The organism is Kitasatospora sp. NPDC056184 (assembly GCF_042268405.1).
GTDB lineage: Bacteria > Actinomycetota > Actinomycetes > Streptomycetales > Streptomycetaceae > Kitasatospora.
In genome coordinates, this window is the sequence record NZ_JBHJUI010000013.1 from 201,121 (window position 1) to 282,109 (window position 80,989).

64 protein-coding genes, 1 tRNA gene, 1 rRNA gene and 1 pseudogene (1 of these 67 cut by a window edge) are annotated in these 80,989 nt (G+C 72.9%); 24 read left to right on the top strand and 43 right to left on the bottom strand.

The features are described from left to right. Both ACFC0B_RS25620 and ACFC0B_RS25625 read right to left on the bottom strand, forming a co-directional pair. On the bottom strand, positions 1 to 662 hold the 5' portion of the coding sequence (locus tag ACFC0B_RS25620) for a cupin domain-containing protein (protein WP_376090128.1). 529 nt of this gene lie to the left of the window's left edge; only the first 662 of its 1,191 coding nucleotides appear in the window; the start codon lies at positions 660 to 662; its stop codon lies beyond the left edge, outside the window. Positions 663 to 675: 13 nt separating this feature from the next. Further along, positions 676 to 816, bottom strand: a complete 141-nt coding sequence (locus ACFC0B_RS25625) for a hypothetical protein (RefSeq protein WP_376090131.1) — start codon at positions 814 to 816, stop codon at positions 676 to 678. 253 nt (positions 817 to 1,069) lie between these two features. On the opposite strand from ACFC0B_RS25625, the gene ACFC0B_RS25630 reads away from it, so the two are divergent. Further along, the gene (locus tag ACFC0B_RS25630) at positions 1,070 to 2,107 is read left to right on the top strand and encodes an NAD-dependent epimerase/dehydratase family protein (protein WP_376090134.1); all 1,038 of its coding nucleotides are present in this window, start codon (positions 1,070 to 1,072) and stop codon (positions 2,105 to 2,107) included. Positions 2,108 to 2,164: 57 nt separating this feature from the next. On the opposite strand, the gene ACFC0B_RS25635 is transcribed toward ACFC0B_RS25630, so the two are convergent. Then, positions 2,165 to 3,493, bottom strand: a complete 1,329-nt coding sequence (locus ACFC0B_RS25635; RefSeq protein WP_376090136.1) for a DNA-binding protein — start codon at positions 3,491 to 3,493, stop codon at positions 2,165 to 2,167. Between the two features lie 512 nt (positions 3,494 to 4,005). Between ACFC0B_RS25635 and ACFC0B_RS25640 the strand changes: the two genes are divergently transcribed. From ACFC0B_RS25640 to ACFC0B_RS25695, 12 genes are all read left to right on the top strand, one after another. Next, complete coding sequence (locus ACFC0B_RS25640; RefSeq protein WP_376090139.1) at positions 4,006 to 4,836, top strand: hypothetical protein; 831 nt, start codon at positions 4,006 to 4,008, stop codon at positions 4,834 to 4,836. Between the two features lie 70 nt (positions 4,837 to 4,906). Next, complete coding sequence (locus tag ACFC0B_RS25645) at positions 4,907 to 6,400, top strand: amino acid permease (RefSeq protein ID WP_376090142.1); 1,494 nt, start codon at positions 4,907 to 4,909, stop codon at positions 6,398 to 6,400. Beyond that, the gene (locus ACFC0B_RS25650) at positions 6,397 to 7,809 is read left to right on the top strand and encodes a glutamine synthetase family protein (protein ID WP_376090145.1); all 1,413 of its coding nucleotides are present in this window, start codon (positions 6,397 to 6,399) and stop codon (positions 7,807 to 7,809) included. The genes ACFC0B_RS25645 and ACFC0B_RS25650 overlap by 4 nt, the downstream gene beginning before the upstream one ends. 84 nt (positions 7,810 to 7,893) lie before the next feature. Continuing rightward, positions 7,894 to 9,423: a Mur ligase domain-containing protein gene (locus ACFC0B_RS25655; protein WP_376090148.1), complete on the top strand. Its 1,530-nt coding sequence runs from the start codon at positions 7,894 to 7,896 to the stop codon at positions 9,421 to 9,423. A gap of 32 nt (positions 9,424 to 9,455) precedes the next feature. After that, positions 9,456 to 9,968, top strand: a complete 513-nt coding sequence (locus ACFC0B_RS25660) for a LuxR C-terminal-related transcriptional regulator (RefSeq protein WP_376090151.1) — start codon at positions 9,456 to 9,458, stop codon at positions 9,966 to 9,968. A gap of 35 nt (positions 9,969 to 10,003) precedes the next feature. Continuing rightward, positions 10,004 to 10,204 carry a hypothetical protein gene (locus tag ACFC0B_RS25665; RefSeq protein WP_376090154.1) on the top strand — a complete coding sequence of 67 codons (201 nt, stop codon included), beginning with the start codon at positions 10,004 to 10,006 and terminating at the stop codon, positions 10,202 to 10,204. Positions 10,205 to 10,263: 59 nt separating this feature from the next. After that, positions 10,264 to 10,800 (top strand): hypothetical protein, encoded by a 537-nt coding sequence (locus ACFC0B_RS25670; RefSeq protein WP_376090157.1) that lies wholly within the window; start codon positions 10,264 to 10,266, stop codon positions 10,798 to 10,800. A 32-nt stretch (positions 10,801 to 10,832) separates the two neighbouring features. Continuing rightward, positions 10,833 to 12,728 carry a glycoside hydrolase family 15 protein gene (locus ACFC0B_RS25675; RefSeq protein WP_376090160.1) on the top strand — a complete coding sequence of 632 codons (1,896 nt, stop codon included), beginning with the start codon at positions 10,833 to 10,835 and terminating at the stop codon, positions 12,726 to 12,728. Between the two features lie 14 nt (positions 12,729 to 12,742). Then, the gene (locus ACFC0B_RS25680; protein ID WP_376090163.1) at positions 12,743 to 14,854 is read left to right on the top strand and encodes a hypothetical protein; all 2,112 of its coding nucleotides are present in this window, start codon (positions 12,743 to 12,745) and stop codon (positions 14,852 to 14,854) included. A gap of 112 nt (positions 14,855 to 14,966) precedes the next feature. Then, a complete protein-coding gene (locus ACFC0B_RS25685) occupies positions 14,967 to 16,958 on the top strand; it encodes an ABC transporter ATP-binding protein (protein ID WP_376090166.1) in 1,992 nt (663 codons plus the stop codon). Between the two features lie 109 nt (positions 16,959 to 17,067). Further along, the gene (locus tag ACFC0B_RS25690) at positions 17,068 to 17,811 is read left to right on the top strand and encodes a hypothetical protein (protein WP_376090169.1); all 744 of its coding nucleotides are present in this window, start codon (positions 17,068 to 17,070) and stop codon (positions 17,809 to 17,811) included. A 57-nt stretch (positions 17,812 to 17,868) separates the two neighbouring features. Next, positions 17,869 to 18,735, top strand: coding sequence for a hypothetical protein (locus ACFC0B_RS25695; protein ID WP_376090172.1), 867 nt, complete (start codon positions 17,869 to 17,871; stop codon positions 18,733 to 18,735). Between the two features lie 305 nt (positions 18,736 to 19,040). Here ACFC0B_RS25695 and ACFC0B_RS25700 read toward each other — a convergent pair whose 3' ends face one another. Further along, a complete protein-coding gene (locus tag ACFC0B_RS25700; RefSeq protein ID WP_376090175.1) occupies positions 19,041 to 19,487 on the bottom strand; it encodes a hypothetical protein in 447 nt (148 codons plus the stop codon). 90 nt (positions 19,488 to 19,577) lie between these two features. Here ACFC0B_RS25700 and ACFC0B_RS25705 point away from each other — a divergent pair, with 90 nt between their 5' ends. After that, positions 19,578 to 20,207, top strand: a complete 630-nt coding sequence (locus ACFC0B_RS25705) for a hypothetical protein (RefSeq protein ID WP_376090178.1) — start codon at positions 19,578 to 19,580, stop codon at positions 20,205 to 20,207. A 760-nt stretch (positions 20,208 to 20,967) separates the two neighbouring features. After that, positions 20,968 to 21,981 (top strand): tyrosine recombinase XerC, encoded by a 1,014-nt coding sequence (xerC, locus tag ACFC0B_RS25710; protein WP_376090181.1) that lies wholly within the window; start codon positions 20,968 to 20,970, stop codon positions 21,979 to 21,981. An 80-nt stretch (positions 21,982 to 22,061) separates the two neighbouring features. Here xerC and ACFC0B_RS25715 read toward each other — a convergent pair whose 3' ends face one another. The 14 genes from ACFC0B_RS25715 to ACFC0B_RS25780 form a co-directional block, all read right to left on the bottom strand. Next, positions 22,062 to 23,120 carry a hypothetical protein gene (locus ACFC0B_RS25715; RefSeq protein WP_376090184.1) on the bottom strand — a complete coding sequence of 353 codons (1,059 nt, stop codon included), beginning with the start codon at positions 23,118 to 23,120 and terminating at the stop codon, positions 22,062 to 22,064. 14 nt (positions 23,121 to 23,134) lie between these two features. Continuing rightward, positions 23,135 to 27,724: a hypothetical protein gene (locus tag ACFC0B_RS25720; RefSeq protein ID WP_376090187.1), complete on the bottom strand. Its 4,590-nt coding sequence runs from the start codon at positions 27,722 to 27,724 to the stop codon at positions 23,135 to 23,137. 12 nt (positions 27,725 to 27,736) lie between these two features. Next, a complete protein-coding gene (locus ACFC0B_RS25725) occupies positions 27,737 to 28,480 on the bottom strand; it encodes a hypothetical protein (protein ID WP_376090190.1) in 744 nt (247 codons plus the stop codon). Further along, entirely contained in the window at positions 28,477 to 30,054 is a 1,578-nt protein-coding gene (locus tag ACFC0B_RS25730) for a hypothetical protein (protein ID WP_376090193.1), read from the bottom strand. The genes ACFC0B_RS25725 and ACFC0B_RS25730 overlap by 4 nt, the downstream gene beginning before the upstream one ends. A gap of 386 nt (positions 30,055 to 30,440) precedes the next feature. After that, a complete protein-coding gene (locus ACFC0B_RS25735; protein ID WP_376090196.1) occupies positions 30,441 to 31,229 on the bottom strand; it encodes an endonuclease domain-containing protein in 789 nt (262 codons plus the stop codon). Positions 31,230 to 31,399: 170 nt separating this feature from the next. Then, complete coding sequence (locus tag ACFC0B_RS25740; RefSeq protein WP_376090199.1) at positions 31,400 to 32,575, bottom strand: hypothetical protein; 1,176 nt, start codon at positions 32,573 to 32,575, stop codon at positions 31,400 to 31,402. A 495-nt stretch (positions 32,576 to 33,070) separates the two neighbouring features. Next, positions 33,071 to 33,144 (bottom strand) — tRNA-Pro (locus ACFC0B_RS25745). A gap of 133 nt (positions 33,145 to 33,277) precedes the next feature. Beyond that, entirely contained in the window at positions 33,278 to 34,633 is a 1,356-nt protein-coding gene (locus ACFC0B_RS25750; RefSeq protein WP_376090202.1) for an MFS transporter, read from the bottom strand. A 75-nt stretch (positions 34,634 to 34,708) separates the two neighbouring features. After that, positions 34,709 to 35,188: a MarR family winged helix-turn-helix transcriptional regulator gene (locus ACFC0B_RS25755; protein ID WP_376090205.1), complete on the bottom strand. Its 480-nt coding sequence runs from the start codon at positions 35,186 to 35,188 to the stop codon at positions 34,709 to 34,711. 122 nt (positions 35,189 to 35,310) lie between these two features. Beyond that, positions 35,311 to 35,760 (bottom strand): nitroreductase family deazaflavin-dependent oxidoreductase, encoded by a 450-nt coding sequence (locus ACFC0B_RS25760; protein ID WP_376090208.1) that lies wholly within the window; start codon positions 35,758 to 35,760, stop codon positions 35,311 to 35,313. A 157-nt stretch (positions 35,761 to 35,917) separates the two neighbouring features. Continuing rightward, positions 35,918 to 36,709 carry a DUF1684 domain-containing protein gene (locus tag ACFC0B_RS25765; RefSeq protein ID WP_376090211.1) on the bottom strand — a complete coding sequence of 264 codons (792 nt, stop codon included), beginning with the start codon at positions 36,707 to 36,709 and terminating at the stop codon, positions 35,918 to 35,920. A gap of 241 nt (positions 36,710 to 36,950) precedes the next feature. Further along, a complete protein-coding gene (locus ACFC0B_RS25770; RefSeq protein ID WP_376090214.1) occupies positions 36,951 to 37,811 on the bottom strand; it encodes an acyl-CoA thioesterase in 861 nt (286 codons plus the stop codon). A 220-nt stretch (positions 37,812 to 38,031) separates the two neighbouring features. Further along, positions 38,032 to 38,718 carry an alpha-ketoglutarate-dependent dioxygenase AlkB gene (locus tag ACFC0B_RS25775; RefSeq protein ID WP_376090217.1) on the bottom strand — a complete coding sequence of 229 codons (687 nt, stop codon included), beginning with the start codon at positions 38,716 to 38,718 and terminating at the stop codon, positions 38,032 to 38,034. 200 nt (positions 38,719 to 38,918) lie between these two features. Beyond that, positions 38,919 to 39,689 carry a transglycosylase family protein gene (locus ACFC0B_RS25780; RefSeq protein ID WP_376090220.1) on the bottom strand — a complete coding sequence of 257 codons (771 nt, stop codon included), beginning with the start codon at positions 39,687 to 39,689 and terminating at the stop codon, positions 38,919 to 38,921. A gap of 636 nt (positions 39,690 to 40,325) precedes the next feature. Between ACFC0B_RS25780 and ACFC0B_RS25785 the strand changes: the two genes are divergently transcribed. Together ACFC0B_RS25785 and ACFC0B_RS25790 are read left to right on the top strand one after the other, a co-directional pair. Next, entirely contained in the window at positions 40,326 to 41,204 is an 879-nt protein-coding gene (locus tag ACFC0B_RS25785) for a hypothetical protein (protein ID WP_376090223.1), read from the top strand. Positions 41,205 to 41,412: 208 nt separating this feature from the next. Further along, on the top strand, positions 41,413 to 42,213 hold the full coding sequence (locus ACFC0B_RS25790; protein ID WP_376090226.1) for a hypothetical protein: 801 nt from the start codon (positions 41,413 to 41,415) through the stop codon (positions 42,211 to 42,213). Between the two features lie 133 nt (positions 42,214 to 42,346). On the opposite strand, the gene der is transcribed toward ACFC0B_RS25790, so the two are convergent. The 3 genes from der to ACFC0B_RS25805 all read right to left on the bottom strand — a co-directional run bounded on the left by der (position 42,347) and on the right by ACFC0B_RS25805 (position 46,091). Then, complete coding sequence (der, locus tag ACFC0B_RS25795) at positions 42,347 to 43,798, bottom strand: ribosome biogenesis GTPase Der (protein WP_376090229.1); 1,452 nt, start codon at positions 43,796 to 43,798, stop codon at positions 42,347 to 42,349. A 189-nt stretch (positions 43,799 to 43,987) separates the two neighbouring features. Continuing rightward, positions 43,988 to 44,707: a (d)CMP kinase gene (gene cmk / locus ACFC0B_RS25800; protein WP_376090232.1), complete on the bottom strand. Its 720-nt coding sequence runs from the start codon at positions 44,705 to 44,707 to the stop codon at positions 43,988 to 43,990. A 298-nt stretch (positions 44,708 to 45,005) separates the two neighbouring features. Continuing rightward, positions 45,006 to 46,091 carry a prephenate dehydrogenase gene (locus ACFC0B_RS25805; RefSeq protein ID WP_376090235.1) on the bottom strand — a complete coding sequence of 362 codons (1,086 nt, stop codon included), beginning with the start codon at positions 46,089 to 46,091 and terminating at the stop codon, positions 45,006 to 45,008. A gap of 263 nt (positions 46,092 to 46,354) precedes the next feature. On the opposite strand from ACFC0B_RS25805, the gene ACFC0B_RS25810 reads away from it, so the two are divergent. The 3 genes from ACFC0B_RS25810 (at position 46,355) to ACFC0B_RS25820 (ending at position 50,547) form a co-directional block, all read left to right on the top strand. After that, positions 46,355 to 48,532, top strand: a complete 2,178-nt coding sequence (locus ACFC0B_RS25810; protein WP_376090238.1) for a DUF4139 domain-containing protein — start codon at positions 46,355 to 46,357, stop codon at positions 48,530 to 48,532. 3 nt (positions 48,533 to 48,535) lie between these two features. Beyond that, positions 48,536 to 50,107 (top strand): DUF4139 domain-containing protein, encoded by a 1,572-nt coding sequence (locus ACFC0B_RS25815; RefSeq protein ID WP_376090241.1) that lies wholly within the window; start codon positions 48,536 to 48,538, stop codon positions 50,105 to 50,107. A gap of 77 nt (positions 50,108 to 50,184) precedes the next feature. Continuing rightward, positions 50,185 to 50,547 (top strand): DUF952 domain-containing protein, encoded by a 363-nt coding sequence (locus ACFC0B_RS25820; RefSeq protein ID WP_376090244.1) that lies wholly within the window; start codon positions 50,185 to 50,187, stop codon positions 50,545 to 50,547. A gap of 45 nt (positions 50,548 to 50,592) precedes the next feature. Here ACFC0B_RS25820 and ACFC0B_RS25825 read toward each other — a convergent pair whose 3' ends face one another. The 10 genes from ACFC0B_RS25825 to ACFC0B_RS25870 all read right to left on the bottom strand — a co-directional run bounded on the left by ACFC0B_RS25825 (position 50,593) and on the right by ACFC0B_RS25870 (position 63,412). Continuing rightward, on the bottom strand, positions 50,593 to 51,576 hold the full coding sequence (locus ACFC0B_RS25825) for a transcriptional regulator (RefSeq protein ID WP_376090247.1): 984 nt from the start codon (positions 51,574 to 51,576) through the stop codon (positions 50,593 to 50,595). A 205-nt stretch (positions 51,577 to 51,781) separates the two neighbouring features. Beyond that, entirely contained in the window at positions 51,782 to 53,038 is a 1,257-nt protein-coding gene (locus tag ACFC0B_RS25830; RefSeq protein ID WP_376090250.1) for a pseudouridine synthase, read from the bottom strand. A 63-nt stretch (positions 53,039 to 53,101) separates the two neighbouring features. Continuing rightward, positions 53,102 to 53,974 carry an SMC-Scp complex subunit ScpB gene (gene scpB, locus ACFC0B_RS25835; protein WP_376090253.1) on the bottom strand — a complete coding sequence of 291 codons (873 nt, stop codon included), beginning with the start codon at positions 53,972 to 53,974 and terminating at the stop codon, positions 53,102 to 53,104. Then, a complete protein-coding gene (locus ACFC0B_RS25840) occupies positions 53,971 to 54,879 on the bottom strand; it encodes a segregation and condensation protein A (protein WP_376090256.1) in 909 nt (302 codons plus the stop codon). Before ACFC0B_RS25840 ends, scpB begins: the two co-directional genes overlap by 4 nt. Before the next feature lie 153 nt (positions 54,880 to 55,032). Further along, complete coding sequence (locus ACFC0B_RS25845; RefSeq protein WP_376090259.1) at positions 55,033 to 55,650, bottom strand: hypothetical protein; 618 nt, start codon at positions 55,648 to 55,650, stop codon at positions 55,033 to 55,035. A gap of 41 nt (positions 55,651 to 55,691) precedes the next feature. Then, the gene (locus ACFC0B_RS25850) at positions 55,692 to 56,759 is read right to left on the bottom strand and encodes a ParA family protein (RefSeq protein WP_376090262.1); all 1,068 of its coding nucleotides are present in this window, start codon (positions 56,757 to 56,759) and stop codon (positions 55,692 to 55,694) included. A 474-nt stretch (positions 56,760 to 57,233) separates the two neighbouring features. Further along, complete coding sequence (gene ald / locus ACFC0B_RS25855; RefSeq protein ID WP_376090265.1) at positions 57,234 to 58,349, bottom strand: alanine dehydrogenase; 1,116 nt, start codon at positions 58,347 to 58,349, stop codon at positions 57,234 to 57,236. A gap of 259 nt (positions 58,350 to 58,608) precedes the next feature. Next, positions 58,609 to 60,762 (bottom strand): AAA family ATPase, encoded by a 2,154-nt coding sequence (locus ACFC0B_RS25860; RefSeq protein WP_376090268.1) that lies wholly within the window; start codon positions 60,760 to 60,762, stop codon positions 58,609 to 58,611. Between the two features lie 212 nt (positions 60,763 to 60,974). Continuing rightward, on the bottom strand, positions 60,975 to 61,619 hold the full coding sequence (locus ACFC0B_RS25865) for an NUDIX domain-containing protein (protein WP_376090271.1): 645 nt from the start codon (positions 61,617 to 61,619) through the stop codon (positions 60,975 to 60,977). Positions 61,620 to 61,726: 107 nt separating this feature from the next. After that, entirely contained in the window at positions 61,727 to 63,412 is a 1,686-nt protein-coding gene (locus ACFC0B_RS25870) for a CTP synthase (RefSeq protein WP_376090274.1), read from the bottom strand. 778 nt (positions 63,413 to 64,190) lie between these two features. Between ACFC0B_RS25870 and ACFC0B_RS25875 the strand changes: the two genes are divergently transcribed. Beyond that, positions 64,191 to 66,188, top strand: a complete 1,998-nt coding sequence (locus tag ACFC0B_RS25875) for a glycoside hydrolase family 15 protein (RefSeq protein ID WP_376090277.1) — start codon at positions 64,191 to 64,193, stop codon at positions 66,186 to 66,188. A gap of 73 nt (positions 66,189 to 66,261) precedes the next feature. Here the strand turns inward: ACFC0B_RS25875 and ACFC0B_RS25880 are convergent, their stop codons facing one another. The 3 genes from ACFC0B_RS25880 to ACFC0B_RS25890 form a co-directional block, all read right to left on the bottom strand. After that, positions 66,262 to 67,443 (bottom strand): glycosyltransferase family 4 protein, encoded by a 1,182-nt coding sequence (locus ACFC0B_RS25880; RefSeq protein ID WP_376090280.1) that lies wholly within the window; start codon positions 67,441 to 67,443, stop codon positions 66,262 to 66,264. Positions 67,444 to 67,624: 181 nt separating this feature from the next. Then, positions 67,625 to 69,358 (bottom strand): DNA repair protein RecN, encoded by a 1,734-nt coding sequence (gene recN, locus ACFC0B_RS25885; RefSeq protein WP_376090339.1) that lies wholly within the window; start codon positions 69,356 to 69,358, stop codon positions 67,625 to 67,627. A gap of 88 nt (positions 69,359 to 69,446) precedes the next feature. Next, a complete protein-coding gene (locus tag ACFC0B_RS25890; protein WP_376090342.1) occupies positions 69,447 to 70,079 on the bottom strand; it encodes a YitT family protein in 633 nt (210 codons plus the stop codon). A gap of 321 nt (positions 70,080 to 70,400) precedes the next feature. Here ACFC0B_RS25890 and ACFC0B_RS25895 point away from each other — a divergent pair, with 321 nt between their 5' ends. Continuing rightward, positions 70,401 to 71,897 carry a PLP-dependent aminotransferase family protein gene (locus tag ACFC0B_RS25895; protein WP_376090283.1) on the top strand — a complete coding sequence of 499 codons (1,497 nt, stop codon included), beginning with the start codon at positions 70,401 to 70,403 and terminating at the stop codon, positions 71,895 to 71,897. A 37-nt stretch (positions 71,898 to 71,934) separates the two neighbouring features. Here ACFC0B_RS25895 and ACFC0B_RS25900 read toward each other — a convergent pair whose 3' ends face one another. The 4 genes from ACFC0B_RS25900 to ACFC0B_RS25915 form a co-directional block, all read right to left on the bottom strand. Next, a complete protein-coding gene (locus ACFC0B_RS25900; protein WP_376090286.1) occupies positions 71,935 to 72,837 on the bottom strand; it encodes an NAD kinase in 903 nt (300 codons plus the stop codon). Positions 72,838 to 72,930: 93 nt separating this feature from the next. Further along, positions 72,931 to 73,737, bottom strand: a complete 807-nt coding sequence (locus ACFC0B_RS25905) for a TlyA family RNA methyltransferase (protein WP_376090345.1) — start codon at positions 73,735 to 73,737, stop codon at positions 72,931 to 72,933. A gap of 45 nt (positions 73,738 to 73,782) precedes the next feature. Further along, on the bottom strand, positions 73,783 to 74,022 hold the full coding sequence (locus ACFC0B_RS25910) for a hypothetical protein (protein WP_376090289.1): 240 nt from the start codon (positions 74,020 to 74,022) through the stop codon (positions 73,783 to 73,785). Continuing rightward, on the bottom strand, positions 74,015 to 74,836 hold the full coding sequence (locus ACFC0B_RS25915) for a hypothetical protein (protein WP_376090292.1): 822 nt from the start codon (positions 74,834 to 74,836) through the stop codon (positions 74,015 to 74,017). The genes ACFC0B_RS25910 and ACFC0B_RS25915 overlap by 8 nt, the downstream gene beginning before the upstream one ends. A gap of 199 nt (positions 74,837 to 75,035) precedes the next feature. On the opposite strand from ACFC0B_RS25915, the gene ACFC0B_RS25920 reads away from it, so the two are divergent. Further along, positions 75,036 to 75,383 (top strand): SCP2 sterol-binding domain-containing protein, encoded by a 348-nt coding sequence (locus ACFC0B_RS25920; RefSeq protein ID WP_376090295.1) that lies wholly within the window; start codon positions 75,036 to 75,038, stop codon positions 75,381 to 75,383. Positions 75,384 to 75,422: 39 nt separating this feature from the next. On the opposite strand, the gene ACFC0B_RS25925 is transcribed toward ACFC0B_RS25920, so the two are convergent. Together ACFC0B_RS25925 and ACFC0B_RS25930 are read right to left on the bottom strand one after the other, a co-directional pair. Then, entirely contained in the window at positions 75,423 to 76,466 is a 1,044-nt protein-coding gene (locus tag ACFC0B_RS25925) for an HAD-IIA family hydrolase (protein ID WP_376090298.1), read from the bottom strand. A gap of 85 nt (positions 76,467 to 76,551) precedes the next feature. Continuing rightward, positions 76,552 to 77,163: a tetratricopeptide repeat protein gene (locus ACFC0B_RS25930; protein ID WP_376090301.1), complete on the bottom strand. Its 612-nt coding sequence runs from the start codon at positions 77,161 to 77,163 to the stop codon at positions 76,552 to 76,554. A 93-nt stretch (positions 77,164 to 77,256) separates the two neighbouring features. On the opposite strand from ACFC0B_RS25930, the gene ACFC0B_RS25935 reads away from it, so the two are divergent. Beyond that, positions 77,257 to 78,627 (top strand): DUF1015 family protein, encoded by a 1,371-nt coding sequence (locus ACFC0B_RS25935; protein WP_376090303.1) that lies wholly within the window; start codon positions 77,257 to 77,259, stop codon positions 78,625 to 78,627. 84 nt (positions 78,628 to 78,711) lie between these two features. Here the strand turns inward: ACFC0B_RS25935 and ACFC0B_RS25940 are convergent, their stop codons facing one another. The 3 genes and pseudogenes from ACFC0B_RS25940 to rrf all read right to left on the bottom strand — a co-directional run. Continuing rightward, on the bottom strand, positions 78,712 to 79,620 hold the full coding sequence (locus tag ACFC0B_RS25940; RefSeq protein WP_376090348.1) for a hypothetical protein: 909 nt from the start codon (positions 79,618 to 79,620) through the stop codon (positions 78,712 to 78,714). Positions 79,621 to 79,782: 162 nt separating this feature from the next. Further along, positions 79,783 to 80,688: pseudogene (locus ACFC0B_RS25945) on the bottom strand (hypothetical protein); the annotation flags it as partial. A 209-nt stretch (positions 80,689 to 80,897) separates the two neighbouring features. Next, positions 80,898 to 80,989, bottom strand: a 5S ribosomal RNA gene (gene rrf / locus ACFC0B_RS25950); the annotation flags it as partial.

Here is an 80,989-nt window from a genome sequence, read left to right on the forward strand (position 1 = left end):
AGGTGCAGCGACTCGCTGCCCTGGTCAGCAGTGACGCTGTGCCACCAGCCGCGCGGCAGGTACAGGACGTCACCTGGGTGGAGGACGACATCCGCGACGGGCTCGCCCTCGGGTTCCTCCGGTGAGTCGACGTCGCGGAAGGTCGGGGCTTGCCGGGTCGGCTCCCACAGCCGCCAGCGCTTCGCCCCGTACTGCTGGACCACGATCACGTCGTGATCGTCCCAGTGCCGGCCGAAGCCCTCCTTCTCCGTCCAGGAAGCGTAGAGGTTGGTCTGCACGGGCGTGCCGATGAGGCGCTCCAACGCCTCGGCGGCGGCGCGGATCGGCGGGTGGATCTCGTCGATCGCGTCCACCACGAGCGAGGCACCCTCGGCGAGCTGAGTGTGCAGCTGCGCGGGGTGCAGCCGGTTCCAGGTCACCCCGCGCCGATTGGTCGCCGGCGTCGAGTACCGGCCGACGGGAACGGTCTGCCCGTCCATCGACAGCCGCAGCCGCGGCGGGTCGATGCGGTGGGTGGCGAGGATGGTGTTCAGATCGTCCCAAGACAAGAGGGGAGCGGTGTCAGCACCCTCAGCGGGAATCACGGTGTAGGAGCGGTGGAGCGCCTGGGTGAGGAACTGGTCCCCACCCAGGCGCGCCGCCCACGAGGCGGTCTCATGCATCGTGGGCGGTCTCTCAGGTGTCGTTCTGGTCGGACTTGCCGCCCGTGTTGTCGGACGGCACGTCGGCCCGCGAACGCGCGGCCCGGATGTTGCGGACGCCGATCAGCAGGCCGCCCTCCTCCTCCGGCTGGACCGAGAGTGCGGTGCTCTCCATCGGATCTCCTCTCCCCTTGGCGCTGTTCGGTCCTCCGGGGTTTCGGAGGAAGTCGCAGCGGGTGAGCGGCCAAGTCTTCCGAGTAGTGACTGACAGGGCCATGGCGTCCGGCTGTCATCTGGCGACCGGATTCGCACACGGGTGTCATCGAGGTGTCATCTTCGCCACGATCACGGCCGTGAGCTGTGGTTCCTTGGCCTGAACACTCCGGCGGGGTGGCCAGCGGGCACCGGTTCTGGGCAGGATGCCGGGCATGGAAATCTTGGTGGTCGGCGGAGGCTGGTTTCTGGGCAAGGCCGTGGTGGAGGAGGCGCTCGGACGCGGCTGGGGTGTGACGACGTTCAACAGGGGGCGGTCGGGAGTCGTCCTGCCCGGCATTCGGCAGGTGCTGGGAGACCGGACGTCGGTCGAGGACTTGGCCCGGCTGGCTGCACAGGGTCCGTGGGACGCGGTGATCGACACCTCGGCCGGCGAGCAGCCTCCGAAGGTAGTGCTCGCGGGAGCGAGGGCGCTGGAGAGCGCCACCGACCGCTACGTCTACGTCTCGACGGTGTCGGTATACGCAGGGTGGCCGGACCACCCGCTGAAGGTCGGCGAACCCCTCATGGACGGGCCCGCCGACGCCGGGAGCGACTACGGCCGGAACCCGGAGGGTTGGCTGGGCCCCGATCTCCACTACGGCCGTCAGAAGGCCGGCGGCGAGCGGGCGGTGGTCGAGACCTTCAGCTCCGACCGGTCGTGGCTGCTTCGGCCTGGGGTGATCCTTGGCCCGGGCGAGTACGTCGGTCGGCTCCCGTGGTGGCTTCGGCGGGCCGAGCAGGGCGGCGAGATTCTCGCCCCCGGCAGTGCCGGCAAGACCATCCAGCCGGTCGACGTGCGCGATGTCGCACGCTTCGCAGTCGATGTCGCCGAGCGGCCCAGCGGCGGGGTCCACAACGTGACCGCGCCGATCGGTCGGGACACGATGGGTAGCTTCCTCAAGGCGTGCCTGGACGTGACGGGAAACCGCGGTGAACTGCGCTGGGTGCCGGACGGGGTGCTGCTGGAACACGAGGTGCGGCAGTGGACGGAGCTGCCGTTGTGGCGGACCAACGAGGGCGTCTGGCTGGTTGACTCCGAACCCGCCTACGCGGCCGGATTCACCTGCCGCCCTCTGGAGGAGACGGTGCGGGACACCTGGGAGTGGCTCCAGGCCGGCAACGCGCCGGTCCCGCATCCCCGCGCGTCTGCCCACGGAATCGAGCCCGGGCGGGAACGGCAGATCCTGGCCGCCGTCAACGCTCGGCACTGAGGGTTGGTATGGGTAGGCGGATCGAGAGGCCCGCCCACCCATACCAACGGAGGTGACCTACTCGATCGCCAGCCGCGGGACGCTGCCGCCGACCTGCCTCGGGGCAGCGACCCGTGTGTAGTCCTCGAGCGCCTCCTTGAGGGCGATGGCGCCGGGCGAGGTCCTGACGGGCTCGGTGGTGAGCAGCCGGCCGACGTGGGCGATTCGTTCGACCAAGCCCGCAGCGCGGCGCTCGGGGGCGAGGGCCCTGATGGGCTCCAGCACCTCGGCGGCTTCGTCCAGTTCGCTGCCGAGAATCAGCGCTGCTGCGAGATCCGCGCGAGCCTCCGCCTCGATCCGGGGAAGCCGCTGGGCCTCGGGCAGGGCGGCCTGCAGCTCCAGCACGCGCCGAGCGTGCTCCTGAGCACCAGCTCCATCGCGCAGGAGCAGGAACGTCGTGCCGTGCGAGCGCGAGATCCGCTCCGGGCCGTGGAGGAACTCCCCGGCTACCTCGTCGTGGAGGTCGTCCACCTCTGCGGTGTCGAGGTCGAGTGCACGCTCGACTGCGGCCGTCGCCCGCTGCCGGTCGCCGAGGTGGCCGTAGGCCCTGGCCTCGATGGCGGCGATGCGGGTCCGGCCGGCCGCGCCGACGCCGGTGAAAGATTTGGCTTGGTGCACGAAACGGATCGCCTCGCTGGAGCGGCCCTCCCAGTAGGCGAGCATGCCGAGCGTGCCAGCCGCGAAGGCGGCCAGGGGGTTGAAGCGGGTGGCTTCGGCGTACATACCGGCGGACCGGGCAAGCCGGGTCGCTTCACCCAGGGAGCCGAGGTCGAATGCCGTCATGGCGAGCAGGGCCGTCGTCTGGCCGATCGCGATCAGCAGTTGCTGCCTCTGCTCGGGGATGTGGGTGCGGTCCAGGAGCTCCTCGGCATCTGCCCGAAGCTGCCGGGCTTCCCGGAGCACGTCGAACGGCGGCCGGTTGTTGTAGGTACGGGCGAGTCGGCGCACGTCTTCCTGAACCTGTTCTATGGACAGGTCGGAGAGGAAGGCGGACGCAACGGAAGCGGCGTGGTCGGATGCTTCGCGTGCGGTCATCGCGAGTTCTCTTTCAAGGTCTTGCCGGGATAGTGCGGTCGGGTCTCCCTCTCGGGGCGGGGCGAGGAGCTCGGCGATCGTCCTGTTGTCGAACAGGTGCTGGATCGTCTGGACGAACACCCCTGTCGGCCGGCTGACCGTCCCCGCTACCCAGCGCCGGAACGTCGCCTCCGACATGTCCAGGTTGCGGAACCGCGGGTCCTTGAGGTTGCGCGCCATCTCGTTCCCGGCGCTCCTGAATTCCCTTTGGAAGTCCGGAAATTCCCATCCCGCCTTCTCGATCAGAGCACCCAGTAGCGTCTTGTTCGCCATTTCGCGGCCTCCGCCCCCGTGGTCTCAACCTGGCCCAGCCGCAACCTGCGCGGGGAGAGCCTGGCTCAAGCAATACCCGACAAGGAGCCTCCCCATAGCGAGATCTGACGAGATGACTCCTGGATGACGTGTTGCTGACTTCGCCATGCGACAGATGACACCTGGCTGTCGTGGCGCTGTTCCGGCCGGGGCGAGACAGTGAGTCGCCGATCACTGAACCGCAGTTTGCGAGGTGATCTGGTCAGCCCCCTCTGCCTGCTCGACCGAGGGTGCATCCGACTACCCGCTGGCCGTCTTGCCCACGGCTTCGGTCCTCCGGTCAGGCGGGGACGGCAATCAACAGACCGCGAAGGGGGAAACAGGTCATGCCATCAGCGCCTACGGCTGCCGATCAGCTCGTGCAACACCCCGCTGGTCACGACGGTGAACTGCGCTCTGCAGTGGAGGAGTTGCGACAGGGGCAGTGGTGGTCGACGCGAACGCTTCTGGCCCGCTCTTGGGGTGACCCCGGCTTGTGGGCGTCGCGCACCCAGGTCCTCGGCGCGGTGGCCGGCCACAACGACGTCCTGCGCCACTGGGGCGCCGAGGAACCCGCCGCGTTCGGCCTGACGACGCTGCATACCCGCGTTGCCGTCGACCAGGCGCTGCTGGTCGGCCAACGGCGGCCGGACTCCCGGGACGCCGTAGCGCTCGAAGGCGGTGCTCGGCAGTGGTGCTGGCTGGCGGCTTCGGTCCTCGGGGGCGATCCCGTGCCGTGGCTCGGGCTGCTCACCCTCGCGCAGCTGGACCTCGGGCAGGCGCTTCTCGAACACAAGGTCCCGGCTCCGGACAGGATGCTCCCGCCCGGTCCGTGGGGGCTGTTCGACCAGGCCCGCCGGACCGACCCGTGGGGTCGGGAGGCGTTCCATCGGATGCTCCGCTTCTGGCTGGCCCGTAACGAGGTTGGCCCGGCTACCGAGTTCCTGGCCACGTATCTGCCCAGCGCGCCGGGCGGTTCCGCCCTCCACGCGCTGCCGCTGTACCTGTATGTCGACCGCTATCGCCACGCCGAACGTAAGGAGGCCGTCCAGCTGCAGTGGACGGACGACGAGGCGGTCCGCGACACAGTGCTACGCGCCTTCGGGCACTGGCAGGCCGCGCTCGGGCAGGGCAGCCGGTGGCCGGTGGCGGACGAGAGCCACCTCGCCCACGCCCTCTGGGCCAGTCGCCAACGCCCGGAGGCCGCGGAGGTCTTCTCTGCGATGGCCCCGTTCATCTCCTCGCAGCCCTGGCAGAGCCTGGCGGACCGACCCGGTGACCTGCTGCGGCAGGCAATGGCCCAGTCCTACGCCGTCGCCGGCTGACCGCCACCGACCCGTCTTCCGCCCGGCCCCGCGCCGGGCCCGATATCCGACTTCCCCTGGGGGTTTCGCCATGTCCTGGCCTCAGCGCACCGCGTCCGAACCCGAGGACCAGCATCTTCGGTCACTTGGCTACGAGCCCGAACTCGTCCGCAGGATGGGCGGGTTCGGCAACTTTGCGGTCAGCTTTTCCGTGATCAGCGTGCTCAGCGGCGGTATGACCCTGTTCGGGTTCGGGCTGGTGACCGGTGGCCCGGTCGTGATGACGTGGGGCTGGGTTGCCGTCGGCCTGGCCGTCTTGCTGGTCGGCGCGGCGCTCGCCGAGGTCACCAGCGCCTACCCAACCTCGGGCGGCCTCTACTACATGGCCCAGCGGCTCGGCGGTCCGCGGTGGGGCTGGACGACCGGGTGGTTGAACCTCCTCGGGCTGCTCGGCGGGATCGCTGGCATCGACTACGGCGCGGCCTCGTTCATCGCCGCGTTCGCCGGGCTGCAGTGGGGTGTCGCCCCGACGCCGGGCCTGATCCTGACGATCTTCGCGGGCGTCCTGCTGCTGCACGCTCTGCTGAACGTCTTTGGGGTCCGCGTCGTGAGCCTTTTCAACGCCGTCTCGGTGTGGTGGCACTTGCTGGGCGTCGCCCTGATCGTCGGCGTGCTCACCGTCATCCCCTCCAATCACCAGTCCCTGTCCTGGGTGTTCACGCACTTCGAGAACGGAACCGGCTGGACGAGCCCCCTCTACGCCAGCGCCGTCGGCCTGCTGCTGGGCGGCTACACGTTCTGCGGCTACGACGCCTCCGCGCACCTGTCGGAGGAGACGAAGGACGCCAGGGTCGCCGCGCCGCGCGGCATCATCCGCTCGATCTGGGTCTCCCTGCTCGCGGGGTTCGTGCTGCTGGCCGGCCTGCTGTTCGCCGTCCAGGACTACGCCGGCGTGTCCGCCGCCGCCGTGCCGCCCGCCCAGATCTTCCTGGACGCGGTCGGGGCGACCGGCGCGAAGCTGCTGCTGCTCGTCGTCATCGGGGCTCAGCTGTTCTGCGGCAGCGCGGAGACCACCGCCGCGTCGCGGATGATCTACGCCTTCTCGCGGGACGGTGCGCTGCCCGGCTCGGCGACGTGGCGCCGGGTCTCGGCCGGCGGCGTTCCGGTGCCCGCGGTGTGGCTGGCGGTCTCGGTGGCCTTCGTCCTGGCCGTCCCGTCGCTCTGGTCTCCGGTCGCCTACGGCGCGGTGACGGCCGTAAACGTCATCGGGATGAACCCCTCGTACATCATCCCCGTCTATCTGCGGCTACGACAGGGTGACCGGTTCGTCCCCGGACCGTGGAACCTGGGCCGGTGGAGCAGGCCGGTCGGAATCGCCGCCGTCGTGTGGGTGGTGATCCTGACGGTGCTGGTGTGCCTGCCGCAGCGCGCTCCCGTGACCATCGAGACGTTCAACTACGCGCCCGTCACCCTGGCGGTGGTCCTCGTGCTGGCGTGGGTGTGGTGGAAGCTGGCTGGCAACAAGTTCTCCGTGCCGGTGGTGGAGGACCCGCACCTGGCCCGGGTCGAGGCGCAGATCGTATGAGGGCGACGATGCGGGCCGCCCGCTCCCGCGCGGCCAAGTCCCCGACGGGGGTGGTTTCGCCGACCGGGCCGCTGGACCAGCTGATCTCGGCGTTCGGCATCGACACGGTGCTGCTGGCGACGGTCGATGCTCAGGGCCGGCTCAAGGGCAAGGAGCACGACGCGGCCCAGTTGGTGGAGCGGCTGCGGTCGGGGGCGCTGACCTCGGAGATGTGCGGATACCTGCTCGGGACCGACCTTGGCATGACCCCTGCCGTCAGCGGTCCGTTCTCCTGGATGAGCGGTTTCGGCGACGTCGCTCTGCTGCCCGACACCCAGCGGGCCCGGCTGCTGCCGTGGCTGCCGGGCACGGCGCTGGTGCTCGCCGAGCCGATCAGCGGTGGATACCCGCACCCACTGGCTCCCGGCACGGTGCTGGCCGAGCAGCTGCACCGGCTCGCCGGGCTCGGTTTGGTGCCGGCAGTGGGGATCGAGACGGAGTTCGTGCTCTACGAGGGCTCCGCGCGGGACGCGGCGGCCTCCGGCTGGCGGGAGCTCTGCCCCGCAGCCCGGGACAACCGTGACTACGCCCTCGACCAGCCGCCTACGGTGCGGGAGTTCGGACGCCAGCTCCGCCAGGTTCTGGCCACCGCCGGCATGCCGGTCGAGGCCGTCAAGGGCGAAGGCGCCCCCGGTCAGATCGAGGTGACCTTCCCATACGGGGCGGCGGCGGCGGCGTGCGAACAGCACGTGCTGTTCAAGCACGCCGCCCGGACGGTCGCGGAGGATGCCGGTCTGACGGCGTCATTCATGGCGGCGCCGTCCACTGGAGTCGGTTCGGGGATGCACCTGCACGTGTCGCTGGCCGACTTCGGCGACCGGTCGGTGTTGGCCGCCGACCCGCAGGACGGGATCGAGCTGTCGGAGCTGGGCGAGCAGGCGGTGGCCGGGCTGCTGACGGTGCTGCCGGAGGTCGCGCCGCTGTGGGCGCCGTACGTGAACAGCTACAAGCGCCTGCAACCGCACTCCTTCGCGCCGGCCCGGCTCGCCTGGGGCCGGGACAACCGGACATGCGCGGTGCGAGTGGTCGGCCACGGCCGCAGTCTGCGGCTGGAGGTACGGCTGCCGGGCGCGGACGCCAACCCGATGCTCGCCCTGGCCGCCGTGTTCGCCGGCATACGGCACGGCATCGATGCCGGCCTCAAGCCTCCGCCGCCCACCGGCGGCAACGCCTACGAGCAGGGTGACGTGCCGCTGGTGTCGCAGTCGCTGGAGGAGGCCGTCGCCGCCTTCGAGGCCAGCACGCTGGCCGGTGAGCTGCTGGAGGAACGGGTGGTTGCGCACCTGGCCCATGTCGCCCGCATGGACCTGGATCACCACGCCCGTGTGGTCACCGACGCCGAGGTCGAGCGCGGTCTCGTCCAGTCCTGAGCCCCGGGCCGGTCGCGGGTCGAATCCCCTCCCCGAGCTCGGCCCGGACCCAACCCCCACACCGCTTCCCTGTTGGAGAACACCATGGACACCACCACCCAACTCGAGACAACTGTCGACACCACTCCGCCTCCGGCCGTACCGGACCTGCTGGCGGCCGTGCACCTGGTCGACGTCGCCGTCCCCGGCATGGAGGGCCTGGCCCGTTGGCTGGCCGAAGCCGGAGCCGACGTCACTGGCAGCATCCGCGAAGCCGACCAGCACAGCCCCGTCGTCGCCGCGCTCGAAGCGGCGGGCGTCCGGGTCCTCGTCGGGTTCGACGCTGGGCATGTGCGCACCGACCGTACGGCGGTGGTGTGGTCGGGCGTCGTCGCCGGGCCGCACCCCGAGCTGGACCGCGCCCAGGTCCTGCGTCTGCCGATCCTCGGACGTGCCCTCGCACTCAAGGCCATCTGTGTCCAGGCCGGTACCGGGGCGGTGGCCGTGGCGGGCAGTCACAGCACCGCGACCGCGGCAGCCGCCCTCGCGCACGTCCTCGACAACGGGCAGACGGGCTGGGTGCTGAACGCTCCGGCCCGAGACGGTGCCGCTGGGCACGCGGGCGGCGGCAGCCGGATCGTCGTGGACCTGTGCCCGGACGCCGGCAGCCACGAGGCCGCTCCGCACGCTGCCTGGCAGCACCGCCCCGCCCCGCACTTCCTGACGGCCGAGCCCCGCTTCGCCGCCGCGCTGATCCTCGCCACCAGTGCCAACGCCCCGCACTTCGAGGACAACATCGCCGGGCTCGGCGCCGCCGAACGGCTCGCCCGCAACGCGAGCGTGGTCGTCCTGCCGACCTGGGACACCAGCGTAGCGAACCTGCGCGAACGCCTCGGCGACCGTGCGGTGCCCGGTCAGCGAGTGGTCACTGTGGGCACCGACCCCGCCTCCACCGTGTGGATCATGGCGCCGCGCTGGACGGGCGAGGACTTCCGCGTCGTCCTGCGCTACCAGGAGACGGACCACACCTTCGTCCTCCCGGTGGCCGGCCGCCACCACGCGCTGGCGGTGTGCGCGGCCATAGCCACCGCACTGGTCCTCGGCGAGGACCCACAGGCCGTCGCCGAGCGCGCCGCCTCCTTCCGCGGGGTGGAGCGCTCGCTCGCCCCCGTCGGCTCGCATCGCGGCATCACGGTGCTCGAGTCCCGGGCCCGGCATTCGCGCGAGGTCGCCCAGGACGTGGAGGCTGCCCGGATGCTCACCGAGTTCGCCCTGATCGTCGTCCTGGAGCCGGACGGCATCGCCCGCACCAGCGCGCACGCGGCCGAACTCGGTGCAGCGCTCAAGGGCGTGGACCATGCGCTGCTGCTGCCGGTCAGCACCACGCTGGTCCACCACTCCGTGCCCGACCCGCTGGACGCCGTCGAGCAGGCCGCCCGCCGCATGCTCGGCGACGGCAAGGTCAACCGCGCCCGCTCGGGACCGTGCGAGCCCGGCCCCGAGCAGCAGATCGGCGAGCTGGCCGCCGAGGGCGACCTGGTGCTGGTCGTCGGCACCGGGCAGGCCGAACGGTTCGGGGCCCGTCTGCTGTTCCACCTGGCGGCACCGGCTACGCCGATCCCGCAGCACCTGTGAGCCGCCCGAACTGCCCTGTTGGAGAAGCCGCTGTGCCCACCGCGCCCTTGCCCGCCCTTGCCGCCGCCGAGCGTCGGCTGGTCGTCCTGGCCTCCGCCGGAGCCAGCTTCGAGCAGATCGCTGCCGACCCCGAGACGCGGCTTCGGCTGGACGACGTCCGAAGCGCGATCGAGGCGGTCCTAGTCACGACCGGAACCCGCACCGTGCTCCAGCTCGCGGGCTGGGCCACCGCCCACCGGATCGTCACCCAGCCCGTGCACCCCAGCGGAGCACTGACCATCAAGCCCTCCCTTGCCCCTCGGCTGTCGCAGATCCTTCGCGGCTGGGCAGGCGGTCGCAGTACCCCGGAGCTGACCGCCGATTTCGGCATCTCCCCGACGACGATGCGCACCTACACCAAAACTCTCCTCACCACGTTGAACGTCGACTCCCAACCCCAGGCCATCGTCGTCGGGGTCCTCGCCGGCTTGGTGCTGCTGAGCGACATCGACCCCGCGTGGCCGGCGGAACCGCTCGCCCGCACCGCCGAGAGCGCGGCACCGTGAGCGCCCGGCCGAAACCCGGGCGGATTGTTCTCGGCGTGCTGTGCTTCCTGCTCGGCGTACTCGTCGGCGGCTGCGCGATCTACCTGCTGGAGCACATCGCCGAGATCGGCCAGCCCATCTACCTCGGCATCTTCGCCGCAGCCGCCCTGACCACCCTCGGCGTCGCCGACCGTCTGGTCAACCACCGCACGCCCTCGCAAGACTCCCGCCGCTCCGGCACCCGCCGGTCCGGCTGAGCTTCACCCCATGGCGGCCGTTCGGGCCAGGGCCGCACCCCTTCGACCACAGAGAGCCGATGTCCTCACCACCCATCCACCGCCGGGGCACCGGACCCGGCGGTGCCCTCACCACCGCGTCCCTGCGCTACATCGAGGCGCCGGAGCCGTTCGAGCCGGACACCCTGCCGTCGGTCTTCCTCGCCGGGGCGACCATCGGCTGCCCGGACTGGCAATGGGAGGCGGTCGGCCTGCTGGCGAGCGCCGGCTTCGAGGGCACCGTCCTCAACCCGCGCCCCTCCCGTAACCCCGCCACCGACCCCTACGCCGTCTGGGCGCCGTTCGGCTGGCAGGACCGCAACATCCGCCGCACCAGCGCCGTCCTGTTCTGGAACCCGATCGGCCACGTGCGTGTGCACGACTGCTACGAGGCCGGCCTGTTCTCCCCGTACGGCGGGGCGGTGGTCGTCGGCTGCGACCCGGCCGACCCCGTCCAGCAGGCCAACCGCGTCTTGCTCGCGCACCTCATGCCGTGGCTACCCGTTGCTGACTCCCTCGCCGGCACCGTCACCGCAGCCCTCGCCGCGGTCACCACCCCCGCCGCCGTCCGCGGCTGACCACCACTTCTCCCGCCCATGTCAGGACGTTCATGCTCCACGCCCCTGCTCCGTTCCGGATCGAGGACCTCGCCCTCCTCGGCAACACGCGCTCCGCTGCCCTGGTCCGCCCGGACGGCGCCATCAACTGGGCCTGTATGCCCGACTTCGACTCCCCGGCCGTCGTCGCCTCGATGCTCGGCGGAGAGGAGCACGGCTTCTGGCGCGTAGGCCCGGCCGTCTACGACGGTTCCCCGCCACCGGCCGCCGACCGGCGCCAGTACCTGGGCGACACCATGGTCCTGCGCCAGGAGTGGGACACCGACACCGGCACCCTCGCGATCACCGACTTCATGCCCGCCCCCGACGTCACCGACAACGCCGAACCGCAGATCATCCGGATAGTCGAGTGCGTCAGCGGCGTGGTGCGCGTCGCCTCTGTCTTCCGCCCTCGCACCGACTACGGCGCCACGCTGCCGACCATCCAGCGCTTCAACCACGGCATCCCGCGCCTGTCGGCGACCACCTACCCGCACTCGTACTGGCTAGACGGCCCCTCTCACACCGTCAACCACGACGGGATGTGCCGAGCCGACCTCTCCCTCCATGCCCGCCAGAGCATCGCGCTCTCACTCACCTGGAAGCCCTCCAACAGGCCCGCGCCCATCCCATCGGATGCCTTCGCCGAGCTGGACGCGACCGTGGAGTACTGGGAGCAGTGGGCCCGGGGGTGCACCTACCGCGGCCCGTACCGCGATGCCGTGGTGCGCTCCGCCCTCACCCTCAAGGCCATGTGCCACCCAGGCGGTGGCGTGATCGCCGCGCCCACCACTTCCCTGCCCGAGCAACTCGGCGGCGAGCGGCAGTGGGACTACCGGTTCGTGTGGCTGCGCGACAGCGCGCTGGCCATCGCCGCCCTGATCCGGTTGGGACAACTGGAGGAGGCCCGGCGCTGGCGGCGCTGGCTCATCGACACGGTCGCCCCCCAGCACCTCCAGCCGATCTACCGCATCAACGGCGACACCGACCTGGACGAGGAAGTCCTGCACCACCTCGGCGGATACGAGGGCTCCCAGCCGGTGCGGATCGGCAACGGCGCCGCCGGCCAGCTGCAACTCGACGTCTTCGGCGAACTCGCCGACACCCTGCTGCTCGCAGAGGACGCGGGACTGCCGGCGGACCCGCAGATCGACGCCCTGCTCCTCGCCCTGATCACGCAGGTCGAGCTGCGCTGGAAGGAGCCGGACGAGGGTATCTGGGAAATCCGCGGCAAGGCACGGCACTTCACCCACTCCAAGGTCATGTGCTGGGTCGCCGTGGACCGCACCGTGCGGCTGCTGGAGCGCCGCACCACCACCGATCCCGCCGTCCTGGTCCGCCTCGCCGAACTGCGCGACGAGATCCACCACGACGTCTGCACCCAAGGCGTCGACCCCGAGCGCGGGGTCTTCACTCAGTACTACGGCGGCCAGGACCTCGACGCCTCCCTGCTGCTCATCTCCCAGGTCGGCCTCCTGCCCCCCGACGACAAGCGTGTCATCGCCACGATCGAGGCCATCCGACACGAACTCACCGAACACGGCCTGGTGCTGCGGTATGCCACCCACGAGGCGTCCGACACTAACGTCGACGGCCTTGCCGGCCACGAAGGCGCCTTCCTGGCCTGCTCGTTCTGGCTCGCCGAGGGCCTCGTGGCCATCGGCCGCACCACCGAAGCCCGTCAGCTGTTCGACCGGATACTCGCTCTGCGCAGCGACCTAGGCCTGCTCGCCGAGGAGTACGACCCCCTCGCCGGGCGCCAGCTCGGGAACTTCCCGCAGGCGTTCTCGCACTGGAGCATGGTCGATGCCGCCGTCCGCCTCGCCATCAGGCCCCGATCTCGGCGGGCCGCACCGCCCCGCCCCCGTGGGGCCGTCGAGCAGGCGGCACCGGCCGCCGTGGTCGCGTAGTGGGCGGGGACGAGGTGCGCAACACCGTCGACAGCTCCTCGGTCGCCACCGCTGTCCAGGCCGGGCACATCACCGGCGGCGTACACCTCCACCAGGTCCCGCCCGCTCTGTCGACCCCGATGCCGCGCCAACTCGCCTCCGTCCCGGCCGTGTTCACTGACCGGGAGGAGGTCCTGCTGTCCCTGGGCGCCGTCCTCGGCCGAGCTTCCGCAGGCGAAACAGCGCCCGTCGTGGTGATCACCGGCCCGGACGGCGTCGGCAAGCGGGCACTCGCCACGAAGCTGGGCCACCAGATCGCAGACCGGTACCCGGATGGCCAGCTGGTGGCCCGGCTTCGCGCTGGTTCCCCGGGCGGCCCCGCCACGGCCGCCGAGGTCGCGAGATCACTGTTACGCTCTCTCGGCCTCGGTGACCACGCCCCGCTTCCCTGGGCCGAACAGGACCTACTCGGTCTTTGGCGCAGCGAGACCGCCCGACGGCGCGTGCTGGTGGTGCTGGAGGACGCATCCGACGCCGGGCAGGTGCTGCCGCTGATTCCGGCGGCACCGGGCTGCCTGCTAGTGGTCACCTGCCGCGACCCGCTGCCGGCCTTGCTGGCCCACGGCGCCCTGCACCACCGCCTCGAACCGCTCACGGCCGAGCACGGCCTGCGACTGCTGTCGCGGATCGTCGGCGAGGAACGCACCGGGCGCGACCCGGACGGGGCGGCGGCCCTCGTCGAGTTCCACGGGAGGATGCCACTGGCCATCGCGCTCGCCGCCGCCGACCTCGTCCTCCAGCCGGCCCTACCGCTGCGCGCCGGCCTACCCGCGCCCTCCTCGTCAGGGGCAACCCGATCGGACAACCCCGTGCGCGACGCCGTCGACACCGCCCTTGCCCACCTGTCGCCGCACGAGGCCGGCTTCTTGCGCCGACTCGCTCTGGTCCCAGCGACGGACCTCGACCTAGCCTCCAGCGCCGCCGCGACCGGCACCACCCGAGCCCAGGCCCGCGTGCTCCTCACCGAGCTGGCCGCCCGGGGCTTGCTCGACACCGCCCACCGTGCCGCCGTCCGCGGCGACCTCTACACGCTCCGGCCCGCTGTCCGCAGCGCCGCCATCGGCGTCGGAGCACCGGCGAGGCTGGCCGCCGAAGAAGCCTGCATCGGCTACCTCACCCACCTGCTCCAGGCTGCCCGCGCCTGCGCCCAGCTCCTCACCCCGCACCACCACGTCCTGCCCCGGCCGCTTCTGAGGCGTCCGGTTGAGCCGGTCCGCTTCACCAGCCGGCACGAGGCCCTCGCCTGGCTGGAGGCCATCGCCCCTGCTGTCGGTCCGGCCATGATCACCGCCGTCGACTCGGGCGACCCGGCGGTTGCCTGCGCGCTCGCTTCCGATCTCTGGCCTCTCTTCCACTACTACCGCGATGTCTCGATGTGGATCATCGTGTACGAGGCCGGTCTGCGCGCCGCGCTCCGATGGGGCGACCCCATGGCGATCCGCGAGATGTCCTCCACCCTCGCCCTGGGCCTCGTCGCTGCCGAACGCTACTCGGAGGCCACCACCCACTACTCCCGGGCCGCCGCCCTGGCCCGTGTTGCAGGCGACCGTGCCGGCGTCGCCCAGTACACCTCCGGCATCGGGGCGGCCTTCCACGACGCCGGGCTCAACGACGAAGCCCAGACCTTCCTCGGGGATGCCCTCGGGCTCTATGCCGACCTAGACAACCGCCGGGGCGCTGGGCTCGCCGGGATGCTCCTGGGCTCCGCTGCCGCCCGTCAGGGAAACACTGACTTCGCCCTCCCCATCCTGCGCACGGCCCGCGCAGACTTCACCAGGCTCCAGCCTCCCGATCCGCTCAACGCTGCAAGGGCCTTGGCCTACCTCGGCGAGGGCTACTCCCTCGCCGGCCAGCACGATCTCGCTGTCGCCGCGCTCGTCCAGGCTCGGCATGAGTTCGCCGACGTCGGCCACCGCCACTGGATCGCCCGCACCACCGAGTTCCTCGGGCAGGCCACCGAGCGTGCCGGCCAGCCGAACGTCGCACTCGGCTGGTACACCGCCAGCCTCAACCAGTACGCGGGCCTCGCCAGCACGAGAGACGAGAGGCGCCTCAACAGCCGCATCGCCGCGGTGCTTGCCTCGTGACCAGATCCGCCGCGTGCTTCGGGCGCTGCCGCCGACAACGTTTCCTCGACCCTGAGCCCGCCGATACCGCAGTCGTGTTGAACCTCAACATGCCCTCGACCGAAGGAGCTTGATGAGCAGGAAGCCGAAACACGCCGAGGAGGTCTCCGACAGCGAGCAGCTACTGTTCGGCGGGCCGATGCGGTACGACTACGGGTGGGCCAAGCACGAGATGGCCAGCGGGGAGGTCACGTTCTGGGCGGTCGCGCGCCAGATGCCCCGGTTCCTGCGCCTGGCCGGGCGGATGGCTTGGCAGGCCGACCGCCGGGCCTTGATCGTGCTGGTCGGCGCCGAGGTGCTGCGGGGCCTGGCGGCGGCTGCCGCGCTGATCGCGACCAACCGAGCGCTGTCGGCGATCCTGGCGCCCGGCGAAGTCGGGCAGGTTCTGCGCGCCGCGCTCCCGGCGGTCGTCAGCGTCGGGGCTCTGGCCGCGGTCTCCTCGGTCCTATCGGCGCTCTCCGCCTGGGCGGGCGGGCGTCTGGAACCAGCGGTCTTCCGCCGGGCCACCGTCGAGTTCCTCGGCATCGTCAGCCGCTCCGAGCTTGAGGCGATCGAGGACCCCGAGTTTCTCGCGGAGGTCGACAGCGCCCGTTGGGGCGCGATGTCCCTGCAGAACATCATCGGCCAGGCGACCTCCGTCCTGACCGCCGGCCTCTCCCTCGTCTCCGCCGCCGGCGTGCTGTCCGTTCTCCACCCGGCGCTGCTGCCGATGCTGGTGCTGATCACCGTACCGCGTGGCTGGGGAGCCGTGCTCACCGCCCGCCGCCAGTACACCTCCCGCAGGGCTTGGCTCCAGCACTCACGCGCCAGCACCGCGCTGGCGGACATGATGATCCGCCCCTACTCGGCGGCGGAGCAGCGCGTCCATGCCAGCGGCCCGTTTCTGCTCCACCACTACGAGCAGATGGCTGCTTCCGCCGAACAGGAACAAGGCCGCCTCGCCAGCGCCCGCGCCCGCACCGACCTGCTCACCGCGGCCCTCGCCGGCCTCGCCACCAGCGGCGCCTTCGCCCTGCTCGGCTGGCTCGTCGTAGACGGCTCCATCCCACTCGCCGCCGCCGGCACCGCCGTGGTCGCCCTCCGCACCGGGTCAGCGAGCATCGGCGGCCTCGTCTCCCAGGTCAACCGCCTCTACGAGGAGAGCCTCTTCGTCCGTGACCTCGACCAGCTGCGCCGCGACGGCCACCGCAGGGCGATCCCCACCGGCGGGACGCCTCTCCCGGAGCGCCCCGAGACGATCACGGTCGAAGAGGTGACATTCAGTTACCCCGGTCGCGAGGTCCCGGCGCTGGACAAGGTCAGCCTGACCATCCCGCGAGGGAAGGTCGTCGCCCTGGTCGGCCGGAACGGCTCGGGCAAGACCACGCTGGCCAACATCCTGTGCGGCGTCTACCAGCCCCACCATGGCAGGGTGCTGTGGGATGGCGTCGACACCGCCACCGCCGACCGTCACCAGCAGTTCCGCAGCGTTGCCCTGCTCGCGCAGAATTTCCAGCGGTGGATCTTCACCCTACGGGCCAACCTGCTGCTTGGCCGCCCGGAGGTCCCCCTCGGCCAGGAGCACCTGGACGCCGCCGCTGACTCCGCCGACCTCCAGCCGGTGCTCGACGAACTGCCCCGCGGATGGAACACCCTTCTGGCCAAGGGCTTCGAGGGCGGTGTGCAGCTGTCCGGAGGCCAGTGGCAGAAGGTCGCCCTAGCCCGCACCCACCTGCGCCTGACCATCCCCGACCAGGATGGCCGGCTGCCCGCGGTGGTCGTCGTCGACGAGCCCACCTCCGCCCTCGACCCGCAGGCCGAAGTCGCCGCGTTCGAGCAGATCCGCCAACTCACCGACCTCGGCGTCACCGTCGTCCTGATCACCCACAGGCTCGGTGCCACGGCGAAGGCTGACCGCATCTTCGTCCTGGACCACGGCCAGCTCATCGAGGAGGGCACGCACGCCGACCTCATGGCCCGCCAGCCCGCGACCCACTACCGCGAGGCGTACCTGCTTCAGGCCCTCCAGTACGACACCACCGTCCCCGGCCAGACGCGCGGCAGGGACGGCGCCGAGACCCACTGATTGCGATCAGGGTGTTGGCCGAATCAGCTGACACCCGCTTGACTTGGAGGTGCTGATGAAACCGCTGCTGGGCCACGGACCATCCGCAGGCGCCGGGGGACTGCCCCCCGTGGGCTGGCAGGTCGAGACCCTGCCGGCGCTGCGGGCGCTGGCGGCCGACGAGCCCGCCGTACAGAAGCTGGAGGTGTCCGGGTCCGCGTCCGGGGACGGCCGGCTGCTCGACGTCTGGTCCGACTTGGACGTGCTGGTCACAATCGACGGTGATCCGGAGCCGGTCGCCAACCGCCTCGCGCTGGCGGTGCCCGCCGCTCTCGGGCCCCTGTACGCGAGCAGCCGCTCGGGGGACGGCCAGGAGACCGGAGTGCGGCTGGTCTTGGCGGACCTTCGCCGCATCGACCTCACGGTCCGAACTGCTGGCGGCGCCCTGCACCCGCCGACCCGGTGCGGTGCTGCCGACCTGGCTGGAATCGCCGCGGCGTTCCGGTTCGACGCAGTCCTCGCCGCGTTCAAGACCGCGCGCCAAGACCTGCTGATCGGCACTCACCTCGCTCTCCAACTCCCCAGGCACCTCCTGGTCGCCGCCATGATCCTCCGCGACCAGGAGACCGGCACCCACCACCACAGGTACGGCAGCACCGAGTGGAACGTCTGGCCCGAGCGCCTCGGGGCAGTCGCTCCTCCGAGCAACACGCTCACCATCACCGCCTCGATCCGCCACCACGCACACGTCCTGCAGGACCTACTCGCTGTCCACGCACCCGACCTGGCCATCGACGACGACCCGCTGCACCGGTTGCTCGCCGCAGTCGACCGTAGCGCCGAGCGTCATTCAGCGCCCTCGGCCAGGTCCTGACCCACCTGCTCTGGTTCCGGCTCCTCCGGCTCCATCTGTTCCTCGAGAAAGAATCGCATGACGACCATCGACGTCCTCAACAAGGCCGGGCAGTCCGGCGCACCGTACGTGACACCGCTTCGCGCCACCTTGGAGAGGGTCGGCCCACAGGTAACCGCGCTGACGGGGCTGCCGCTTCCGCCTGTGGTCCGGGTGCGGCTGATGACCGTGCCGGACAGCGTGCTCGCGACCAGCGTCTCCCTGCAGCGTGCCCTTCGTGAGGCGGCGCCCACGGTGGAGGGGGCAACCGACGAGCTTGTCTCGCGGCTGCACCGCCAGGCCACGGATGCCACCAGGGACGTGGAGACGGCGCTGTGGCCGCGCACCCTCGGCAAGGTCATCTACGGCCCCGCCGGCACACCGCCGGAGATCGTCGTCACGCCAGCGTCGTACGACGAGGCCCGTGTCACCGAGCCCCTGATGTCCGTCGCCATGGCCAACAAGCTCGTCTCGCTGGCCGCCGTCGCCCTCCGGCCGACCCTGCTCGCCGATGCGGCCCGCATCAACCTGCTAGCGGCCCTGCGGCGTCGGGCCCCGGCCGACCAGCCCCGGCCGACACATGTGGTCGAAGGCTACGCCCAGCTGATCAGCCAGAGGATCGCCGAGGGCCTGACGGACGGCATCGCCCTGGAGCGCGGGCCGGGCGATCCGGAGCCCTCGGGGGCATTCCGAGTCGCCGAGCAGCTCCGTGAACTGGCCCCGTACAAACAGGCCACCGCCGTCGCGGAGCAGGCGAAGCCGTTCGTCGAGGCGGTCGTCCAGGCGGGCGGACCTGATCTGGTCAAGCGAGTGCTGCTGGATGACCTCCTGTGGCCGGCGTCCACGGACCTGGCTTCCCCAGCGCAGTGGATCGCCCGCCACGTCGCCCGCGGTGGCGCCCGCTGACCGTCCGGTCGGCGTAGCCGCGCAACCCGATGCCCTGAACAGTGACGCCGGGGTGCTCATTGAGCACCCCGGCGTCGTCCGTGTGACGGCGGACGAGGCCAAGCGTCGTCCGCGGCCCCGCACTCGGCCGCTCCCCGTTCGGGTCGTTCAGCGCCTGGGGACGAGTACGTCTGAGGTGCCGATCTTGTCGAGCCATCCCGCCACCGCCTCCGCGGCGAAGGTCCATAGCGCGAAGGCGCAGAAGATCCCCATCCAGACGAGGAACAGGCCCGCCCTCGCGGCCCCCGTCCGTCGCCTCGTCGGCCTCACGCGACGGCCTTACCGCTGGGCAGGTCCGCGACCCAGAGCAGCCGCTGCAACTCGCTCTTGCGGACTCGGTACTCCTTCCCGAGCCGGAGCACGGCGCACGGGTACTGGCCGGCCCTGGCGAGCCGGTACCCCGTCGTACGGCTGAGCGATAGCAGCGTGTTCGCCACCGGCAGCGGGATGGCCGGCGGCAACGCGACGAACGCGCGACGGATACCCGTGTCGTCCAGGCCGAGGAGTCGCAGCAGCTCGGCTGTCACCACCCGGTGACCGTCACCGACCTGGATGGTGGCACAGGGGTAGGTGCCTTCCCGCGCCATCCGGTAGCCCTTGGTCCGGCTCAGGACGAGTAGGCGATTGGCGTCCGCCAGCAGCAGGGCCGGGGGAAGGCCCGAGAGCGCTGCCCGTGAGTACCGCGCGTCACCCAATGCCTTCACTTCCCGCATATCGACCTTCCCACCATCGCGCGTTCTCTGTGAGAGAAACATCTATCACAGCTTCCACCAAGGAAGCATTTCGCGCGTTACACTTCTTTCGTGACGACACAGCCAGCCATCCAGGACCTCACCGCCCGCATCGGCGCCGCGGTGAAGGCCGCCCGCACCGCCGCCGGTCTCAGCGCACCGGCCCTCGCCGCCGCCTGCACCGAGCTGGGAGTACCGACCGCCGCGAACGCGGTTAACAAGATCGAGACTGCCCGCCGCGAGTCCCTCAAGCTGGAGGAGGCCATCGCCTTCGCCGTCGCCGCCGGCGTACCACTCGTGAGCCTGATCGTCCCGCTCGACGGCGAGGCCGAGGTCGACCTCCTCCCCAACCTCAGACTGCCGGTCTGGGAAGCCGCGATGCTGATCACCGGCGAGGACCCGCTCGAAGGCGCCGTCGAAGACCGCTCCCACACCGTTCTCGCCATCTACCGCGAGCACATGGTCGACGTCCGGACCGCCCTCATCTCGACTCGCGAGGCACGCGAACGACGCTCCCAGGCCGTGCACCACGAGGTCGGATCGACTCGATACCAACAACTGTCGCGCCAGGCATCGGAGTTCGAACGCATCGCGGCCGAGGACTGCCAGCGGCTGCGGGAGACCCGCACTCGCATGCGGGAGCAGGGCCTGCATCCCTCGCCCTTGCCTGCGGTTCTCGCCTTCATCGACTCGGATGAATAGGGCAAAGCACTTTATGAAGCACTCCAGCGTCCTGCCCCGTCACCCCTGCCCCGAAGGGCTTCAGGGCCAAGGGCGCGCTGCCGGCTTGCTGCGACGAGCGCTGCCACCCGCGCCCGCCTGCACGGGCCCGGCAAGATCCGAACCGGCCACCGACTCCTCCCCGTAGCTCTCGGCCAGTCCAAGGATCACCAACGTGCACCGACTCCTCCCTCAACCCGCGTTTCCTTCGACGCACACCGTCCGTTTCGGCGAGCGTGCGGTGTGAACGATCCGCAGCAACCCGGAGGCGGCCCCGTCCGGCCCGAAGTCGTCGACCTGCTCCACAGCGGCTGGTACACCGCGGACGAGCTGGCGCCCCTCCTGAAGGTCGATCCGTCGACCCTCCGCCGCTGGCGCACCGCCAAGCCTCCTCAAGGGCCGCCCTTCGTCCGTCTCGCCAACCGGACCGTCGTCTACTCCATACCTGACACCCAGGCGTGGCTCGTATCCCAACGAACAATTCCCACGAAACCGGAGGCCGCATAGCTTGGCTAACACCCCCGTGATCGTCCCGATCGCGATCGACCTGACCGACGACATCGAGTTCCGGCCGGACCGGCGCCCCGAGTTCCGGTACCGCGCGCGTGTGCGGTGGTGGGATCCCGAAGGCGGCGGGCGAAAGTCACTCTCCAACTCCGTTGCGTCCGAAGACGAGGCGAAGGATTGGATCGACCGTCTGCGCAAGGCAGCCAAGCGCGGAATCGTTCCGTCGCTCTCGAATGTGACGTTGGCGGACTACGGGGACGAGAACTGGGACCTGGCCATGCGCGGCCTGGAGCCGAAAACCCTCGACCCCTACCGGGCCGGGTGGAAGCTCCGGGTCGTCCCGACCATGGGACATGTCCCGGTCGTGTCGATGACCAACGGAATCACCGACCGGGCCCTGCACGCCTGGATATCCGACGAGGTCGGCAAGTCCTCCGTCAAGAACACCCTTGCCCCCCTCGTCCGTGTCATGGAGCAGGCCCGCCGCGACGGCATCATCGACCTCAATCCGTGCCGGATGACCGGCTGGCAGTCCCTGTACAAGCAGTTCGAGGACGAGCTGGATAACCCCCGCGCCCTCGCCCTGCCCGACTGGGACGCCCTCGACACCCTCGCCGAGGCGCTCGTCGCCCGTTCCCACGGCGCCTACCGGATTTGGGGCGACGTCGTCCGCTTCGCAGCGTGCACCGGCGCTCGCATCGGCGAGGTCTCCGGCGTCCGGGTGAAGGACATCAATCGCTTCGACTGGACGTGGGACCTCTGCCGGCAGACCACGCCAGGTCCCGGCGGACTCGTCGACAAGGGCACTAAGGGAAAGCGCCGCCGGACCGTCCCGATCATCGAAGAGATCCGCGACATGGTGACCTGGCGACTCACCGTCGTCGGGAACGACCCGATGGCCCGTCTGTTCACCGGCCCCCGGGGCGGGCGGATCAGCACGGCCGTCCTGCGCGATGCCACCCACTGGGACGAAGTCGTCATGAAGCTGGGCTACGGCTGGCTGCGCCGCCACGGTCTGCGGCACACCGGCCTCACCTGGCTCGCCGACGCCGGAGTGCGCCTGCACATCCTCCAGCGCATCGCCGGACACGGGCAGATCACCACGACCCAGCGCTACCTCCACCCCTCGCACGCCGACTACGTCGAGGCCGGCAACAAGCTCAGCGTCCACCTCAACGCGAACCGAGGGATCGCACCGGCAGATCCTGAGCCCGCCGCCCCGGGCCGCCACCTCTACGTCGTCCGTTGAACATGCGTGCTGGCGGGTACCCATGTGGTGGGTGCCCGCCAGCACCGCCGCCCCGACATTGTCATGCCATCAGCAGGACTTCATGGGGCACTGGCAACTGTGCCGCGTAACTGACCGAACAGTGGTCTGGTCGGGTTCAGGCATTTCCGTAGTTCCGGCAACGGGAGCGCCTCCTGGCGGAGAACGAAGCCGGCTTCGAGGAGATCACCTGCTCTGGAGGTGATGGGCGTGGGCAGCCACGACAGCGCTGCCCTGAGCTTGTTGCGGTCGACCGGCGAGAGCAACCTGGGGGGTATTTCGAGAAGTGCTCGATACAGGGCGCAAGCGGGCACCACTGGAGGCAGGCCCGCCGTCCCTGCCTTGACGTTGGCCTGCTGACCGCATTGCAGGCCGTCGAGGTCGAGGTCGCCGTACAGCATGATGTCGGTCACCGGGTGCTCGCGTTCTTCGAATGTCTCGGTGGCGGTAGGGAGCGACGCGATTAGCTGGTCGCCGGATCCGTGTGCTAGCCAGCCGACTTGGGATCGGTCGGGCCAGGTACGGAGGATCTGCCGGAGACTGGTGAAGGTGGCGCTGTTCTCCACGATGAGCATCCATGGGGCGGGTCCGAGTTCGAACATGCTCAACGGGGCGGGTGCAGGTCGGGCTCGAAGGTGTTTGGTGATGCTGAGCAGTCCTGCTTGCACCAGGTGATGCCTTTCGATCTTCGCCAGCCGCTTCTCGTCTCGGTAGAGCTGATAGGCGCGTTCACAGAGCGGGATGATCTCGGCGTCCGGGTGGTCACGGATCTGATTGTTGATCGGGATGAGCAGGTCCGTGTCGGCCCCGCTGAGCCGCGTGTGGTTCGCGAAGGCGAGGGCGGGCACCCATGCTCTCGGTCCCGGGCGGTTTCGCTTCGCTCGGAGCGTGTTAACGCGCTGAACCCATCGGGGAAGGTGCGGCTCGGCGCTGTAGTCCCAGCCCGAGGGCATAACAGGAAGCGATACGAGTCGCCGCTGGACGAGTTCGTCGGCTGCCGCTGCGAGGATCTGGCGTCGGTGCGGCGATGTGGGGAGGCTGGAGTCTCCTTGGTCGGCGGCGCCCGCCAGCGCGTCGAAGTCGACGCGCTGGCGGGTCTGCTGTTCGAGGAGTGCGGCCATGCGATCCGCTGGTGTCACGCCGGTTCTCCCGCAGCGCGCTGCTGATCATCCTCGTCGGGCTGGATGCGGCGCAGCAGGCGTGCCGATGTCATGGTGTCGGTGTCGGTTCGGGTGAGTCCTTGGGACACGGTGTCGCCGTAGCGGTCTGCGATCTGGACGTAGCGGTTTCGGGTGCGGGCGTCGACTCCGTTGCGCAGTCGGATGATCAGGGGGAAGCGGCCAAGGGCCGGCAGGTCGTTGGTACCGGTTGTGTAGACGAGCTGAATGCCGTGGGCTTCGGCGACGCGGCGTTGGAGGCCGATGAACGGCAAGTAGTTGGCTTTGCCGAAGGGGTTGTCCAGGATGAGCGTGCCGACCCCGCCGGGAGCCTTCCGGTCGCGCTGGGCTGCTCTCATTCTGGCGAGGGTGCAGTAGAGCAAGACGGAGACGGTCAGGAGTTCGCCGCCGCTGAATTTCCTGATCTCTGTGACGGAGTCGCGTTCGACCGTGTCGAGGTTTTGGGTCGGCTTGATGACCTTCGCGAGGACGTTTCCGTGTCCGCCGAGGGCTGCCAGGACGAGTCGCTTCGTGAGGCTGATGGCCTCCGGGAGGGCGCTGGCTTTGCCGGTGGAGCCGGAGGGCAGCGCTGAGATGAGCCGGTCGATCTCTGCGGAGATTCGGCGGGCGAGTTCGTCGTCGGCGGGCTCGTGGCGGATCTCGAAGCCGAGGAATCGTTGGCCGGACCAGCGTCCGAGTCCGTGCGGAAGCTGGGAGTGCCGGGACACCTCCTTGAGGTCGTCGAGGACGGCCTTGACGAGGGTCATGCAGGTCTGGACGACCATGATTTGGTCCTCGGCGAGTTCGGCGAGCTGGTCGTTGACCATGCGTTCGCGGTCTTGGATGTCGTTGAGGAGTTGAGCCAGTCGTGCCGGGGCGGCGAGGTCGTGCTGGAGGCGGGTGAGGAGCCGGCCGTCGACGACCTGGGTGTACTCGGGCTGCTGGGAGAGGAGTTCGACGCTGCGGATTGCGCGGTCGAGTGCGCGGGTTGCGCGGTCTCGGGTGCGCGCGGCGTCGTCCAGGCTCGTGATCAGTGCGGTCTGGAGGTCTCGGGCCTGTTCGGGGGTCAGGGACAGGGCGGTGTGTGCTGTGAGCTGGTGCTGGTCGTGCAGGAGGGCATCGGCGGTGAGATAGGTGCGGTCAGCTCCGTTGGGGACTGCCTCCTCTCGGTAGCGGTCCGCGGTTGAGGTCACCGTCTGCACTGTCTGGACCAGTTGTGCTGCTCTGTTGTGTGCGGCATCGGCTTCGCGCTGGAGTCGCTCGGCTGCCAGCGCTCGTTCGTGGATGCGGTCCTCGTTCTGCTTTGCCTTCTGGCGGGCGTCGCGGAGCGCCTGCTGTGCCTCCAGCGTGCTGCCGCAGGTGACGGTGGGGAGCGGAGGGGCAAGTCGCTGCACTGCACGCTGGGCTGAGCTGAGCTGGGCGGACGCTTGGCGGTGAAGGAGGTTGGCCTGGGACTGGGCATCGCGGGCGTCGACCAGTGCTTGCTCCGCGACCTCGAGGCAGTGAAATCGTCGCTGAGGTTCGGCGGCATCCGCTCCGGTGGCAATGACCGCGGCGCGCTCGCGGGCTGCGGTGCTGGTGTGCTCAAGCAGAGTCGTCTGCTTCGTGATGGCGGCTTCGCATGTTTCGAGGCGCCGCTGCAGCCCGTCGTCACTGATGCCGGCTTTCCAGTCGTGCCAGGCCTGGTTCCAGCGGTCGCGCAGCTTCTCGACGGCCGCCATGCTGCCCTTCCCGGCGGGCGGCGGGGCGGCGTCCTCGCGGAGTGCGTCCTGGGGCAGGTGGGTTCGGACGGCTGCGAGTTCCTTCCGCCAGGCAACGAGGCTCTGGTTGCAGCGTTGGATGGTGACCGCGAAGGCACTCGCGCGTTCCTGGGCTTCTTCGCTGCGGCGCCGGCAGTCCTGTCCGGCGCTCTGCTGCCTTGCGATCTCCTCGTTGGCGTCCTCGATCTCCGTCTCCAGGGCGGGGATCGCCTCGGTGTCCGCGGCAAGTGCGCGTACCCGCGGGAGCAGGGTTGCCAGTCGCAGACGTTCGCTGTTGCAGTGCTTGATCTGCTGGGCTGTGTAGTGCAGGGCTGACTCGATCTCCTTGTCCTCGCGGGCCAGTTCGTGCTCGCGGTTCTGGACAGCGGTCAGCCGCGCGTCGAGGCGGTCGAAGGTGGTATCGAGGGCGGCTCGCGGGAGCGGACCGAACTCGGCGAGGTGGTCGGCGAGGCGTTGTGCGAGGTGCCGGTCCGCTTCCCGGCGCTCCGTGATGGAGCGCAGTCGGTCGGCCAGGCTGTCGAGTCGGCGGGTGACGCGCTGAAGTTCGTCTTCGGCTGCTTGTGGGCTGAGGGTTCCGGAGTGGATCGGGAGGACGATGCTCGGTCCGGTGGAAGCGTCCGCGAGGAGTTGTCGTGCCTGGGTGTCGATGCTGACGGCGACGACGGAGGTGGGGGCTACGTTGGCGCGCCGTACAAGGGCTGCCAGGTCATCTCCGGGTACGGGTCCGCAGAGGACGATGCCGCCGACGAGGTGCGGGATGGTCGCGATGATCTCGTCGTGCCGGTGGGCGGGGAAGGTCTCGCGCAGGAACTGGAGACCGGTGATGGCGGGCGCTCCGAGGTCTTGCAGGCTCTTGACGGCTTGTTCGATGTCCCAGGAGGCGGGTAGGTGCCCGGTCTCGGTGACGGCGTCGCGTACCCGTTCGTCCTGCACGGCTGCGGCCCGCTCGTGGGCGAGGGTCGTGTCCGCGGCGTGGAACTTCTCCATCACCAGTGCGACGAGGTCGGTTCCGACGGCGTCCAGATCGAGCCGGGTCTCGTCGTCTGTGCCGGTTAGTTCTTTCAGGCGGGGGGCGTTCTCGAGGTCGTGGCGCTGGCTCTTCAGGGAGGTGATCTGGTCCCAGACGGCCGTGTGGCGCTCGCGGATCTCTCCGAGGGTGGTGGCGTTGGCGGCGCGCTCGGAGGCAATCTGCTCCTTGCGGGTGCGGCCCTGCTCTTCCTGGGCCTGGTGGCGATGAAGCTGCCCTGTGGTGTCGCGGTCGAGGTCGTGCAGCCTCTGCAGGGCGTCGGCGGGTTCCTCGTCGCTCTGAAGGGTTTCGTCCGCGCGTGCTTCACGCACGCACTCGTGAATCTGCCCGAGCCTCTTGGTGGCTTGCGTGAGTCGGCTTCCGGCCAGCGTCTCCGCTGCCCGGGCCGCCAGGAGGTCCTGCTGGGCCTCCTTGGCGGCGACTTTGGCGGCGGCCTGGGCCGACTTGGCATCACCGAGTTCGGCGGTGACCTGCGAGACAGCTGCCGTGAGCCCAGAATGGAGGGCCAGGCCGGCCCGTTCGAGCGCCTGACGCAGAGGGGCCTGGTCCTGATCGCGGCGGGCCAGTAGCTCGCGAGTCTCCTCCAGCTCATGCCTCCTGGCGTTCAGTTCGAGCAGCGGTTCCACGGCCTTCCACGCTGCGCTCTCCAGCTCGGCACCGGCAACGGCCGCACCGCTCGCGGCCTGGGCTCGGGCTGCGTCCATGACGCGCCAGCGTGCTTCCTCCACAGCCAGCACGGCCACCCGGCGTTCCGCCTCTACCGCCTGGTCCTTGGCTTCCCTCTGATCGTGCCGGGCCTGGTCGGCCTCCGTGCTGGTTGTATGCCCTTGCTGCCGGAGTTGTTCGGACCGGGCGCTGATGTGTTCGCACGCTCTGTCGGCGACCTCGATGCGCTGTTCGAGCTGGTGCCGGGCAGCGGCGAGTTCGGCGGTGCAACTTTGCACCGGCCGCAGGCGCAGCGTTGCCTCACCGAGGAAGCGCGCTTCCAGCTCCCGCGCCGGCCGGGTGGCGAGCTTGTCGGCGTGCTCGGTGAGTACGCCGCGTGCCGCAGTCGGTCCAGCCGGGTTCACGACCATGTCGATGAGGAAGTCGATGAACTCCTCGCAGGTCGCGAACTGGAAGAGGTCGGTAATGCCGCCCTCGTCTTTGTTCATCTCCCTCTGCATCTTGAACACTTGGGGATCAAGGCCGTACTGCTGCAGTTGCTCGGTCCATTGGTACTGCTCCTTCGCGACTACCAGCCGTACGTGACGGTTCGCCTTGTGGATCTCCTCGATCGCGCGCAGGAAGCTGTTCTGGCTGAGCTGTCCGTTGTCGTTCCGGATCGGGATCGAGTCGAGGTCCAGGATTCCGACAGCCGGCCGGAAGAGGTACCAGCGCCGGATCAGGCGCTCCCACCCGGCGCTCGGATCGGCCGGGCACTGGCCGTCCTGCCACTGGTAGACACCGCCGGTGACCAGCGTCGCGCCCGCTTCCGGGTGCTGCGTGTCCTCCCACTCCACGAGCACGTGCGAGACTCTGCCGTCAGGGACATGGTCGGCGAGGGACTTTTTCTTTTCGTTGCCGATGAAGTCGGCCTTGGCGGGCAGCAGGAGGCTGAAGAGCAGGGCAAGCAGGCTCGACTTCCCTCCCCCGTTGCGCAGCCAGAGGATGGTGTCCACCACCGATTGCGAGGTGAGCGGTCTTCCGTCGACGGTGCTCGGGCCGCCGGTGAGGTCGAGGATGAGCGAGCCGAAGCGGGCAGAGCGGTGGCCGATGCTGTCCAGCCGGACTCGTCGCACACATAGCATTTTTCAGTCCTGCTCTACGAGTTGGGCGCGACGGATGTCGCTCAGAAGGGCGAAGGCGGCGCCGGACGCTGCTTCACGGACCTGCAGGCGGAAGCGGTGGGCGAGCCGGAAGTGGCCGGCGCCCAGGTCCTTCTCGGCGTTGTAGGCCATGCCCTGGTCGACCAACCAGTCAAGGGCGTCTCTGATCCACCTCTGGCTGCTCGAGTGGGTGAGGCGGCCGGTGGGGGTGGGCCGGCCCGGCGTGAGCTTGGCGTAGCAACGCCAGGCCGCGTCTAGGCCCGCGTGCGGCAGGGCCAGGCCGTCGCTGTCCCGGGTGGCGTCCTGGAGCCGCTTGATCAGGTGACGCAGAAACCCGTCGACCTCGTCAATCGAGACGCGCTTGACGGTGTCCTCCTCCAGATCGGCCGGAAAGGGGTAGACGCGCGCGGCGATGCCCACGTGGGCCAGGCCGAGGACGAGGCGCTGGTCGCTCTTGAGGGTCGGGTGATCCATGAGCCGGAAGGTGAAGAGCGAGCCATGTCTGGGGTGGAGCACCAGACCTTCCACTGGGTGGACTTCGATCAGATCCATCTCCAAACCGTCGGCGAAGGCTTCGACTGCCGCTCTGAAGGTGCGGTCCAGCCGGCAGCGCTGAACGAGGTCTCGGTAGCGCGGGTACTGGAGGGGTCGAAGGCGCGGCTGGAGCCCGAATCCCACTAGTGCCGACGCGTCGGTGAGGTCGGGGGCAGCGGTGGTCGGTGCGGTCATGCGTTGGTCTCCTCGGCAGTGATCGTGCTGTCCGGGTTTACCGGGTCGGGAATCAGCGGCGCGGCCGGCACCAACAACAAGTCGGTGCCGGTCATGAACCCGAGATCGAAGGTCGCGCCGTCGGCCAGGACCACCAGGCGCTCCTCCAGAAGGTCCGCCAGGTCCGCGGAGCGAACCTCGTCCTCCTCGGCGTCGGGGGCGAAGGCACGCAGAACGCACAACGCCAGGACGTCGGCGACGGCCGGACCGGACTTCTCCGCCTGTGCGAGGAGCACCGACAGACGCACCGGGCCCTGCAGTGCCTGCTCCAGCAGGCGACGCGCCGAGACGAAGTCCTGGTCCGAGTACTCCAGGCTGTCCTCGTCCTCGTCGATGATCAGGTCCACTGGGTCATCCGGGAACGACTCGCGAGGTTCACGCACCGGTGCCAGCAGCAGCTCCCAGAAGTCGCGCAGCCGCGGCTTGCGCGTGACGATCGGGCCACCGCAGGCGTCGGCGAACAGGGTTGCCACCTGCTCTGCCTGCTCCGCCGCGAGCTCAAGCAGCGGATCGAGAAGGTCCTCCTGCAGGCCGATCACCGAGAGTCGGGGCACCGGCTTGAAGCACTGGTCCGACTGGGCTCTCAGGAACGCCGGCCGCGCCCCGATCACCCGTTCCAGCAGCTGGGTGTGCCGCAGGTGGGCCCGCTCCAGGAGATTCAGGATCCTCACGCAGGTCCGGCGGACCTCGGCGTTGTCGACGTCGTTGCGCGCCTGGCGCATCCACTCCATCAAGTCGCATTCGACAGCCTGCCGCTCCATCAGGTGTGCCCGCGAGGAGCCGAGGAGTGCGGGGACACGAACATCCCAGTCCACCGAGCGCACATCCCGCTCGGTCTCGGCCAGCAGTGATCGCACCTGTTCGGCGTACAGCAGGGAGAGCTTCAGACTCTGCGCCGCGCTCTCTTCGGCTCGGCCCCAGCGCCCCGTTGACACCTGTCGCCGGAGCATCGCGTCGTTGGCGGCCTGCTGATCCTCCAGATCGTGGTCCAGGCCCACCAGCAGCAGGTTCACCGCCGACGCGCTCGCCTTCAGCACCGCCTGCCCGTGTCGGCCGAACGCCTCCTCAAGGAACCTGAAGGACAGCTCCCCACGGCTGTGTCCCTGGCGGTAATCGCTGTAGGGGATCGAGAACTCCGCCCCGCCGCCGTGATCGTTGAGCAGCTCACGCACAACAAACCGTGCAACGGCAATGTGCTCCTCGGCGCTGCTCTCCGGCGCGGCGGCCCGTGCGAGCGAGGCCAGGTACTCGACCACTTCCTCGGTCGTAGCCTCCAGTTCCATGCCCTGCCGACTGACAACGGCCTCCAACGCCGCCAGTGCCAGTGCGCGCGGGTCATACAGGTCGGCAGGGAACTGCTGCCATGCCTGCCGCTGGTCGATCCGGTGCAACGGGGCCGCACGTGCCAACACCGTGCATCGCCGGACGAAGCCTGCGTCCGCGACCAGGCCGAGCCAGCTGTCGCTGTCCTCCTGCTTCACCGCTGCAGAGAGCAGCCGACGCTCCTCATGGTCAAGCAATCGCTCAACCAGCACATCCGCTTCGTCTGAACCCGAAGATGGTGGATCACCCGGGCGGACATCTTGTGTTCTTGTCATGTTCCGAGTGCAGCACCACAGTCCGACAAATCAGACTAAAGCGGGGCGAACTACTCACCCACTCGGACTCATTCATGCGATGGAACTACTTTCGCGCCAGCCAGTGCCTCGCCTCCCGGAGGGGCGAGCGATTCGAACAGTTCTGCATCAACTGCCGAGGGCACCAGGCGAACTGCCCGCACCGGCAGCCGGTTCAACCACGTACCACAGCCTGCCGCCGACCGCGCGCGGACCAGACGGCACTTCGAACTCCAGGCACCCCTCGCCGACGGCGGTTCCTACCAGGGCCGCCCCACTCAGCCCAGGGGGCGGACACCTCCTCGTCATGGCTTCGAACGGAGAAGCTCGAACGGATCGAACCCAAGTGCGGCGATCCTTCGCTCGGCGTGCCGCAACTCCTTAACCGTCTTGCGTGCGCTCGGGTAGTTCAGCCGAAGAGCGACGGCCGGGGGATCGTTGAGGTACACGGCCCGCGGGCATCGGTCCACGTGCAGGCAGGACTCCAGGCCGGTGTTGCACACCGCGCAGAGCAGACCTCGCACGAGGCCGTCGAAATGGTCATGGTCGACCACAGAGCCGGGCAGAACGCCGCACAGGGAACAGCGGGGGCCGAACCTCTGAGCCAGCCGGCTCCGAAGCATCCCGATCGGGCTGGTGGATCTTGTCGGCGGCCACAGGTAAGCCGGTGCGACAGGGCAGCGTTGCGGCAGGAGAACCGATCCCGGATCCACGCCGGCGTCGTCCGGCACCGTGACATGCCACACCGCCATCAGCTCCCGAACGTTCGGATCGGTGATCGTCTGGCTGGCAGACCGGAGCGCCCGCCCCTCCTCGTCGACCCACCACCTCAATTGCGCTTCATGCCTCCAGGCGGCCAAGGGTTCCGACCGGGGCCGCTCCCGACCCTGACGAAGTGCCACCCATTCGGGCATCCCGCGTTCAGGAATCGAGCAAAGCATCCGCGAACCGCGGAGGTGAAATCGTCCATCATCGCCGAGCACTGCTTCCGATGGGGCTTCAGGTGCCGTCTGCCGGTTCGTGCAGACGCCGCCTGGGCGGATCCGCGCCAACGCATGCTCCAGCCCGGACGGATTGAGAGCCCACACCCACATGAGGGCCAGTCTGCGACGCTCGGGGAAGTCACCAACGAGGGATTGAAGGCGCCTAACTGCAGGCTCTGCACCTCCCCAAGGGGAGGCTGTCTCTCCCGGCTGGGCATCGCTGGGCGACGAGTCCGGCATCGTATTGGTCTCCTCCGCTGCGTGCAGCCCTCATTGGCTGCCTAGGCTCCGACGGCTTCCTCGGCGATCTGCCCCCAGCTGGGCCGTGGTTCGCCGACCGGGTGCACGACCGTCAGCATGCGGCCTTCGAGGAACAGGTCGAGCCGGTGGCGGCCGGGTTCGGCTTGGAGGCGGCGGCGCTGGGCCCGGGGGTCCAGGGGAACGCGCTCGCCGAGTACGCCGACGAGTACCTCGTGACGTGCGGGGCCGACGGCGTCTGCCCTGAGCCAGGTCCCGCGCACCGGCACATCGCCGAGCTCGCCCAGCGGGCCCTCCTCACGCCCGAAGGCCCGGTCCATCGCCGCGTCGACCACCTCCTGGGCACTGCTGGCCGACGCCTCGTCACCGACCATCCCGTCGGGGACATCGATCTTCCTCATGAGGAGGGGCGGGTCCAGATCGTCCTCCGGATCCGCCTCCACCCCTCGGCGGGGGTCGGGCCGCGGGACGGGGAAGCGCCAGGGCTGCTGGCTTCCGGGCTGCTCGATCCATCCGGTCTTCAGGCCGGCCGTGGCCGGGGAGCCCTCGGGCAGGAAGATGTCGACGTAGACGCCTCCGGTGCCGAGCCAGACCCAGCTCATGAAGTAGTCGTGGTCGCTGTGGTCCGCGGACCACGCTGCGAGCTTCTCCAGGCGCTTGCGCTGGTCCGCGGTGCCCTTGACGGCCGGGAGCATCTGCTTGGCGTCCCGGCGTCGGCCGCGCGCTTCGCCGGCGAGCGGGCCGGCGGCGAGGTCGTAGAGCAGGTCCGGGCGGACGCCGGTCCTGGCGTAGGCGCCCACGAGCTTGTCGGGCAGGACGTCGAAGCTGGCGAGCCCGTCGGTGCCGGACTTCCAGTCGAACAGGGTCTCGCTGGCGGCGGTCATGACGCCGAGCCCGGTGCACTCGCTGACGAAGCGTCGGATGTGCCCGGAGCTGGAGTCGAGCGCGCCGCAGTCGACCCCGAGCGGCCCGGCTCCGGTGTCTCCGTCCAGGTAGCTGAGCAGCAGGTTGATCTCGTGGTTGCGCACGCGCTGGTCGACCGTGCTGCGCAGGTCGCAGGCCAGGGCGTTGATGTTGACCAGCGCGGCCAGCGAGACCGGGATCGGCCCTTGGCCGACCTCCACCGCCTGGACCGCCTCCGCCCCGGCGGGCCCCTTCTCGACCGTGAAGCGCCAGACCCTGGCGTGCACCGTACTCATGGTCGAAGCCTACGGCTGCCCCACGACAGCCCGGTCCGGCCGCCTGCCTGTTTGTAGAGGGTGCACAACGGTGCAGCGGTGTGCCGGTGAGGCCTGACTCGGCCGACGGGCGCGTGTCCCGGGACGCGGGAAAGGCGGGCGCGCGGTTCCTGACGCCGGATCGGACTTTCTCCACGGGCCGGGAGGGAAGCCGCTTCCCGTGCCCGACGAGTGCTTGGCGGCACCTGCGCACGGAATCACTCCGGGGATTTGCCGGGGAGGGTGTCCGTGCGGCATTCCCCGCGGCTATTCTGGCCGGGAGGGGACAGGTGGGCCTTCGGCCGGCTGGTCCCCGGGGGCAGCCTCTCGGGGCTCGCCCGGAGGGCGCTGGTCCCCAGCTGGTCCCCAGCAAGATCGTTTAGGGGTGTTCGCAGGTGGCTCGTTTCACTGACGGGGCGTCATGCGAAAGGCCGCTGACCTGGGATTTCTCCCGGCCAACGGCCTTTCCGACTCACGTCGGGACGACAGGATTTGAACCTGCGACCCCTTGACCCCCAGTCAAGTGCGCTACCAAGCTGCGCCACGTCCCGTGGTCTCGTGGCCCTGGCGGAGCCTGGGGGGCTCTGCTTCGGGCTTCTCGACCTTGTCGGCCGGTTGTCCCGGCGACGAGGAAAACAATACAGCACGTCGGGGGGTGCTCGCTGCAGGGTTGTGGGGTGGGGGTCAGGGGGTGGGGTGGCGGGCGTCGTAGCGGAGGAAGGCGGGGCGGCGGGCGGCGAGGAGGAGGGTGGCGGCGACGCAGGCGAGGCCGCCGGTGACGACGGAGACGGTCGGGCTGGTGAGGGAGGCGACGGCGCCGGACTCGAAGTCGCCGAGGCGGGGGCCGCCGGCGACGATCACGATGAAGACGCCCTGGAGGCGGCCGCGCATCTCGTCCGGGGCGGCGACCTGCATCATCGTGTTGCGGAAGATCATGCTGATCGTGTCGGCGCAGCCGGCGGCGGCGAGCAGGAGGAGGCCGAGCCAGAGGTTGCGGACCAGGCCGAAGGCCGCGATGGCGAGGCCCCAGGCGATCACGGCGGCCAGGACGGCGGCGCCCTGGCGGTGGATGCGGCCGACCCAGCCGGAGAAGAGGGCGCCGGTCAGGGCACCGACGGCGGGGGCGGCGGCGAGCAGGCCGACGGTGCGGGCGTCGCCGCCGTAGAAGGTGACGGCGAGGGCCGGGAAGAGGGCGCGCGGCATGCCGAAGATCATGGCGGCGAGGTCGGCGAGGAAGCTGGTGCGGAGGTTGGGCTGCTCGCGCAGGAAGCGGAGGCCGTCGAGGACGGAGGCCCGGCCCTTGCGGTCGCCGAGCGGGCGCATGGCGGGCAGGCGCCACATCGCGTAGAGGGTGGCGCCGAAGGCGACGGTGTCGACGAGGTAGGCGGCCTGGACGCCGTAGGCGCCGATCAGGACGCCGCCGAGCATGGGGCCGACGGTGAGGCCGAGGTTCATGCTGACGGTGTTGAGGGCGTTGGCGGCGGGGAGCTGGTGGGCGGGGACGAGGCGCGGGATCATCGCCGAGCGGGCCGGCGAGGCGAGTGCGAAGAAGGCGGCCTGGAGGGCGACGGCCGCGTAGAGGATCGCGACGAGGCCGAGGCCGGCGAGCGCCTGGGCGGCCAGGACGGTGGAGACGACGGCGAGGCCGGCCGCGCCGATCAGGCCGAGGCGGCGGCGGTCGGCGGTGTCGGCGATGGCGCCGCCGTAGAGGCCGAAGGCGACCAGCGGGACGAGGGAGAAGAGGCCGACCAGGCCGGTGGCGAAGGTGGAGCCGGTCAGGTCGTAGACCTGGACGGAGACGGCGACCGCCGTCATCTGCTGGCCGATCGAGGAGACGGACTGGCCGAACCAGACCCGGCGGTAGTCGGCGTGGTCGCGCAGCGGGCTCAGGTCGGCGAAGGCGCCGCGGGCGAGCCGTCGGTACCAGGTCGAGGAGGAGGGGGAAGAGGAGGAGGGGGAAGGCGAGGCGGGGGAAGAGGAGGAGGGGGCGGGCGGTGAGTCCCCGTTGGCCTCGGAATTGGCAGGATGATTGGTCGACACAGTGCCCCATCGTCGCCCCGCCCGCCCGCGACGCCGACACCGGGGTGGGGTGGCCCGCGGCGGCGTACCCCGGTGTCAGCGCGGGCCGACGTTCTCCAGGATCCGGTCCAGGAGCGTCGAGAGCTGGGCGACCTCCTGGTCACTGAGGCCCTTGAGCATGTCCTGCTGGCTGCGGACCGCGACGGAGGAGATCCGGCTGTACAGCTCCTCGCCGTCCGGCGCGATCTCCACGGTCGCCGCCCGGCGGTCAGCGCCGGTGCGCTTGCGGACCACCAGGCCGCGCCGCTCCATCGACTCCAGGTGACGGGAGAGCGTCGGGCCCTCGATGCTCAGGTACTGGGCAAGCACCCGCTGGATCATCGGGCCCTCCAGCTTCAGGGCGGCGAGCACCGTCCATGCCGCGAAGGTCGCGCCGGACTCGGCGAGGCGCTCCTCGAAGAACGCCCGGCAGGACTTCGCGGTGAGGTGCAGCTTCGGCGCGACGCTGCTCCGCAGCCACGTCGGGCCGGCGTCCGCCTCGGCGGCGACCCGTTCTGCGCTCGGCCGGCCGGGCATCCGAATCTCCCATCGTCACGAAATCCCCCGCGCAGCGTATCGCCGCCCGGTGTCGTGACCAGCCCCGGGAAGGGCCACACGGCACACCGCGCACGGCACACGGCGCACGGCGGGGTCTCGGATCAGAGCGGGACGACGCGGAACACCGGGATGTCGCGCGCGGCCCGCTCGAAGCTCTCCGGGCGCTTGTCCGGCACCACCCCGTTCTTCACGAAGATGCCCGCGCCCATCGGGACCTGGGTCGGGAACCGCCGGACGATCGGCCCGCGCTCGTGCGGCGGCACCTCCACCAGCTGGACGCGCTGCGCCTTGCGCCCGCGGACCAGCACCCCCTCCCCCGCCGCCCGGACGTTCCTCACCCAGTCCGACCCGGGGAACGCCTGGAGGATGTACACCGCGCCGTCGACCTCCACCGGAGCGACCGGGTTGGTGTACTCCCGGCCGGACTTGCGGCCCCTGACCTTCAACAGCCGCATCGGGCCGACCGGCAGGCCGATCCCGTGGAACACCTCCAGCATCGTGTTGCCGAACCTCTGGAACCCGGTGACCCGGGCGCGGACGGTGGTGGACATGAGCGTGCTCCCCCCAAAGGACATAGATAGATAGCTTGCTACTTAATGAGAGTGGCACGCCTCCCTTGGGCTGTCAACGAAAACCCCCGCCGGTACCGAGAGGTACCGACGGGGGCGGCGTCGCAGGTGCGGCGCGGATCGCGGGGTGGCGCCCGTACTACCGGGTGAGGACCTGCTTCTCGCCCGCCTCCACCGCGAAGTCCAGCCGGTTGCCGGGCGGCGGGAACGGGCAGATGAAGTGGTCCGCGAAGGCGCACGGCGGCAGGTAGGCGCGGTTCAGGTCCAGCACCGTCCGACCGTCCTCGTCCGGCGCGGGCAGCGTGATGAAGCGGAACCGGTAGGTGTCCCGGCCGCTGGTGGCGTCGGCGATCACGCCGCTCAGGCCGGTGGCCGAGCCGCTGACGGTCAGCGTGCGGTGCTCGCCGGCGACGGTGAACTCGATCTGCCCGGCGACGGCCAGCGGGCGCTCCTTGCCGTCGGCGTTCGGAACGACGACGGACTGCGCCTGCTGCTCCTCGAACGGGGTGAACACCGCGGGGACGGCCCACTCCGGCGCGTAGGGATAGGCGGAGATCCCGGCGAACGCGGCCCGCCGGGGCGCCTCGGGGTCGAAGACCCGCAGGGCCAGCTCGCCCTCGCGCTCGATCGGCACCAGCAGCAGCCCGCCCAGCGAGGCGGTGTCCCCCGCCGGGTCGGTGTCCGGACGCAGCAGTGCCTCACCGTCGGTGGGAGCGGCCGCCCCCGTGACGACCAGGCCGTCGGACGCCGCCACGCGGACCCGGACGCCCTCCGTGTCGGTCCACCAGACCCCGGGCAGGCCGGGGATCTCCGTGGGCTCGGGCTCCAGCCAGTACGTGCCGGTGAGCGCCAGCTGACCGTGCGGGGTGCTGACCGTCACAGCCCGCCGATCGCTCCAGTGCTTCCATTCCTCCGCGGCCGTCGCCGTCATCGGCTCGCCCTCCCACAGTGCTCCAGGGCCCGCCGGGCGGGCCGTCCGTTCTCCGTCAGTCCATCGAACATCCGGCACCCGGGCCGGGCATTCCCCGCGCCGGATTCCTTCGTACGACCGTCATACCGCTCAACGTGCCGGTCACATCGCTCGATGTATCAGTCATACCGCGCAACACACCGGTCGTACCCGTTCCCACTCTCCACTCCTCCACTCCTCGACCCCTCCACCCCTCGGCCGCTCAGTCCTTGATCCGGCGGAACAGGCCCTCCTGCACCACCGACACCACCAGCTGACCACTGCGGTCGAAGATCTCCCCGCGCGCCAGGCCCCGGGCGCCGTGGGAGATCGGGGACTCCTGCTGGTAGAGCAGCCAGTCGTCGGCCCGGAAGGGGCGGTGGAACCACATCGCGTGGTCGAGGGAGGCCATGTCGAAGTGGCGGGTGCCCCAGAGCGGCTCCACGGGGGCGCGGACGGCGTCCAGCAGGGTCATGTCGCTCGCGTAGGTGAGCGCGCAGACGTGGATCAGCGGGTCGTCGGGCAGCGCGCCGTTGGTCCGAAGCCAGACGCCGCTGCGCGCCTCGACGCCGGCGAGCTCCTCGGTGCTCCAGCGCAGCCGGTCGACGTAGCGGATGTCGAAGGGCTGGCGCCGGCTGATGAACGGGGGCAGCTCGCCGAGCCGGGAGCCGACCTCGTCCAGCGCGCTGGGCAGCTTCTCGGGGGCCGGCACCGCGGGCATCGGGAACTGGTGCTCGATGCTGTCCGGCTCCGGGGCGTGGAAGTCGGCGGTCAGCGCGAAGATCGACCGACCGCCCTGGATCGCCAGCACCCGGCGGGTGGTGAACGAGCGGCCGTCGCGCAGCCGGTCCACCTGGTAGACGATCGGCACACCCGGCACACCGGGGCGCAGGAAGTAGGCGTGCAGCGAGTGGACCGGCCGGTCGCCGTCCACGGTGCGCCCCGCCGCGACCAGCGCCTGACCGGCGACCTGTCCGCCGAACGTGCGCTGCAGCGCCTCCTCGGGGCTGCGCCCGCGGAAGATGTTCAGCTCGATCTGCTCAAGGTCGAGCAGCGCGACGAGATCGTCGACGGGGGTACCCATGGAACACGTCCTCTCCGGGCCGCCGCCCGGCCGGAGGTCTTCCGCCCGGCTGCCGCAACCCGTTCTCTCGAATTCTCCAGCTCAATCGAATTCTTCAGCGAGCCGGGGCATTCCCCACCGAGGGGCCACGAACGCCGTTTCACTCGAACGAGGTCGAACGCGGCACTCCGGAGCGCACCGGAGGACGCCACCGCGCACCGGACCGCACGGCCGGGCGGCCTCAGAGCCCCGACTGCCGCAGGGTGATGTTGAGCCGCCCGGTCAGCCCCAGCGCCGGGTCCGCCGTCCCGGGCAGGGTCCGCGTCACGCCGTGGTACGCGAACCGGGCCGGACCGCCGAACACCAGCAGGTCGCCGCTGCGCAGTTCCAGATCGGTCCACGGCCTGGTCCTGGTCTCGGTGTTGCCGAGCCGGAAGACGCACGTGTCGCCGAGGGAGAGCGAGACCACCGGGGCGTCCGCCCGCTCGTCGCGGTCCTGGTGCAGGCCCATCCGCGCGCCGTGCGGGTAGTGGTTGACGATCGCGATGTCCGGCGCGTAGCCGGCCGCGCCCGCGACCTCGCCGACGGCCGGGCCGTACGCCTCGGCCACCGCCCGCCGCGCGAGCGCCCCGAGTTCGGGCGGGAACGGCTTGACCGGTGTGCCGTCCTCGGCGGCGCGGGAGTAGCCGTACGGGTACCAGTGCCACCCCAGGCTGACCATCCGCACGGACATCAGCCCGCCGGTGGGCATCCGGACGGTGTGCATCCCGGCGGGCGGGCGGGCCCACGCGCGGCAGGCGTCGACCAGCCGCAGCTGCGCCTCCGGTTCCAGCCAGCCCGGGAGCAGCACGGCGCCGGGCGCCGGCTCCGAACGCCCGCGCCCGGGGGCGGCGTCGTGGGGGCCGCCGAACAGCTCGCCCTGGGTCACTCCCCCATCCTCGCGCACGCCTCCGACAGCCGGGTCCGACCACCGGCTCCGACAGCGGCTCCGGACGCGGGAGCGGCCCGCACGCCGACGGCCGCCCCCCGCCGTGCGGCGGGAAGGCGGCCGGGGAACCGGTCGGACGGGCCGAGTCAGACGGACCGGCCCGACCGAACGGACCGAACGGACCGAACGGACCGAACGGATCAGACGGTGAGGGTCTGGCCCGGGAAGATCAGGTTCGGGTTGGCACCGATGACCTTGGCGTTCTTGGTGTACAGGTCGTGCCAGTCGACGCCCTGCGCGGCGGCGATGGTGCTCAGGGTGTCGCCGGCCTTGACGGTGTAGGAGCCGTTGGCCTGCTTGGCGGCGTTCGCGGTCCAGCCCTTGTCCGCCTTCGCGGCCTTGGGGGCCTCGGCGGCCTTCGGCGCGGCGGCGGCCTTGGGGGCCTCGGCAGCCTTCGGGGCGGCCTTCGGAGCCTCGGCGGGCTTCGGCGCGGCCGGCTTCGGGGTGGCGGCCGGGGCGGCCGGCTTCGCGGCGGGGGCCGCCGGGGCGGAGGTGTCGACCGCGGCCGCGGCGCCGCCCTTGGTCAGACCGGCCTTGACGGAGCAGACGGGCCAGGCGCCCGGGCCCTGCGAGGCGAGGACCTTCTCGGCGACGGCGATCTGCTGCGCCTTGGTGGCCAGGTTGGCCTGCGGGGCGTAGGCGGTGCCGCCGAAGGCGGCCCAGGTGCTGGAGGTGAACTGCAGACCGCCGTAGAAACCGTTGCCGGTGTTGATGGCCCAGTTGCCGCCGCTCTCGCACTGGGCGACGGCGTCCCAGGTCGACACGGAGGCGGCGGAGGCCGAGGTGGCCGTGACGAGGCCGGCCACCGGCAGGGCCGCGACAGCGGCGCCCGCCACGACAGCCATCCGGACGCGGTTGCGCTTGGTGGCGGAGGTGGTGGTGGCAGCGGCGATCTCGTGACGGAAAGTCATGGGGTTCCTCTCGACAGCCCCGGGCGGGCATGCGGAACCAAGCCCTGGAAGAGGACTGGAATCGCTCACCGCGTCCGTCGGGCGGCCGGAGACGTGTCGGACGTCCCGCGCCGCCCCTGGCCACCCGCCACGCACCGGCGACCTGTTCGAGCGGTCGCATCGGCGGGCACGGCCGGCACCGGCGAAACCGGCGGGCTGTGCGTCGGGGGTGAACCCGGGTGGTGCTCGTTGCACCGCCAAAGAAGCTACGAGTCGGCCGCCGGGGATCCAAACAATGGCGGGTCTCCCCAGCTCAGCAGGGCATTACCGGCGGTAACCTCCCGGCATTCGCGCCCTGAATGTCCGTTTTAGGCGTCATTTCCTAGATCAAACATCTACAGGCCGTGGCTCACCTCACACTTTCATTCCGGCACTTCCGCTACCGAGATCGACACATTGCGATGCCCCCGGCACCCTCCGCGATCGAATCCGAGGCAATTCCCGTCACCCCGACCCCCCACCCGTGACCCCTGCCACAAGGGCCCGTTGGAGAGGGCGGCCGGGCCGCACCCGCCGCCGGCTCGAACAGACCCGGCCTCCGCACACCCATATGGCCCACCCCCTCCGACCCCCGACACCGCACCGAGGAGACACCCAGTGCCGCGCATGCTCGACGTCAGCGACGAGGTCCGTTCCGAGATCGGCGACGACGAGGCCGACCGCCTGCTCGGCGGCGCCCACGCGCCCGACAGCTACGAGTGCACCTCCTGCCGCACCCCCGGCGACGCGTTCCAGGAGCCCACCAGCACCGTGCTGTTCGTCGGCGAGGAGACCGCGGTGCTGGCCTTCGCGCACGCCCGCTGCATCCCCTCCCAGGTGGTCCCGGTCTCCGAGGAGCAGTTGGCCGGCGCCGTCCGCAGCATCAGCCAGTCCCAGGGCGACCCGGCGCTCGGACCGGACGCCGCCGTCCCCCCGCAGCCCTCGGTGCCCGCCCCAGCCCCCACTTCCGTGCCGGCGCCGACCCCGGCCCCCGCCCCGAACGCCGGCCGGCCCGGCGCACCCGGCCAGGCGGCGATCCTCGGCATCACCTGCGGGCTGGTCCTGCACGGCGACGCCGGCCACGCCTCCCTGGTCGTCGAGCCGACCGGCCCGGTCGGCCGGCCCGGCAACACCACCGGCGAGGACGAGTTCCTCGACCTGCTCCAGGACGCGGGCTTCCAGCCGGTCCTCGACCTCGACAAGACGCCGGACCAGCTGCCCGGCTGGTCGGTGCTGGTCGCGATGGGCAAGCTGCACGCGGTCCTCCAGCCCTCGGCGGCCGGGGGCAGCACCGGCTGGTGGCAGGCCCACCAGCCGCTCCAGGTGACCGACGCCTGGCGGTTCGCCGCCAACCAGCTCGGCGAGGTCACCATGTACGCCGTCCCGGCCGGGACGGTGGGCCGCCAGCCGCGCGAGGACCTGCTGCGGCAGGCGCTGGAGCGGGCGGTGGCGCTGGGCCAGGTGGTCGCCGCCTCCCTCCCGCTCGCCGGCACCTGAGCCGCGAGCCGGCCGACCGCCGGCCCACCGACCATGAGCCGACCGCACCCCCACCGCGCCCCCACCGCGCACCGGCCCGCCAACCGCCCCCACCCCCGCCCCGCCCCACCTCCACCCCGCCGCGGGGCCGCCGACCGGCCGGCCCCGCGGCCACGGCCGCGCCCCGCCCACCCGCATCCCCCGGCCGCCCTCGCTCGTTGGGCCCTGCGTGTACAGCTACGACGGCCCCGCCTCCCCCCGGCGGTCCACCACCGCCTCCCGCGCGATCCCGGGCATGCGCCCCTCGTACGACGCGGAGCACCCGCACTCGGCGACGCCGATCTACGACGAGCTGTACTCCGAGTACCGCCGGCTCTTCCGCGCGCTGCCGGGCGACCGCTCAGGCGAGGAGGAGCTGGTGTTCACCGGCTTCGCCGTCCGGGACGCCGCTCCGACGCGCACCGACCCCCGCCCGTACCCGCCGCAGCACCAGTCCTTCCACACCTACGCGGGCCAGGCGATCGGCATCCCGCAGTTCATGCCCGGCCGACCGGGCGGAGCCGACCACTCCGGGCCGTCGGAGCAGGCCTTCGCGCAGCACGCCGGCGGCACCGCCCGGTCGTCGAGCCACCCCGGCCACCCGGGCCACCCGGGCCACCCGCACGACCACGGCCCCGCCCACGCGAGCCACACCGCCGGCCACCCGGCGAGCCCGTACACGACCGGCTTCCAGGCCACCCCCTCCCCCGGCCGGCCGTCGGATGCCCAGACGGCTCCCCAGCCCGCCTCCCCGGCGGGCACCGGCCAGGCGGGCACCGGCCAGGGCTGGGTGGCCGCCGGCTACCTCGGCCCCGTCCCGCCGCCGGTGTCCGCCCACGTCCCCGCGCCGGCCCCGGTGACGGTTCCGGTCCCGGCGCCCGCCCCGGCCGTGGGCACCGCCTTCGGCCCGGGCGACCGGGGCACCACCGGCGGCGGCCGCCACCGCAGCCTGCTCTCCCTCCCCCCGGGCCGCAGCGGCGACCACCACTGACCCGACCCGCCACTGAGCCGACCCACCACTGAGCAGAACCCGTCACTGACCCGGCCCCGCGCACAAGGCCGAAGGGCCCCGCCGCCCGGTCCCGAGACCGGCCGACGGGGCCCTTCCGCACCGTCTCCTGCTGCTACTTCTTCTTGCGCTTCTCCCGCACGCGCACCGAGATCGAGATCGGCGTGCCGACGAAGCCGAACTCCTCGCGCAGCCGGCGCTCGATGAACCGGCGGTAGCCCGCCTCCAGGAAGCCCGAGGCGAACAGCACGAAGCGCGGCGGACGGATGCCCGCCTGGGTGCCGAACAGGATGCGCGGCTGCTTGCCGCCGCGGATCGGGTGCGGGTGGGCGGCCACCAGCTCGCCGAGGAAGGCGTTCAGCCGGGCGGTCGTGATCCGGGTCTCCCAGCCCTCCAGCGCGGTCTCGATCGCCGGGACGAGCTTCTCCATGTGCCGGCCGGTCTTCGCCGAGACGTTGACCCGGGGGGCCCACTGCACCTGGACGAGGTCGCGCTCGATCTCGCGCTCCAGGTAGTAGCGGCGCTCCTCGTCGAGCTGGTCCCACTTGTTGTAGGCGATGACGACGGCGCGCCCGGCCTCGACGGCCATCGAGATGATCCGGGTGTCCTGCTCGGCGAGGGCCTCGCTGGCGTCCACCAGGACGACCGCGACCTCGGCCTTGTCCAGCGCGGCGGTGGTGCGCAGCGAGGCGTAGAAGTCGGCGCCGGCGGTCAGGTGGACCCGGCGGCGGATACCGGCGGTGTCGACGAACTTCCAGGTCTTGCCGCCGAGCTCGATCATCTCGTCGACCGGGTCACGGGTGGTGCCGGCCAGCTCGTTGACGACCACCCGCTCCTCGCCGGCGACCTTGTTGAGCAGGCTGGACTTGCCGACGTTCGGCCGGCCGATCAGCGCGATGCGGCGCGGGCCGCCGGGGGCGGCGTCGCCGAAGGTCTGCGGCGGAGCCTCGGGCAGCGCGGCCATCACGGCGTCGAGCAGGTCGCCGGAGCCGCGGCCGTGCAGGGCGGAGACGGGGAACGGCTCGCCGAGGCCGAGCGACCAGAGGTAGGCGGCCTCGGCCTCGGTGGACGGGCCGTCGACCTTGTTGGCGCAGAGCACGGTCGGCTTGCCGGCCCGGCGGATGATCTTGATCAGGGCCTCGTCGGTGTCGGTGGCACCGACGGTGGCGTCGACGACGAACAGGACCGCGTCGGCCTGCTCGATGCCGAGCTCGGCCTGGGCGGCGACCATGGCGTCGATGCCGAGGACGTCGATCTCCCAGCCGCCGGTGTCGACGACCTTGAAGCGGCGGCCGTTCCAGGCGGCCTCGTAAGTGACGCGGTCGCGGGTGACGCCGGGCTTGTCCTCGACGACGGCCTCGCGGCGGCCGATGATGCGGTTCACCAGGGTCGACTTGCCGACGTTCGGGCGGCCGACGACGGCCAGCACCGGCAGCGGGGCGTGGCTGCCGTCGCCGAGGCCGACGTCGTCGAGGTCGAAGCCCTCCTCGGCGGCGAGCGCCATGAACTCGGCGTACTCGGAGGCGTCCAGCTCGCCGTGGCCGGCGGTGGAGTGCTCTGCGGTCATGTTCGTACTGTCCGTTTCCCGGCCCGGCCCTTCCCAGGGACGTGCCGTGCGTACCTGCCCCTCCGGGGCAGCGCGAATGGTTCCGGGTGCCACCATGGCACCCCGTTCATCGGATGATCGGCCTGGCGGACGGTTCTCGACCGTCCTCAGGCGTCCTCAGCTGTCCTCAAGCGTCCCCGGTAGCCGTCCTCAGGCGGCCGAGAGCGCGGCCCCGGCCCGCTCCGCCACCAGCGCGGTGATCCGGTCGATCACCTGCTCCAGGCTGAGCGCGCTGGTGTCCACCAGGACCGCGTCCGCGGCCTGGGTGAGCGGGGCGGTCGCCCGCGAGGAGTCCGCCGCGTCCCGGCGCGCGAGGTCGGCGGCCATCGCGGTGATGGTCGCCTCGTCCACGCCCTTGGCCCGCAGCTCGGCGGCCCGGCGTTCGGCGCGGGCCGTCTCGGAGGCGGTCAGGAAGATCTTGACGGTGGCGTCCGGGAACACCACGCTCCCCATGTCCCGGCCCTCGGCGACGATGCCGCGGGCGGCGACCGCGGCGCAGCCGCGCTGCAGCTCCACCAGCCGGGCCCGCACCGCCGGCACCGCGGCGACGGCGCTGACCTGCGCGGTCACCTCGGGGCCGCGGATCGGGGCGGCGACGTCCCGGCCGTCGACGGTGATGGTCGGGCCGTCCGCGTCCGTGCCGGACACGATGACCGGCTTGCCGCACGCGACGGCCACCGCCTCCGGGTCGTTCACGTCGACGCCGTTGGCCAGCATCCACCAGGTCATCGCCCGGTACATGGCACCGGTGTCCAGGAAGCTCAGGCCCAGCCGGGCGGCGACCGCCCGGGAGACGGTCGACTTGCCGGAGCCGGAGGGTCCGTCGATGGCGACGACGACCGGGGCGTGCGCTCGGTCGGCAGTGTCCACGGCGCGAACCTCTCTCTGAATCTCTGAGCATGGCAACCCGAACTGCGGGGAAGCCGGGGATGGTCTCCCCCAAGGTTAATGGACCGCCGACCGACCCGGACCCGCCGGTGACCGGCCCGCTCCGCCCCGTCCCGAACCGGACCCCGGCCCGCCTTCCCACCGGCCCGCCGACCCACCGGCCGACCCACCAGCCCACCGACCCGCCTTCCCACCGGCCGGCCCACCAGCCCACCGGCCCACCAGCCCACCAGCCCACCGGCCCGCCTTCCCACCGGCCGGCCACAGGACCCGGGAGCCGTCAGTCCCGGACGCTCCACCCGCTCGCCCGCAGCGCCGCCGTCAGCGGCCGCACCGCCGCCGGGGCCACCGACAGCTGGACGAAGCCCACCTGCTGCCCGGTCGAGTGCTCGATGTCGACGTCCTCGATGTTCACGCCCGCCGCCCCGACCTCGCCGAACAGCCGGCCCAGCTCGCCGGGCTGGTCCCCGAGGACCACGGCGACCGTCTCGTACCGGGTGGGCGGGGCGCCGTGCTTGCCGGGGATCCGGGCCTGCCCGGTGTTGCCGCGCCGCATGACCGCCTCGATGCCCGCCGCGCCGCCGCGCCGCTCGGCCTCCTCGGCGGCCTGCAGGGCGCGCAGCGCGGTGACGGTCTCGCCGAGGTCGGTGGCCACCTCCTCCAGCACGTCGGCGACCGCGCCGGCGTTGGCGGAGAGGATGTCGACCCACATCGCGGGGTTGGAGGCGGCGATCCGGGTCACGTCCCGCACGCCCTGGCCGGAGAGCCTTATGGCGGTCTCGTCGGCGTTCTCCAGCCGGGCGGCGACCAGCGAGGAGACCAACTGCGGGGCGTGCGAGACCAGGGCGACCGCGCGGTCGTGCGCCGCGGCGTCCATGACGATCGGCACGGCGCCGCAGAGCGCGACCAGTTCGAGGACGGCGTTCAGCGTCTCGGTGTCGGTGTCGGGGGTCGGCGTGAGCACCCAGGGGCGGCCCTCGAAGAGGTCCGCGCGGGCGGCCAGCGGACCGGACCGCTCCCGCCCGGCCATCGGGTGGCCGCCGATGTAGTGGGCGGTGTCGCAGCCGAGCGCGGCGACCTCGGCGCGCGGCCCGGCCTTCACACTGGCGACGTCGGTGTAGCAGCGCGCCAGGCCGCGGCGCTGGCAGTCGGCGAGCACCTTGCCGACCAGCGCGGGCGGGACGGCGATGATCGCGAGGTCGACCGGCCCCTCCGCGGGCTCGGTGGTCCCGGCCCCCAGCGAGGCGGCGGTGCGGGCGGCGTCCGGGTCCGCGTCCTCCAGATGGACGCTCAGACCCCGTCCGGTGAGGGCGAGCGCGGCGGAGGTGCCAATGAGTCCGGTACCGACGACGACGGCTGTACGCATGGCGGAGTGGCTCTCCTCACGGAACCGCGCGGGACGCGGCGACTGCGGGGACGGGGGAACGGATCGCCCCCATCCTCCCCCATCACCACCACCGCCCGTGCCGCAACCGCACCACCGCCCCCGGCCGTCCCCCCTCACGCGGCCCGCGCCACCGGGCGCCCGCCGCGCCGCCCGCACGCCGCGCACGGTGGAAAACCGGCGACGCGGGCGCCGCCGCACGGCAGGATGGGCCGCCGACGGTACGCGACGAAGGGGTTGGCCGGGTGAACGATCAACACAGCAGCGACCAGCATCGACCGCACGACGACAGCACCACCGAGCGGACCACCGTCCCCACCGTGCCCTCGGTGCTGGACGCCGTGGTCGTCCACGCCGTCGGCGCGGTGTGCCGCCGCCGGGCCCGGACGGCCCTGCCTCCGGGCGGACGGCTCCGGCTGACCGGCCTGCCGGAGGGGCTCGACGAGCGCTCGCTGCGCGCCCGCGTCCTCCTCGGCCCGGCCGGCACCGCCGTCACCGAGGTCCGCCTGGAAGCCGTCGCCGAACTCCGCGAACCCTCCGAACTGCCGGAGCTGCAACGCCGGTTGGCCGACGCCGAGGAGCACGCCGAGGCGCTGCGCGAGCAGCGGCGGCTGGTCCACGCAGCCGTCGTCGAGACCCGCGGGCTGCGCGCCGTCCCGCCGCCCCGCCGCCGCGACGAACCGCTGCGCCGCACCCCCGCCGACGCCTGGCTGGAGCTGGCCGAGTTCGTCGACGAGCGCCTCACCGCCCTCCACGAGCGCACCGAACGGCTCACCCGGGAGCTCGAACTCGCCGACCACGAGGTCCGGGTACTCAACGAGCGGGTCGCCCGGCTGTCCCCCGACGGGCGGCACGAACCCGTCGAGACCACGACCACCGCCCTGCTCACCCTCACCACCACCGCCGCCGTTCCCGGGGACGCCCCCGCCGAGCTGGAGATCGAACTGGAGTACACCGTCGGGACCGCCCGCTGGGTGCCCTCCTACCGGCTCTCCTACCGCCAGGGCGCCGACACCGGCCACCTCCTGCTGCGCGCCTCGGTCGCCCAGCAGACCGGCGAGGACTGGACCGGCGTGCGCCTCGCCCTCTCCACCGCCGACCTCGACCGCCGCACCGACCTGCCCAAGCTGCGCTCGCTGCGGATCGGCCGCAGCCAGCCGCCCCCGCCGCCCTCCGGCTGGCGCGAGCCCCCGGCCGGCCTGGCCGACCTGTTCACCGGCTACGACGCGGCCGGCCCGGCGCCGATCGACCCCCGCCGGGTACGCGCCGGAGCCGGCGGCGGCGCGTTCGCCGACGAGCCCCTGCTCTCCGTCCCGGTCGCCCCCGTCGCCGCCGCGGCCCCGCTCCCGCCGCCGGCCGCCGCCCCGGCCCCGCGACCCCCGGGCGGTCCCGCCCGCGCCCGCACCCGCGGCCTGCGCTCCGCCGACGAGCCGGTCGAGCCGTTCGAACGGTTCGAACCGTTCGGCCAGGCCGAGCAGGCCGCCTTCGCCGGCTACGGCGCGCCCCCGCCCGCTCCCGGCGGCGGCGCCCCGGGCCACGCCGCGGAGGCCCTCGCCAGGCGCGTCGCCCCCGACGCGCCCTCCACCCCGCCCGGCCCGCCGGTCCCGGACGAACAACTGCTCGACTACCCCGTGCTGGAGCTCTTCGGCCCGGACGCCGCCCCCGGCCGCCGCGGCACCCTGCACCACCCGCCCGGCCCGCGCCGCCGGCCCACCGCCGGCCGCCCGGCCCCCGGGCTGCCGAGCCTCCCGCTGCCGCACCACGCCGTGCCGCCGCGCGTCTCGGCCGGCTCCTTCGACCACCGCTTCGACGCCGCCGCGCCCGCCGACCTCCCGTCCGACGGCACCTGGCACACCGTCACCATCGGCGGGATCCCGGTGCGCGTGAGCCCCGAGTACGTCACCGTGCCCGCGGTCGAGGAGCGCGTCTACGCCACCCTGGTGATCGCCAACGACACCGCGCAGGCCGTGCTCGCCGGACCGGTCGAGGTGACCGTCGACGACCAGTTCCTGCTCACCGCCGCCCTGCCCACCCTCGCCCCCGGCGGTGTGCGCCGACTGGGCATCGGTGTCGCCGAGTCGGTCGAGGTGACGCGCCGTACCGAGCTGCGCGAGTCCACCGCGGGCATGCTGAACAGCAGCACCGTGCTCGACCACCGGGTGCACGTCGAACTGGCCAACCGGCTCGGCCGCCCGGTCACCGTCGAGGTCCGCGAACGGGTGCCGGTCAGCTCCGACGCCGACATCCGGATCGAGGAACGCCCCGGCTGGCACGCACCGGACGAACCGTCCACCGAGTGTCCGCCCAGCACCCGGCTCCGACGGGTCGAGCTGCCCCCCGGCGGCCGGGCCGAACTGGACGCCGGCTACCAGATCAGGATCCCGGCCGGAAAGGCCATCGTCGGCGGAAACCGGAGGAACTGAACGATGACCGTCACCCCCCTCCCCGTCACCCCACGGCCCGCGACGCCGCTGCCCGTCACCGCCGTCACCTGCCTGGAGGACCGCGCCCAGGTCGAACGCACCGCCACCGCCGAACTGACCGCCGGCGTCCAGCGGCTGCGCCTGGGCCCGCTCACCGCGCTCGCCGTCGACCGCACCCTGCGCGCCGAGTCCGACACCCCGGGCGTACGCGTCCTGGACGCCCGGATCACCCGCGCCTGGACGCCGCGCGCCCCGCTGCCGCCCGGCCCGGAGGACTCCGCACTGCGCCACCGCCTGCACGAGCTGGACCGGCGCGACATCGCCGAGAAGGCGCTGGCCCAGCGGCTGGAGGCCCGGCTGGCGCTGCTCGCCCAGCTCGCCGCGGACCTGCTGCGCGAGGTCGGCGAGGGCGCCGGCATCGGCGAGGTCGAACGGACCCGCTGGCACCGCGAGCTGGAGCGCGTGGACGCCGAACGCGAGCGGTACGGCGAGGAGCTGCGCGCCACCCGCTCGCGGACGGAACGGCTGGAGGAGGAGCGCAACGCGGCGTTCCGAGCCGCGGCCGAGGCCGAGGAGCAGCCCGCCGAGCTGGTCGCCCACCTCGACCTGACCGTCGAGGCCGGGGAGGCCGGGCCCGCCCGGCTGACCGTGAGCCACCTGGTGCCCTGCGCGCTCTGGCGGCCGTCCTACCGGGCCACGCTGGCCGGGGGCGTGCTGCGGCTGGAGTCCGAGGCGGTGGTCTGGCAGCGCACCGGCGAGGCCTGGACCGGCGCCCGGCTCACCTTCTCCACCGCCCGCTCCGCCCTCGCCACCGAGCCGCCCGCGCTCGCCGAGGACGTGCTGACGCTGCGCGAGCGCACCTCCGAGGAACGGCGCACCGTCGAGGTCGAGCTGCGCGAGGAGACGATCTCCGAGCTCCGCCCGGACGGCGTGCTGCCCGGCGTGGACGACGGCGGCGAGGTACGGGTGCTGACCGCCCCGGCACCGGCCACCGTGCCCTCCGACGGGCGGGCGCACCGGGTCCCGCTGGACTCCTCCGAAGGTCCCGCGCTCAGCGAGTACGCCTGCGCGCCGGAGCTGTCGCCGCTGGTCACCCAGGTGGTCCGGTTCCGCAACACGGCCGGGCACCCGCTGCTCGCCGGACCGGTCGAGCTGGTCCGCGGCAGCGGCTTCACCGGGCGCGGACGGCTGCCGTTCACGGCTCCGGGAGCCGACGTGGAGCTGTCCTTCGGCAGCTCGGACGGCTACCGGGTGGTCCGCGAGACCGACGAGCGCCGCTCCACGGCCGGGCTGAGCCAGCGCTCGGTGACCACCCGCACGGTGCGGCTGCACCTGTCGCGGTTCTCCGGCCCGGAGGAACGGGACGAGCAGCTGGTCGCGGTGCGCGAGCGGGTGCCGGTCTCCGAGGTGTCGGCGGTGGAGGTGCGGCTGCGCAAGGAGGAGTGCTCACCCGCGCCGGACGCCCTCGACGCCGAGGGCATCGTCCGCTGGGACGTCCCGCTCGGACCGGGCGCCCGCCGCACGCTCACCCTGGTGTACGAGGTCTCCGCCTCCGGGAAGGTGGCGGGCCTCTGAGCACCGGCCGGGCCCGGGCGTGCGAACCGCCGCCCGGGCGACCGCCCGGGCCCGGCCGGAGCGGGTACAACAGGAGCATGATCCTGCACCTCGCCCCCTTGGACGACTGGCTGGCCGACCCGGGCCGGCCGTACGCGACCGCCTCGCTGCTCACCGACGGCTTCATCCACTGCTCGGCGGACGAGCCGACCGCGCTCGCCGTGGCCAACGCCTTCTTCGCCGACGCCCGCGAACCGCTGATGGTGCTGCTGATCGAGGAGTCGCTGGTGGAACCGATGGTCAAGTGGGAGGCCCCGCACGGCGCACCGCCGCCCGGGGCCACCCCCGGTGTGCTGTTCCCGCACATCTACGGGCGGCTGAACCGCACGGCGGTGGTCGGCCTGGAGAAGGTCGAGCGCGGCCCGGACGGCCACTGGGCGTCCCTCTCCCCCTGGAGCTGACGCCCCCGGCGCCGGCCCGGCGCGTCCACGACCGGTTTCGGGCGGCTACAGCCAGCCCCGCTCCCGGGCCGCCATGCCGGCCTGGAAGCGGGTGGTGGCGCCCAGCTCGCGCATCAGCGACTGGAGCCGGCGCTGGGTGGTCCGGGCGCTCCAGCCGAGCGAGCGGGCGATCGACTCGTCGGTGAGGCCGGCCGCCAGCAGCCCGAGCAGCTTGCGGTGGTCGGCCTCCGGCTCCAGCGCCCCGTCGACCGCGCCGATCGCGGCCTGCAACTGGACGGCGCGCTCCCACTCGGCCTCGAAGAGCGTGTCCAGCGCCTGGAGCAGCGCCGAGGGGTGGATGACGTAGGCGGCGTCGAGGACGCTGTCGCCGACGCTGATCGGGATGATCGCCATCCGGTCGTCCGACATGACCATCTTCATGGGGAGCACCGGCCGGACCCGGGCCTCCTCGCCGTCGGCGACCCCGACCAGGATGTTCTTCTCCAGTCGGCCCGGCCAGGCCACCGCCTCCCGGTCGTAGACGGTCCGGAACCGCACGCCCTCCTTCAGCCGCTGCCGCTGCAGCGGGATGTTGGCCACCGGGTCCTGGATGTAGGGCGGGCGGTCGAAGCCGCGGATCTGGTACTGGCTGGTCCCGGTGATGTGCTCCAGCCGCTGGGCGATCGCCTCGCCGCCGGTCAGCACCTCGACCGAGTGCGCCGGGTCGGTGTAGCGCGAGGCCTCCCGGAAGGCGTCCATCAGCCGGTGCATCTCGGCCCGGGCGTGCCGCAGCTCGGACTCCCGGTGGCCGATCAGCGTGCCGATGGCGACGTCCGGGGCGACCGGCAGGAACCGCTGCCGGTCCACCGGGGCCCGGGTGGCCATGCCCTGCTGGGCGAGCCGGTCCAGGGCCCGCAGGCTCTGCTGGACGGTCAGGTCGCAGAGCGCGGCGAGGTCCTCGGCCGTCGACTGCGGGTTGGCCACCAGCGCCGCGTAGATCCGCCCGTCCGGTCCGGCCAGTCCCAGAGCGCTGAGTGGTGCATCGGACACGGCGTCGCTCCCCGTTCGCCTCTCGCCCCGCGCCGGGTGGCGCAGTCCCGCCACCGGGCGGGTCGTGGGCAGGTGGCAATCCTCGGCCACGGATCAGCGGGCTGACAAGGTGATCACCGCCGATGCGGCCCGCTTCACAGCAGGACCCGCCGAACGACGGAGGGCCTCCCCGCCGAACGACGGGGAGGCCCTCCGGGGGCGGCTGTTACAGCCCGACCTCGCGCATCAGCTGGCCGACCTCGGGGTTGGTCAGCCGGCGCAGCCAGCCGGACTTCTGGTCGCCGAGCGCGATCGGACCGAAGTGGGTGCGCACCAGCTTCTCGACCGGGAAGCCCGCCTCCGCCAGCATCCGGCGGACGATGTGCTTGCGGCCCTCGTGCAGGGTCACCTCGACCAGGTAGTTCTTGCCGACGTTCGAGACGACCTTGAAGCTGTCGGCGCGGGCGTAGCCGTCCTCCAGCTCGATGCCCTTGGCGAGCTGCTTGCCCAGGTCGCGCGGGATCGGCCCCTGGATGGCGGCCAGGTAGGTCTTGGTCACGCCGTACCGGGGGTGGGTGAGGCGGTGGGCCAGCTCGCCGTGGTTGGTGAGCAGGATGATGCCCTCGGTCTCGGTGTCCAGGCGGCCGACGTGGAAGAGCCGGGTCTCGCGGTTGGTCACGTAGTCGCCGAGGCACTGGCGGCCGTCCGGGTCCTCCATGGTGGAGACCACGCCGGCCGGCTTGTTCAGCGCGAAGAACAGGTAGGACTGGGTGGCGACGGTCAGGCCGTCCACCTTGATCTCGTCCTTCAGCGGGTCGACCCGCTTGCCCTGCTCGGTGACCCGCTTGCCGTTGACGTCGACCCGGCCCTGCTCGATCAGCTCCTCGCAGGCGCGGCGGCTGCCGACGCCGGCCCGGGCCAGCACCTTCTGCAGGCGCTCGCCCTCGGGCTCGCCGAAGGTCTTCGGCAGCTTCACGGCCGGCTTGTCGTGCCGGGCCAGCACCGCGTCCTCGATCCGGGCCTGCAGCTCGCGCGAGCGCTGCGGCTGGCGGCGCGGGTCGCCCGGGGCGCCCTGGCCCTCGCGGCGCGGCCGCGGGGCCGGGCCGGGGCGGCGGCCGGCGAAGCCGCCGCGGGCCGGGGTGGCGTTGGGGCCGCCGCCGTACTCGGGGCGGTCGTACCTGCGCTCCTCGGGCCGCAGCGGGCGGTCCGGGTAGCGGCGGTCGTCGCGCCGGTCGTCCCGACGGCTGTCGCGCCGGTCGTCCCGACGGCTGTCACGCCGGTCGTCGCGGCCGTACGAGCCCGAGCCGCCGCGCGGAGCCGAGCCGCCCCGGCCGCCGCCGGACCCGCCGTACGAACCCCCGCGCGAGCCGGAGCCGCCGCGGCCCGAGCCGCCCCCGGAGGAGCCGCCCCGGCCGCCCCCGCCCTGTCCGCCGCGACCGCTGCCGCCGCCGCTGCTGTTCCTGCCGTTGCCACTGCTACGCATCAAAGTGTCCGTACGTCGTTACCGTCTGGGCTGTGCGGTCGTTTCGGCCGACCTCACCGCCCCCTACCGATCGGGCGCAGCCCGACCGGCCCCGCCACTGCCGTCCGCGGCCTGCACGGCAGCGGCGGCGACCGCCTCCGCGATCATCGTGCCCTCCAGGGACTCCGCTTCCACGTCGTCGACCTCGGGCAGGAAGGGAGCGAGCTCCGGCAGCTCGTCCAGGCCGCGGAGCCCCATCCGTTCCAGGAAGTAGTTCGTCGTCCGATACAGGATCGCACCTGTTTCGGGCTCGGATCCGGCCTCTTCCACCAGTCCTCGCTGTACCAGGGTACGCATCACGCCGTCACAGTTCACACCGCGGACGGCCGAGACCCGCGATCTGGACACCGGCTGACGGTAGGCGACGACCGCCAGGGTCTCCAGCGCCGCCTGGGTCAGCCGGGCCTGCTGGCCGTCCAGGACGAAGCGGTCGACGGCCGGCGCGCAGGCGGCGCGGCTGTAGAACCGCCAGCCGCCGGCGACCAACCGCAGGTCGAAGCCCCGCCCCTGGGCGGTGTACTCGGCGGACAGTTCGCGCAGCGCCGCGGCCACCTCCGCGCACGGCCGCTCCAGCACCGACGCCAGGTGGGCCTCGCCGGCCGGCTCGTCGACGACCATCAGGATCGCCTCCAGCTCGGCCCGCAGCCCGGGACCGCCGTCCGCCTCCGGCACCGGCACCGGCCGCACGACCGGCGCCTCCTCCGGCGGCACAGCCTCCTCCGCCGGCACAGCCGCGTCCGGAAGCGCAACCGCCTCCGGCACCGGCTCCGCCACGCCCAGCACGCCCGGCACGCCCGGCGCCGGCTCCAGCCACTCCCCGGCGCGCGGCTGCCCCGGCAGCCCGAGCGCCCGCCGGGCCGGCCGTCCGCCGCCCGCACCGCCGTTCCCGGCCGTCATCGCCCGTCCTCCTCGCCCTTCGCCGCCCGCGCCGCGGCCTCGCCCGCCGGCCGGTCGAACTCGTCCGTCACCTCGACCGCGCCCCGGTCCGCCTCCGCCACCCACCGCACCACCAGCTCGCCGAGCGCGTCCGGCTGCTCGAAGGCGAGCACCCGCTCCCGGTACAGCTCCAGCAGCGCCAGGAACCGGGCGACCACCACCATGGTGTCCGGGGCGTCCGCGACCAGCCGCTGGAAGCTGGCCTCGCCCAGCTCGGTCAGCAGCCCGGCCACCAGCCCCGCCTGCTCCCGCACGCTGACCGGCGGGGTGTGGATGTGGTCGACGTAGACGACCGGCTTCGGCTTGGGCGCCATCGCCCGGGCGGCGAGCTCCGCCAGGCGCTCGGTGCCGACGCTGATCACGACCTCGGGCAGCAGCTCGGCGTGCCGCGGCTCCAGACCGACGGTGCGCGGCCGCCGCAGCAGCTCCGCGGCCCAGCGCTCGCCGAACAGCGCCGCCGCCCGCTTGTAGGCCCGGTACTGGAGCAGCCGGGCGAAGAGCAGGTCGCGCGCCTCCAGCAGGGCGAGGTCCTCCTCGTCCTCGACCTCCGCGGCGGGCAGCAGCCGGGCCGCCTTGAGGTCGAGGAGGGTGGCGGCGACGACCAGGAACTCGGTCGCCGCGTCGAGGTCCCAGTCCGGCCCCATCGCGCGGATGTGCGCCATGAACTCGTCGGTGACGGTCGCCAGCGCGATCTCGGTGACGTCCATCCGGTGCTTGGCGATCAGGCTCAGCAGCAGGTCGAACGGGCCCTCGAAGTTGTCCAGCCGGACCCGGAAGCCGCCCTGCGGCCCGTTCTCCGGCGCACCCGGCCCGGCCGCTCCTACGGCGGTCCGGTCGACGACGGGGTTCTGGGGCGTACTCGGCATGACGGTCCATCTTCACCCGGCCGCGGCGCCCGCCCCGCACCGGGGCCCACCGACACGCCGGGCCACCCCGGCCCGACCGTCGCGGCGCACCGCGCACGCGGCACCGCGCCGCACCGAACGACCCCGGACCCCCCGCGGCCCCGGAGTGCGCGCTCAGCGCCCGCGCAGCCGCCGCACCAGGATGCTCGCCTCGCCGCGCTGCTCCAGGTCCGCCAGCACCACCGCGATGGCCTCCCGGACGATCCGGCCGCGGTCCACCGCCAGGCCGTGCTCGCCGCGGAGCACCAGCCGGGTGTGCTCCAGGTCCATCAGCTCCTCGGCGGACACGTACACGGTGATCTTCTCGTCGTGCCGCTCGCGCCCGCTCGGGCGGCGCGGGGCGCGGCCGCGCGGACGGGGCCGGCCGGCGGAGCCCGTCTGGTCCTCGGCCGTACCGCTGTGCTGGCGCGGCGCCGGGGCCGCGGCGCGGCCGCCCTGGGCGGCCGTCGCGGCGCCGCCCGGCCCGGTGGCACCCTGGCCGCCCGGCTGCGCGGGGGCGGGCACGGTGGCCCCTCCCGGCGCGCCGAGCCGGCGCGGCGCGCGCCCGGCCCCGGCCTGGTCGCCGCCCGCCCCGGTGCCGCCCTCGGCGTGCTCCTGGCCCTCGCCGCCGGCGCCGGAGCCGTCGACGCCCTCGGCGCCGTCCGCGTCACCGGCGCCGTTGACCGCCCGCGCGGTCTCCGGTCTGGGCGCCTCGGCGGCCGAACGCGACGCGAGGGACGGCGACAGCGCCATCCCACCGGTGGTTCGGAACAGCTCGTCGGCACCCGGGAGACTCACTCGGCGGGGCGGCACCGGTCGAGCACCTCCCTGGCGAGCTGGCGGTAGGCGGCGGCACCGACCGAATTGGTCGCGTACGTCGTGATCGGTTCGCCGGCGACGGTGGTCTCCGGGAAGCGCACGGTCCGCCCGATGACGGTGTGGAAGACGTGGTCGCCGAACGCCTCGACGACGCGCGCCAGCACCTCGCGGCTGTGCACGGTGCGCGAGTCGTACATGGTGGCGAGGATGCCGTCCAGCCGCAGCTCGGGGTTGAGCCGCTCGCAGACCTTCTCGATGGTCTCGGTGAGCAGCGCGACGCCGCGCAGCGCGAAGAACTCGCACTCCAGCGGGACGATGACGCTGTGAGCGGCCGTCAGCGCGTTGACCGTCAGCAGGCCCAGCGAGGGCTGGCAGTCGATGATGACGTAGTCGTAGTCGGGCAGCAGCGGCTTCAGGGCGCGCGCCAGCGCGGACTCCCGGGCCACCTCGCTGACCAGCTGCACCTCGGCGGCGGAGAGGTCGATGTTGGACGGCAGCAGGTCCATGCCCGGCACGGCCGTCTTCAGCAGCACCTCGTCGGCCGTCAGCCCGCGCTCCATCAGCAGGTTGTAGACGGTGACGTCGAGTTCCATCGGGTTGACGCCGAGGCCGACGGAGAGGGCGCCCTGCGGGTCGAAGTCGACGAGCAGCACGCGGCGGCCGTACTCGGCGAGCGCCGCGCCCAGGTTGATGGTCGACGTGGTCTTGCCGACGCCGCCCTTCTGGTTGCACATCGCGATGATCTGCGCGGGGCCGTGCTCGGCCACCGGCGCGGGGATCGGGAAGTAGGGCTGGGGGCGGCCGGTCGGGCCGATCCGCTCGCGGCGCTGGCGGGCGGCGTCGGGGGCGAGCGTGGCCGCGTACTCCGGGTCCGGCTCGTACTCGGCGTCGGGGTCGTCGTAGGCGCCGTAGGCGAACTCGCCGTAGGCCAGGCCGTGGGCCGGCAGTTCGGCGTCGTAGTCGGTCACCGTGGTCACCTGTGCTGTGTTCTGGCGTGCTTCGAACGTACGGAGAGCGACCGAGCCGACCTCGGCCGAGCCCACGGAGGGCTGCCTGGCCCCGGGCTCCTCACTCGGCTGGCCGGCGGTGTGCGCCGCCAGTCCTGGCTGACCACCCCCGGGAGCAAATGTCGACTCATTCACAAGTCGTCTTACCTCCTTGGGCATCCAGGACTCTATGTCGATTCGTCAGCGTGGCAGCATGCCGACGGTTTGCGACTCTAGGCCGTTCAAGGCGTTCGCAGCAACACAATCCACGGTAGTGGGCAGGATGTGTCGACTATCGGGCAACCCCCTGTCAAGGGGAGCGAGGGCCCGTGACTCCGGGGTTTCCGGGGTCGGGTGACACGACCGACGGAAATTGACGACAGAGCGACCCGCCCCCGCCATTCCCGAGGTCACCACCGGATTCACCCCTCGTTCACACGGCGGCCGGAGAGGTCCGGTGACCCCCTGTGCACGGGCACGGCGAAGCCCCCGGCCCGGAGAGCACCGGGCCGGGGGCAACACACGTCACACTCAGGCGAGGACGGACTCCAGGGAGACCGACTCCAGGCCGAAGGCCTCGGCCACGGCGGCGAAGGTGATCTGGCCCTCGTGCACGTTCAGGCCCTTGGCCAGCGCGGCGTCGCGGCGCAGCGCCTCCTTCCAACCGCGGTTGGCCAGCTCGACGACGTACGGCAGCGTCGCGTTGGTCAGCGCGTAGGTGGAGGTGTTCGGGACGGCGCCCGGCATGTTGGCCACGCAGTAGAAGACCGAGTTGTGGACCTGGAAGGTCGGGTCGGCGTGCGTGGTCGCGTGCGAGTCCTCGAAGCAGCCGCCCTGGTCGATGGCGATGTCGACGAGCACGGAGCCCGGCTTCATGCGGGAGACCAGCTCGTTGGTGACGAGCTTCGGGGCCTTGGCGCCCGGGATCAGCACGGCGCCGATGACCAGGTCGGCCTCGACGACGGCCTTCTCCAGCTCGAAGGCGTTGGACATGATGGCCTTGATCTTCGTGCCGAAGATCTTGTCGGCCTCGCGCAGCTTGTTGATGTCGCGGTCCAGCAGGGTCACGTCGTAGCCCATGCCGATGGCGATGGTGGCCGCGTGCCAGCCGGAGACGCCACCGCCGATGACGACGGCCTTGGCCGGGTGGGTGCCGGGCACGCCGCCCGGCAGGGTGCCGCGGCCGCCGGCCGGACGCATCAGGTGGTACGAGCCGACCTGCGGGGCCAGGCGGCCCGCGACCTCGGACATCGGGGCGAGCAGCGGAAGGGCGCCGTTGGCGAGCTGCACGGTCTCGTACGCGATCGCGGTGGTGCCCGAGGCGAGCAGCGCGTCGGTGCCGGGACGGTCGGCCGCCAGGTGGAGGTAGGTGAAGAGCGTCTGGCCCTTGCGCAGGCGGTGGTACTCCTCCGCGATGGGCTCCTTGACCTTCAGCACCAGGTCGGCGGTCGCCCACACCTCGTCGGCGGTGGGGAGGATGGTGGCACCCGCGGCCACGTACTCCTCGTTCGGGATCGAGGAGCCGACACCGGCGTTGTCCTCGATGTAGACCTCGTGTCCGTTGCGGACCAGCTCATGCACACCGGCAGGCGTGATGGCCACGCGGTACTCGTGGTTCTTGACCTCGCGGGGGATGCCGACCTTCACGGCTAAACACGTCCTCTTGCCATGGGGGTCCCTACCGGAGAAGACCGGCGGGCGACGCGCACGGGGGGAAGCCTCCGGAAGACACCGGGGCACGGATCGCTGCGCGCTGAGTCGAGTGTAATGAAGCCCAGGCGGCCTGTCAGCCTTCCAAAGTGAATAAATCTGCCGGATGCATTGGCAAGTTCGTAGGCTTCCCTCGCGATCTTCCTGCCAAAGCAGCACTGACCTGGCATCTTCGACAATACTCCTGAACCGCCCGCTACCACCCGGCGGAGACGCGTTCCCGCAGCTCCGCGAGGGCGGTGCCGACGGCCTCGCGGCCGTGCTCGTCGCCGAGCCGGCGGAGCACCGCGAGGGACGCCCGGTACTCCCGCTCGGCCTCCTCGAAGCGGCGCTGCGCGGTGTGCGCCTCGGCGACCCTGGCCAGCAGCCGGGCCTCGGCGGCGTGGTCCCCCATGGCCTGCCGCAGGCCCAGCGCCCGCCCGTACCAGTCGGCGGCGCGCACCGCGTCGCCGAGCGCCCGGTGACAGCCCGCCGCGCCCTCCAGCGCGCGGGCACAGAGCGCCTCGTCGTCGGCGGCCCTGGCGTGCTCCAGGGCGGCCCGGTAGTGGCCCGAGGCCTGCTCCCAGCGGCCCGCGGCCGCCTGCAGGTCCCCCAGGTTGAGCAGGGCGGCGGAGGCCCGGCGCGGGCGGCCGTGCCGCTCGGCCACCGTCAGCACCAGCTCGTGCAGCTGGTAGAGGTCGGCCGGGGCGGCGGCGCCGGTCAGCGGCAGCGCCCGGAGCAGGGCGGTGACCAGCCGGCCGGCCGAGCCGTCGAGGTCGCCCTGGCCGATCGCGTCGGCGACCGCGGCGAGCAGCGGGTCGCGCTCGCCGAGCAGCCACTGCCGGGCGTGCGCGGCGGACGTCAGCCGCAGCGGGCCGGGCAGCGGGTCGGGGCCCGGGCCGCCGGCGGGGTCCAGCAGCGCCCGGGCGGACTCGGTGAGCCGCACCAGCCGCTCCAGCAGCCGGGCCCGGGCCAGCTCGACCTCGGCGGGCCGGTCGTCCCGCTCGCGCAGCCGGACCAGCCGGGGGTGCAGCCGGCCCGGGACGCGGTAGCGGGCGGTGCCGTCGGCGGCCGGCGGCTCCTCGGTGAGCAGTTCCCGCTCGGCGAGCGCGGCCAGCGTCCCGGCGGCCTCCGGGGCCGGGCAGCCGACCAGCGCGGAGGCCGTGCGTAGGTCCGCGCACTGGGCGGGGGCCAGGGTGAGCGCGCGCAGCATCCGCGCCTGCGCGGCGGGCAGGCCCGCGTAGGCGAGGGTGAAGGCGCCGACCAGCGGGTCGTTGTCCGGCACCGGGACGGGTTCGGCGGGCTCCGGCGCGGGCCGCACCCAGGCGGCCGGGTCGCGGGCCGGCTCCGCCGGGGGCGGCGTCACGACGGGCCCCGGCGCGGCGGCCGTCGGCTCCGCCCCGCCGCTCCCCTTCTTCCTCCTGCCCTGCACCGGCTTCTCCGGCTTCGCGGGCGCGGCGGGCTTCGCGGCCTTCCCGGACGGCGCGGGCTTCCCCGGTGGCCCGGCCTTCCCTGACGGCGCGGCCTTCGCCTCCTCGGCGGGCTTCCCGGCCTTCGCCTCCCCCGCACCCCCGGCTCCCGGCGCCGAGGCCTCGGCGACGGCCCGCACCAGCTCCTTCGCCGCCTCCGTCACCGCCAGCTCCGGATGGCCGCGCAGCCGCCCGGCCATCAGCCGCAGCGCCGCCGGCTGGGAGCCGCAGGCCTCCGCCAGATCGGCCGCGCCCACCGGGTCGCAGCCGATCCGGGTGCCGCCGACCAGATCGCCGAGCAGGTCGGCGGCCGCCGGGCGGTCCAGCCCGCCGAGGATCACCGGGTCGATGTCCTCGATCCCGGTGAGCGGCCCGGCCGTGGTGGCGAGCACCAGGCAGCCAGGCTCGTCCGCGAGCAGCGGCCACAGCTGGCCGGCGTCCCGGACGTCGTCCAGCAGCAGCAGGACGCGCCGCCCGGCCAGCGCCTCGCGCAGTGCGACGCACGCCGGGTCCTCCCGGCCGTCCTCGACGGCACCGGGCAGCGGGACGCCGGCGGTGTCCGCGTCGAGCTGCTCCAGCAGCCGGCGGGCGACCCGCGCGGGCGGCACCCGGCCGCCGTCGGGGGCGGACAGCCGGGCGAAGAGCACGCCGTCGGGGTACTGGGCGGCGACCGTGACGGCGAACCGCACGGCCAGCGCGGTCCGGCCCGAGCCGGGCCGGCCGGCCAGCACCAGGACGGGGCTGCGGCCCTCCGCCGGGCGCGCGGCGGCGGCCCGCAGCGCGGCCAGCTCGGTGCGCCGGCCGACGAACAGGGTGGGGCCGGCGGGCAGCCGGTCCAGCCCGGGAACGCGCTCGGCGGGCGCGCCGGGCCCGGCCTCCATCGTCACGGTCTTCCTCGCCACCCGTGCCACTCCCGACGTCGCCAGCGCTCACCGGAGCGGCCCGCAGCGGACGCCCCGTCTGCGAAGCGTAGTTCGACCGTCCACTCCGGCCGAGGTGACATCCGGTCGTACGAACCGGCAAATCACCCCGCCGGCCGAAGTACCGGCCCCACGGCCGCCGGAACCCACCCTGCGGCCACCCGGCACCGGGTCGGAGCGCCCGGAGGCGAGCCCTAGGAGAAGGGCCGGGCGGGCCAGGGGGAGTCCGCCGGGCGCAGGGCGTCCAGGCCGCCGGGGCCGTGCAGGGCCGCGTGGAGCGCCAGGGTGCCGGTGATCAGGGTGGGGTTGTGCAGCTGCCCGGCGTGGATCCGCCGGACCAGCTCCTCCACCGGCATCCGGGCGGACTCCAGCTCCAGCTCCTCCCCGTGCGCCTCGTACCGCTGCCCCTCCGCCTCGGCGAGGTCGGTGGCGAGGAAGAGCCGCAGCGCCTCGTCCGTCCCCCCGGGCGAGGTGTAGAAGTCGACCAGCACCCGCCAGGTGCCCGCCTTGCAGTGCGCCTCCTCGTACAGCTCGCGCTGGGCGGCGTGCAGCGGGTTCTCGCCGGGCACGTCGAGCAGGCCGGCCGGCAGCTCCCAGAGGCGCTGGCGCACGGGGTGGCGGTACTGCCGCAGGATCAGCACCCGCCGCTGGTCGTCCAGGGCGAGGACGGCGACCGAGCCGGGGTGGGTCTGGTAGTCGCGGCGGGCCCAGCTGCCGTCGGGCATCAGGACCTCCTCGGTGCGCACACCGGTGACCCGCCCCTGGAACGGCGTGCTGCTCCCCCGGACCTCCCACTCCTCGGCCCGGTCGGCGACATCGGCGGTGCTGCGGTCGTCCATCACGTCTCCCCTTTTCGTCAGTACGACACAATCTAACGCCGAACGGCGGCCCCGCAGGAATCGCGGGGCCGCCGTCCGATGGAACGCGGGTGTGGAACGCGCGTGGCCTACTCGGCGCCGGCCGGGGCCGTCTTGATCTCGATCGCGGCCTTCACCAGGCCCGCGAAGAGCGGGTGCGGGCGGGTCGGCCGGGACTTCAGCTCCGGGTGGGCCTGGGTGGCCACCAGGTAGGGGTGCACCTCGCGCGGGTACTCGACGTACTCGACCAGGTCGCCCTTCGGGGAGAGGCCCGAGAAGATCAGACCGGTCTTCTCCAGGTCGGCCCGGTAGGCGTTGTTGACCTCGTAGCGGTGGCGGTGGCGCTCCTCGACGTACTGCTCGCCGTTGTAGACCTCGCGGACGATCGAGCCCTCGGCGAGCTTGGCCGGGTACAGGCCCAGGCGCATGGTGCCGCCCAGGTCGCCCTTGCCGTCGACGATGGCCAGCTGCTCGGCCATGGTGGAGATCACCGGGTGCTTGGCGGCGGCGTCGAACTCGGTGGAGTTGGCCTCGGGCAGGCCGGCCAGGTTGCGGGCCGCCTCGATGACGACGCACTGCAGGCCCAGGCACAGGCCCAGCAGCGGCACCTTGTTCTCGCGGGCGAAGGTGATCGCGCCGACCTTGCCGTTGACGCCGCGGTCGCCGAAGCCGCCGGGGATGCAGATCGCGTCCACGTCGCCGAGCTGCTCGCGGGCGCCCTCGGGGGTCTCGCAGTCGTCCGAGGTGACCCACTTGATCTCGACCCGGGCGTTGTTGGCGAAGCCGCCGGCGCGCAGCGCCTCGGTCACCGACAGGTAGGCGTCCGGGAGGTCGATGTACTTGCCGACCAGGGCGACCTTGACGATGTGCTGCGGCTCGTGGACGCGGCGCAGCAGGTCGTCCCAGGTGGTCCAGTCCACGTCGCGGAACGGCAGGTCGAGGCGGCGGACGACGTAGGCGTCCAGGCCCTCGCCGTGCAGCACCTTGGGGATGTCGTAGATCGACTTGGCGTCGATGGCCGCGACCACGGCCTCCTCGTCGACGTCGCACATCAGCGAGATCTTGCGCTTGATGGCCTGCGGGACCTCGCGGTCGGCGCGCAGCACGATGGCGTCGGGCTGGATGCCGATGTTGCGCAGCGCGGCGACGGAGTGCTGGGTCGGCTTGGTCTTCAGCTCGCCCGAGGGACCGATGTAGGGGAGCAGGGAGACGTGCACGAAGAAGACGTTGTCCCGGCCGACCTCGTGGCGGACCTGGCGGACGGCCTCCAGGAACGGCAGCGACTCGATGTCGCCGACGGTCCCGCCGACCTCGGTGATCACCACGTCGACGTCCTCGGTCGCCATCCGGCGGATCCGGGACTTGATCTCGTTGGTGATGTGCGGGATGACCTGGACGGTGTCGCCCAGGTACTCGCCGCGGCGCTCCTTGGCGATGACGGTCGAGTACACCTGGCCGGTGGTGACGTTCGCCGAGCCGTGCAGGTTGGTGTCCAGGAACCGCTCGTAGTGGCCGATGTCGAGGTCGGTCTCGGCGCCGTCGTCGGTGACGAAGACCTCACCGTGCTGGAACGGGTTCATGGTGCCCGGGTCCACGTTGAGGTACGGGTCGAGCTTCTGCATCGTGACGCGCAGGCCGCGGGCCTTGAGCAGGGCGCCGAGGCTGGAGGCGGTGAGGCCCTTGCCGAGCGACGAGGCGACACCCCCGGTGACGAAGAGGTGCTTGGTCGTCACGGCGCGGCCGTTCGATGCCTTGCCGGAATGGGGCTGTGCCAAGAGGGGGCTCCCGTGGGTCGCGAGTCGAAGGTGACGTGGTGGGAGGCTCGCGGCTGCCGTTCCGACGAAGGAGGGGCGGTGCGGGGCACGGCGCCCTGGGGGTCGTCGGTTCGGCCGGTCCGGGGCGTTTGATCCCACCGGTCCACGGGATACCAGGGTAACAGTGACCCGGCTCGGACGCGTTCCGGGCCGCCCCCGCGCGGCGTCGCCGGGCCGGATTCCCGGGCGGGATCCGCCGGGACGCTCCCGGGGCGTACGCCGGGCGCGGCACCGGCGCACCACCCGGCGCACTTGTCACACGCGTCGCACCACCGGCCCGAGCGGGCCACCCCCCGGAGGCCCGGACCGGCTCGGCCGGGCCATCACGGATCCCCACTTCGTGCCATCCGGAGCTGATCCTTCCGAGCCATCCTGACGGCGCCCCTCGCGATGCGCGGTATTTCCGCCGAAATGCGCGGCGGCATCGCGCTGCGCCCGCGTGCTTCGCCCCTTTCGTCCGTCGTAAGCTGCTCGGACGCATCGCCGACAACACGAGCACGCGGAGGGCGTGGGAGGGTCAGGAACCTCTCGGTCCCCGATGCGCGACCGGACCTCCCCGTAATTTCCCGCTCTCCCCACCCACCCAGAGGCTCGACCGAGCCCTCGCGGACACTCCAGCAAGGCCCCCCACCACCCCACGGAGGGCCGGACGTCCCGGGGTGGCACCGGTCCCGCCGTACCCGCTGGCTCCCCCTCGGATCGCCGATGCGTCGTGACCACATTGCGAACTGGAGATCACGTGGCCGGCCGTATCGAGGACTACGCACTCATCGGGGACATGCAGACCGCCGCCCTCGTCAGCAGGGACGGCGCGGTGGACTGGCTCTGCCTGCCCCGATTCGACTCGCCGGCGGTCTTCGCCGGACTGCTCGGCACCGACGAACACGGCTTCTGGCGCATCGGTCCGGCCGAGGCCATGGCGGTCGACCTGCCCGCGCCCGTCCCCGCCGAACCGGCCGCCGGCCGGATCCGGCTCACCGACACCGGCGACCTGCGGATCCCGCCGGCCACCGCCGCCGCCCCCGCCGTACCCGCCGACCGCCGCCGCTACCGGGGCGACTCGCTGATCCTGGAGCAGGAGTGGGACGCCCAGGGCGGCACCGTCCGGGTGATCGACTTCATGCCGCCCCGCCCGCTCGCCGGCAAGGACGCCGTCCCGCAGGTGATCCGGATCGTCGAGGGCGTGACCGGCACCGTGCGGATGCGCTCCGCGGTGCGGATGCGGTTCAGCTACGGCCGGGTGGTCCCCTGGGTGCACCGGGTCGAGCAGGCCGACGGCGGGCACCGCACCGTCGCCGTGGCCGGGCCCGACTCGGTCTGGCTGGACGGCAAGGCCGACACCTACGGCCGCAACCTCACCACCTACGCCGACTTCACCGTCGCGGCCGGCGAGCGGATCGCCTTCGCGCTCACCTGGCAGGCCTCCCACCTGGAGCCGCCGAAGGCCCCGGACGCCGAGGAACTGCTCGACGCCACCGCCGACTTCTGGCACGAGTGGGTCGGCCAGTGCACCTACCAGGGCCCCTACCGGGAGGCCGTGGTCCGCTCCCTGATCACCCTCAAGGGCCTCACCTACGCCCCCACCGGCGGCATCGTCGCCGCCCCCACCACCTCGCTGCCCGAGGACATCGGCGGCGAGCGCAACTGGGACTACCGCTACACCTGGCTGCGCGACGCCGCGATCACCCTCTCCTCGCTGCTGCGCACCGGCTACCGCGAGGAGGCCCGGGCCTGGCGCGAGTGGCTGCTGCGCGCGGTGGCCGGCGACCCGGAGAACCTGCAGATCATGTACGGCATCGCCGGCGAGCGCGAGCTGACCGAGTCCTCGCTGGACTGGCTGCCCGGCTACGAGGGCTCCCAGCCGGTGCGGGTCGGCAACGGCGCGGCCGGCCAGCTCCAGCTCGACGTCTACGGCGAGGTCGTCGAGGCGCTGCACCTGGCCCACATGACCGGCCTGGTCCGCAACGACCACGCCCACCACCTCCAGCTGCGGCTCATCGAGTACCTGGAGGAGCACTGGCAGGAGCCGGACGAGGGCATCTGGGAGGTGCGCGGCCCGCGCCGGCACTTCGTCCACTCCAAGGTGATGGCCTGGGTGGCCGTCGACCGCACCATCAAGCTGCTGGAGCAGACCCCCGAGGACGCCCCGGCCGGCGGCCACCTGGAGCGCTGGCGCGACCTGCGCGACACCATCCACCGGGACGTCTGCGAGCGGGGCTACGACCCCGGCCGCAACACCTTCACCCAGTACTACGGCGGCAAGGAGCTGGACGCCTCGCTGCTGCTCATCCCGCAGGTCGGGTTCCTGCCGCCGGACGACAAGCGCGTCATCGGCACCATCGAGGCGATCCAGCGCGAACTCGCCACCGAGGACGGCTTCGTGCTGCGCTACCCCACCCACGACGAGAGCGGCAACAACGTCGACGGCCTCTCCGGCCACGAGGGCGCCTTCCTGGCCTGCTCGTTCTGGCTGGCCGACGACCTCGCGATGATCGGCCGGGTGCAGGAGGCCCGCGAGCTGTTCGACCGGCTGCTGTCGCTGCGCAACGACCTCGGGCTGCTCGCCGAGGAGTGGGACCCGCGGCTCAAGCGGCAGGTCGGCAACTTCCCGCAGGCCTTCAGCCACGTCCCGCTGATCGACACCGCGCTGCGGCTGACCGCCTGCGGCGGCGCCTACCTCTCCGCCCAGCCGGACGGCCTGGCCGCCGACCGGGCCGGCGAGCAGGCCACCGTCTGACCGGTTCCGGACGGCGAACGGGGCGGCGGCCCGCACCGGTCGGTGCGGGCCGCCGCCCTCGTGCACGCGGGTCCTACCGGTTGCGCTGCACCAGTTCGTCGTAGGTGCTGAGCACCTGGGCGACGGTGGCGGCCTCGTCCGGCCAGGTCTCGGCCTGCTGCCGGCCGGCCGACGCCAGTCGCTCGCGGCGCGCCGGGTCGGCCAGCAGCTCGCGCACCGCCCGGCCGATCGCCGCCGCGTCCCCGGGCGGGACCAGCACGGCGGCGTCGCCGACCAGCTCGGGGATGCCGCCGACGGCCGTGGCGACCACCGGCACGCCCGCCCGCATCGCCTCCTGGACCACCAGCGAACGGGCCTCCCAGCGGCTGGCGAGCACCAGCACGTCGGCGGCGGCCAGCAGGTCGGGCACGTCGGTGCGGTAGCCGAGCAGCCGCACCGGCAGCTTCTCGGCGGCCACCCGCTCACGCAGCCCGGCGGCCTCCGGGCCGTCCCCGGCGAGCAGCAGCAGCGGCCGCGGGTCCACCGCGGACAGCTCCCGGGCGGCGTCCAGCAGCAGCCCGAACGCCTTCTGCGGGACGAGCCGGCCGACCGCCAGGACCAGCGGCCGGTCCGGTCCCCCGCCGAGCACGCCGGCCCGGGCCTGCGCCCGCTCCATCCGGCCGTCGGGCATCGGCGGGGCGGCGACCGGGCCGAGCCGGGCGTCGGTGGCGCCGAGCTCGCGGGCCCGGGCGACCAGGTCCGAGGAGGCCCCGAGGACGAGGTCGGCGGCGCGCGCCACCCGGCGCTCCATCAGCCGCTGGAGGCGGCGCTCCATGCCGGTGGCGAGCAGCGCGTGGTGCGCGGTGACCACCAGCGGCGTCTCCGGGCGCAGGCCCGGGAAGCGGCCGGCGGTGCGCAGCGCGAGGTCGGACAGCAGCGCCGCGCGCAGGCCGTGGGCGTGCACCACGTCGGCGCCGGTGAAGGCGCGGCGCAGCTCGCCGATGGCGGTGGCGTCGCTGCGGGCGCCGGCGGTCGGGGTGATGTCCACCAGGTGGAACCGGGCGCCGGTGCGGGAGAAGCCGAACAGCGCGTCCGCGCCGGCGGGAGCACACACCGTGACGGCCACTCCGTGTGCGACCAGGCCCTGTGCCAGGGAGCGCACGTGCGCCCCGATGCCGCCCGTACTGGCGGCCATGACGAGCACCACGTGTAGCTGCCCCGGTTCGGGGGTGGCCGCGGCGGCCCGGGCGGCGGAATGGTCCACGTCGTCTCGCATCCGACTCGATCAACTACGCGCGCCCCGGACGGGGGTTTCCCGCCGGCGGCGCTCGGGACAGGTAGGCCAGTGTCCAGCGGCCACCATGCCAGGTCGGCGGCCCTCTTGGACAGTCGGCGCCCCCGGCGGGGCGCGTCGCGACCGGTCCGCGAGAGCCGCCCGCGCGGACCGGTCGCGCGCCCTAGCGGCGGCGGGGGGCGCGGGCCGCGGCGAGCAGTTCCTCGGCGTGCGCCCGGCCGAGCTCGGAGTCCTCCAGGCCGGCCAGCATCCGGGAGAGTTCGCGCACCCGCTCCTCGTCGTTCAGCACCTTGACACCACTGCGGGTCACGGTGCCGTCGTTGGTCTTCTCGACCACCAGGTGGCGGTCGGCGAAGGCCGCCACCTGCGGCAGGTGGGTGACCACGACGACCTGGGCGCTCTCGGCCAGCTTGGCGAGCCGGCGGCCGATCTCGACCGCCGCCTTGCCGCCGACGCCCGCGTCCACCTCGTCGAACAGGTAGGTGGGAACGGGGTCGGCGCCGGCGAAGACCACCTCGACCGCGAGCATCACCCGGGACAGCTCGCCGCCCGAGGCGCCCTTGGCGATCGGCCGGGGCTGGGCGCCGGGGTGCGGGGCGAGCAGCACCTCGACCTCGTCCACGCCGTGCGGGCCGTAGGCGACGGTCCGGCCCTCGACCTCGATCCCGGACAGGTCGTCGAGCCGGCTGATCGAGAAGGTCACCCGGGCGTGCGGCATGGCCAGCTCGGCGAGTTCGGCCGAGACGGCGTCCGCGAAGCGCCCGGCGGCGGACTGCCGGGCGGCCGACACCTCGACCGCGAGGTCGGCCAGGTCGGCGCGCAGCGCGGTCTCCCGGGCGCCGAGCTCGTCGATCCGGTCGTCGTCGCCGTCGAGTTCGGCCAGCCGCGCGGAGCCGGCCTCGGCCCAGGCGATCACCTCGGCCAGGGAGTTCTCCGGGCCGCCGTACTTGCGCAGCAGCTGGGCCAGGACGGACCGGCGGTCCTCGACGGCGGCGAGCCTGACCGGGTCGGCGTCCAGGTCGTCGGCGTAGCCGGCCAGGTCGCCGGCGACGTCGGCGAGCAGGTAGCCGACCTCGTTCAGCCGGTCGGCGAGGGCGGCGAGCCGCTCGTCGTGGTGGCGCACCGCGTCCACCGCGCGGCGGGCCTGGGCGAGCAGGGTGCCCGCGTCCAGCGCCTCCGGGTCGGCCGGGTCGCCGGCCAGCGCGGCGTGCGCCAGGGTGGCGGCCGAGGAGAGCGCGTCGGCGTGGCCGAGCCGCTCGGCCTCGGCGGACAGCTCCTCGTCCTCGCCGGCCACCGGTTCGGCGGCGGCGACCTCGTCGAGGCCGAAGCGCAGCAGATCGGCCTCCTGCGCGCGCTCGCGGGCCCGGGTGGTCAGCTCCTCCAGGGTGGCGGAGACCTCGCGCAGCCTCCGGTAGACCTCGCGGTAGCGGGCCAGCGGCTCGGCGACGGACTCGCCCGCGTACCGGTCGAGGGCCCCGCGCTGGCGGGCCGGGCGCAGCAGCCGCTGCTGGTCGGTCTGGCCGTGCACGGCGATGAGGTCCTCGCCGAGTTCGGCGAGGAGGCCGACCGGGACGGACCGGCCGCCGACGTGGGCGCGGGAGCGTCCCTCGGCGGAGACGGTCCGGCTGATCAGCAGCGCGCCGTCGTCCAGTTCGGCACCGGCCTCCACGGCCCGGGCGGCCGCCGGGGAGCCGGCGGGCAGTTCGAGGCGGCCCTCGACGACCGCGCGGTCGCTGCCGTTGCGCACCAGGCCCGGATCGGCGCGACCGCCGAGCAGCAGGCCGAGGCTGGTCACCACCATGGTCTTGCCGGCGCCGGTCTCACCGGTCACGGCGGTGAAGCCGGGGGCGAGCTCGACGACCGCGTCGTCGATGACCCCAAGATCCCGTATCCGCATCTCGTCCAACACGGAGACGACCTTACGAGGTTCCGGCCCCGCCGCGCGACGAGCGACAACGCCGCGCGGCAACTCCGCGCCTCGAAGTTCATCCGTTCCGGGAGTCCGCGGCCGCCGTTCCCGGCCCAGCGGCGGGGCCCGCGGCGGGTCCTGCCACGGGTTCCAGGACGGACTCCGCGACCGGTCCCGCAACCGGTCCCGCAACGGGAACGGTGCACCAGGGCAGGAAGAACTGCGCGAGCGGCCCGATCGCCAGCGCGTACGCGACCGTGCCGACGCCGACTGTGCCGCCGAGCTGGACGCCCGCGGCCAGCACGGTCAGCTCGATGCCGGTGCGGATCAGCCGCAGCGAGCGGCCGGTGCGCCGGTGCAGGCCGGTCATCAAGCCGTCGCGCGGCCCCGGGCCGAGCCGGGCGCCGATGTAGAGGCCGGTGGCCAGGCCGTTGAGGACGATCGCGCCGGCCATCAGCGCGATCCGCGCCGGGAGCGGGCCGGGGGCGTCGACGAGGCGCACGGTGGCGTCCATCGCGGCGCCGATCACCAGCACGTTGGCGACCGTGCCGAGGCCCGGCCGCTGGCGCATCGGTATCCACAGCAGCAGCACCAGCGCACCGCAGATCGTCACCCACGCTCCCACCGAGAGCCCGAAGGTGCCCTGGAGGCCCTGGTGGAAGACGTCCCAGGGGTCCAGGCCGAGGCCGGAGCGGAGCATCAGGCCCATGCTGGCGCCGTACAGCGCGAGGCCGACGAACAGCTGCGGCACCCGGCGGCCGAGCGCGTGGGTGTCGCCGAGCACCCGGACGGCGAGGCCCGGCCGCCCGGGGAAGGCGGCGGACCGGGACGGGGCAGCGGACGGGGACGGGGCGGCGGACGGGGACGGGCGGGTGCTCGCGGGGGTGGCCATGGATTCTCCGTGCGGGTGGTACTGCACCGTCGCGACACGCAGCCCCGGCGGTGGCGGACTCGACGGCCGCCCTGCCATGATGGCCAGGCCAATACGGCTCTTGACAGGGCCAATCCCCAGCAAGTGGACTGATGAGCCATGGCCGACTGGCAGACCACCGTGACGTCCCCGGCGCTCGCCCGGCTGCTCGCCACCGCGCGGCTGCCCGAACCGCCCGGCGCCGCCCGGCGCCCCGCCTACCGCACGCTGGCCGCCCGGGTCCGGCTGCTGGTCTCCGAGGGCCGGCTGCCGGTCGGCGCCCGGCTGCCCGCCGAACGCGAGCTCGCCCTCGCCCTGCGGCTCAGCCGCACCACGGTGGCCACCGCGTACGAGGCCCTGCGGGCGGAGGGCTACCTGCGCAGCCGGCGCGGCTCCGGCAGCTGGACCGCCCTGCCCGAGGGCTCGGCCCCGCCCAGCGACGCCCTGCACCCGGTGCCGCCGGACGAGCAGGGCCGCACCCTGGACCTCGGCGTCGCCGCGCTGCCCGCCCCGCAGCCCTTCCTCTCCGCGGCCGCCGCCCGTGCCGTCGAACAGCTGCCCGCGTACGCCGCCGGGCACGGCCACTACCCCACCGGCGTCCCGGTACTGCGCGAGGCGGTGGCCCGCCGCTTCACCGAGCGCGGACTGCCCACCACCCCCGACCAGATCCTGATCACCATCGGCGCGATGGGCGCCCTGCACCTGGTGCGGCAGGCCCTGCTCGGCCGCGGCGACCGGGTCGCCGTCGAGGCGCCCAGCTACGCGCACACCCTCCAGGCGCTGCGGCTCACCGAGGCCCGCCTGGTGCCCGTCCCGCTCACCCCCGCGTTCCGCTGGGACCTCGCCGAGTGGCGGCGGGTGCTGAGCGGGGCCGCGCCGAAGGCCGCCTACGTGATCCCCGACTTCCACAACCCCACCGGCGCGCTGATCGACGAGGAGCAGCGGCGCGAGCTGCTCGCCGCCGCCCGCTCGGCCGGGACCGTCGTGCTGGTCGACGAGACCACCGCCGAACTCGGCTGGGGCCTGCCGGAGGGCGTCGCCCCGCCCCGTCCGACGGCCGCCCTGGACCGCGCGGCCCAGGTGGTCACCGTCGGCTCGGCCGGCAAGCTGCTCTGGGGCGGCCTGCGGATCGGCTGGGTGCGCGCCGCCCCCGCCCTGGTCCGGCGGCTGGCCGGCACCCGGGTCTTCAGCGACGTCGGCGCGCCCGTCCTGGAGCAGCTGATCGCCGCCGAACTGCTGACCGCGGACCTGCCCGCCGTCCGCGCCCACCAGCTGACCCGGCTCCGGGACACCGCCGAGGCGCTGTCCGCCGCGCTGCGCGAGCAGCTGCCGCACTGGCGGTTCACCCTGCCGCCGGGCGGGCTCGCGCTCTGGGTCGCCACCGGCGGGGTGTCCGGCGCGGCCCTGGCCCGGGCCGGCGAACGCGCCGGGATCCGGATCGCCGCCGGCAACCGCTTCGGCTCCGACGGCGCCTTCGAGCACCACCTGCGGATCCCGCTCAGCGTGGCCGCCCCGGCCGTGCCGGACGCCGTCCGGCGGCTGGCCGAGGTCGCCGCCCGCGCCGAGGAGGCGGGGCGCTGGCAGGGCTCCGACGACACCCAGCCGCTCGCGGTCTGACGGCCCGCCGAAGTGGCGGACCGTCGGACCGCGTCGCTCAGTGGGTGTCGGCCCGGCCGCGCCAACCGGTCACCGGCAGGCCGAACTTCGCCACCAGCCGGTCGGTGAACGGCGCCCGGTGCAGCCGGGCCAGACGCACCGGCGTCTGCCCCCGGCGCACCTCCACCCGCGCCCCGGCGGGCAGCTCCACCGAACGCCGGCCGTCGCACCACAGCACCCCGTGCGGGGTCTTCGGCTGCACCTCGACCGCCAGCACCGAGTCCGGCGAGGCCACCAGCGGACGGGCGAACAGCGCGTGCGCGCTGATCGGCACCATCAGCAGCGCCTCCACCTCCGGCCAGACCACCGGCCCGCCGCCGGAGAACGCGTACGCGGTCGACCCGGTCGGCGTCGCGCACACCACCCCGTCGCAGCCGAAGTTGGAGACCGGGCGGCCGTCCACCTCGGTCACCACTTCCAGCATCCGCTCCCGGGAGGCCTTCTCGATCGAGGCCTCGTTCAGCGCCCAGTCGTGGTGCACCACGTCGCCGTTGGTGCGGACGATCACGTCGAGGGTCATCCGCTCCTCGACCTCGTAGTCGGCGTCGACCACCCGCTCGACCACCACCGCCAGGTCGTCCCGCTCCGCCTCGGCCAGGAAGCCGACCCGGCCCAGGTTGATGCCGAGCATCGGCAGGCCGTGCTCCCGGGCCAGCTCGGCCCCGCGCAGCAGCGTCCCGTCCCCGCCCGCGACCAGGATCAGCTCGCAGCCGTCCGCCGCGCCGGGGCCCCCCGGCACCGTCTCCACCCCGTCCGGCAGGTCCAGGTCGACCGCCTCGGCGGCCAGCAGTCTGATCCGGATCCCCGCCTTGAGCAGTCCGTGCACCAGTCCTTCGACGCTGCGCAGGGCCGCCTCACGGCCCGTGTGCGCGATCAGGAAGACCGTACGTTCATCACTCATGCCCGCTGCCCTCTCCCTACGCCGGCCGGGTCCCCGTCGTGCCCGGTACGGCCGCGCCACCCAGCATGACGGACCGGACGTCCGCAGAGCACCCTATCGGGGGCCTTCGGCGACGGCCCGGTCCGCCTCCGCGGGATCCAGCGGGGGCGCGTCCCGGCGCATCCAGAGGAAGTACTCGACATTTCCGGACGGGCCGGGCAGGGGGCTCGCGGTGACCGCCCGCACGCCCAGTCCGAGCTCCCATGCGTGCCCCGCCACCTGGCGCACCATCTCGGCGCGCAGCTGCGGGCTGCGCACCACCCCGCCGCTGCCCAGCCGCTCCTTGCCGATCTCGAACTGCGGCTTGACCATCAGCACCAGGTCCGCGTCCTCGGCGGCGCAGCCGGCCAGGGCGGGCAGCACCAGGCCCAGCGAGATGAACGACAGGTCGCCGACCACCAGGTCGACCTTGCTGCCGCCGATCATGTCCGGCGTCAGCTCGCGCACGTTGGTGCGGTCCATCACGGTGACCCGCTCGTCGCTCTGCAGCGACCAGGCCAGCTGCCCGTAACCGACGTCCACCGCCAGCACGTGCGCGGCCCCGGACCGCAGCAGCACGTCGGTGAACCCGCCGGTGGACGCGCCCGCGTCCAGCGCCCGGCGGCCCTCGACGACCAGGCCCTGCGGGACGAACGCCGCGAACGCCCCGGCCAGCTTGTGGCCGCCGCGCGAGACGTAGTCGGGGTCGTTGTCGTCCTTGGCCACCACGACCGCCGCCGAGGTCTCCACCTGGGTGGCCGGCTTGGTCGCGGTGGTCCCGCCGACGGTCACCCGGCCGGCCGCGATCAGCTCGGAGGCGTGCTCCCGCGACCGGGCCAGCTTGCGGCGGACCAGCTCCGCGTCGAGTCGGCGTCGTGCCACTGCCACTGGTGTTTCAGCTCCTACGGGTGGTTCTCGTTCGCCCGGTCAGTCCCGGTCGAGGGCGGCCAGGGTGTCGGCCAGCCGCTGATGGACATCTTCGTACACGGCGACGTGCGCGTCGGTCGGCACCCCGTCCAGCGCCTCCAGCCGGGCCAGGCCGGCGTCCACCGCCGGGTGGCCGGTCGGGGTCAGGTCGACGCCGAGCGGCAGCGGCTCACCGGTGCCGGGCCCGGACGGGGGCGCGGGGGTCGGGGCGGGACCGGACGGGAGCTCCGGTTCAGGCATCGGGCTTCTTCGTGGTGGTCCGGCGGACGGTGGTCCGGCGGGTCGCGGTCCGCTTGGCGGGCGGCTGGTCCTGGCCGGCGGCCTCGCCGGTCGGCTGCGCCGCCGGGGTCCGCTCGGCGGTCGCGGTCTTCTTCACGGCGGTCTTCTTGACGGCCGTCTTCTTCACCGCGGTCTTCTTCGCGGCCGTCTTCTTCGCGGCGGCCGGCTTCTTCGCCGCGGCGGTCTTCTTGACCGCGGCCTTCTTCACCGGGGCGGCCTTCGCGGCCGGAGCCTCCGGAGCCACCGGGACCACCGGGACCACCGGGGCCGTCCGGGCCGGCGGCACCGGCGGGTCGACCTCCACCGGCTCGTCCACCGCTATCCGCTCGGCCTCCGCCGAGTCCGCCGTCTCCCGCTCCCAGCCGTCCTCGAACAGCCCGCCGGCCCGGGGCGCGGGCGCGGTCGGCGCGGCGCCGTCCCGCTCCGCCGCGTCGTCCTCCTCGACCTCGCGCAGCTTGTTCTCCAGGTAGGCGAGCACGACCCCCACCTTGGTCACCTGGTCGCCGACCCGCTCGAAGGCCTTCTCGACCTCGCCGCGCGCCACCCCCACCGCGAGGTCCACCCCGGCCCGCCCGGCGGTCACCGCCTCCTCCGCCAGCGTCTGGAGCGACTGCGCCGACGGCGGGAACTGCCCGCCCAGCCGGCGCTCCACCTCCGCGACGTCGATCCCGCCCTTCTCCAACAGGCCGGCCGCCGTCCCGACGACCCGCTTGCCGACCTCCTCCACCAGTACGGCCGCGGCCGCCACCGCTCCTCGCACCGTCCTCGGCAGCATCCAGGTGCCTCCCATTCGCCTGCGCCCATTCTCCTGCGCGCATCGCTCCGTCACGTCGACGCCCGGACGAATCCGGGCATCCCACAGACGACGCTACCGCCAAACACGCCCTGCGGTACCGTGGCCCGGCAGTCACCCGCCGCCGGGCCCGGCCGACCGCCGGAGCGCCGCGGCCCGCCGAAGGAGGGGACCCGCCGCCATGGCCGACGCCGAGGAGTGCCGCGAGGCACTGGAGCAGCTCAGCCGCAACCTCGCCAAGGCCACCGGCGACGTCCGCAAGGCCGCCGAGCTGGACCGCTCGCTGAGCTGCCGGATCACCGACCTCGACCTCACCTTCACCGGGCGGCTGCGCGAGGGCAGCATCCAGGGCCTCGACGAGGCCCCCGGCAGCCCCGCCGGGAAGGCCGACATCCGGCTCACCATGAGCAGCGACGACCTGGTCGCCCTGGTCGGCGGACGGCTCAACTTCGCCTCCGCGTGGGCGACCGGCCGGGTCAGGCTGGAGGCCGGCTTCCGCGACCTGCTGCGGCTGCGCACCCTGCTCTGACCCGGCCGGACATCAGGCCCAGGCCTCAGCCCCCAGGCCTCAGAAGCCCAGCTCGGCCAGCGCCTTCCGACCGTCGACCGGCTCGCCGTCCGCGTCCAGCGCCGTCCACGCCGCCGCGCACAGCGCGCGCAGCCCGTCCCAGCGGTCCGCCCCGACGCCCTCCAGCCGCAGCACGCCGTCCTGCGCCACCGCGTCGAACCCGCCGCAGGAGAACCCGCCGCCCGGCCGGGCCGTGACCGCCGGGTGCCCGGTCAGCAGCCCCCGCAGGTCCGCCGCCAGATAGGTCGGCCGGTGCTCGGCCGGGGCCGCCAGCAGCTCCGCCGGGGTCGTCACCCCGGTGAAGACCAGCAGGCTGTCCACCCCGCCGTTGAACGCGCCCTCGATGTCGGTGTCCAGCCGGTCGCCGACCACCAGCGGCCGCTTCGCGCCCGTCCGCAGCACCGTCTCCCGGTGCATCGGCGGCAGCGGCTTGCCCGCCACCTCCGGCTCCACCCCGGTCGCCGCCCGCACGGCCGCCACCAGCATCCCGTTGCCCGGCGCGATCCCGCGCGCGGTCGGCACCGTCACATCGGTGTTGGACGCCACCCACGGCAGCCCGGACTGCACCGCGTACGAGGCCTCCGCCAACTGCGCCCAGCCCACCGAGGCGTCGAAGCCCTGGACCACGGCCAGCGGCTCCTCGGCCAGCGTCCGCACCGTGACGAGCCCGCGCTCGGCCAGCGCCTCCTCCAGCCCGAGGCCGCCCACCACCAGCACCTTCGCCCCGGCCGGCAGCTTGTCGGCGAGCACCCGGGCCGCCGCCTGCGCGGAGTTGATCACGTCCGCCGGCTCGGCCGGCACGCCCAGCTCGCTCAGGTGCGCGGCCACCACCCGGGGCGGGCGGGAGGCGTTGTTAGTCACGTACGCCAGCCGCATCCCGTCCGCGCGGGCCGCCGCCAGCGCGTCCACGGCGTGCTCGATCGCGTTCGGTCCGGCGTACACCACGCCGTCGAGGTCCAGCAGCGCCGTGTCGTACGCCTCGGTCAGCGGCAGCTCGCTGCCGCCCGGGGCGGTCCGTCGCACGGTGGTGGCCGTCTCGGTCATGCCTGCTCTACCTCACTCATCGCGTCAGTCGTGCTCGTCGGTGCTCGTCCGCGCCGTCGGCGCCACGGGTACCGGCCGTCCGGGCTCAGCCGTCCCGCCGGTCCCGCTCACCCGTCGGCTCCGGGCCCGCCGTGGTTCCCGGCTCCGGTCCGGAAGCCCGGTCCTCCCGCGGGTGCTCCGCCCCGGCCGGCGGCTCCAGGTACCCCGGAGCGCCCGGCAGCAGCGGGCCGAACGCCCCGGCCCGGGCCGCCAGCGTCGCCCGGGTCTGCCGCAGCGCGGCCCGGTAGTGGTCGGTGTCCGGCCGCATCGCCACGGCCAGCGCCAGGTGCTCGGCGGAGGTCTCGAAGTCCCCCAGCCGGGCCGCCGCCACACCCCACCCGAACTGAGCGTAGTCGTCCGAGGGATCCGCCAGCGCCACGGCCCGGAAGTTCTCCAGCGCCGCCGCGTACGAGCCCGCGTCGTACTGCGCCCGGGCGAGCGCCTCCCGGATGCTGCGCGAGGACGGCTCCACCGCGGCCGCCCGCGCCAGCAGCTGCTCGGCCGCCGCCGGGTTGCCCTGGGCGAGCAGCTTCACCCCCCGGCGGAACCATTCGTAGACGTCCCCCACCGGCTCCCCGGACCGCCGCTGCTCCGGCACGCCACCGTCACCGGCCCCGCCACCTGCGGTGTCGTCCACCCACTCGTCGCCCTCGCGCACGCCGTACCTCGCCCTCGGTCACGACACCCGCCCGCCGGACCGGCACGGGTGTTCCGATCTCTGAACAACGCGTACCCGGTTACGATGCCCAGAATGAGCACACCCAGTGCAGAAAGCGGAGTGGAGTCTCCGCACGGCGGCCCCGGCGATCCCGGGCACGTCGCCACCGCAGGTCTGTCCCTGTCCCCCTTCCGCGGCCTGAGGTACGTCCCCGACCGGGTCGGCGCCCTGGCCGCCGTCACCTCACCGCCGTACGACGTCGTCGACCCCGGCCGCCGGCTCGACCTGGAGACCGCCGACCCGCACAACGTGGTCCGGCTGATCCTGCCCCGCCCCGAGCCGGAGGACACCGGCGACCGCCCCGACCGCGACACCCGCTACCGGCACGCCGCCCGGCTGCTGCGCGAGTGGCAGCGCGAGGGCGTCCTGGCCCCCGACCCGGTCCCGGCGCTGTACGTCTACGAGCAGCGCGTGCCCGCCTCCGGGGACACCCCCGAGGTGCTGCAGCGCGGGCTCATCGGCGCCCTCGCGGTCAGCGGCAGCGAGGCCGGCGTGGTCCTCCCCCACGAGGACGTGATGCCCCGGCCGGTCGCCGACCGGGTCGGCCTGATGCGCACCACCCGGGCCAACCTCGAACCGCTGCTGCTCACCTACCGCGGCGACGGCGGGGCGTCCGGCGTGGTCGAACGCGCGGTGCACGGCGAGCCGCTGCTCACCACGACCACCTCCGACGGCACCCACCACCGGCTCTGGGCGGTCACCGACCCGGCCGAGATCGCCGCGGTCGGCCGCGACCTGGCCACCTGCCGGGCCCTGATCGCCGACGGCCACCACCGCTGGGAGATGTACCTGCGCCTCCAGCGCGAGCACCGCCACCTGCCGCGCAGCCCCTGGGACCGCGGTCTGGTGCTGCTGGTCGACACCGCCCGCTACCCGCTGCGGGTGCGGGCCATCCACCGGGTGCTGTACCGCCTGCCGGTCGCCGAGGCCCTGCGGCGGCTCGGCGACCAGTGGCAGGTCAAGGAGGTCCCCGGCCCGCTGGAGACCGCCCTGCAGGCCCTCGCGGAGCAGAAGCGGCACGGCGGCAGCGGATTCCTGCTCACCGGCGGGGACGGCGTCTACCGGCTCGTCGGCGACCCCGACGAGACCCTGCTCGACGCCACCGTGCCGCACGACAAGCCCGAGGAGTGGCGCCACCTGGACGCCACCGTGCTGCACACCACCCTGCTCGACCACACCTGGCGGATCCCCGACGGTCCCGACGACATCGGCTACCTGCACACGGCGGTCGCCGCCGAGCGCGAGGCCGCCCGCACCGGCGGGACGGCCGTCCTGCTGCACCCGGTGCGGGAGAGCGTGGTCCGCCGGCTCGCCGAACAGGGCGTCACCATGCCGCGCAAGTCCACCTCCTTCGGCCCGAAGCCGGCCACCGGGCTGGTGCTGCGCAACCTCGAACTCGGCTGACCCGTCCGACACGCAGTGAGGCCCTGCCGCACTCCGGGATCTCCCGGGGCGCGGCAGGGCCTCACTCGTCATCGGGTCCGACGACTACTTGTCGGACTCCTCAGCCTTGTCGGCCTTGTCGGCCTGCTCCGCGTCGGAGGCGCGCTCGGGGACCACGCCGTCGAACTCCTCGTCGATCTCGAGGTCGTCCTCGTCGTAGTACTCCTCGACGTCCTCCTCGTCCTCGAAGATGACCTGCTCGTCCGAGACCTCGGCGCCCTTGCGGCGGACCGGCTCGGCGGAGGCCTGCTCGGCCTCCTCCTCGGCGAGCTCCGGGTCGAGGGCGTCCACGAACTCGACGCCGTCGATCTCGGCGAGGCGCTCGGAGGCGTTGGTGGTGCCGTCGGTGTCCGCCTCGGCGGCCTTGGCGAACCAGTCACGGGCCTCCTCGCCACGGCCGGCCGCGATCAGCGCCTCGGCGTACGCGTACCGCAGGCGCGCGGTCCACGGGTGGACGGCGGGCGAGGCCAGCTCGGGGCTCTGCAGGGTGACGACGGCCGCGTCGAACTGCTCCATGTCGGCGCGCGCACCGGCCGCGACCAGGCGCATCTCGACCTGGCCGGCCTTGTCCAGCTGCTTGACCTCGGGCTCGCCGGCCATCGCCAGGGCCCGCTCCGGGCGGCCCAGGCCGCGCTCGCAGTCGGCCATGACCGGCCACAGGTCCGCCCGGCCGGTCATCCGGCGGGCGGCGCGGAACTCGGTCAGCGCCTCGGAGTAACGCTGGGTCACGTACGAGGCGAAACCGGCCGCCTCACGGACGGCGGCGACGCGGGAGGCCAGCCGCAGCGCGACGCGCGAGTACTGGTAGGCCTCCTCCGGCTCGCTGTCGAGCAGGCGGGCGACCATCACCAGGTTGCGGGCGACATCGTCGGCGAGCGTCTTGGGCAGGCTCTTGAGCTCCTGGCGCACGTCCGCGTCGATCTCGAAGCCGGTGACGTCCTCCGGGATCGGCAGGCGCTTGACCGGCTCGTAGTTGCCACGGCGGTCGTCCTGGTCCCGGCCGCCGCGCTCGTCACGGCCACCGCGGTAGCCGCCCCGGTCACCCCGGTCGTCCCGACGGAAGCCGCCACGGTCGCCACCGCGCTCGTCGCGGCCGCCGCGGTAGCCACCGCGGTCGCCACCACGGTCACCCCGGTCGTCACGACGGAACCCACCACGGTCGCCACCACGGTCGTCGCGGCCGCCACGGTCGTACCCGCCCGAGGGACGGTCGTCGCGACGGAAGCCGCCGCCGGCCGGGCGGTCGTCGCGGCGGAAGCCGCCACGGTCGTCGCGGTCGCGGAACGGACGGTCCTCACGACGCGGACGGTCATCACGGTCGTCCCGACGGAACCCACCCGGACGGTCGTCACGACGGAAGCCACCGCCGGCCGGACGATCGTCACGACGGAACCCGCCGCGGTCGCCACCGCCCTGGTACCCGCCCGAGGGACGGTCATCCCGACGGAAGCCGCCACGGTCGCCACCGCGGTCGTCGCGGTCGCGGAACGGACGGTCCTCACGACGCGGACGGTCATCACGGTCGTCCCGACGGAACCCGCCCGAGGGACGGTCATCGCGGCGGAAGCCACCGCCGGCCGGACGGTCGTCACGACGGAAGCCACCGCGGTCGCCACCGCCCTGGTACCCACCCGAGGGACGGTCGTCACGACGGAAACCGCCGCCGGCCGGACGATCGTCACGACGGAACCCACCGCGGTCGCCACCACGGTCATCGCGGCCGCCACGGTCGTACCCGCCCGAGGGACGGTCGTCACGGCGGAAGCCACCGCGGTCGCCACCGCCCTGGTACCCGCCCGAGGGGCGGTCGTCGCGGCGGAAGCCGCCACGGTCGCCACCGCGGTCGTCGCGGTCCCGGCCGTACCCGCCGGACGGGCGGTCGTCGCGGCGGTCGTCGCGGCGCGGACCACGGTCGTTCGACCAGCCCCCGCGAGACCGGGGCTCGTAGCCGCGGCCGTCGTCCGATCGACGCTCGGGACGGTCCTGAGGCTGGTTCGCCATCGTGGTGACTCCTTCTGCTGCTTCATCTCCACCGCGGACTGGGCAGCACCACTGCCCTCACGCGGTTCGGCGCCGGCCTTCTGGCCGTGCACCATCTCCATTGTCCGGCATCCCGGGACACCCCGCGTCTGGGCGGAAGTCCCGTTCTGCCGGTCGTGCACACCTGCGCACATAACGCAAAAAAGCCGCGGCCCCCAGCGATTCGCTGGGGGCCGCGGCTTTGAATAATTGTTCGGCGGCGTCCTACTCTCCCACAGGGTCCCCCCTGCAGTACCATCGGCGCTGTGAGGCTTAGCTTCCGGGTTCGGAATGTAACCGGGCG

Bases quoted from the DNA above. Each gene is read 5' to 3' on its own strand.
- ACFC0B_RS25770 (WP_376090214.1), bottom strand. From the start codon at position 37,811: ATGGGTACCCCCGTCGACGATCTCGTCGCGCTGCTCGACCTTGAGCAG.
- ACFC0B_RS25935 (WP_376090303.1), top strand. From the start codon at position 77,257: ATGAGCACACCCAGTGCAGAAAGCGGAGTGGAGTCTCCGCACGGCGGC.
- ACFC0B_RS25655 (WP_376090148.1), top strand. From the start codon at position 7,894: ATGGACACCACCACCCAACTCGAGACAACTGTCGACACCACTCCGCCT.
- ACFC0B_RS25695 (WP_376090172.1), top strand. From the start codon at position 17,869: ATGACGACCATCGACGTCCTCAACAAGGCCGGGCAGTCCGGCGCACCG.
- ACFC0B_RS25920 (WP_376090295.1), top strand. From the start codon at position 75,036: ATGGCCGACGCCGAGGAGTGCCGCGAGGCACTGGAGCAGCTCAGCCGC.
- ACFC0B_RS25670 (WP_376090157.1), top strand. From the start codon at position 10,264: ATGTCCTCACCACCCATCCACCGCCGGGGCACCGGACCCGGCGGTGCC.
- ACFC0B_RS25760 (WP_376090208.1), bottom strand. From the start codon at position 35,760: ATGTCCACCACCGTCCGCGCCCGGGTCACCGGGTTCCAGAGGTTCGGC.
- ACFC0B_RS25880 (WP_376090280.1), bottom strand. From the start codon at position 67,443: ATGCGAGACGACGTGGACCATTCCGCCGCCCGGGCCGCCGCGGCCACC.
- ACFC0B_RS25925 (WP_376090298.1), bottom strand. From the start codon at position 76,466: ATGACCGAGACGGCCACCACCGTGCGACGGACCGCCCCGGGCGGCAGC.
- ACFC0B_RS25625 (WP_376090131.1), bottom strand. From the start codon at position 816: ATGGAGAGCACCGCACTCTCGGTCCAGCCGGAGGAGGAGGGCGGCCTG.
- ACFC0B_RS25675 (WP_376090160.1), top strand. From the start codon at position 10,833: ATGCTCCACGCCCCTGCTCCGTTCCGGATCGAGGACCTCGCCCTCCTC.
- ACFC0B_RS25755 (WP_376090205.1), bottom strand. From the start codon at position 35,188: ATGCCCGGCCGGCCGAGCGCAGAACGGGTCGCCGCCGAGGCGGACGCC.
- ACFC0B_RS25765 (WP_376090211.1), bottom strand. From the start codon at position 36,709: ATGACGGCGACGGCCGCGGAGGAATGGAAGCACTGGAGCGATCGGCGG.
- ACFC0B_RS25700 (WP_376090175.1), bottom strand. From the start codon at position 19,487: ATGCGGGAAGTGAAGGCATTGGGTGACGCGCGGTACTCACGGGCAGCG.
- ACFC0B_RS25815 (WP_376090241.1), top strand. From the start codon at position 48,536: ATGACCGTCACCCCCCTCCCCGTCACCCCACGGCCCGCGACGCCGCTG.
- ACFC0B_RS25830 (WP_376090250.1), bottom strand. From the start codon at position 53,038: ATGCGTAGCAGTGGCAACGGCAGGAACAGCAGCGGCGGCGGCAGCGGT.
- ACFC0B_RS25865 (WP_376090271.1), bottom strand. From the start codon at position 61,619: ATGGACGACCGCAGCACCGCCGATGTCGCCGACCGGGCCGAGGAGTGG.
- ACFC0B_RS25685 (WP_376090166.1), top strand. From the start codon at position 14,967: ATGAGCAGGAAGCCGAAACACGCCGAGGAGGTCTCCGACAGCGAGCAG.
- scpB (WP_376090253.1), bottom strand. From the start codon at position 53,974: ATGACGGCCGGGAACGGCGGTGCGGGCGGCGGACGGCCGGCCCGGCGG.
- ACFC0B_RS25915 (WP_376090292.1), bottom strand. From the start codon at position 74,836: ATGCTGCCGAGGACGGTGCGAGGAGCGGTGGCGGCCGCGGCCGTACTG.
- ACFC0B_RS25650 (WP_376090145.1), top strand. From the start codon at position 6,397: ATGAGGGCGACGATGCGGGCCGCCCGCTCCCGCGCGGCCAAGTCCCCG.
- ACFC0B_RS25890 (WP_376090342.1), bottom strand. From the start codon at position 70,079: ATGGGCCTGATGCTCCGCTCCGGCCTCGGCCTGGACCCCTGGGACGTC.
- ACFC0B_RS25780 (WP_376090220.1), bottom strand. From the start codon at position 39,689: ATGACTTTCCGTCACGAGATCGCCGCTGCCACCACCACCTCCGCCACC.
- ACFC0B_RS25845 (WP_376090259.1), bottom strand. From the start codon at position 55,650: ATGGCGCTGTCGCCGTCCCTCGCGTCGCGTTCGGCCGCCGAGGCGCCC.
- ACFC0B_RS25645 (WP_376090142.1), top strand. From the start codon at position 4,907: ATGTCCTGGCCTCAGCGCACCGCGTCCGAACCCGAGGACCAGCATCTT.
- ACFC0B_RS25900 (WP_376090286.1), bottom strand. From the start codon at position 72,837: ATGAGTGATGAACGTACGGTCTTCCTGATCGCGCACACGGGCCGTGAG.
- recN (WP_376090339.1), bottom strand. From the start codon at position 69,358: ATGCGGATACGGGATCTTGGGGTCATCGACGACGCGGTCGTCGAGCTC.
- ACFC0B_RS25715 (WP_376090184.1), bottom strand. From the start codon at position 23,120: ATGGCCGCACTCCTCGAACAGCAGACCCGCCAGCGCGTCGACTTCGAC.
- ACFC0B_RS25725 (WP_376090190.1), bottom strand. From the start codon at position 28,480: ATGACCGCACCGACCACCGCTGCCCCCGACCTCACCGACGCGTCGGCA.
- ACFC0B_RS25630 (WP_376090134.1), top strand. From the start codon at position 1,070: ATGGAAATCTTGGTGGTCGGCGGAGGCTGGTTTCTGGGCAAGGCCGTG.
- ACFC0B_RS25895 (WP_376090283.1), top strand. From the start codon at position 70,401: ATGGCCGACTGGCAGACCACCGTGACGTCCCCGGCGCTCGCCCGGCTG.
- ACFC0B_RS25805 (WP_376090235.1), bottom strand. From the start codon at position 46,091: ATGCGTACAGCCGTCGTCGTCGGTACCGGACTCATTGGCACCTCCGCC.
- ACFC0B_RS25840 (WP_376090256.1), bottom strand. From the start codon at position 54,879: ATGCCGAGTACGCCCCAGAACCCCGTCGTCGACCGGACCGCCGTAGGA.
- ACFC0B_RS25910 (WP_376090289.1), bottom strand. From the start codon at position 74,022: ATGCCTGAACCGGAGCTCCCGTCCGGTCCCGCCCCGACCCCCGCGCCC.
- der (WP_376090229.1), bottom strand. From the start codon at position 43,798: ATGACCGCAGAGCACTCCACCGCCGGCCACGGCGAGCTGGACGCCTCC.
- ACFC0B_RS25635 (WP_376090136.1), bottom strand. From the start codon at position 3,493: ATGGCGAACAAGACGCTACTGGGTGCTCTGATCGAGAAGGCGGGATGG.
- ACFC0B_RS25740 (WP_376090199.1), bottom strand. From the start codon at position 32,575: ATGAGTACGGTGCACGCCAGGGTCTGGCGCTTCACGGTCGAGAAGGGG.
- ACFC0B_RS25820 (WP_376090244.1), top strand. From the start codon at position 50,185: ATGATCCTGCACCTCGCCCCCTTGGACGACTGGCTGGCCGACCCGGGC.
- ACFC0B_RS25735 (WP_376090196.1), bottom strand. From the start codon at position 31,229: ATGTGGGTGTGGGCTCTCAATCCGTCCGGGCTGGAGCATGCGTTGGCG.